The sequence below is a fragment of the Bacillus sp. FSL K6-2865 genome (assembly GCF_040311405.1).
GTDB classification, from domain to species: Bacteria; Bacillota; Bacilli; order Bacillales; family Bacillaceae; genus Bacillus; species Bacillus velezensis.
Window position 1 is genome coordinate 2,211,317 of the sequence record NZ_CP152036.1, and the last position, 111,957, is coordinate 2,323,273.

Annotated in this window: 130 protein-coding genes, 4 pseudogenes and 1 riboswitch (2 of these 135 only partly in view); of the genes and pseudogenes, 49 read left to right on the top strand and 85 right to left on the bottom strand. The window is 43.7% G+C overall.

Features of this window, described 5'->3' with window-relative positions; translation table 11 throughout:
- Positions 1–919 carry the final stretch of a prenyltransferase/squalene oxidase repeat-containing protein gene (locus NYE42_RS10710; RefSeq protein ID WP_352426454.1) on the top strand. 965 nt of this gene lie to the left of the window's left edge, so 919 of the gene's 1,884 nt are visible here — the last part of the coding sequence; its start codon lies off the left edge, out of view; the stop codon is at positions 917–919.
- Complete coding sequence (locus NYE42_RS10715; protein ID WP_352426455.1) at positions 916–1,761, top strand: superoxide dismutase; 846 nt, start codon at positions 916–918, stop codon at positions 1,759–1,761. Before NYE42_RS10710 ends, NYE42_RS10715 begins: the two co-directional genes overlap by 4 nt.
- A gap of 39 nt (positions 1,762–1,800) precedes the next feature.
- Here the strand turns inward: NYE42_RS10715 and NYE42_RS10720 are convergent, their stop codons facing one another.
- Complete coding sequence (locus tag NYE42_RS10720) at positions 1,801–3,138, bottom strand: sodium-dependent transporter (protein ID WP_007407975.1); 1,338 nt, start codon at positions 3,136–3,138, stop codon at positions 1,801–1,803.
- A gap of 199 nt (positions 3,139–3,337) precedes the next feature.
- Here NYE42_RS10720 and NYE42_RS10725 point away from each other — a divergent pair, with 199 nt between their 5' ends.
- Entirely contained in the window at positions 3,338–4,309 is a 972-nt protein-coding gene (locus NYE42_RS10725; RefSeq protein ID WP_144664662.1) for a bile acid:sodium symporter family protein, read from the top strand.
- Positions 4,310–4,336: 27 nt separating this feature from the next.
- Here NYE42_RS10725 and NYE42_RS10730 read toward each other — a convergent pair whose 3' ends face one another.
- The 9 genes from NYE42_RS10730 to cdaS form a co-directional block, all read right to left on the bottom strand.
- On the bottom strand, positions 4,337–5,083 hold the full coding sequence (locus NYE42_RS10730) for an MBL fold metallo-hydrolase (protein ID WP_342496946.1): 747 nt from the start codon (positions 5,081–5,083) through the stop codon (positions 4,337–4,339).
- Between the two features lie 73 nt (positions 5,084–5,156).
- The gene (gene odhB, locus NYE42_RS10735; RefSeq protein WP_007407972.1) at positions 5,157–6,404 is read right to left on the bottom strand and encodes a 2-oxoglutarate dehydrogenase complex dihydrolipoyllysine-residue succinyltransferase; all 1,248 of its coding nucleotides are present in this window, start codon (positions 6,402–6,404) and stop codon (positions 5,157–5,159) included.
- A gap of 15 nt (positions 6,405–6,419) precedes the next feature.
- Entirely contained in the window at positions 6,420–9,254 is a 2,835-nt protein-coding gene (sucA, locus tag NYE42_RS10740; RefSeq protein ID WP_144664661.1) for a 2-oxoglutarate dehydrogenase E1 component, read from the bottom strand.
- A gap of 227 nt (positions 9,255–9,481) precedes the next feature.
- Positions 9,482–11,398: a VWA domain-containing protein gene (locus tag NYE42_RS10745; protein ID WP_076425281.1), complete on the bottom strand. Its 1,917-nt coding sequence runs from the start codon at positions 11,396–11,398 to the stop codon at positions 9,482–9,484.
- A gap of 10 nt (positions 11,399–11,408) precedes the next feature.
- Entirely contained in the window at positions 11,409–12,299 is an 891-nt protein-coding gene (locus NYE42_RS10750) for a MoxR family ATPase (protein WP_003153758.1), read from the bottom strand.
- A 77-nt stretch (positions 12,300–12,376) separates the two neighbouring features.
- Positions 12,377–12,967 carry a superoxide dismutase family protein gene (locus NYE42_RS10755; protein WP_007407968.1) on the bottom strand — a complete coding sequence of 197 codons (591 nt, stop codon included), beginning with the start codon at positions 12,965–12,967 and terminating at the stop codon, positions 12,377–12,379.
- A gap of 82 nt (positions 12,968–13,049) precedes the next feature.
- Positions 13,050–14,291: a LysM peptidoglycan-binding domain-containing protein gene (locus NYE42_RS10760; RefSeq protein ID WP_352426456.1), complete on the bottom strand. Its 1,242-nt coding sequence runs from the start codon at positions 14,289–14,291 to the stop codon at positions 13,050–13,052.
- Between the two features lie 320 nt (positions 14,292–14,611).
- Complete coding sequence (locus tag NYE42_RS10765; RefSeq protein WP_007611974.1) at positions 14,612–15,823, bottom strand: macrolide family glycosyltransferase; 1,212 nt, start codon at positions 15,821–15,823, stop codon at positions 14,612–14,614.
- Between the two features lie 118 nt (positions 15,824–15,941).
- A complete protein-coding gene (cdaS, locus tag NYE42_RS10770) occupies positions 15,942–16,568 on the bottom strand; it encodes a sporulation-specific diadenylate cyclase CdaS (protein WP_007407964.1) in 627 nt (208 codons plus the stop codon).
- A 277-nt stretch (positions 16,569–16,845) separates the two neighbouring features.
- Here cdaS and NYE42_RS10775 point away from each other — a divergent pair, with 277 nt between their 5' ends.
- Together NYE42_RS10775 and NYE42_RS10780 are read left to right on the top strand one after the other, a co-directional pair.
- Positions 16,846–18,204: an MATE family efflux transporter gene (locus NYE42_RS10775; RefSeq protein WP_352426457.1), complete on the top strand. Its 1,359-nt coding sequence runs from the start codon at positions 16,846–16,848 to the stop codon at positions 18,202–18,204.
- Between the two features lie 13 nt (positions 18,205–18,217).
- Positions 18,218–19,066, top strand: coding sequence for an STAS domain-containing protein (locus NYE42_RS10780; protein ID WP_199021990.1), 849 nt, complete (start codon positions 18,218–18,220; stop codon positions 19,064–19,066).
- A 27-nt stretch (positions 19,067–19,093) separates the two neighbouring features.
- Here NYE42_RS10780 and bshB2 read toward each other — a convergent pair whose 3' ends face one another.
- From bshB2 to rarD, 4 genes are all read right to left on the bottom strand, one after another.
- Positions 19,094–19,759 (bottom strand): bacillithiol biosynthesis deacetylase BshB2, encoded by a 666-nt coding sequence (bshB2, locus tag NYE42_RS10785; RefSeq protein WP_007407961.1) that lies wholly within the window; start codon positions 19,757–19,759, stop codon positions 19,094–19,096.
- A 17-nt stretch (positions 19,760–19,776) separates the two neighbouring features.
- A complete protein-coding gene (locus NYE42_RS10790; protein WP_007407960.1) occupies positions 19,777–20,127 on the bottom strand; it encodes a YojF family protein in 351 nt (116 codons plus the stop codon).
- Positions 20,124–20,402: a hypothetical protein gene (locus NYE42_RS10795; RefSeq protein ID WP_003153742.1), complete on the bottom strand. Its 279-nt coding sequence runs from the start codon at positions 20,400–20,402 to the stop codon at positions 20,124–20,126. The genes NYE42_RS10790 and NYE42_RS10795 overlap by 4 nt, the downstream gene beginning before the upstream one ends.
- A gap of 67 nt (positions 20,403–20,469) precedes the next feature.
- The gene (gene rarD, locus NYE42_RS10800) at positions 20,470–21,366 is read right to left on the bottom strand and encodes an EamA family transporter RarD (RefSeq protein WP_007407959.1); all 897 of its coding nucleotides are present in this window, start codon (positions 21,364–21,366) and stop codon (positions 20,470–20,472) included.
- 97 nt (positions 21,367–21,463) lie between these two features.
- Between rarD and NYE42_RS10805 the strand changes: the two genes are divergently transcribed.
- On the top strand, positions 21,464–21,928 hold the full coding sequence (locus tag NYE42_RS10805) for a hypothetical protein (protein WP_039254863.1): 465 nt from the start codon (positions 21,464–21,466) through the stop codon (positions 21,926–21,928).
- Positions 21,929–21,962: 34 nt separating this feature from the next.
- On the opposite strand, the gene NYE42_RS10810 is transcribed toward NYE42_RS10805, so the two are convergent.
- Entirely contained in the window at positions 21,963–22,202 is a 240-nt protein-coding gene (locus NYE42_RS10810; RefSeq protein ID WP_003153736.1) for a hypothetical protein, read from the bottom strand.
- 200 nt (positions 22,203–22,402) lie between these two features.
- On the opposite strand from NYE42_RS10810, the gene NYE42_RS10815 reads away from it, so the two are divergent.
- Complete coding sequence (locus tag NYE42_RS10815; protein WP_003153733.1) at positions 22,403–22,792, top strand: tautomerase family protein; 390 nt, start codon at positions 22,403–22,405, stop codon at positions 22,790–22,792.
- A 52-nt stretch (positions 22,793–22,844) separates the two neighbouring features.
- A complete protein-coding gene (locus tag NYE42_RS10820; RefSeq protein WP_144664655.1) occupies positions 22,845–23,213 on the top strand; it encodes a hypothetical protein in 369 nt (122 codons plus the stop codon).
- Positions 23,214–23,252: 39 nt separating this feature from the next.
- Here NYE42_RS10820 and NYE42_RS10825 read toward each other — a convergent pair whose 3' ends face one another.
- Entirely contained in the window at positions 23,253–23,594 is a 342-nt protein-coding gene (locus NYE42_RS10825; protein WP_012117759.1) for a winged helix-turn-helix transcriptional regulator, read from the bottom strand.
- A gap of 129 nt (positions 23,595–23,723) precedes the next feature.
- Here NYE42_RS10825 and NYE42_RS10830 point away from each other — a divergent pair, with 129 nt between their 5' ends.
- Positions 23,724–24,332 carry a nitroreductase family protein gene (locus NYE42_RS10830; protein WP_003153727.1) on the top strand — a complete coding sequence of 203 codons (609 nt, stop codon included), beginning with the start codon at positions 23,724–23,726 and terminating at the stop codon, positions 24,330–24,332.
- 43 nt (positions 24,333–24,375) lie between these two features.
- On the opposite strand, the gene NYE42_RS10835 is transcribed toward NYE42_RS10830, so the two are convergent.
- Together NYE42_RS10835 and NYE42_RS10840 are read right to left on the bottom strand one after the other, a co-directional pair.
- Entirely contained in the window at positions 24,376–24,978 is a 603-nt protein-coding gene (locus NYE42_RS10835; protein WP_052827554.1) for an alpha/beta hydrolase, read from the bottom strand.
- Positions 24,979–24,980: 2 nt separating this feature from the next.
- Positions 24,981–25,904, bottom strand: a complete 924-nt coding sequence (locus NYE42_RS10840) for a ring-cleaving dioxygenase (RefSeq protein WP_025284865.1) — start codon at positions 25,902–25,904, stop codon at positions 24,981–24,983.
- Positions 25,905–26,089: 185 nt separating this feature from the next.
- Between NYE42_RS10840 and NYE42_RS10845 the strand changes: the two genes are divergently transcribed.
- A complete protein-coding gene (locus NYE42_RS10845; protein ID WP_003153716.1) occupies positions 26,090–26,290 on the top strand; it encodes a DUF3311 domain-containing protein in 201 nt (66 codons plus the stop codon).
- Complete coding sequence (locus NYE42_RS10850) at positions 26,290–27,780, top strand: sodium:solute symporter (RefSeq protein ID WP_061860634.1); 1,491 nt, start codon at positions 26,290–26,292, stop codon at positions 27,778–27,780. Before NYE42_RS10845 ends, NYE42_RS10850 begins: the two co-directional genes overlap by 1 nt.
- A gap of 33 nt (positions 27,781–27,813) precedes the next feature.
- On the opposite strand, the gene NYE42_RS10855 is transcribed toward NYE42_RS10850, so the two are convergent.
- A complete protein-coding gene (locus tag NYE42_RS10855; protein WP_342496949.1) occupies positions 27,814–29,292 on the bottom strand; it encodes a glycoside hydrolase family 30 beta sandwich domain-containing protein in 1,479 nt (492 codons plus the stop codon).
- A gap of 147 nt (positions 29,293–29,439) precedes the next feature.
- Positions 29,440–30,882, bottom strand: a complete 1,443-nt coding sequence (bglA, locus tag NYE42_RS10860; protein ID WP_352426458.1) for a 6-phospho-beta-glucosidase BglA — start codon at positions 30,880–30,882, stop codon at positions 29,440–29,442.
- Between the two features lie 249 nt (positions 30,883–31,131).
- Here bglA and NYE42_RS10865 point away from each other — a divergent pair, with 249 nt between their 5' ends.
- Positions 31,132–31,857 carry a GntR family transcriptional regulator gene (locus NYE42_RS10865; protein WP_015417645.1) on the top strand — a complete coding sequence of 242 codons (726 nt, stop codon included), beginning with the start codon at positions 31,132–31,134 and terminating at the stop codon, positions 31,855–31,857.
- Positions 31,858–31,917: 60 nt separating this feature from the next.
- On the opposite strand, the gene NYE42_RS10870 is transcribed toward NYE42_RS10865, so the two are convergent.
- Positions 31,918–33,321, bottom strand: coding sequence for a S41 family peptidase (locus NYE42_RS10870; RefSeq protein WP_352426459.1), 1,404 nt, complete (start codon positions 33,319–33,321; stop codon positions 31,918–31,920).
- Positions 33,322–33,467: 146 nt separating this feature from the next.
- On the opposite strand from NYE42_RS10870, the gene NYE42_RS10875 reads away from it, so the two are divergent.
- Positions 33,468–34,169, top strand: coding sequence for a class I SAM-dependent methyltransferase (locus NYE42_RS10875; RefSeq protein WP_007407947.1), 702 nt, complete (start codon positions 33,468–33,470; stop codon positions 34,167–34,169).
- 92 nt (positions 34,170–34,261) lie between these two features.
- A complete protein-coding gene (locus tag NYE42_RS10880; RefSeq protein ID WP_007407946.1) occupies positions 34,262–34,513 on the top strand; it encodes a hypothetical protein in 252 nt (83 codons plus the stop codon).
- Positions 34,514–34,556: 43 nt separating this feature from the next.
- Here the strand turns inward: NYE42_RS10880 and NYE42_RS10885 are convergent, their stop codons facing one another.
- Both NYE42_RS10885 and deoD read right to left on the bottom strand, forming a co-directional pair.
- Positions 34,557–35,375: a M15 family metallopeptidase gene (locus NYE42_RS10885; RefSeq protein WP_007407945.1), complete on the bottom strand. Its 819-nt coding sequence runs from the start codon at positions 35,373–35,375 to the stop codon at positions 34,557–34,559.
- Positions 35,376–35,458: 83 nt separating this feature from the next.
- Positions 35,459–36,157 (bottom strand): purine-nucleoside phosphorylase, encoded by a 699-nt coding sequence (gene deoD, locus NYE42_RS10890; RefSeq protein WP_003153702.1) that lies wholly within the window; start codon positions 36,155–36,157, stop codon positions 35,459–35,461.
- A gap of 136 nt (positions 36,158–36,293) precedes the next feature.
- On the opposite strand from deoD, the gene NYE42_RS10895 reads away from it, so the two are divergent.
- Positions 36,294–36,419 (top strand): hypothetical protein, encoded by a 126-nt coding sequence (locus NYE42_RS10895; protein ID WP_003153701.1) that lies wholly within the window; start codon positions 36,294–36,296, stop codon positions 36,417–36,419.
- 54 nt (positions 36,420–36,473) lie between these two features.
- Here the strand turns inward: NYE42_RS10895 and NYE42_RS10900 are convergent, their stop codons facing one another.
- The 3 genes from NYE42_RS10900 to NYE42_RS10910 all read right to left on the bottom strand — a co-directional run bounded on the left by NYE42_RS10900 (position 36,474) and on the right by NYE42_RS10910 (position 37,712).
- Positions 36,474–36,794 carry a YodL domain-containing protein gene (locus NYE42_RS10900; protein WP_003153700.1) on the bottom strand — a complete coding sequence of 107 codons (321 nt, stop codon included), beginning with the start codon at positions 36,792–36,794 and terminating at the stop codon, positions 36,474–36,476.
- A gap of 59 nt (positions 36,795–36,853) precedes the next feature.
- The gene (locus NYE42_RS10905; protein WP_338683636.1) at positions 36,854–37,465 is read right to left on the bottom strand and encodes a phosphatase PAP2 family protein; all 612 of its coding nucleotides are present in this window, start codon (positions 37,463–37,465) and stop codon (positions 36,854–36,856) included.
- Positions 37,466–37,538: 73 nt separating this feature from the next.
- On the bottom strand, positions 37,539–37,712 hold the full coding sequence (locus tag NYE42_RS10910) for a YozD family protein (protein WP_003153696.1): 174 nt from the start codon (positions 37,710–37,712) through the stop codon (positions 37,539–37,541).
- 117 nt (positions 37,713–37,829) lie between these two features.
- Between NYE42_RS10910 and NYE42_RS10915 the strand changes: the two genes are divergently transcribed.
- Positions 37,830–37,973 carry a hypothetical protein gene (locus NYE42_RS10915; RefSeq protein ID WP_007407942.1) on the top strand — a complete coding sequence of 48 codons (144 nt, stop codon included), beginning with the start codon at positions 37,830–37,832 and terminating at the stop codon, positions 37,971–37,973.
- Here NYE42_RS10915 and NYE42_RS10920 read toward each other — a convergent pair.
- The 15 genes and pseudogenes from NYE42_RS10920 to cgeC all read right to left on the bottom strand — a co-directional run bounded on the left by NYE42_RS10920 (position 37,970) and on the right by cgeC (position 49,735).
- Positions 37,970–38,650, bottom strand: a complete 681-nt coding sequence (locus tag NYE42_RS10920) for a hypothetical protein (RefSeq protein ID WP_003153690.1) — start codon at positions 38,648–38,650, stop codon at positions 37,970–37,972. The genes NYE42_RS10915 and NYE42_RS10920 overlap by 4 nt on opposite strands.
- Before the next feature lie 248 nt (positions 38,651–38,898).
- Entirely contained in the window at positions 38,899–39,105 is a 207-nt protein-coding gene (locus NYE42_RS10925) for a hypothetical protein (RefSeq protein ID WP_144664648.1), read from the bottom strand.
- 312 nt (positions 39,106–39,417) lie between these two features.
- A complete protein-coding gene (locus NYE42_RS10930; RefSeq protein WP_007407941.1) occupies positions 39,418–39,642 on the bottom strand; it encodes a YozE family protein in 225 nt (74 codons plus the stop codon).
- A gap of 74 nt (positions 39,643–39,716) precedes the next feature.
- Positions 39,717–39,995 carry a YokU family protein gene (locus NYE42_RS10935; protein WP_122504071.1) on the bottom strand — a complete coding sequence of 93 codons (279 nt, stop codon included), beginning with the start codon at positions 39,993–39,995 and terminating at the stop codon, positions 39,717–39,719.
- Positions 39,992–41,413 carry a lysine 2,3-aminomutase gene (ablA, locus tag NYE42_RS10940; RefSeq protein WP_031379013.1) on the bottom strand — a complete coding sequence of 474 codons (1,422 nt, stop codon included), beginning with the start codon at positions 41,411–41,413 and terminating at the stop codon, positions 39,992–39,994. The genes NYE42_RS10935 and ablA overlap by 4 nt, the downstream gene beginning before the upstream one ends.
- Positions 41,410–42,282: a putative beta-lysine N-acetyltransferase gene (gene ablB / locus NYE42_RS10945; protein ID WP_052827562.1), complete on the bottom strand. Its 873-nt coding sequence runs from the start codon at positions 42,280–42,282 to the stop codon at positions 41,410–41,412. The genes ablA and ablB overlap by 4 nt, the downstream gene beginning before the upstream one ends.
- On the bottom strand, positions 42,245–43,552 hold the full coding sequence (locus tag NYE42_RS10950; protein ID WP_095284598.1) for a peptidase: 1,308 nt from the start codon (positions 43,550–43,552) through the stop codon (positions 42,245–42,247). The genes ablB and NYE42_RS10950 overlap by 38 nt, the downstream gene beginning before the upstream one ends.
- Positions 43,518–44,213, bottom strand: coding sequence for a 3-oxoacid CoA-transferase subunit B (locus tag NYE42_RS10955; protein WP_144664647.1), 696 nt, complete (start codon positions 44,211–44,213; stop codon positions 43,518–43,520). Before NYE42_RS10955 ends, NYE42_RS10950 begins: the two co-directional genes overlap by 35 nt.
- On the bottom strand, positions 44,198–44,887 hold the full coding sequence (locus NYE42_RS10960) for a CoA transferase subunit A (RefSeq protein ID WP_144664646.1): 690 nt from the start codon (positions 44,885–44,887) through the stop codon (positions 44,198–44,200). Before NYE42_RS10960 ends, NYE42_RS10955 begins: the two co-directional genes overlap by 16 nt.
- 6 nt (positions 44,888–44,893) lie before the next feature.
- A complete protein-coding gene (locus NYE42_RS10965) occupies positions 44,894–46,225 on the bottom strand; it encodes an aspartate aminotransferase family protein (RefSeq protein ID WP_144664645.1) in 1,332 nt (443 codons plus the stop codon).
- A gap of 195 nt (positions 46,226–46,420) precedes the next feature.
- Positions 46,421–46,919 (bottom strand): annotated as a pseudogene (locus tag NYE42_RS10970) (GyrI-like domain-containing protein).
- 137 nt (positions 46,920–47,056) lie between these two features.
- Positions 47,057–47,203, bottom strand: a complete 147-nt coding sequence (locus NYE42_RS10975) for a YjcZ family sporulation protein (RefSeq protein WP_014418145.1) — start codon at positions 47,201–47,203, stop codon at positions 47,057–47,059.
- Between the two features lie 78 nt (positions 47,204–47,281).
- Complete coding sequence (locus NYE42_RS10980; RefSeq protein ID WP_342496950.1) at positions 47,282–48,061, bottom strand: GNAT family N-acetyltransferase; 780 nt, start codon at positions 48,059–48,061, stop codon at positions 47,282–47,284.
- A gap of 38 nt (positions 48,062–48,099) precedes the next feature.
- A complete protein-coding gene (locus NYE42_RS10985; protein ID WP_342496951.1) occupies positions 48,100–49,371 on the bottom strand; it encodes a glycosyltransferase family 2 protein in 1,272 nt (423 codons plus the stop codon).
- Between the two features lie 64 nt (positions 49,372–49,435).
- Positions 49,436–49,735: a spore maturation protein CgeC gene (gene cgeC / locus NYE42_RS10990; RefSeq protein ID WP_012117782.1), complete on the bottom strand. Its 300-nt coding sequence runs from the start codon at positions 49,733–49,735 to the stop codon at positions 49,436–49,438.
- Positions 49,736–49,945: 210 nt separating this feature from the next.
- On the opposite strand from cgeC, the gene NYE42_RS10995 reads away from it, so the two are divergent.
- The gene (locus tag NYE42_RS10995; protein WP_033574682.1) at positions 49,946–50,377 is read left to right on the top strand and encodes a hypothetical protein; all 432 of its coding nucleotides are present in this window, start codon (positions 49,946–49,948) and stop codon (positions 50,375–50,377) included.
- A gap of 6 nt (positions 50,378–50,383) precedes the next feature.
- The gene (locus NYE42_RS11000; protein ID WP_144664641.1) at positions 50,384–51,340 is read left to right on the top strand and encodes a DUF3880 domain-containing protein; all 957 of its coding nucleotides are present in this window, start codon (positions 50,384–50,386) and stop codon (positions 51,338–51,340) included.
- Positions 51,341–51,389: 49 nt separating this feature from the next.
- Here the strand turns inward: NYE42_RS11000 and phyC are convergent, their stop codons facing one another.
- Positions 51,390–52,541, bottom strand: coding sequence for a 3-phytase (gene phyC / locus NYE42_RS11005; RefSeq protein ID WP_352426460.1), 1,152 nt, complete (start codon positions 52,539–52,541; stop codon positions 51,390–51,392).
- Between the two features lie 315 nt (positions 52,542–52,856).
- Between phyC and NYE42_RS11010 the strand changes: the two genes are divergently transcribed.
- Positions 52,857–53,282 carry an SDR family NAD(P)-dependent oxidoreductase gene (locus NYE42_RS11010; protein ID WP_003153663.1) on the top strand — a complete coding sequence of 142 codons (426 nt, stop codon included), beginning with the start codon at positions 52,857–52,859 and terminating at the stop codon, positions 53,280–53,282.
- 33 nt (positions 53,283–53,315) lie between these two features.
- Here NYE42_RS11010 and sprB read toward each other — a convergent pair whose 3' ends face one another.
- Both sprB and NYE42_RS11020 read right to left on the bottom strand, forming a co-directional pair.
- Entirely contained in the window at positions 53,316–53,492 is a 177-nt protein-coding gene (gene sprB, locus NYE42_RS11015) for a recombination directionality factor SprB (RefSeq protein WP_007612049.1), read from the bottom strand.
- A 353-nt stretch (positions 53,493–53,845) separates the two neighbouring features.
- A complete protein-coding gene (locus NYE42_RS11020; RefSeq protein WP_237436502.1) occupies positions 53,846–54,103 on the bottom strand; it encodes a DUF3221 domain-containing protein in 258 nt (85 codons plus the stop codon).
- A gap of 429 nt (positions 54,104–54,532) precedes the next feature.
- On the opposite strand from NYE42_RS11020, the gene NYE42_RS11025 reads away from it, so the two are divergent.
- The 4 genes from NYE42_RS11025 (at position 54,533) to NYE42_RS11040 (ending at position 57,779) form a co-directional block, all read left to right on the top strand.
- Positions 54,533–54,766 (top strand): hypothetical protein, encoded by a 234-nt coding sequence (locus NYE42_RS11025; RefSeq protein ID WP_039254812.1) that lies wholly within the window; start codon positions 54,533–54,535, stop codon positions 54,764–54,766.
- Positions 54,767–55,645: 879 nt separating this feature from the next.
- Positions 55,646–56,074, top strand: a complete 429-nt coding sequence (locus NYE42_RS11030) for a hypothetical protein (protein ID WP_144664638.1) — start codon at positions 55,646–55,648, stop codon at positions 56,072–56,074.
- Positions 56,075–56,148: 74 nt separating this feature from the next.
- Complete coding sequence (locus tag NYE42_RS11035; protein ID WP_021493934.1) at positions 56,149–56,670, top strand: hypothetical protein; 522 nt, start codon at positions 56,149–56,151, stop codon at positions 56,668–56,670.
- Between the two features lie 644 nt (positions 56,671–57,314).
- Positions 57,315–57,779, top strand: coding sequence for a hypothetical protein (locus NYE42_RS11040; protein WP_043021832.1), 465 nt, complete (start codon positions 57,315–57,317; stop codon positions 57,777–57,779).
- A gap of 519 nt (positions 57,780–58,298) precedes the next feature.
- Here the strand turns inward: NYE42_RS11040 and NYE42_RS11045 are convergent.
- Positions 58,299–58,484 carry a hypothetical protein gene (locus NYE42_RS11045; RefSeq protein WP_144664637.1) on the bottom strand — a complete coding sequence of 62 codons (186 nt, stop codon included), beginning with the start codon at positions 58,482–58,484 and terminating at the stop codon, positions 58,299–58,301.
- Between the two features lie 341 nt (positions 58,485–58,825).
- Here NYE42_RS11045 and NYE42_RS11050 point away from each other — a divergent pair, with 341 nt between their 5' ends.
- Complete coding sequence (locus NYE42_RS11050; RefSeq protein ID WP_015240044.1) at positions 58,826–59,200, top strand: YoqO family protein; 375 nt, start codon at positions 58,826–58,828, stop codon at positions 59,198–59,200.
- Between the two features lie 235 nt (positions 59,201–59,435).
- Here the strand turns inward: NYE42_RS11050 and NYE42_RS11055 are convergent, their stop codons facing one another.
- On the bottom strand, positions 59,436–59,888 hold the full coding sequence (locus tag NYE42_RS11055; RefSeq protein ID WP_094032089.1) for a hypothetical protein: 453 nt from the start codon (positions 59,886–59,888) through the stop codon (positions 59,436–59,438).
- A gap of 378 nt (positions 59,889–60,266) precedes the next feature.
- Here NYE42_RS11055 and NYE42_RS11060 point away from each other — a divergent pair, with 378 nt between their 5' ends.
- From NYE42_RS11060 to NYE42_RS11070, 3 genes are all read left to right on the top strand, one after another.
- Entirely contained in the window at positions 60,267–61,382 is a 1,116-nt protein-coding gene (locus tag NYE42_RS11060) for a Rap family tetratricopeptide repeat protein (protein ID WP_064115743.1), read from the top strand.
- Complete coding sequence (gene phrK, locus NYE42_RS11065; protein WP_016936664.1) at positions 61,379–61,501, top strand: phosphatase RapK inhibitor PhrK; 123 nt, start codon at positions 61,379–61,381, stop codon at positions 61,499–61,501. The genes NYE42_RS11060 and phrK overlap by 4 nt, the downstream gene beginning before the upstream one ends.
- A 540-nt stretch (positions 61,502–62,041) precedes the next feature.
- Positions 62,042–63,061: a hypothetical protein gene (locus NYE42_RS11070; protein WP_064115745.1), complete on the top strand. Its 1,020-nt coding sequence runs from the start codon at positions 62,042–62,044 to the stop codon at positions 63,059–63,061.
- A gap of 60 nt (positions 63,062–63,121) precedes the next feature.
- Here the strand turns inward: NYE42_RS11070 and NYE42_RS11075 are convergent, their stop codons facing one another.
- Together NYE42_RS11075 and NYE42_RS11080 are read right to left on the bottom strand one after the other, a co-directional pair.
- Complete coding sequence (locus NYE42_RS11075) at positions 63,122–63,481, bottom strand: hypothetical protein (RefSeq protein ID WP_064115746.1); 360 nt, start codon at positions 63,479–63,481, stop codon at positions 63,122–63,124.
- Between the two features lie 46 nt (positions 63,482–63,527).
- Positions 63,528–63,764 carry a DUF4879 domain-containing protein gene (locus tag NYE42_RS11080; protein WP_229024210.1) on the bottom strand — a complete coding sequence of 79 codons (237 nt, stop codon included), beginning with the start codon at positions 63,762–63,764 and terminating at the stop codon, positions 63,528–63,530.
- A 412-nt stretch (positions 63,765–64,176) separates the two neighbouring features.
- Between NYE42_RS11080 and NYE42_RS11085 the strand changes: the two genes are divergently transcribed.
- Positions 64,177–64,266 (top strand): putative holin-like toxin, encoded by a 90-nt coding sequence (locus NYE42_RS11085; protein WP_076982784.1) that lies wholly within the window; start codon positions 64,177–64,179, stop codon positions 64,264–64,266.
- A 230-nt stretch (positions 64,267–64,496) separates the two neighbouring features.
- Here NYE42_RS11085 and NYE42_RS11090 read toward each other — a convergent pair whose 3' ends face one another.
- From NYE42_RS11090 to NYE42_RS11100, 3 genes are read right to left on the bottom strand one after another with little or no spacing between them, the layout of a single operon-like run.
- Positions 64,497–64,982, bottom strand: a complete 486-nt coding sequence (locus NYE42_RS11090; RefSeq protein ID WP_064115747.1) for an SMI1/KNR4 family protein — start codon at positions 64,980–64,982, stop codon at positions 64,497–64,499.
- A 25-nt stretch (positions 64,983–65,007) separates the two neighbouring features.
- Positions 65,008–65,466 carry a YrhA family protein gene (locus tag NYE42_RS11095; RefSeq protein ID WP_064115748.1) on the bottom strand — a complete coding sequence of 153 codons (459 nt, stop codon included), beginning with the start codon at positions 65,464–65,466 and terminating at the stop codon, positions 65,008–65,010.
- Between the two features lie 12 nt (positions 65,467–65,478).
- Positions 65,479–67,365, bottom strand: a complete 1,887-nt coding sequence (locus NYE42_RS11100; RefSeq protein WP_352426461.1) for a T7SS effector LXG polymorphic toxin — start codon at positions 67,363–67,365, stop codon at positions 65,479–65,481.
- A 264-nt stretch (positions 67,366–67,629) separates the two neighbouring features.
- On the opposite strand from NYE42_RS11100, the gene NYE42_RS11105 reads away from it, so the two are divergent.
- Genes NYE42_RS11105 through NYE42_RS11115 form a run of 3 tightly spaced genes read left to right on the top strand, consistent with a single transcriptional unit; the run spans position 67,630 to position 68,856 of the window.
- Entirely contained in the window at positions 67,630–68,031 is a 402-nt protein-coding gene (locus NYE42_RS11105) for a MarR family transcriptional regulator (RefSeq protein ID WP_222122215.1), read from the top strand.
- Positions 68,032–68,044: 13 nt separating this feature from the next.
- Positions 68,045–68,614 (top strand): hypothetical protein, encoded by a 570-nt coding sequence (locus tag NYE42_RS11110; RefSeq protein WP_064115854.1) that lies wholly within the window; start codon positions 68,045–68,047, stop codon positions 68,612–68,614.
- Positions 68,615–68,646: 32 nt separating this feature from the next.
- Entirely contained in the window at positions 68,647–68,856 is a 210-nt protein-coding gene (locus NYE42_RS11115) for a hypothetical protein (RefSeq protein ID WP_064115853.1), read from the top strand.
- Between the two features lie 186 nt (positions 68,857–69,042).
- Here the strand turns inward: NYE42_RS11115 and NYE42_RS11120 are convergent, their stop codons facing one another.
- Positions 69,043–69,477: an SMI1/KNR4 family protein gene (locus NYE42_RS11120; protein WP_154018752.1), complete on the bottom strand. Its 435-nt coding sequence runs from the start codon at positions 69,475–69,477 to the stop codon at positions 69,043–69,045.
- A 255-nt stretch (positions 69,478–69,732) separates the two neighbouring features.
- On the opposite strand from NYE42_RS11120, the gene NYE42_RS11125 reads away from it, so the two are divergent.
- The 3 genes and pseudogenes from NYE42_RS11125 to NYE42_RS11135 all read left to right on the top strand — a co-directional run.
- Positions 69,733–70,695: a thermonuclease family protein gene (locus NYE42_RS11125; RefSeq protein WP_352426462.1), complete on the top strand. Its 963-nt coding sequence runs from the start codon at positions 69,733–69,735 to the stop codon at positions 70,693–70,695.
- A gap of 218 nt (positions 70,696–70,913) precedes the next feature.
- The gene (locus tag NYE42_RS11130; protein ID WP_352426463.1) at positions 70,914–72,581 is read left to right on the top strand and encodes a recombinase family protein; all 1,668 of its coding nucleotides are present in this window, start codon (positions 70,914–70,916) and stop codon (positions 72,579–72,581) included.
- Positions 72,574–73,194: pseudogene (locus NYE42_RS11135) on the top strand (polysaccharide biosynthesis protein); the annotation flags it as partial. The gene NYE42_RS11130 and the pseudogene NYE42_RS11135, both read left to right, overlap by 8 nt.
- 40 nt (positions 73,195–73,234) lie before the next feature.
- Here NYE42_RS11135 and msrB read toward each other — a convergent pair.
- Positions 73,235–73,669 (bottom strand): peptide-methionine (R)-S-oxide reductase MsrB, encoded by a 435-nt coding sequence (msrB, locus tag NYE42_RS11140; RefSeq protein WP_007409536.1) that lies wholly within the window; start codon positions 73,667–73,669, stop codon positions 73,235–73,237.
- Between the two features lies 1 nt (position 73,670).
- Complete coding sequence (gene msrA, locus NYE42_RS11145; RefSeq protein ID WP_003153641.1) at positions 73,671–74,204, bottom strand: peptide-methionine (S)-S-oxide reductase MsrA; 534 nt, start codon at positions 74,202–74,204, stop codon at positions 73,671–73,673.
- 128 nt (positions 74,205–74,332) lie between these two features.
- On the opposite strand from msrA, the gene NYE42_RS11150 reads away from it, so the two are divergent.
- A complete protein-coding gene (locus NYE42_RS11150) occupies positions 74,333–74,758 on the top strand; it encodes a MarR family transcriptional regulator (RefSeq protein WP_012117803.1) in 426 nt (141 codons plus the stop codon).
- Between the two features lie 49 nt (positions 74,759–74,807).
- Here the strand turns inward: NYE42_RS11150 and NYE42_RS11155 are convergent, their stop codons facing one another.
- The 5 genes from NYE42_RS11155 to ilvA form a co-directional block, all read right to left on the bottom strand.
- Positions 74,808–75,371: a DUF2140 family protein gene (locus NYE42_RS11155; RefSeq protein ID WP_144464454.1), complete on the bottom strand. Its 564-nt coding sequence runs from the start codon at positions 75,369–75,371 to the stop codon at positions 74,808–74,810.
- Between the two features lie 9 nt (positions 75,372–75,380).
- Positions 75,381–76,136, bottom strand: coding sequence for an SGNH/GDSL hydrolase family protein (locus NYE42_RS11160; RefSeq protein ID WP_144664631.1), 756 nt, complete (start codon positions 76,134–76,136; stop codon positions 75,381–75,383).
- A gap of 77 nt (positions 76,137–76,213) precedes the next feature.
- Positions 76,214–76,795 carry an SCO family protein gene (locus NYE42_RS11165; protein ID WP_099566858.1) on the bottom strand — a complete coding sequence of 194 codons (582 nt, stop codon included), beginning with the start codon at positions 76,793–76,795 and terminating at the stop codon, positions 76,214–76,216.
- A gap of 98 nt (positions 76,796–76,893) precedes the next feature.
- Complete coding sequence (locus NYE42_RS11170) at positions 76,894–77,145, bottom strand: DUF2535 family protein (protein WP_007409532.1); 252 nt, start codon at positions 77,143–77,145, stop codon at positions 76,894–76,896.
- Between the two features lie 92 nt (positions 77,146–77,237).
- Positions 77,238–78,506, bottom strand: coding sequence for a threonine ammonia-lyase IlvA (ilvA, locus tag NYE42_RS11175; RefSeq protein WP_338683643.1), 1,269 nt, complete (start codon positions 78,504–78,506; stop codon positions 77,238–77,240).
- A 184-nt stretch (positions 78,507–78,690) separates the two neighbouring features.
- On the opposite strand from ilvA, the gene NYE42_RS11180 reads away from it, so the two are divergent.
- Complete coding sequence (locus NYE42_RS11180; RefSeq protein ID WP_352426464.1) at positions 78,691–79,683, top strand: sigma 54-interacting transcriptional regulator; 993 nt, start codon at positions 78,691–78,693, stop codon at positions 79,681–79,683.
- Between the two features lie 16 nt (positions 79,684–79,699).
- Positions 79,700–80,338 carry a hemolysin III family protein gene (locus NYE42_RS11185; protein WP_007409529.1) on the top strand — a complete coding sequence of 213 codons (639 nt, stop codon included), beginning with the start codon at positions 79,700–79,702 and terminating at the stop codon, positions 80,336–80,338.
- Between the two features lie 39 nt (positions 80,339–80,377).
- On the opposite strand, the gene NYE42_RS11190 is transcribed toward NYE42_RS11185, so the two are convergent.
- From NYE42_RS11190 to NYE42_RS11235, 10 genes are all read right to left on the bottom strand, one after another.
- On the bottom strand, positions 80,378–81,001 hold the full coding sequence (locus NYE42_RS11190) for a lysophospholipid acyltransferase family protein (protein ID WP_021494209.1): 624 nt from the start codon (positions 80,999–81,001) through the stop codon (positions 80,378–80,380).
- A 21-nt stretch (positions 81,002–81,022) separates the two neighbouring features.
- Positions 81,023–81,508, bottom strand: a complete 486-nt coding sequence (locus tag NYE42_RS11195; RefSeq protein ID WP_007409527.1) for a dihydrofolate reductase — start codon at positions 81,506–81,508, stop codon at positions 81,023–81,025.
- Positions 81,505–82,299, bottom strand: a complete 795-nt coding sequence (locus NYE42_RS11200; protein ID WP_043021189.1) for a thymidylate synthase — start codon at positions 82,297–82,299, stop codon at positions 81,505–81,507. Before NYE42_RS11200 ends, NYE42_RS11195 begins: the two co-directional genes overlap by 4 nt.
- 99 nt (positions 82,300–82,398) lie before the next feature.
- Entirely contained in the window at positions 82,399–83,007 is a 609-nt protein-coding gene (locus NYE42_RS11205) for a YpjP family protein (protein WP_352426465.1), read from the bottom strand.
- Between the two features lie 262 nt (positions 83,008–83,269).
- Entirely contained in the window at positions 83,270–84,040 is a 771-nt protein-coding gene (locus NYE42_RS11210) for a class I SAM-dependent methyltransferase (protein ID WP_251257384.1), read from the bottom strand.
- A gap of 39 nt (positions 84,041–84,079) precedes the next feature.
- Positions 84,080–84,514 (bottom strand): BrxA/BrxB family bacilliredoxin, encoded by a 435-nt coding sequence (locus NYE42_RS11215; protein ID WP_003153619.1) that lies wholly within the window; start codon positions 84,512–84,514, stop codon positions 84,080–84,082.
- Positions 84,515–84,595: 81 nt separating this feature from the next.
- The gene (ilvD, locus tag NYE42_RS11220) at positions 84,596–86,272 is read right to left on the bottom strand and encodes a dihydroxy-acid dehydratase (protein ID WP_007409524.1); all 1,677 of its coding nucleotides are present in this window, start codon (positions 86,270–86,272) and stop codon (positions 84,596–84,598) included.
- Between the two features lie 258 nt (positions 86,273–86,530).
- Positions 86,531–87,664, bottom strand: a complete 1,134-nt coding sequence (locus NYE42_RS11225) for a conserved virulence factor C family protein (protein WP_342496955.1) — start codon at positions 87,662–87,664, stop codon at positions 86,531–86,533.
- 68 nt (positions 87,665–87,732) lie between these two features.
- Positions 87,733–88,341 carry an HD domain-containing protein gene (locus tag NYE42_RS11230; protein ID WP_352426466.1) on the bottom strand — a complete coding sequence of 203 codons (609 nt, stop codon included), beginning with the start codon at positions 88,339–88,341 and terminating at the stop codon, positions 87,733–87,735.
- Between the two features lie 11 nt (positions 88,342–88,352).
- A complete protein-coding gene (locus tag NYE42_RS11235; RefSeq protein WP_033574699.1) occupies positions 88,353–88,835 on the bottom strand; it encodes a glutathione peroxidase in 483 nt (160 codons plus the stop codon).
- Positions 88,836–89,118: 283 nt separating this feature from the next.
- Between NYE42_RS11235 and metA the strand changes: the two genes are divergently transcribed.
- The 4 genes and pseudogenes from metA (at position 89,119) to cspD (ending at position 91,813) form a co-directional block, all read left to right on the top strand.
- Positions 89,119–90,024 (top strand): homoserine O-succinyltransferase, encoded by a 906-nt coding sequence (metA, locus tag NYE42_RS11240; RefSeq protein ID WP_003153608.1) that lies wholly within the window; start codon positions 89,119–89,121, stop codon positions 90,022–90,024.
- Positions 90,025–90,248: 224 nt separating this feature from the next.
- Positions 90,249–91,391 carry a diglucosyl diacylglycerol synthase gene (locus tag NYE42_RS11245; protein ID WP_144664625.1) on the top strand — a complete coding sequence of 381 codons (1,143 nt, stop codon included), beginning with the start codon at positions 90,249–90,251 and terminating at the stop codon, positions 91,389–91,391.
- Between the two features lie 94 nt (positions 91,392–91,485).
- A pseudogene (locus NYE42_RS11250) lies at positions 91,486–91,597 on the top strand (hypothetical protein); the annotation flags it as partial.
- 15 nt (positions 91,598–91,612) lie between these two features.
- A complete protein-coding gene (cspD, locus tag NYE42_RS11255; protein WP_003153604.1) occupies positions 91,613–91,813 on the top strand; it encodes a cold-shock protein CspD in 201 nt (66 codons plus the stop codon).
- A gap of 51 nt (positions 91,814–91,864) precedes the next feature.
- Here the strand turns inward: cspD and NYE42_RS11260 are convergent, their stop codons facing one another.
- Positions 91,865–92,047, bottom strand: coding sequence for a hypothetical protein (locus tag NYE42_RS11260; RefSeq protein WP_012117812.1), 183 nt, complete (start codon positions 92,045–92,047; stop codon positions 91,865–91,867).
- A 161-nt stretch (positions 92,048–92,208) separates the two neighbouring features.
- Here NYE42_RS11260 and NYE42_RS11265 point away from each other — a divergent pair, with 161 nt between their 5' ends.
- Positions 92,209–92,466: a DUF2564 family protein gene (locus NYE42_RS11265; RefSeq protein WP_007409519.1), complete on the top strand. Its 258-nt coding sequence runs from the start codon at positions 92,209–92,211 to the stop codon at positions 92,464–92,466.
- Between the two features lie 26 nt (positions 92,467–92,492).
- On the opposite strand, the gene NYE42_RS11270 is transcribed toward NYE42_RS11265, so the two are convergent.
- Together NYE42_RS11270 and NYE42_RS11275 are read right to left on the bottom strand one after the other, a co-directional pair.
- Positions 92,493–92,675 (bottom strand): zinc-finger domain-containing protein, encoded by a 183-nt coding sequence (locus NYE42_RS11270; protein ID WP_003153581.1) that lies wholly within the window; start codon positions 92,673–92,675, stop codon positions 92,493–92,495.
- Positions 92,676–92,677: 2 nt separating this feature from the next.
- A complete protein-coding gene (locus tag NYE42_RS11275; protein WP_352426467.1) occupies positions 92,678–93,349 on the bottom strand; it encodes a ribonuclease H family protein in 672 nt (223 codons plus the stop codon).
- Between the two features lie 81 nt (positions 93,350–93,430).
- Between NYE42_RS11275 and NYE42_RS11280 the strand changes: the two genes are divergently transcribed.
- The 3 genes from NYE42_RS11280 to sspL are packed head-to-tail and all read left to right on the top strand — an operon-like array spanning position 93,431 to position 94,690.
- Positions 93,431–94,111, top strand: a complete 681-nt coding sequence (locus tag NYE42_RS11280) for a queuosine precursor transporter (RefSeq protein WP_095353025.1) — start codon at positions 93,431–93,433, stop codon at positions 94,109–94,111.
- 6 nt (positions 94,112–94,117) lie between these two features.
- Positions 94,118–94,510: a reverse transcriptase-like protein gene (locus NYE42_RS11285; RefSeq protein WP_025649782.1), complete on the top strand. Its 393-nt coding sequence runs from the start codon at positions 94,118–94,120 to the stop codon at positions 94,508–94,510.
- Between the two features lie 51 nt (positions 94,511–94,561).
- Entirely contained in the window at positions 94,562–94,690 is a 129-nt protein-coding gene (sspL, locus tag NYE42_RS11290; protein ID WP_003153575.1) for a small, acid-soluble spore protein L, read from the top strand.
- Positions 94,691–94,695: 5 nt separating this feature from the next.
- Here the strand turns inward: sspL and NYE42_RS11295 are convergent, their stop codons facing one another.
- From NYE42_RS11295 to NYE42_RS11325, 7 genes are all read right to left on the bottom strand, one after another.
- The gene (locus NYE42_RS11295) at positions 94,696–95,583 is read right to left on the bottom strand and encodes a 5'-3' exonuclease (protein ID WP_014418167.1); all 888 of its coding nucleotides are present in this window, start codon (positions 95,581–95,583) and stop codon (positions 94,696–94,698) included.
- A gap of 94 nt (positions 95,584–95,677) precedes the next feature.
- A complete protein-coding gene (locus NYE42_RS11300) occupies positions 95,678–95,821 on the bottom strand; it encodes a hypothetical protein (protein ID WP_003153570.1) in 144 nt (47 codons plus the stop codon).
- A 76-nt stretch (positions 95,822–95,897) separates the two neighbouring features.
- Positions 95,898–96,155, bottom strand: coding sequence for a YpbS family protein (locus tag NYE42_RS11305; RefSeq protein WP_012117818.1), 258 nt, complete (start codon positions 96,153–96,155; stop codon positions 95,898–95,900).
- Between the two features lie 68 nt (positions 96,156–96,223).
- Entirely contained in the window at positions 96,224–99,805 is a 3,582-nt protein-coding gene (locus tag NYE42_RS11310; protein WP_352426468.1) for a dynamin family protein, read from the bottom strand.
- Positions 99,806–99,988: 183 nt separating this feature from the next.
- Complete coding sequence (gene fbpC, locus NYE42_RS11315; RefSeq protein ID WP_025284905.1) at positions 99,989–100,084, bottom strand: Fur-regulated basic protein FbpC; 96 nt, start codon at positions 100,082–100,084, stop codon at positions 99,989–99,991.
- 72 nt (positions 100,085–100,156) lie between these two features.
- Positions 100,157–100,663, bottom strand: a complete 507-nt coding sequence (locus tag NYE42_RS11320) for an isoprenylcysteine carboxyl methyltransferase family protein (RefSeq protein WP_003153565.1) — start codon at positions 100,661–100,663, stop codon at positions 100,157–100,159.
- Positions 100,663–101,763: a 3-oxoacyl-[acyl-carrier-protein] synthase III C-terminal domain-containing protein gene (locus NYE42_RS11325; protein ID WP_352426469.1), complete on the bottom strand. Its 1,101-nt coding sequence runs from the start codon at positions 101,761–101,763 to the stop codon at positions 100,663–100,665. Before NYE42_RS11325 ends, NYE42_RS11320 begins: the two co-directional genes overlap by 1 nt.
- A 165-nt stretch (positions 101,764–101,928) precedes the next feature.
- Here NYE42_RS11325 and NYE42_RS11330 point away from each other — a divergent pair, with 165 nt between their 5' ends.
- Positions 101,929–102,531 carry a GNAT family protein gene (locus NYE42_RS11330; protein ID WP_033574703.1) on the top strand — a complete coding sequence of 201 codons (603 nt, stop codon included), beginning with the start codon at positions 101,929–101,931 and terminating at the stop codon, positions 102,529–102,531.
- Positions 102,532–102,565: 34 nt separating this feature from the next.
- Here the strand turns inward: NYE42_RS11330 and NYE42_RS11335 are convergent, their stop codons facing one another.
- On the bottom strand, positions 102,566–102,874 hold the full coding sequence (locus NYE42_RS11335; RefSeq protein ID WP_007612133.1) for an MGMT family protein: 309 nt from the start codon (positions 102,872–102,874) through the stop codon (positions 102,566–102,568).
- A gap of 220 nt (positions 102,875–103,094) precedes the next feature.
- Here NYE42_RS11335 and NYE42_RS11340 point away from each other — a divergent pair, with 220 nt between their 5' ends.
- Positions 103,095–103,358, top strand: coding sequence for a hypothetical protein (locus NYE42_RS11340; RefSeq protein WP_032866282.1), 264 nt, complete (start codon positions 103,095–103,097; stop codon positions 103,356–103,358).
- 802 nt (positions 103,359–104,160) lie between these two features.
- Positions 104,161–104,745 (top strand): annotated as a pseudogene (locus NYE42_RS11345) (DUF421 domain-containing protein).
- Positions 104,746–104,992: 247 nt separating this feature from the next.
- On the opposite strand, the gene NYE42_RS11350 reads toward NYE42_RS11345, so the two are convergent.
- On the bottom strand, positions 104,993–105,559 hold the full coding sequence (locus NYE42_RS11350) for a cysteine hydrolase family protein (protein WP_095353023.1): 567 nt from the start codon (positions 105,557–105,559) through the stop codon (positions 104,993–104,995).
- 316 nt (positions 105,560–105,875) lie between these two features.
- Between NYE42_RS11350 and NYE42_RS11355 the strand changes: the two genes are divergently transcribed.
- The gene (locus NYE42_RS11355; RefSeq protein ID WP_015417694.1) at positions 105,876–106,151 is read left to right on the top strand and encodes a hypothetical protein; all 276 of its coding nucleotides are present in this window, start codon (positions 105,876–105,878) and stop codon (positions 106,149–106,151) included.
- 247 nt (positions 106,152–106,398) lie between these two features.
- On the opposite strand, the gene pbuX is transcribed toward NYE42_RS11355, so the two are convergent.
- The 4 genes from pbuX to NYE42_RS11375 form a co-directional block, all read right to left on the bottom strand.
- Positions 106,399–107,703, bottom strand: a complete 1,305-nt coding sequence (gene pbuX / locus NYE42_RS11360) for a xanthine permease PbuX (protein WP_012117824.1) — start codon at positions 107,701–107,703, stop codon at positions 106,399–106,401.
- A complete protein-coding gene (xpt, locus tag NYE42_RS11365) occupies positions 107,700–108,284 on the bottom strand; it encodes a xanthine phosphoribosyltransferase (RefSeq protein WP_095353022.1) in 585 nt (194 codons plus the stop codon). Before xpt ends, pbuX begins: the two co-directional genes overlap by 4 nt.
- Positions 108,285–108,383: 99 nt before the next feature.
- A riboswitch (purine riboswitch) is annotated at positions 108,384–108,483 on the bottom strand.
- 133 nt (positions 108,484–108,616) lie between these two features.
- Positions 108,617–110,119, bottom strand: a complete 1,503-nt coding sequence (locus tag NYE42_RS11370; RefSeq protein ID WP_012117826.1) for a carboxypeptidase M32 — start codon at positions 110,117–110,119, stop codon at positions 108,617–108,619.
- Between the two features lie 111 nt (positions 110,120–110,230).
- Positions 110,231–111,957, bottom strand: partial view of an ATP-dependent DNA helicase gene (locus tag NYE42_RS11375; protein ID WP_032866285.1) — the 3' portion only. 193 nt of this gene lie beyond the right edge of the window; only the last 1,727 of its 1,920 coding nucleotides appear in the window; its start codon lies off the right edge, out of view — the gene reads right to left on this strand; it ends in the stop codon at positions 110,231–110,233.

Below are 111,957 nucleotides of genomic sequence, written 5' to 3' on the forward strand. Positions count from 1 at the left end.
AAGCGGGATCTCAGATAACGATCAGATGATAACCAGCGCCGCCCGGTTTCTGCGTGAACGGCAGCAGACGAAAGTCGCTGATTGGGCCGTTCACAACCCGCATGCTGAACCGGGAGGATGGGGTTTTTCAAACATCAATACAAATAATCCTGATTGTGATGACACAGCCGCAGTGCTCAAAGCCATTCCGCGAAAACTTTATCCCGCCTCATGGGAACGCGGACTGAGCTGGCTTTTGTCCATGCAAAACAGTGACGGCGGCTTCTCTGCTTTTGAGAAAAATGTCAATCATCCGCTGGTCCGCCTGCTGCCGCTGGAATCGGCTGAGGAAGCTGCCATCGATCCCTCAACAAGCGACTTAACCGGGCGGGTGCTGCACTGTTTAGGAGAAGCGGGGCTTTCTTCTGATCACCCTCAGATTGAAAAGGCCGTCCAATGGCTGATCCGCCATCAAGAAGAGGACGGATCGTGGTACGGCAGGTGGGGTGTCTGCTATATTTACGGCACATGGGCAGCGCTGACAGGGATGAAGGCTTGCGGCGTGAGCCAAAACCACCCGGCCGTGAAAAAAGCGATCCGCTGGCTGAAGTCCATTCAAAACGAGGACGGAAGCTGGGGAGAATCCTGTAAAAGCGCAGAAGTCAAAACCTATGTTCCGCTTTCTTACGGGACGCTTGTACAGACGGCTTGGGCGGCCGAAGCTTTGCTACAATACGAAAAAACTCATCATCAAGCCGTCACAAAGGGCATATCTTTTCTTATTGAAAACCGGCATTACGAAGGCGCCGCTTTCAGCTATCCGACCGGAATCGGCCTGCCGAAACAGTTTTACATCAGGTATCACAGCTACCCGTATGTGTTTTCTTTGCTTGCGCTCAGCACTTTTATGAAAATGAGTGAAAAGGAGGAAGAAAAATGAAACGGCACGCTTATCAAACCGAGATGCTGAATTGGTGTGAAACCTTGAAGGAACAAGTCATTCAGCAAGGTCGGTTCGATCGCTTCGCGGCACAAATCGACCGGATTTTTCACACCCTTCAGGATGATGGATTAACGGAGGCGGAATGGTACGAACAGGCATCGGCACTTTACCGGGACATTACTGAACCCGAAGAGCCGGATGAGCGCAGAGCTTATGTGCCGATCGGCAAGCATGTCCTCCCTAAACTGCCTTACAGTTATTCCGCACTGGAACCGTATATTTCAAGAGAGATTATGAAACTCCACCATACCAAACACCATCAGAGCTATGTTGACGGTCTGAATAAAGCAGAACTAGAGCTCAAAAAAGCGAGACAGACGAAACAGTACGACTTAGTGGCACATTGGGGGCGACAATTGGCGTTTCACGGCGCGGGCCATTATTTGCACAGTATTTTCTGGTTTTCGATGAATCCAAACGGAAAAAGATGGCCGACGGGTGCACTCTTTCAAATGATTGATGTGTCATTCGGAAGCTACTCCGCTTTTAAAGAGCAATTTTCTCAAGCGGCGAAAAAAGTCGAAGGAGTCGGCTGGGCTATCCTAGTCTGGGCGCCGCGCGCCGGGCGGCTGGAGATTTTGGCCGCTGAGAAGCATCAGCTCTACAGCCAGTGGGACGTCATTCCTTTGCTTCCGCTGGATGTGTGGGAACACGCTTATTACTTACAATATAAAAACGACCGAGCGGCTTACGTGGATCAATGGTGGAATGTCGTTGATTGGCGGGAGGCGGAGAAACGGTTCGAGCAAGCGCACCGCGTGATATGGCCGCTTTATTAAAAAAGCCCCCGTCTTGAACGGGGGCCTGCTTCTTTTGGTTTAAAAAATACCAAGCACGTGCAGAAAAACGATAATAATGGCTACAGGAGCCACATAACGGATTAATAGGAGCCAGACTGCAAACCATTTTCGTTTTATACCGGAACCGCTTTTCAGTTCGTCAAACAGCATCTGTTTCGGGATTTTCAACGGTACGAAAACGGCAATTAAAAGCGCGCCCAGCGGCATTAAGACATTGCTGACCAGAAAATCCGCAGCGTCAAAAATACTGCGGTGAAAAATAGAAACATCACTCAAAATTCCGTACGACAGCGCCGAAGGGACCCCGACAATAAATATAGCAAGTCCCCCGATCCATGCATACCGCTTCCGTTTTGCCGAATCGCCTTTTGACAAAACAGCAACTAAAATTTCAAGCATTGAAAAAGCCGATGTCAGCGTCGCAAATAAAAACAGCAGCAAAAAGGCGAGTAAAAACACGATGCCCAACGGCATTTGGTTAAAGACGGTCGGCAGCACGTTAAATAAAAGCTGCGGGCCTTGATCCGGCTTGAGGCCGAATGCAAACACCGCCGGAAAAATCGCCACTCCCGCCATCACAGCAACAAGGACATTTAATACCGTCACCGATACGGCGGATTGAACAATATTTTCTTCTTTTTCTAAATATGCGCTGTATGTAACCATTACGGACACTCCGACGCTTAACGAGAAAAATGATTGTCCCATCGCATATAAAATGGTATTGGCATCCATCGCGCCAAAATCAGGCATAAAAAAGAATTTTAATCCTTTTGCTGCATCATGCAGTGTTACGGAGCGGATCATTAAGAGAATAAACAGAATAAACAGAGCCGGCATCAGCACCTGGCTCACTTTTTCAATGCCGCTGCTCACCCCTTTTGCCACAACTAAAATCGTCAGCACGATAAACAGCAGCTGGCCGAAAACGGCTGCATAAGGATTTGAAATGGTATCGATAAATAACGTATCAAATCCCGAAGAAAGCGATAAGCCGCCTGTAAAGCCTTTTATAATGTAGATTAATATCCATCCCCCCACTACGCTGTAGAAGGATAATAGAATAAAACACGTAATGATTCCGAGATATCCGATCCAGTGCCACTTTTTCCCCGGCGCGAGCGCCTTATAGGATTCAACGGCGTTTTTTTGTGTTTTTCTGCCGATAATAAATTCAGCAAGCAAAAGCGGCAGTCCGATTAAAACAGTAAATAAAATAAAAACAAGCAGAAAAGCGCCGCCTCCGCTGGTTCCCGCTACGTAAGGGAACTTCCATATTGCGCCGAGCCCGATTGCAGAGCCGGCCGTAGCTAAAATAAATCCCAGCTTAGATGACCATTGATTAGCTTCTTTCACTTCAGCACTCCCAATTCATTTCAGTATAAAAATCAATTGTAAAAATATATGTCTGAATAGTCAAGAAGATGTTAGTTTACATAATAATTTTATTGAAAACTTATATTTAATATTGAATTATTCAGAAAATTATTTATAATGGAATACAGAAAAGTCAGTCATATTTTCTGACTGATTTAATGTAAAAGGAGCTGTGTTTATGGAATGGCTGAAAAAAATAAGCGGGTTTGCGGGCCAAACCTTTGGCTTGTGGGTTATCGTCTTTGCCGGTTTAGGATTCGCCTGCCCTGATTTGTTTTCTTGGATCAGTTCTTATATGACGATTTTCCTTGGTATTATTATGTTTGGGATGGGGCTTACTCTTCAAGCAGACGATTTTAAAGAATTAATCAGAAAGCCTTGGCATGTCGTGATCGGAGTCGCTTGCCAGTTTACGATTATGCCGCTTACGGCTTTCTGTTTATCAATCGGGCTCCGCCTCCCCGCAGAAATCGCCGCGGGCGTCATTCTGGTCGGATGCTGTCCGGGCGGTACGGCATCAAACGTCATGACGTTTTTGGCGAAAGGCAATACGGCGCTTTCTGTTGCGGTCACCACGATCTCAACATTGCTTGCTCCTATTGTAACGCCGGCACTTATTATGTTGTTTGCGAAAGAGTGGCTCCCCGTTTCTTTCGGCTCACTGTTTGTTTCCATTATGCAAGCCGTGCTTTTGCCGATCGTCCTCGGGGTGATTGTGAAGCTGTTCTTCAAAAAACAGGTCGGACAAGCCGTGCACGCGCTTCCTCTCGTGTCGGTAATCGGCATCGTAGCGATTGTATCCTCTGTCGTCAGCGTAAATCGTGAGCATCTGCTTCAATCAGGACTGCTGATTGTGTCTGTCGTCATCTTACATAACGGAACCGGATATTTGTTAGGATTCCTGACTGCAAAGCTGTTCAAAATGGATTATGCTTCACAAAAAGCGATTGCGATCGAAGTCGGAATGCAAAACTCCGGACTGGGCGCAGCGCTTGCGACAGCGCATTTCTCCCCTTTGTCAGCCGTGCCGAGCGCAATTTTCAGCATATGGCACAATCTGTCGGGGTCTGTTCTTGCCACCTACTGGTCTAAGAAAAAAGAGAAAAACAGCGCCGAAGAAGAAGAAACGGCAAAGATTCCGTTTTCATAACTGAACAAGGATAGGCTGCTGCCGCTCCTATCCTTGTTGATTCTGCAGATCACGAATCAGACGCAAAAGCGCTTTTTTTACATCCCCCTGAAATAAACCTCCATGATAACAAATCAATTGGCGGATATCATAATCGAGCAGCCGCTGCACAGAACGGACCGCATCATCCATATGTAACGTATAGCCGGGATTAGCAAGGTTCAGCTTTCCGTCTTCAATGACGACCGCATCACCTGTGACCATAGTTTTTTCGGCAGGCAGATAAAGACTGATATGGCCGGGTGTATGACCCGGCGTGGCTACAACGCGAATGCCTCCGCACCAAGGCAGCAGCTCGCCGTCAGTAACTGTCCGGTGAACTGGAGCCGATTCGACTGATTGAAGAGAGCGGATGAACTGTTTTGCATAAGGCTTTGCATCGTCTGGCAATGAACAAAACGTTGATTCAGCCTGCTCAAGCCGTAAAGATTTTTTAGAGCCGTCAATATACGGCGCTTCACGCTCATGTACTGTCACGCTGACATCCGGATGTAAACGGTATAATGCAGCGAGTGAGCCGATATGGTCTATGTCGTGATGCGTTACAATGATTTTTGTCAATGAATGAAGCGACATTCCATGCCGGGCAGCGGCATGTTGAAGATGGTTTGTAAAACCGGGATATCCGCAGTCTATTAATATCGTGTCATGTTCGTCTTGCAGAAGAACCGGAGTGATAGAATGCAATTCTTCATTATATTCAAATTCGATCTCAAGCGGATAACAGCTTTTCATATAAATTCTCCCCTTCTCTCAATAAAAAAAGTACACTGCTTGTAAGGGCAGTGTACTTTTTGTCTGTCTCAAATTATCCTTCCAGCAACAGCTGTTCCGGATCTTCAAGCAGGTTTTTAATGGTGACAAGGAATCCGACCGCTTCTTTACCATCTACAATTCTGTGATCGTATGATAAAGCGATGTACATCATCGGACGGTTTTCAGAGCGCTCCGCATCAATCGCTACTGGGCGCAGCTGAATTTTGTGCATACCTAAGATCCCAACCTGAGGGCTGTTTAGGATCGGTGTTGACATAAGCGATCCGAATGTACCTCCGTTTGTGATCGTGAAGGAGCCTCCTTGCAGCTCACCTAATGTTAATTTATTGTTTCGCGCTTTCTTCGCAAGTTCGCCGATCTCTCTTTCAATGCCGGCAAACGTCAGGCGGTCAGCGTCACGCACGACTGGGACGACAAGCCCTTCTTCAGCCGCGACAGCAATACCGATGTCATAGAATTTTTTCACGATCAGCTCATCGCCTTGAATTTCAGCGTTAAGGAGCGGGAATTTTTTCAATGCAGCCACGACGGCTTTTGTAAAGAACGACATGAAACCGAGTTTTACTTCGTTTTGCTCAAGGAATTGGTCTTTGCGGCGTTTTCTTAGATTCATAACGGCCGTCATGTCAACTTCGTTAAATGTAGTCAGCATCGCAGAAGTCTGCTGCACTTCAACCAATCGTTTCGCGATCGTCTGTCTGCGGCGGGACATTTTTTGCACTTCGACAGGTTTGTCAAAGCTTTGCTGTGTTTTTGGAGCCTGCTGTTTCGGCTGTGCCGCAGGTTTTGAAGCCGGTTTTTCATAAGCTTCCACATCTTGTTTGCGCACGCGGCCGAGCGGGTCTCCCGTCGGAATTTGTGATAGATCAATTCCTTTTTCCCTTGCCAGCTTGCGTGCAGCCGGAGACGCTACCGTTCTGGATTTCGCTTCTGATTGTGCTTCCTGGCTGACTTCTTGTGCAGCAGGTTCAGCTTTTGCTTCCTCTTTCGTTTGTTCATTGGCTGGAGCACTTTCTGAAGGGGCGGGTGCAGAACTTTCGCCAGCGCCTTCTGTAATGGTACCGATAATTTCTCCTACTTGGACGGTATCACCCGAATCTTTCAATACCTCTTTTAGAACACCCGATTCTTCTGCTGTCAATTCAACATTTACTTTATCCGTCTCCAGTTCAAGCAAGTACTCACCCTGTTCTACATAATCACCGGGCTGCTTTAACCATTGGGCTATCGTTCCTTCTGAGATTGATTCTGCTAATTCAGGTACCTTAATTTCCGCCATTTTTTCATTTCCCCCTTAGTTTTTGCGAGTCAAGCTATCAGATACAATGCGTTCCTGTTCTTTTTTGTGGACTGTCGGATCTCCTTCTGCGGGACTGGATCGTCTTCTTCGGCCGATGTATTGGACATTTACTCCTTTTGGCGCGATTTCCGTCAGATACGGGCTGATATAACTCCATGCCCCCATGTTCTGCGGCTCTTCCTGAACCCAAACGATCTCTTGCAGGTTCGGCAGTTTGGCGAAAAGCTCCTTCGTATCTTTTGCCGGGAACGGATACAGCTGTTCGATTCTGGCAATATGAAGCCAATCCTTATCGCCTTCCATTTTGTTGAAGTGATCGCTGATATCAATTGACACTTTTCCGCTTGATAATACGACGCGAGTCACTTTTTCGTAAGCATGGGAAAGACCGGACTGCTCATAGACAGGCTTGAATCGGCTTTCGCTCAGTTCCTGCACTTCAGATACCGTATTCGGGTTGCGCAGCAGGCTCTTCGGCGTCATGATCACAAGCGGGCGGATTTCCTCACGAAGCAGCATTTTCGCTTGTCTTCTTAAAATATGGAAATACTGAGCCGCACTTGTCAGGTTGGCCACCGTCCAGTTGTTTTCCGCCGCCAGCTGCAGGAACCGCTCGACGCGGCCGCTGGAGTGTTCAGGGCCCTGCCCTTCGTAACCGTGAGGCAGCAGCATGACCAGTCCTGATTTTTGTCCCCATTTTGCCCGTCCTGCAGATATGAATTGATCAAAATAGACTTGAGCCGCATTGGCAAAGTCCCCGTACTGCGCCTCCCACATCACAAGCGTTTCAGGCGAATACACGTTGTATCCATATTCAAAGCCGAGAACCGATCCTTCAGAGAGCGGGCTGTTATGCACCGTAAATGAAGCAGCGCAGTCGTCTAAGTGATGGAGGGCAACAAATTCTTCTCCTGTTTCGCTGTCATGCAGCACAAGGTTTCTTTGAGCGAACGTTCCGCGCTCTGAATCCTGTCCGGTCAGCCGGATCGGCGTGCCGTCTTTCAAAATGGAAGCAAACGCAAGCGATTCAGCCAATGACCATTCAACTTTACGGTCATCATCAAACGCTTTTGCACGTCTTTCCAGAATTCTTTTCAGCTTGCCGAACACGTTAAAAGATTCCGGCCAGTTGATAAGTTCGCCGTTCAGCTTGCGGAGAACATCAAAATCAATGGATGTGTCAACATCTGGAAAACCGTTGGACACCGGTTCCGGCAATTCAATTTCCCGTACGGCGTCTTCTTTTTTGGCGGGCACCTTTTTATAGGCGTCTTCAATTCGTTTTGTCACTGTCGTTTCGATGTTTTGCGCTTTTTCCTCGCTGATCAGTCCTTCACTTACGAGTTTTTCCGCAAAGATCCGCTTGACAGTCGGGTGTTTTCTGACGGCGTCATACAGCATCGGCTGTGTCGTTGACGGCTCATCCATTTCATTGTGGCCGTACCGTCTGTACCCGATTAAATCGATTAAGAAATCTTTATTGAACCGCTTCCGGTATTCAACCGCAAATTTAACGGCTGACAGGCATGCTTCCGGATCATCCGCGTTGACGTGAACGATCGGAATTTCATAGCCCTTCGCCAAATCACTGGCATATTTCGTAGATCGTGATTCATCGCTTTCAGTTGTAAAGCCGATCATATTATTGGCGATGATATGAATGGCCCCGCCGACCTGATAGCCTTTCAGAGAGCTTAAGTTCAGCGTCTCGGCGACAATGCCTTCTCCCGGAAACGCTGCGTCACCGTGAATTAAAATGGCGAGCGATTTTGTTTCGTCTTGAACCGGGTACCCCTTTTGCGTTCTTGTTTCCTGTGCCGCCCGCGTGCTTCCTTCAACAATCGGATTGATGAATTCCAAATGGCTCGGGTTATTTGCAAGCGTAATCCGCGCGCTTTTGGTTTCAGCATCCTGAAGCTGTCTGTCTGCACCGAGGTGGTATTTTACATCGCCCGTCCAACCGTAGCTGATGCCGGTCGATCCTTCAGACGGCACAAGGTCTTTATTCGGCGCGTGCTGGAATTCTGAGAAAATAATCTCATACGGTTTGCCGAGCACATGCGCAAGCACATTTAAACGGCCTCTGTGCGCCATCCCGATATTGACATTGGTTGTGCCCGCTTTCACAGACTGGGCGATAATGTCGTCAAGAACCGGCACAAGCGCGTCTAATCCCTCAATTGAGAAACGCTTCTGACCGACGAATGTCCGGTGTAAAAATTGTTCAAATCCTTCTACTTCCGTCAGTCTTTCTAAAACGGCTGACAGTTTTTCCGGTGAATTTTTCCGGAACAGTTCTCCGGATTCGACCATTTTTGTAATCCATGCGCGCTCTTCGAAATCATGCACATGGTCAAACTCGAAGGAGATGGTTCTTTTATAGGTATTGCGTAAATGCTGGATGGCTTCTAAGCCGTTTGTTATATTGGCAGGTGCGTCTTTACAGATGACAGACGCGGGTATTGCTTTCATTTCTTCTTCTGTAAGCCCGTACTCGGATAACGGAAAGAGCTCGCTCTTTTTCGGATCCTTTCTGAGCGGATTAACGGAAGCGTTCAGATGGCCATAGGTTCGAATATCTTCTGCAAGTTTAACTGCTGCTGCGATCTTTTGAATCAGATCTGCGGTGACGCGTCCCTGTTCCTTTGTTCCCGATGCCTCTTTTATTTGGCTTGGCGGAGCGCCGAGTTCGTCAAACATGTCTTTCAGATCCGGATCAATGCTGTCTGGATCTTCAGCATATTGGTCGTACAGCTCCAGTGCGTAGCCGAGGTTCGGTCCGTAAAAATCTTCCCAATTCATTCTTTGTTTCATATTATTTTGAAACATTTGAATATTACCCCCAACCTAGATAATCAAGTGATCAATTCACTATCTTGAAATAACTTTTGAACGCTGTGCCCAAAATTATGTAATAAAAACGCTTCCAAGGATATTTTACCACTGATTGCGTTTGGATTCTACCTTGATTGTTCACAAAATAGTAAAAAAAACAGATCAATACCGAAAAAATTAAATCATTTTAAAATAAAAAGCGAAAAAGCATAGGAAAAAGCCTATCCTATGCTTTTATGAAGCAGTTTTTTCAAGAGCGGATACAGCACATCGGGCAGCTGATCGACATCCGGAACAAAAATACTGTACTTTCCGTACATATCCTGAATGGTTTTCATCTGTGATTCCTCTATTGCAGTATTGGACAGAAAAACATTTATGACTTCTATCCCTTTTTTTCTCGCTTCGATGACAGCCTCGCTCGTATCGACGATGCCGTTTTGTTCGTATCCGAATGCTGCCGGCTCTCCGTCTGAAAACACGATTAAAAATTTTTGCGCCTCACTCCGCCGCATCAGCTGTTTCGTCATTTGTCTGATGGCGTATCCGTCTCTGTTATCTTCTTCAGGCGCAAGCTGCATGATTAGCGGACCCGCCGCCTGCAGCAGCGACTCTTCAAACGGAATGACGGTATTGAAGAAATTCGGCTGGCTCGTTTCGGTCGCTTCGTTTGTATCCTCCCAAAATCCGACGATCTGGTGCGGTACGGACACTGATTTCAAAGCTTCATGAAAAAGAACGATCCCTCTTTTTGTTTCATCCATTTTGTCGAACATGCTGGCCGAACAATCGACAAGCAATGTAAAAACCGCGTCAATGTCTGAAGACGGGTCCTGCTTTTTATAGAAAAGGCGCGGGTTCCGCTCCGTAAAATAGCGGATCAGTTTGCGATTCAGCCGGCCTGCGTGAAGGTCGGTCCGCGGGAGCGTTTTTTTGTGCTCAAGTGTTTTTTGTATCATCTGCTTCAAGCGTTTTTGATATGATTCTATCGTTTTTGCCTGTTCTTTATAAGACTGCTCCTCTTCAGGAGACGCTTTATGAGGCGTTTGATAAACCGGGAAGGCAAATTTGTTTTCTTTTCCGTCAGCCAGCCCCGCGCCCTCATGTTCATCCTGAATGGATTCAAGCGCTTCCAGTTTGGAGTAATCCTCTCTTTTCGTCTGACGTGCGGAACCTTGGACGGAGCCGAGCGCCTGGTCACCGTCATCGCCTTCTCTGGCCGCGTCTTTCCCAAGATCTGATTTCGCGCCGTGCTCAATATCAAATTGAAGGAAACTTTTTGACGGCGCTTCGGTTTCCCGGTGCCACGTATTCATTTTCTCTTCAAGGATTTCTTCATCTCCGTCGGAAGACTCAGGGAGCGTGAGATCGTCACTTAACGAAGGCGCTTTTTTTACACTTTCGAATAAAGGCTCTTCAGCCGCTTTTTCGTAATCAAGTTCCGGCAGAAAAAAGTACGTGTTCAGCATATCTTTCTCAAGCACTTCATCAAGGCCTTCCATGAGGTCTTCCGTTATTTTTGCGATTTGTTCCGTAGAATCCGCCTCATACACCCGGATGAGCTGACGTTCAATATACGGTATCATCATATCAATATGTTCATGCATGGAAGGAATGCCTTCAAGCGGAGACTCAGCCGTCAGCTTGACAAACATCGCGCAATACAAAGCGTCGGTGAAAATGCTCCGTTCTAAATTCAATGTCAGCTGCGTCGTGAAATATTTCCTGTACATCTCCCTCCGCTTCTGAAAAACACGTTTCGTTCCCGGCCGTTCTTTTTTGATCAGCTCTTCAATTCTGATATCCTCAAGCAGCATAAACAGCTGCTTGGCAAAGCTTTGGCGGGTAAAGTGCCGGTGAACGTCATTTAAAAACCCCGCAAATTCCCGAAATGAGCTGCTGCGTGTTCCGACAGCGCGCAAATAGACATCGCTTTTCAGGCCGGCTTCCATATCCCCGGCTGATCGGTCTTTCCAAAAGTGGCTCATGTAAATTTTCTTTTCAAAGGGATTGTAGTAAGACTGCACGCCGTATTCCACTTCAACTTCACTGCTTCTGGTCAGTGTTTTGGCCAGATCAGTCAGCATCATGAACAAAAACGAATCAATCGTGCTGTCGTTAAATTTGATAAACTTCATTGTATATCCCTCATTCGAACAGCGTTTCTGCAATATTTCTGACAGCGGCTTTTTCCCTGTCGTCGTCAAGTTTTTCTACGATGCCTCTTTCAATCGCCCGTTTCGGCGGGATGTACGCAGCCAAGTCGCACGTATCAATGAGAGCCCTGATGGACGCCGCTTCTTCTGACACTTGTCCGTTATGCGCTTGTGCGATTAAATCAGAAGACAGCGTCATAAAACGCTCAATTAATTTCTCATCTTTTAAAACAGACTGAGAGGTCAGCACCTGTTTCAGGAGGCTTCCTTTAATATACGGAACATCAATGATGACAAAACGGTTTTTAAGGGCTTCGTTCAGCGGAACGGTGCCGACGTAGCCTTCATTAATCGCGGCGATAACACCGAATCCTTCGCTTGCCTTAATCACTTCTCCTGTAAAGGGATTTGTCATCATTTTTCTGTAATCTAGCACGCCGTTTAGAATCGGAAGGGTTTCAGGCTTTGCCATATTGATTTCGTCAATGTATAAAAAATGTCCCTCGTTCATTGCGGTTGTTACAGGTCCGGGAACGAATTCAATAGTCGCCTGTCCCTGTTCATTTTCAATCGTTTTATAGCCGACAAGCGCTTCTGCATCGAGGTCTACGGAGCAGTTGACGCTGTGCATCGGTTTATGAAAATAGTTCGAAAGCGTTTCCGCCAATTTTGTTTTCCCTGAACCCGTCGGTCCTTTTAATAAGATATTTTTTCCCATTGTCAAAGCAATGACGGCATCGAATACAATCGCTTTATCTTCGGCCTCATAGCCTGATGATCCGATTAAATCCCGGAATTCTTGGGAAACGGGATGATTTTGATAAGCCTGCAGTTTGTTTTGTATATCTTCCGGAAGTGATAGGTGCTGTAATTCTGAAGTCATAGGTGATGTTTCCTTTCCATTTGTATTCCATAACCGAGTATACTAAAAAAGCCCTTGTATACTCAATACAAAAGGGCTCATTCCCTGCGGGCGCTTTTTGTCAGGGGAGCGCAGGCGATTCTGGCTCCGGAATTTCCGCTCGGGTTTGTCAAATAATCGTCCGTATGTTCATGAATGACGAACGCGCTTCCGTCCCGGTCGAGCAGGCTGAGTCTGCTCCCTTCTTTTAATGAAGTTTGCGGCGCGTTCATAATGACATCCACTTTACCGTCAGCCCCCACTTCAAGATTGGGGAGATCCCCGGCGTGATGACCCATCGGATTGTTGAAGCCGTGTTCTTTGTTCAAAGGGTTGAACGGACCGCCGGCTGATTCGAAATCAGGTGCCTGACAAGTCCCTTTTTCATAAATATGAAATCCGAGAGAAGTGCCGGGCGGCAGGTGCCCCGCTGATATATGAATGTCTGACCCTTCATCATCAGATTCCCTCACTTCGATATATCCGATCGTTTTTCCGTTTTGATTGATGAGTCCGGCATGCTCACGGTATGCAGATGCTTCTAATGCGCGGCTTTCCCCATGTTTTTTGGGCGGAACAGGAGCGGGTCTCCCCCCGCAGCCGCAAAGCGTAATTGATGCGAGCATGAGAAATAGCAAGAGACGATTCATGCTTCCTCCCCCTTATTTTTTTACCCATCAGTCTTGTCAAAACGTAAAAATGGTAAACAAAAAAAGCCCCGAAAGGCTTTTTTTAAAAATAACTGCGCGCTCCTAAATACGCTTTTTTCCAATACGGATTGCTTAAGTTTGAAACTTCAACCCCGGAGGAGCTTGCGTGAATAAAATCTCCTCCGCCTAAATACATTCCCATATGAGAAGGGCCCGCTTTATATGTCGTAAAGAAGACAAAGTCGCCTGCTGACGGCTGGCTGATATGTTTCATCGTATTCCAATATCCGGCCGTGCTCAGACGGGAAACAGAGCTTACCTTATTTAAAAGGTAATAGATGTAACCGCTGCAATCGAAGCCCGCAGGCGTATTGCCTCCCCAGCGGTAAGGCACGCCGACATGTTTTTTCGCCTCGCCTATCATTCTGTCAATCTTTGACCCTGTCACCGGAGGTTCGGGAGTATTCGGCTTGGTTGGTTTTGCCGGTTTGTTATCCGGCTGCCGCACAGGATCTTCTGTTTTTCCCTTTCCGTTAATCACCAGAACTTGTCCGATTTGAAGCACATCAGTTGTCAATTTATTTTTTTCTCTGATGAGCTGAGCGGTGATGCCGAACCGATTAGCAATTTTCCAGAGGGAATCGCCTGCTTTTACTTTGTAAGTGGATGGCTTCTCAGAAGGATTTGAATGAGATGGCGGTGTTGTGCCGCTGTTTCCGTTATGTGAAGAACCTTTGATCTTTAACACTTGATTCGGATACAGCATGTCTGATGTTAATTGATTCAGCTTTTTCAGTTCGGCGATGGTGATGCCGGTTTGATTGGCGATTTTCCACAGCGAGTCACCCGGCTTCACAGTGTAAGTCCCTGATGCGCCTTTATCAGGCTTTGTCTGTCTGCCGCCTCCGTCCGTGCCGCCGGCAGACCCTTTAATTTTCAGTTTCTGGCCCGGATAGATGACATCTGAACTCAAACGGTTCAGGCTTCTCAGCTCAGAAACGCTCATTTTGTATTTTTTTGCGATCACCCATAACGAGTCTCCGTATGTAACTGTGTAGGCACCCGTGCTTCGTTTTCCCTTTTGCCCCGTTTTATGTGTGCCGCTGCCGCCGGGAATGTGCAGCCGCTGTCCTGGGTGGAGTATCGTTGATTTCAGTTTATTTTCCGCCTGCAGGGCTGAAATACTTGTATGATATTGCCGGGAAAGCTTCCAAAGAGAGTCGCCGCTTTTTACTTGAATGGTTTTTGCTTCAGCGGGATGCACGGCGAAGGTTGAAGTCATTACTGCAGATACAGCCAGTCCGGCTGCGATTTTTTTCTTCATATAACGAAAAACCTCCTATTTATCATTGCTGAAAGGGACGTTCCTTTTCTTTGGACGCCGCCTGTTATGCAGGATTCATTCAGAAGTCGACATTAATTCCGATTCATTTGGCCTTAGATCATCACCAATGCCACACATTTTACATAAATTGAGAACATTTCACAAAAGACTTTGGAATCATTTTCATAACATGGCTTTTTTCCGCGACATTCCACCTTTCTTGTCTGTTTTTCATACAATTCTCTTTACGGCGTGAAAAATCCTCCCGAAAAACAATCAAAAAAAGCCCGCTTCCTTTAAAGGAAGCGGGTGACGGCTGATTACAGAACCCGGGTCTCGGCAGTTTTCACGTCTTCTGCTATCAATTCCGCTGCACGCTGTGCTCCGCCGGCCGCTTTCAGGGATTCTCCGATTTCAGAAGCTTTTGTCTGATATTCAGGATTTTCGCTCAATTCTTTTATTGCTTCAGTGAGCAGTTCCGCTGTTACATCTTCTTTTTTAAACATTTTGCCCGCGCCCGTGTTTTCCACTTGACTTCCGACGGCGAACTGATCTGCGCCCATCGGAATGACGATCATCGGGGTTTTGTAGTAAAGCCCTTCGCTCGTACTGTTCATTCCGCCGTGAGTGATAAATAAGTCCGCTCTCTTCAGGATCTCAAGCTGCGGAACATAAGGCTTTACAATGACATTCTCAGGAATTTCATCAAGCTCCGCAGGATCAAGATGTTTGCCGATTGACATGACGGCTTTTCCGTTAAAGTTTCTGACCGCTTTTAAGCATTTATTAAACAATTCCTTCTGATTGTTAAAAATCGTGCCCATTGAAATAAACAGGACGTTTTCTCCTTCAAGCTGTTCAAACGGGAAATCTTGAGCCGCCGCCCTTTCGGTTATGGACGGACCGACAAAGAGATAAGAATCGCCAAACTCTTCTTCTTTCGGCTGAAACGCTCTTGAAGTAAATACAATGGTTTTTCTGCCGTCATTTGAGAAAATATCATACGGCGTTTTAATGTCTGCGCTGAATTCTTCATTGAGCCGGCTGACCGCTTCGGTATAAGCCGGATAATGAGATGATTCCTCTGATACAAGGTTTGTATTTGAAAACACTTCTTTAATAAATGCTTCATTCATTGCAAATGTCGTACAAAGTGAATATGCCGGCAGTTTCAGCTGGTTTCTCACGAGCCTTCCTGCCAGAAAATGATGATCATACAGGATGTAGTCGTAGGATTCATCTTTTACTTCCTCAAGAATACGGAGTGCGGCTTTTTTGGAAGTCTCAATCATTAATAGCAAAAACTCGGTAGCGTCCCGCTGTTCATCACCCGTTGCGTTTTTTCCGAATTCATCTTTACGGAAATCTTCATATTCACGGAATTCCGCTCCGCTTGACGCGATTTTGTTCTCATATTCCTTCACGCCGTAATATACGACATGTTCCCCTTTTGCCTTCAGTTCTTTTACGACGCCTAAAGACGGATTGATATGCCCTTCTCCCGGAAAGCCGATCATCAATACATTTGCCATCTTTCCACTCCCTATTCTTTTAAATTTTATGTATATTTAAACGATAACATCAATACAGAAAAAGGTAAAGATGTTCACCTTATTAATATTAAATGGGTACAATATTCCCATTTTCTTATTATTTCGTATGAAGCGCCCGCGGCGAAACAAGCGGATACAGTCCGCCGTCTTTAGCAAAGGACATTTTTCCCGTTTCTTCTGAAACAACGAGCACGAGTGCATCAGTCACGGCCGAAAGTCCCATCGCTGCCCTGTGGCGCGTCCCGTATTTGAGATCGACATGTTTTGTTGTGAGCGGAAGCACATTGGCTGCTGATACAACCCGGTTTTCTCTGACCAATACGGCTCCGTCGTGAAGCGGATTGCCGGGATAAAAAATACTCTCAATTAAAGCTGCACTGATCTCGGCATGCAGGCTGGTCCCTTTTTGTATCATTCCATCCAGCGGATCTGCACGTTCAATCACAATCAGCGCTCCGTGTTTTTCTTCCGCCAGATGCTGCACGGCCCTCGCCAGCTCTGTATAGGAAGGCGTAAAATGTTCGATATATGACTGCAGGTAAAACGACGAAGCGACAGCCTGCATTTCCTGAAACGTATGTCCCAGTTCATCTAATTCGCAAAGAAGGCATTGGTCTTTTTCATCCAATGTCCGCAGTATCATTCCGGCATCCTCTGTAATTTGTTTCAAATACGTTTGAACGGCAGCGGTAAACGCGCTTTCCGTCATTTGAGTGTGGCGCATGTCACATCAGCTCCTTTCCCTTATTTTCTGCATCGCGCGCATGGATATGCGCCGCTGTGTGCACCATAATCATGAAAGGAGGCGCACATCATATGGAATTCGCACGGCTGATGCAATATATCTGCACCTTTTTAGGGGTCATTTCACTTTCATTCATTTATGCCAAGATGTTTAAAAAGCCGAAACCGGACAAAAAAGAGTAGGCCGGCTTTCATTGCTTTTTATACATAAAATGTTATAATTTCTCTCGTTAAAATAAAGAAACGGGGAACCTAACTTGAGAGAAACGAACACGATCGGCCAAAAGGTCAGACAGCTGTTACATATCTTCATTCCGATTTTAATCACACAGGCGGGCCTTTCCCTGATCACCTTTTTGGATACGGTGATGTCAGGGAAAGTGAGCGCTGCCGATTTAGCCGGGGTTGCAATTGGTTCAAGCCTGTGGACGCCGGTTTATACGGGCCTGGCAGGAATATTAATGGCCGTTACGCCCGTTGTTTCACAGCTGTTTGGAGCCGGCAGACAAAAGGAAGTGCCGTTTTCCGTCATCCAGGCCGTTTATGTAGCGGCCGTTCTCAGTGCGGCGGTTATCCTGATCGGCTTTTTCACCGTTGATATGATCTTGGGACATTTGGGCCTGGAACCTCGTGTCCGGACGATCGCCAAACACTTTTTAGGATTTTTATCCCTCGGTATTTTTCCTTTGTTTGTGTACACCGTTTTGCGCTCGTTTATTGATGCACTCGGCAAAACGCGAGTCACTATGCTTATTACGCTTTGCTCATTGCCTATTAATTTTGTTTTAAATTATGTATTTATTTTCGGGAAATTCAACATGCCGGCATTGGGAGGAGTCGGGGCGGGGCTCGCTTCCGCCCTGACTTACTGGTGTATTTGCGCCATCAGCTTTTTTATCGTCTGCAGATTTGAGCCGTTTGCCGGGTACTCTGTATTTCGGAAACTGTACCGTTTTTCTCCGTCTGAATGCAGAAAGCTTTTGAAAATCGGATTGCCTATCGGTTTTGCGGTATTTTTTGAAACGAGCATTTTTGCGGCTGTCACACTGCTTATGAGCCATTTTCAGACGGTGACGATTGCAGCCCACCAAGCGGCAATGAATTTTGCTTCTCTCTTGTATATGCTGCCGCTCAGCGTATCCATGGCCATGACCATTTTGGTCGGCTTTGAAGCAGGCGCAAATCGCTATAGAGATGCCCGCTCATACAGCTATATCGGGATCGTGATGGCGCTTAGTTTTTCTTTATGCACGGCGGCTTTCATTTTACTGTTCAGGCCGCAAATCGCCGGAATGTATACATCAGATCCGGCGGTGCTCATGTTAACGCAGCACTTTTTAATCTATGCGCTGTTTTTCCAGCTTTCTGATGCCGTAGCAGCTCCGATACAAGGCGCTCTGAGAGGATATAAGGATGTCAACTATACACTCGGCGCGGCTTTTGTGTCGTATTGGATTATCGGGCTTCCGCTCGGTTACGCAGTCGGCACTTATACGGGCCTCGGGGCATACGGCTACTGGATCGGTTTAATTGCGGGACTTGCCGCAGGAGCTGTCGGTTTATTTTTCAGACTGATGAAACTGCAAAAGCATTATGTGAAAAAAATGATTTTATAAAGGAGGAGCAGCAATGCCAAAACATAAACTGCTGTACGATTATTTAACTGAACGGGCGGAGGACATCAGTCAGACATGGTTTGATACGCTTCATGAAACGGATCCTGATTCTGTTTATGCTTCTACTGACCCGGCTGTACTCACAAATCTGAAAAAACAAAATCTGGCGTTTAATTATCAGCTCAATCGGATTTTTTCTGAAGAGAAGGAAGTATATACAGCGGCATTGGAAAAGTGGGCGTTTGAAGCTGCACGGGATGAAGAACATTTAAAAACTCCCATCCATTACATCATTCGCGAGTTTATCAGAGTTCGTGATTTGTATGTCGGCCATGTCAAGCAGTTTACCAGACTTCATTCAGACACGGTGACAGAAGAAGATGCCGAAGATATATTCCATACGCTGATTAAATCGTTTGATGTGGTCATTCATATTTTCATAGAAGAAATGTATAAAAACACAAACATTCAGCTTAAAGCGCAAAAAGAATTGATTACCGAGCTGAGCTCGCCGGTAATTGTGCTTTTTGACAATGTCGGACTGCTGCCGCTGATCGGGGATATTGACACGGCAAGAGCCAAAATGATCTTGGAGAATACGCTGCACCAGTGTTCAGAGAAGCGCATCACGCAGCTGTACATTGATTTATCGGGCGTAGCCATGATTGACACGATGGTTGCCCAACAGCTTTTCACCTTAATTGAATCACTCGGAATGCTCGGCGTGAAAGCGACATTATCCGGAATCCGTCCTGAAATCGCCCAAACCGCGGTGCAGCTGGGACTGAGTTTTTCAAATTTATCAATAAGGTCTTCGCTTGCAGAAGCGATCGCTTCCGATCTGACACAAAAAAAGGGATAAGGCATTTCAGCCTTATCCCTTTTTTTATCAGTCTTTCCACGGATATGTCCAATACACTTCTTCTTCAAACCATGTCTGAAGAACCGGCTCGTTATTTTTTATTTTTTCTTCCAGCTCTCTCAGCATGCCTTCCGTTTGGGTGCGGTGCGCTTTTAAGGCATTCATTTTAATATCGGCAACCTCTTTAATATCAAGAATAACATCAGGCTTGCCGACGGCTTCCTCCCTGTTGCGGGTGATTGCCATGCAAAGCGTGCGCGGGCGGTCCTCTTTTTTCTTTCTGTAAAGCGCTCTGATAACCGCTTCTCCGCATGCATCATGATCCGGATGGACGCCGTGCTCCGGATAGAATGTGACAATCAGACTCGGTTTTACATCGTCGATAATCTCTTCCATCATATCAGCGAGCCACTCGTCATCTTCAAATTCAAGTGTTTTATCACGAAGCCCGAGCATTCTCAGGTCAGTAACGTCCATTGCTTTGCATGCGTCGATCAGCTCTTGTTTTCTTAACAGCGGCAGTGTTTCACGGTTCGCGAAAAAAGGATCTCCCATGTTCCGGCCCATTTCGCCAAGCGTTGCGCATGCATACGTAACGGGAATATCTTTTTGTCTGTGTAAAGCAATCAGCCCTGCCACTCCGTATGATTCATCATCAGGGTGAGGCAGGATGACGAGTACATGTTCTTTCATGATTTTCACCCTTTTCTTTAAACTGTAAACGGCTTTTCGCTGATTTGAAGCGAAATCGCCAATTTTCCGCCCGGCAGATGCCCTGCCATTAACAAGCGGTTTTCGTCATCTACTGTATATTCAGTCAGACCTTCTGCGTAAATCCAGCCTTCTTCCGTTTTCAAACCGACGCGGTACGGGCCGTTTCCTTTGATTTTCGCCTGATGGTACGTCACTTTTGCATTGCGTATATAGGCTACAACCGTCATGTTTTTCTCATTCAGATGCGCTGAATAAGAACCGGTCGTTGTTTCCAAATGGATATATACAGGACGATCGGCATATCGCTCTAAAGAAGTTTGCACATCTTCTTTTATGATCGCTTTCATAGCTGCTCCCCTCTTTCTTCTTTTAAAAATTGCAAACGCTTCGTATGTAGTTCAACCAATTCATATTTCTCAATCGGCCGCAGCCGGGAATCTACAATTCGCTGCACCGCCAGAGCAAACTTTTCCTCGGGTGACTTCCGGAGCCTCGGATGTGTTCTTTGATCAAGCAGTTCAAGATCAATTGCCTTCTCCGCTTCTTCAAGAGTTGAAGCCGGGAGAGTGCGGTTATTCCACAGTGCCTGATAGGCTTTTGCTATGTCTTTATCAGTGCCCATTGTACAGCTCCTTTACATACTCGTAATGATTATACATAATTTAAGCTATCGCTGGAAAGCGAAAGGCTTAGCGGCTTTTTATCGGCCGCTTCCATTTTATCTGTGAAAAGGTAAACAAAAGCAATGCTGCCCATATACAAATGAAGGTAAACGCTTTTTGCCCGGAAAACGGTTCATGATACACAAATACGCCGAGCATAAGGGTAATGGTCGGCGCTATATATTGCAAAATGCCGACTTGATACAGCGGAAGACGCTTTGCCCCCTCTGCAAACAGCAACAGCGGCAGAGCCGTAAATACGCCTGCGAAGAATAGGAGCGCCCATGTTCCCGCCCCCAAGGACCCGGAAGTGCTCCCGTCAGCTGTATATCCTAAATAAATAAGTGCAGCCGGGGTAATCAAAAGCGTCTCCAGCGTCAGTCCGATCGTGCTGGACATGCGGGTTCTTTTTTTACATAAGCCGTACAGGCCGAAGCTGAATGCAAGCAGCAATGCGATATAAGGAACCGCGCCATATTGAAACGCAGATATGATCACGGCCGCCCCGGCAATAGAAACGGCTGCTGTTTGCATCTTGTTAAGCTTTTCTTTTAAGAATAGGATGCCCAAAAGAACGGAAACGAGCGGATTAATGTAGTACCCGAGACTTGCTTCAAGCAAAAAGCCGTGATTGACGGCCCATATGTACACAAACCAATTAACGGAAATTAAAACGGAAGCGAAAAAAAGCGCCAGCAGGCCCCCTTCCGATTTCAAAAGACGCAGTTCACGCCATCCGGTTTTCCACTTCTTAAGCACAGTTAAAAGCACACACATGAAAACAAATGACCATAAAATCCGGTGAGCTAAAATGTCCAATGCGGGTATTTGTTCAAGAAGTTTCCAATAGACCGGAAACAGCCCCCACATGACGAAAGAACAAGCGGTATAAATGATTCCTTTTCTTGCGTTATTCCCTTGCACGGCCTTCCCCTTCCTTTCTGTAAACAGATTATATTATATCACGGGAAGCTTCCGGCGGGCATATACTATGTTGTCCGTTAAGAAAGGGTGAGATGCCGTGTTTGATTGGAACAGATATTTTCCCTTCCAAAATCAGTTCTCTAAAGAAACGTTTAAAAATGCTGATCCGAAAGATGTCGAGACATATGTCAACCGAGTGATGGAAAGCGTATTCGGCGCCGGTTATGCCGGACAGTTCCCTTTTCGCGACCCAATGTCCAAAAAGGCCGAGCCGGTCGAAGCGGAACCGCCCAAGCCGGAAATTGACCTTTTTGAAACATCCGATCATGTTTTTGCGAAAATTCCCGCCGAACAAGAGGAACTCGACCGTATCAGGATTAAGCATACGTCACACAGCCTCGTTGTAGAGAACAGCAGTCTGGGAGAAGGAAAAAAAGAAATCGTCCTTCCGAGCCTCGTCAAACGGAAAGGAACAAAAGCAGTCTATAAAGACGGGATGATTGAAGTTATGTTTTCAAAACAGGAAGACTACAATCTATCGGAAGTGGAGATTTTAAGATAAAAAAACGGCCCGCGCGATGCAGGCCGTTTTTTCTTTAATAAAATGGCGGATAACCGCCGGCACCCGGCCCAAAACCGCCGTATGGGACGCCTCCGTATCCGTAACCGGCGAACCCGTACGGATAGCGGGGTCTTGTGAAACCTGTGGCAATCACGCCTCCGAGAAGACCGCCTAAAAATCCGCCGAATAAAGGAGCGCCGAACAAAAAAGGACTTCTCGCCGGAAATCCGGCAGGACCGAAATTCCCGCGATACAATGCATGACGAGGGTACATGTTTTTCCTCCTTTATGTCTGCCTATTCTTAAGCGTATTCATAAAATGAGGAAATTGATTGGGCGATTGTAACAACATGTGCCTCTCTCTGATATTGCATTAATGCATAAACATTTTGGTTATAATTTGATTACATTTTGATTAAATGTTATACTTTTTTACAAGTTTCGACATTATAAAACCATCAGGGGGAATAAAATATGCCATTACTTCGTTTTGACGTTATTGAAGGCCGGGATGACGCAGCATTAAAAAAATTACTGGATACCGCCCATTACGCCATGGTTAAAGCTTTTGACGTCCCTGTAACGGACCGTTATCAGATCGTTCACCAGCATCGGCCTCATGAGCTTATCATTGAAGATACCGGGCTCGGTTTCAAAAGAAGCAAAGATCTTGTCATCATCAGCATTGTCAGCAAAGCGCGCACCGAACATCAAAAAGAAACGTTATATCAACTGATGGCTGATCAGCTTAAAACAGAATGCGGCATATCACCCGAGGACGTCATGATTTCCATTACAGAAAACGGGAATGCCGATTGGAGCTTCGGGCTTGGTGAGGCTCAGTTTTTAACCGGGAAACTGTAAAAGGCCTCCCCGCTTGTTCTGAATGATTGCAAACTGAATAAAAGAGGGATGTATGTTGGTTAGTGAGTTGTATCCTTGTTTAATATGCGGATTTAAAGGATTAGAGACAAGTCCCGTTTATAACGGCGAATATCAAAAAACATTTGATATTTGCCCCTGCTGCGGGTTTGAATTCGGCTACAGCGAGGACCATGACGTAAGCTTAGGGTTTATTGTAACGCCTGATCATTTAATTGAAGCGGCATTTCAGTTATACCGGAAACAGTGGATTGAAGGAGGAATGAAACTATTTTCTCCAAATGATGTCCCGGCGGAATATAAAAATGATCATTTCCTTACATTCGATGCTTTATTAAAGCAATTAAAAGGCTTGAACCTCAATCTGAACAATTTTGATATTAATGGTTTTTATGACGAGTAAACATGATCATTAAGAAAAGGCTGCCTTGGGCAGCCTTTGTTATTCATCACATGTGTCGTTGGCAGATCCCCCGGGCTCGCAAAAACTGTCTGCCCATTTTTGCATTTCCTGAAAAACGGCTTGCAGGGCCAAGCCTTTATCAGTCAGTTTATAAATGACTTTGACAGGTGTTTCAGGCAGCACCTGACGCTCGACGATTTCATTTTGTTCCAGCTCTTTGAGCCGCTCCGCGAGCATTTTTTGGCTGATTGTCGGTATCGTTTCGGTCATATCTTTAAATCGTTTCGGCCCGTCCATCAGTACATGGATAATGAGGCCGTTCCAGCGCTTTCCCAAAAGAGAAAAAGCGGATTCCATTTTAGGACACATTGTATATCCCACGTGAGTTCATCCCTTCATCTATGAATTGACAAGTTTTTTGTGATCCATTAAAATTAGTTTTCGAGTTACATTTAGTAAGCTTCTAACTTTTCTATTATGATAACACGTTTATCCGAAGGAGGAAACATGATGACATCCGTATTAGACGTTTTAAAAGAACGCGCATCTGTTAAAGAATACGATAAAGACGCGGTCATTACAAAAGAGGAATTAACAGAACTCCTTGAAATCACAACGCAAGCGCCTTCCGCCTGGAACCTTCAGCATTGGCATTTTCAAGTCTTTCACAGTGATGAAGCAAAAGCTGCCCTGCTTCCGGTTGCTTTTAATCAAAAACAGATTATTGATTCATCAGCAGTTATTGCCGTATTAGGCGATTTAAAAGCAAATGAAAATGGTGAAGACGTTTATGCTGAACTGGCTGAGCAAGGCAATATCACAGAAGAGATTAAACAAACGCTTTTAGGCCAGATTAACGGTGCATACCAAAATGATCAGTTTGCCCGTGATTCAGCATTTTTAAACGCTTCTTTAGCAGCGATGCAGCTGATGCTAGCCGCTAAAGCAAAAGGCTACGACACTTGCGCGATCGGCGGATTCAATAAAGAGCAATTCGTTAAGGAATTCGACGTGAGCGAGCGTTTCGTGCCCGTCATGCTGATTTCAATCGGTAAAGCCGTTAAGCCGGCGCATAAAAGCAACCGGCTGCCTGTATCTAAAGTGTCAACTTGGCTGTAAGATGAAAAAAACCCTTAGTCCGCTTAAGCAGACTAAGGGTTTTTTATAGGAATCGCTCACTGTACCAGGTTCGTGCCTGCTCTGCTTCCTGCTGTGTGAGCTGATGACCGCCCTCCTGCCAAACAAGAGAAACGGATGCATGGGCATCTGTCAGATACTGATAAAGCTCCTCCGATTCTTCTTTTGTACATAGAGGATCGCGTTTTCCTGCACCGATAAACACAGGCAGCCCTTCCATATCAGGCAGCTTCACTCCGCGTATCGGCACCATCGGATGATGCAGAACCGCTCCTTTCAGTACATCTTTATAATGAAACAAAAGACTTGCTGCAATATTGGCGCCGTTTGAATAGCCGGCAGCAATCACGTTTTCTCTGCTGAATCCGTACATTTGCGCCGCTTCATCAATAAAATTCTTTAATTCTTCCGTCCGTTCAATTAAATCTTTCTCGTCAAATACGCCTTCTTTCAGCCGCTTAAAAAAACGGGGCATGCCGTTTTCCGACACTGATCCTCTGACCCCGAGCAGACTTGCGTTCGGATCGATAAAACGTCCGAGCGACAGAAGATCATGTTCATTTCCTCCCGTTCCGTGCAAAAGCAGCAGAACATTTTCTGACGTTCCCTGTTCAAACACATGTTTCATCATCATTCTCCTTTCTCCATTTTGGGCAGAACAGCTGTAATCTGGCTGCGATGCTCTTCCAGCCATTCCGGAAGCTTCAGCTCTGTTCCGAGATTTTCAAAGGATTCATCCGTCATAAACCCCGGTTCATCGGTTGCCATTTCAAATAAAATGCCGCCGCTTTCCCTGAAATAGATTGATGTAAAGTAAGACCTGTCAAGAATGTCAGATGAAGCAAGATGAGAATCAGCAAGAATATCCTTCCATTCCGCCTGCTCTTTTTCGCTAGTGCGGAAAGCGACATGATGAACCGTCCCGTAACCGCCGATACCTGCTTCTTTCGGCGCGAGATCAACATCTATAATATGTCCGATCCGCGCCTCCGATTGCAGCCTGACAATCTGATGTTCTTCTCCTGTCTTTGAATAACCGAAGCGTTCTATGAGAAATTGAATGGTTGCTTCAGGACGGTACGAGTACAGAAGAACACCTCTCATGCCTGTGATCGCTTCTTTTTCAGTAATGCCCGCAGGAGTCCATTCACTCTGTCCGCTTCTTTCATCTTCCATTATGGCAAGCGGCAGGTCTTCTGTATCATTAAAGAGAAGCACTTGTTCAGACAGCATGATCTGTTCTTTTACAGACAAGCCGTTTTCTTCAAGCCGGCGCTTCCAAAACGCGAGTGCTCCTTTCGGCACGGAGAAATAAATTCTTCCGGCCTGCCCTTTTCCCACGGTTCCCGGGCGGCTTCCCTGAAAAGGAAAAAATGTAATGATCGTACCCGGCTCTCCGTTTTGGTTGCCGAAATAAAAGTGATAAGTGGCCGGGTCGTCAAAATTAACGGTTTTTTTAACGAGCCGCAAACCCAGCACTTCAGTATAAAACCGAAGATTTTCAGCAGGATCTTTTGCAAATGCGGTAACATGGTGCAATCCTTGTGTATTCAATGCATTCACTCCTAAATATCTCGATTTCGAGATATTAACTATTCTAATTTAATATGAATGAAGATGCAACTAAAGTGTTTCAGTTAAAAAAGTAATAGAATTCTTTTTTTTCTGAAAAATATCTTGTGATCTTATCTGACACCTGCTATGATAAGGAGCATTATCAAGTTTCAGGAGGAAAGTAAATGGTCAGAAAAGCACTAATTTTCGTTCTCATCTTAATCCCTTTCAGCCAGCTGGCCCTGCTGTCAGTCGCTAATCGGGTTCATCCGATCATTATCGGGCTGCCTTTTTTTCATTTCTGGCTGCTTTTATGGATCGCAGTCACTCCATTATGTTCGTTTCTTATTTATAGGCTGCAGAAGAAACAAGGAGGACTGGACTGATGCCCGCAAATATAACAGCATTGATCATTACAGCCGTCATCGTTTTAACCGTTGTCTGTATCGGCTTTATAGCCGGGAGAGACAAATCATCACGCACTTCTGTTGAGGAATGGTCTGTCGGCGGCAGACGGTTCGGGGGGCTCCTCGTCTGGTTTTTAGTCGGCGCGGATCTCTATACGGCTTATACGTTTTTAGGCTTAACAAGCACTGCCTACACAGGGGGAAGCGTTGCTTTTTTTGCAATCCCGTATTCTGTTTTGGCGTATTTTATCGCGTATTTCTTTCTGCCGAAGCTGTGGAAAGTGGCAAAAATACACAAATTAACGACGCTTGCCGATTATGCCCGTGAGCGTTTTGACAGTAAACTTTTGGCCAGTCTTGTCGCCATTGTCGGCGTTCTTATGCTCATTCCTTATATTTGTCTCCAGCTGAGCGGAATTCAAGATACGCTTCAGGTGGCCGGAACGGGTGTCATTAATGTCAATATGGTCGTCATCATCTCTTTTATTCTTGTAGCGCTGTATACTTTTTTCAGCGGAATTAAAGGGCCGACGTTTACGGCGATTATTAAAGACATTCTCGTGTGGGTGATTATGCTGTTTATGGTCGTGTCACTCCCGCTGATCCATTTTCACGGCTGGACGCCGATGATTCACACTTTGGCTGAAAAAGCGCCGCAAATGCTGACGATTCCGGACTCGGGGCCGAAAGGAATTCCTTGGTTTATCACAGCTTCCATCGTATCTGCGCTGGCGCTCTTTATGTGGGCGCATGCGGCAACCGGCGTATTTACGGCAAAAAGCGCAGATGCCGTCCGCAAAAACAGCATGTTTCTGCCGCTTTATAATATTGTTTTGATTCTTGTTATTTTTCTCGGCTTTATCGCGTTTCTTGTCCTGCCGGAAGATACCAATCCGCGGCTCGCTTTATTGAAGCTGATTCAAACGTCTTACGGCGGAGTCGCGCAGGGCTTTGCTTACTCCACGATTGCTCTTGCGTCATTGATTCCCTGCTCTATCATGGCCATCGGAGCATCAAACTTATTTGCGAATAACTTATATCGGGATTTGATTCACCCGAATGTGTCACCAAGCAAGCTGACGATGATCACCCGTTCAATGGTATTTGTCGTCATCGGGCTCGCGCTTTTATTCGGCATGCTGTTCCCGACTGCGCTCGTTACCCTTCAGCTTCTCGGTGTTTCCGGCATGGTTCAGATCTTTCCGGCTATCGCCGTCAGTCTGTTTTGGAAGAATCAAACGAAAGAAGCGACAATTATCGGTCTTCTCGTCGGTCTTATCGTGACATTCACGGTAAATATCACCCAATCCGCCCACGGTATATATGAAGGCTTTTGGGGTTTGACCGCTAACATGGCAGCCGTTATTATCCTCAACCCGTTTTTTGTAAAAAAAGCGGCTTCAAACGCCGTCAAAGACGGTTTATTCAATAAAGCGCCTTCTGATGAACTGAACCAAAAAGGCGCTTAACAGAAAGAAGCCGGCACGTAAATGTGCCGGTTTTTACTTTTTCCGCTTCCATTTGTAGGTAGCCACGGTTTTAGCCGGGATGACGGCTTCAAACTGCCGATTTTCTGAAACGACATGGAATTTTTGATCGGCGGATGTCTGGTTGATTACGACTGTCACAATGGATTGATCAGGATTAAGGAACGATACATTCGAGACTGTGTTTTTGGAGCCGTAATTACTTTCTATCCGCTTTGCTCCCCGGTCGATAAATTTTGAGAAGTTGCCTGTCATATGAAAGATCGGGATATTCCAATAGCGGTCAGGGTTTTTGGCATCCTGAATAAACAGCGTCGGGTCCGGGGTGCCTATCCAATGATGCGTCTTGATTTGACTGTCGAGCATCGTCACCCACGCATTGTAGCTCGACGCGCCGTTGCGGAAATACTGCGCGATCCGGTCCGCCCCTGCCGTCCCCCAGACAGACCGCTCCGTTAAGTGAATAGATTGATCAGGATATCTCTTTCCGATTTCCGACATGACGGAAAGGTCACCGTCATAATCGTGAAAAGCGATGCCGTCTGCCGCCCGGTTTCCTTTTTTATCATCTAAAATCGGCGGAATATAGTTCCACGCCCCGCTCGCATTGTGATCATAAATCCAAATTTTCGTGTCAATTACGTGTTTTTTCATTTCTTTTTTTAAGGCCAGTGCCAGTTTGCGCTGCTGAGACGGCGGCATATACATGCTCGGATAGTCGATTTCCAGCAAAGGTTCATTTTGAAGGGTCATGGCATAAATCGGAATTCCTTGCTTTTCGTACGCCTCAATAAATTTGCGGAAGTAAACGGCCAGTTCGCCGATATATTTATCTTTCAGCTTTCCCCGCTTGAGGTTTTCATTCGTTTTCATCCAAGCCGGCGGGCTCCACGGCGAGGCAATGATTTTCAGTTCCGGATTTATCGCCAGGGCTTCCTTGATGGTTGCTGTAATGTGTAAATCAATATCCTTTTGGATCGAGAAATGACGGAGCTTAGGATCTGTTTGGCCTTCAGGCATATCGTCATACGTATAAAATTCCTGTGCCGTAAAATCAGATGTCCCGATCGTTATGCGCATAACGTCCATGCCGATACCCTCTTTGGGATCAACCAGTTTTTTCAGCACTTCCTTTCTTTTTGCGGGTGTCATTTTTGACAAATTATGGATTGTGGATTCTTCCAGGGACGATCCTACGCCTAACACACTTTGATAGCGGCGCGACGGATCAATATACACAGCGGCGGAGTCAGAAGCCTTCTTTTTTGTCAATGTAAGCGGTGTTTGTTCGTCTAAGGCGTATTTCACTTCTAGCGGCCCGTCATACCACGTACGGGAAGCCGGATCTTTTTCAGAACTGAACCACACCCTTACTTTGTTTTTGTCTGAAGCCTTCCGATCAGCCGCATACACTTCGGTTTCCATGCTGCTTGATATGAAAAAGAAAAACATAAGAAAAACCAGCGTCATGTGCAGACCTTTTTTAAAAAACATGAACCACCATCCCTTTCCTTATTTTTATAAGCGATTCTAAATGAAAAGCCGGACAGTCACCTCCTTCCCGCTTAAATGAATGCGCTTTCAAAATTACTGATAAAAAGCCGGCTTCACACGACGGTGAAGCCTTCCCTTTTTACACCTTTAGGATACATATGAACCGTTTGTTTCAATCACTTTTTTATACCATTCAAATGAGTCTTTCTTAAGCCGCCTCATTGAACCGTTGCCTTCATTATCCCGATCAACATAAATCATGCCGTAGCGTTTTTTCATTTCTCCGGTTGTAAATGACACGATATCAATAATTCCCCATGGTGTATAGCCCATTACATCCACACCATCATATGTGATTGCTTTTTTCAAAGCTTTTATATGTGACGATAAATATTCAATTCTTGCTGTGTCATGAATTGAACCGTCCTCTTCTAATGTGTCGATGGCACCGAATCCGTTTTCCACGATAAATAATGGAATCTGATAGCGGTCGTATAAGCGGTTTAATGTGTACCGTAAACCGGTCGGGTCAATCGCCCAGCCCCAATCACTCGCTGTAATATAAGGATTGTCCACGCCGTTTGGCAATCCTCCGTTTACGACATCCCCGGTATTATCGTTTGATACATCACTTTTTACGGTTGTAGACATGTAATAGCTGAATCCGAGGTAGTCCACTCGGCCGTTTTTCAAAATCTCTTCATCACCGTCTTCAAAGTGTATCTGATAGCCTTCTCTTTCAAATTCTTTTAACGCATAGCTTGGATAATATCCGCGAACCTGCACGTCCGGGAAGAAAAAACGCTGTCTCATCGTTTCTTCAGCCAGCATCACATCATCGGGATGAGATGAGTACGGGTAAATCGGAACATGTGATACCATGGCGCCGATCCTGAACTCGGGATTGATTTTCCTTCCCTTCGAAACAGCCAATGCGCTTGCCAGCAGTTCGTGATGGCCGGCCTGATACATGACTTCTTTTGCGTTTTCGTTTTCTTTGACGGCGACGCCCGAGTTCGTCCATAAAAAGATCGGATTATTCACATCCATCTTATTATTGATTTCGTTAAACGTCATCCAATACTTCACCTTATGTTTATAGCGTTCAAAACACACTTCAGCGAATTTCACAAAAAATCCGACTGTTTTTCTGTTTCTGAAACCGCCGTATTCCCTCGCCAAATGGAGCGGCATCTCAAAATGTGACAACGTGATTACCGGTTCAATCCCATGTTTCAGCAATTCATCAAACACCCGGTCGTAAAAAGCCAATCCTTCCTCATTGGGCTCGGCTTCATCACCTTTAGGAAAAATTCTGCTCCAGCCGATGGACGTTCTTAAACATTTCAGACCCAGCTCGCTGAATAATGCGATGTCTTCTTTATAACGATGATAAAAATCGATCGCTTCATGATTCGGATAAAATTCCCGCTCTTCAATTGTATCTGTTATTTTCCGGGGCACACCATGCGCGCCTGCCGTCATGACGTCCACTACACTCGTCCCCTTGCCGCCTTTATTCCATCCCCCTTCAAATTGGTGGGCGGCCAGAGCGCCTCCCCATAAAAAATCTTTTGGCAATGTCCCCATCGTTTATATCCTCCTTTATTTGACTGCCGCTTGCATGCCGAATAAATGCACTGCAGCCGCTTCAAGCATCCGCTTCGCAAGTGCAGAAGAATTCCTGCCTTTATTTTCATATTATACGTTTACATTATAATTGTACCGGTATAATTTATCAATACATAAACAATTATAGTTAATTTACGAAATGGCTTTTAAAAACGATTATGCTATAATTCTGAAAGAAGCGGGACAATAAATGAATGAGGAATGTATATGTTAAAATACCAGCAAATCGCGATAGATATTGAAAAATACATAGAAGAACATCAGCTGCAGCAAGGGGATAAACTGCCTGTGCTGCAAACCTTAATGACCCGGTTTAACGTGAGCAAAAGCACGATCACCAAGTCCTTAGATTTATTAGAAAAAAAGGGGATTGTGTTTCAAGTGAGGGGAAGCGGCATTTTTGTCAGACGGAATAAAAGAAAAGGGTATATCAGTCTGCTTTCTAATCAGGGATTTAAAGAATCGCTTGAAGATTTTAATGTCACTTCCAAATTATTAGCGCTGGAAGTGAGAAAACCCACGCCTGAGGCTGCCCAAAATCTGAATATGCCGCCTGACGGCGACGTGTATTATGTCAAGCGAATCCGATATATTGACGGGCTGACATTGTGTATCGAAGAGTCATTTTACAACAAATCGATTATTACGTATTTGAATAAAGAGATCGTGGCAGAATCAATATTTGATTATATTAGAGAAGGTCTCGGATTAAAGCGCGGTTTTTCAGATTTATATCTGTACGCGGGGATGTTAAATGAGGAAGAAGCGGAGTACTTAGGTCTGTTTACAGGAGCGCCTAAGCTTTGCGTTGAAACGATTTTTCATTTAACCAACGGCCAGCCGTTTGACTTCTCAAAAGTCACCTATCACTATGAGCAATCACAGTTTTTCATTCAGGCGAACAGCCACCTTTTTGAACAGGAAACGACATAAGACGGGCTTTTCGCAAACAGAAAACACCCAATGCGCGTGCGACGCATCGGGTGTTTTTTACTATTTCATATTCTTATTTAATGTTTCAACGGCTTTTTTCATTTGTGTATCGTTGTCCGCAAGCTGTTTTTGCAGATCCGTCATCAATTTTGCCGTTGTGTCTCCCTTTATAATGCCTGTTTGTTTCAGTTTCTCTTTTGCTTGGAATTGTTTAACGGCTTGTTCAAATGCTTTATCATACGTGCCGTTTACTTTCACGCTGTACCCCAGCGCTTTCAGCATTTTTTGCGCATTGGTGACGGTGGTTCCGGAATCCCCGTATTTGTATGTTTTTTTCACATCTAAATACGGCAGGTTTGCATATTCAGGAAGCTTAACCTGATATTGCGGTTTGATGCCTTTTTTATGAATCCACTCTCCGTCCGCTGTGAGCCATTTAGCGATTGTCAATTTAACGGTAGAACCGTCGCTGTAATCTTTTGCCGTCTGCACGGTTCCTTTTCCGAACGTTTTCTCGCCGATCAGCGGAATGCCCGATGATTCATGCAGCGCAGCCGACATGATTTCTGCGGCGCTCGCGGTGCCGTCATTGACGAGGACGACTGTCGGTTTTGTCACTTTGCGCTCTTTCGTCGCTTTCATGACCTCTTTCGTGCCGTCTTTGTATTCGACCTGCATGATATTTTTCCCTTTATCGATAAACATGTTGCTCATTTTGATGGCTTCATCCATCAGTCCGCCCGGGTTGCCCCTTAAATCGAGAATGTATCCTTTCGCTCCTTGTTTTTCGAGGCTGTCAATGGCTGAATTCAGCTCTTTTGCCGTCGATTCGGAGAAGGATGTGATTTGGATTTCGCCGATGTCTCCTTTTTTTATTTCAGAGTACACCGTTTCAACCGGAATGGTGTCACGTTTGATCGACAGGTTCAGATCGCCGACACCCGCTCTGTGCAGCACGAGCTTGACGTTTGTTCCCTTTTTGCCGCGGATTAATGCGACGGCTTCGTTTACATTAAGGCCTTTAACGCTTTTGCCGTTGACCTTCAAGATCTGGTCATTCGGTTTAACCCCCGCTTTTTCCGCGGGTGACCCTTTAATCGGCGATACGATCAGGATGCTGCCGTCCTTTTCTTCCACTTGTGCGCCGATGCCTTCAAACGAAGCGGAAATGGTTTCTTCAAAAGACTTTCCTTCCTGCGGGTCCATATAAGAAGAATATGGATCATCCAGGGAACTGATCATGCCTTTTATCGCTCCGTCTACTAATTTGCTGTCATCTGTTTTTTGATAGTAATCACTTTTAATCTGTTCGTAGGCTTTATTGAATTTCTCAAATTTGCTGTTCGTCAAAGCAGCCGAGCCTTGTCCGAAAATGGTCGTATTGCCCGTGATAAACAGCGTAAGCGCCGAGGCTGCGACCGCGGTGATCAATATAACAAAAAACAGTTTAAATTGCCGCTTCAAGAAAACACCACCTTTTTATTCTTACATTATTATCATAGACGAACGCTCATTCGTCAACTTCAAACGTGAGGCGCCCTTCTTTCCCGTTTACCCAAACCTATGCTTTTCTCTCAACATATGCTGAGGAAAAAAGGAGGATTCGGCCTTTGAGCAAATATTTAGAAATGCTGTCCTTATTCGGAGTCGGAGGGGCTCACCCCGGCGGGCTCGCTTTTTCCAAAGCCGTTCTCACAAAAGCGGCTCCTCCTCCTGGCGAACCGATTCTTGACGCCGGCTGCGGAACGGGACAGACGGCCGCTTATCTCGGCCACCTGCTGTATCCCGTCACCTGTGTTGATAAGGACCCCCTTATGCTTGAAAAAGCAGCAAAACGATTTGCCGCTGAAGGCTTAACCATTCCGGGCTATTTGGCGGAGCTTGAGCGGCTTCCGTTTGCTGAAAATCAATTTTCCGCCGTTCTTTCCGAATCAGTTCTCACCTTTTCAAATCTTGATTCATCGCTGTCTGAAATCCTGCGGGTCCTTAAACCCGGGGGTATGCTGATTGGCATTGAAGCTGCTTTACAAAAGCCCATGCCGGAAAACGCCATCACGCAGATAAAAGACTTCTACGGTTTTACCGTATTGCAGGATGAAACGGCATGGAAACAGAGATTGCTTCAGCAAGGCTTTCAGAAAGCGGATTTCATTCCCGCTGTCTATGAAAACAATGCGCAGGAGCCGACTACAGAAATGGATTTATCGCCCGTTATTCAGCCGGTTCACTACGATACGCTGACGGCTCATTACGAGCTTATGCAGACGTACCGTGAATATATGGGACACTGCGCTTTTGTCGCTTACAAGTAAAACGGCAATTGTCCTCCTGTTTTCGTCCAACCTTTTTACCGAACTCTATCATAAGCTGACATAGAAAGATAGGTTGGATAGGAGGAGAAAAGATGCAAAACTATTATCATCTTTGCCGGCAGCACCAGGGAAAAGTAGCAAGAATTACAGAACGAAACGGCAGAGTCCACGTCGGAAGAATCGTACGGGTGACTAACAGCAAAGTGTATATCGCCCCTGTCGGCGGCCGTCACAGAGGATACGGGTTCGGCTATTGGGGAGGCTGGGGAGGCTGGGGAGCAGCCTACGGTATCGGCCTTGGTTTCATTACCGGATTTGCGCTTGGAGGTTTACTCTTCTGGTAATAAAGAAAGCCCGCTTTCTATTTTTCAAGCGGGCTTCTTCTTATTACACTTTCTTTACTTCATTAAAATATTCTTCAAGCGTTAATTGATGGTCATGGATGGCTTTTGCCGCTTTTTTGCCTACATAGCGTAAATGCCATGGTTCATACTCATACTTTGTGACATTTTCTTTGCCTTTAGGATAGCGGATGATAAAGCCGTATTCATACGCATGGTCTTTCACCCATTTGCCGTCCGCCGTGTTTCCGAACGCTTCATTCAGCTCATACCCGTTGCTTTTGCTGGAAATGTCCATGGCAAGCCCCGTCTGGTGTTCGCTTTGGCCTGGATATGCGACGGCTTCTTTCGCCTTTTTTTCACCTTTCAGACTGACTTCATTATCGAAAATAACTTTCTGTCTGTCATAAGAGCGGTATCCTGAAACGGCAACCAGGTCATAACCTTCTTTTTTCCCGGCGCTGAATAGTTCCGCCAAAGCATCGGCGGCAGGTTTGCGGATATATCGTTTCTCGATTTTCTCAGTAAAAGAAAATTCGACTTTCGGGATCACGAGATCATTCGGTTTATAATCTCCCGGCAGCGTGTATGTCTTATTCACGAGCGCAAGTGTATTTGTCGGGTTTTGAATGGTCTCAAGCCCGTTCACTTCTTTAATATCATTAAAATATTTGCTCTCCAATACAAAATCGCTGTTTTCTGCCTTCGTTGTTTTTTTGCTTGATGTGTCATCTGATTGTTTTGTTTCAGCTGCTGTTTTTGTGTCCTTGTGGCTGTCGCCGCCTGAAATGCTGCAGCCGGTTCCCACGATTGCGGTTACGCTGAGAGCGGCAGCGAGCGAGAACCATTTAGTGGATTTCTTCATTTTACACTTACCTTTCTTTTTTTGAATCAGGGCGATGCATAAAGAAGAGGGCTGCTTTAATCAGCAGGACCCTCATCTCAAGTTTACGAAACAGTATGCAGCGCCAGTTTAATCATATCATGAAAAGTCGTTTGACGCTCTTCTGCCGTTGTTTCTTCTCCCGTTAATACGTGATCGCTTACAGTCAGGATAGACAGCGCTTTTTTGCCGTATTTAGCGGCAAGCGTATATAAAGCAGTCGTTTCCATCTCTACGCCGAGGACGCCGTATCTGGCAAGCTTTTCGATTTGGGAGTCTTCATTGTAAAACTGATCGGCGGTGAATACGCTTCCGACCGCTACGGGAAGATTGTTTTTTTGCGCTTCCTGGTACGCTTTATGAAGCAGTTCGAAGTCTGCGCAAGGAGCATAATCTACACTGCCGAAGGCGACACGGTTCATCTGTGAATCCGTTGAAGACGTCATAGCCAAAATCACGTCACGCACCTTCACGTCATTACGGATGGCTCCGCATGAGCCGACTCTGATTAAGTTTTGAACATCATAGCTTTGAATCAGTTCATTCACATAAATAGAGATAGACGGAACACCCATGCCGGTGCCTTGGACTGATACTTTTTTGCCGTTATATGTACCCGTAAATCCGTACATTCCTCTGACTTCATTATAGCATTCCACATTTTCAAGATAAGTTTCCGCAATAAATTTCGCTCGGAGCGGATCTCCCGGCAAAAGCACTGTATCCGCAATTTGGCCTTTTTCTGCGTTTATATGTACACTCATTTCCTTTTCCTCCTGCCTATTCAAACTCCCACCCATTGTACACTGAATAACGGTAAGAGACAATCATCAGCATGATCAGGGCGATCTTGGGCAGAATATGCGGGATGACAAGCCTAAAGAAAAAGGAGTGAACATAATGGGCAAAAAACAGCGCAACCGGGTGACCGGCCAGAAAAAGAACAATCACGTGCCCGTTTCAGACGTCATTGCAGCTGATGAAGCGCATGGAAAAGAGCATTCCGCCGCTAAACGGAAGCCTTAACACTGTCTTTCCCAGACAATACGGAAGCCGGCTGAAGATTCAGCCGGCCCCGTCTTACCTCGGCTGGACGAGCAGCCGGTTAATTTTGCTCCATCCCGCAGGGTTAAGCCTGTAATAGGTCTTTCCTTTTCTTCCTTCGTCTATGAGTATGACATCTCCGGTCGCTATGAATCTGGCTTGATAGTCGTTTGGGACCGTATCAGGCACATTAAAAACAGAAAATGCCCTTTCCAGTGCGTCTTGATGATTGTCAGCGGCCAGCTCTGTCCGATAGACGACCCTGTATCCCTTTTTCTCGCCGTAGCGGGGTGTTTGAAAAATCGTCACATCATAGGCGCAAGTCTTTTTTTTGAACACGGGCAGCGATAACAGCATCAAGATCCCTCCCTCTTATTTCTTAATAGTATTAGCGTTTTTTCTCATTTTTCCTGTCTCTATTTTTGTCGAAACGGATGATACTTTTCGTCAAAGAGCGCAAAAAGCGAAACGAGGCAAAGTCCGAGACTGAATCCGGCAAGGACATCCGTCGGAAAATGCGCGCCCAAATAAATTCTGCTGAGTCCGATCAGAATGACGAGAACTCCGGTAAAGACGGTGACGGCCCGCTTTCTTTTCGTAAAAAACGGAACATGCTTGATCAAAAAGTAAGCGATGACGGGATACATCACTGCCGAATTCATGGAGTGGCCGCTCGGAAAACTGTATGAGGTTTCATGGACGAGCGGTTCAAAAGCGGGTCTGGCTCTTTCAATCAATTCTTTTATTTTTATGTTTACAATCCGTTCAATTAGAAAGAGAAGCGGCAAAAAAACAACATCCGGCGTTTTTTTGTACATATACAGAGCCGCGCCTGTCAAAAGAAGAAGCGGCAAAAGCACCGCGGTCGTGCCGAGCTCCGTTATCCATAACATCAATTCATTCAGCCAGGCAGCCCTGATCCTGACAGCCGCTTCTATCACACGCTCATCAAAAGTCCGGACGGCTTCTATCCGGATCGCTGCTGCGAGCAGAATAAACAATGCGAAAAGACTTGCTGGCTTGTACAACGTTTTCCCCCCATGTTACATTCTCCCGAGCCGATTGAAAAAACCGAAGCTTTTTCACTTCGGTTCCGCAGTTTCAGTCTTCATCAAGCTCTTCGTCTATCATACATTTTTCTAATAAATAATCAAAGGTGATGTCGGCTATTTCGAAGATTTCCTCTTCACTCGGTATGTACCCGCGCATAGCAAGCTGACTGTAAAAATAATCAGCTATTTCTTCTGTGTCAATCACAAGATCTATTTCTTTCATGCAAACACCGCCTCCTTTTTTATGTTTTATGAAAAAACCGTTCAAATTATACCCGAAAGTTCTAAACGCTTTGTCCGCTCATATACTTTTAAAAAACAAGCCCCGGAGGGAGAAAAGATGATGACGAAAATGATGGCTTTATTGGACGGAGATGGATTTGATATCGTATTGAAAAAAGTGCTGAAAGGAATGTCGTTTGTCATCTTTGCCGGCTGTCTGCCCTGGTTTTTATATGTCACCGTCCGTTTTTTTGCCGGCTAGCTGAAATGCTCCCGCAGGCTTTCCAACACAAAATTCATCATATCTTTATATTCTTCGTCACCGAACAAATGATAAAGAATCTTATAATCGTTATAAATATCAAGCAGCTCATCTACAATCGATACCGCCAGCACATGCAGGGCATCGGGATCATCAGCATCGCCTTCAAACTGAAGAAGAGCAGACGCGACGGTATCCTCGCCGATCTCATGAGATGCTTCCCCAACATAGTGGACAAACAGCAGCTGATGCACAAACTGATCCATTTCATATTTTCTCAGAACCAGCGTGAGATCCTCTTCCTCCGTTTCAAGCCACTCTCCGTCTTTCAGCCGAGTCAGCTCATAAATAATATCCTCCCAGCCATCCTCTAAATATCTCCATATTTCAGTTCTGTGGCCGATGACACGGAATAATTCCTTTCCGTAGTCCTTTACATATACTACGTCGCCGATCAGAAATTCATATTCAATATCCAATTTTTCCATATCGACGATCACGCCCTCATAATCTTTATAAAGCTGGATGGACGATTCAAAATAAAGCACTTCATTATGATTGACTTCGTAAAGATAATGTTTATCAATTTGATGAACCTTCGTAATGGTGCCGACGGTTCCGTACATCACGACGACCACGATGTCTCCCACTTGAAATTTCGGTTTATCTGGCTTCATGCTGTCTCCCCCTTGCCGCGGACTGTCATACGCTATCGTATGCCGGCCGCCATCATTTCGCATGGGCATGAAAACCACAGGAAATATCTATTTCTGCACCTGTTCAAAATGGCAAAAACCGCAACATGCTTGTGCGTTTTTTCACTTACCGTAACAGAAGCGCCTGATGACATTCCGCTCTCGATCGACTGAGCAGTAACAGTGCTGAGACAAAAAGCGCCTATTTTGAATGAGTTTTTGTTTTTTCTCTACGACGCAAAGGTAAATACCCGGCCCGAAGGCATGTTGACAATATCACCGCCGTGATGTTCAAGATTTGCCGCGAAACACATCATCGAAGGTGTAGGGAGATCCAATTCCGGCTGCATATTTGCAATGGCTTGTTTATCATAAACAACCAAACTCGTTTCGGCTTTCAATGAAGGCACAACTTCAATCCGCTTCAACCTTGTCACATAAAATCCCCTATTCCGTCCAAACGTCAGTGCCTCATCAGTCTTACCTAATGGATCATTTGATTCCCCTCACTTCATTTAAATGTTTGATTATTTCTCCGTGAAAAGCGATTCCTTACCCGGGACCCCGCCGGCAGCAGGCCTGATCCGGTGAACTCTGCAGCTATACATTCTCCTGCCTTATGATACGTGCCGTCAGGAAGATGTGTTTACGTGCTGATCAAAACGGACGGCGTTGCGGGATTTGATCATACGGCACCTCATAAGCGAGTGATTTCAACAGAAAAAAACCGCACAATGTGCGGTTTTTCGTCAGGCGTGATGCACCTCGGTCTCATATTTTTCCCAAGCTTCATCAAATGTCGCCATCGTTTCTAAATAGTCGGCGCTCAGTTCTAAATAAGAACTGAGCTCGTGATAATCGCTTGACGTTTTCGGAAAGCCGTGATCTTCGTATGCCTGATTCGCAAACTGGCTGATTGCGTCCTGCGGCTTGGGATGCCTGTATTTCATCAAATAGTGATAAAAGGATTTCATGGGTTTCCCCTCCTGATGACTGTCTTTTGTTGTACTATTATACAATTCAAGTGTGAAATTACAACAAAAGAAGACTAGGAGAAGTCAAAATAATTCCGTTTCAAGATCCGTTCTGTCCCCATCAGCTCTTGATATGTGAGTGTTTCCGGTAATTTTTTTGCATTGACTAAAAAAAGCTGATTTTCGATTTCCGCTATGACCGCTTCCTCCTGATAAGTCATGCCGCAGGAGGGACAGGCGAATGCGGGTGTTTCTGTAATTTCTATGGCCCTCGTACCGTCAGGAAGCTCCCAGTACACAGCCGCCTGACAAGCTGACGCCTTCTGATTGCCGCACCACTCGCATGGCTTCACGGCGACTCACCTCCGACTTCCGATCCTGCTTTTTGCTCTTTCTTTTGCTGTGCAATAAATTTCTTTTCTTTCAATTCATCTCTTTTTTCCCTGCGGTCTTTCAGCGTTTCATGATCAGGGTTGGATGTAAACGTTTTCCTTCTATCGATCCTCGATACATTTTCCGGTGTGAACGAAACCTCTTTGTCCGCGAAAATGGCGCTCAGTCCGACCGGCTCGCGTTTGGCCATCGTTCCCGGAAAAACAGATTCAAAATAGTCGTCGGCTTGATTCGGGATATAGTTTTCCGGCTCGGGATAAGATGTAATCACCCCTTCGAAGTTTCTGATCACAACTTTCTCCGGACTTTGGGAGAGCAAGTAGTTCGGCTGCAGGGCGATTTTACCGCCTCCGCCCGGGGCGTCGACGACAAAGGTCGGCACGGCAAAGCCCGTTGTGTGGCCTCTCAGTCCTTCAATGATTTCCAGCCCTTTCGACACAGGCGCTCTGAAATGGCCGATCCCCTCTGACAAATCACATTGATAAATATAATACGGACGCACGCGGATTTTCACTAAATCATGCATGAGTTTTTTCATAATCGGCACCGAATCGTTAATGCCTGCTAAAATAACGGCCTGGTTACCGACCGGAACACCTGCGTTAACGAGCTTTTCACACGCCGCAACCGATTCTTCCGTCAGTTCGATGCTCGTATTAAAATGAGTGTTCAGCCAGACCGGATGATACTTTTTCAAAATCTGACAAAGGTTATCTGTTATCCGCTGCGGAAATACGACGGGTGCTCTCGTTCCGATCCGGATAATTTCAAGGTGGGGAATGTCACGCAGGTTTTTTAAAATATATTCCAGAATCTGATCGTTGATTAAAAGCCCGTCTCCGCCGGAAATCAGGCAGTCACGGATTTCCGGCGTTTCCCGAATGTAAGCGATGGCCGCATCAAGCTGTTTTTTCGGCACCCCCATTCCGATCTGTCCGGAAAAACGCCTTCTTGTGCAATATCGGCAATACATGGAGCATTGATTTGTCACCAGAAAAAGAACGCGGTCGGGATAGCGGTGCGTAAGACCGGGAACCGGTGAATCTTCATCTTCAAACAGCGGATCTTCAAGGTCATATTTCGTTTTGTGCATTTCTTCTGACAGCGGCACGGACTGCATGCGGATCGGACATCTCGGGTTATCGGGATCCATTAAAGAAGCATAATAAGGCGTAATGTTCAGGGGAATGGTTTTTACAGACATCCTGACGCCTTCTTCTTCCTCTTCGGTCAAATGAATGACTTTTTTCAGGTCATCGACGGTTCTTACAGTATGGGTGAGCTGCCACAGCCAATCATTCCACTTGTCTTCCGGCACATCTTTCCACAATTCAATCTCCTTCCAATGACGCTTCGGCTGAAACCATTTGTTTGTCAAACGAATTCCTCCTTATGAATGGCCAAACGTAAAGTCTTGCACCATATATTCATATTTTCGAGCCCTTCTGAAATGCGGCAGTTGTTCACAAGCCTGCCTCTGTAGCCGTATCCGGCATGATACAAAACGGCATTCATCCCGTAAGACGCTGCACGGGCCAAGGAAAAAAGATGGATGATTCCCCGGCCCGCGAGTTCCTGCTCCAACGCTTTAAACAAGTGTGCCGTTACGGAGTTCCCCCTGTAATCTGACAGAACCGCGCAATCGGTCATTTCAGCGTGCCCCAATACCGGATTGATATCTGCGCTTGCCGCCCCAATGAGACGATCCTGATCGAATGCGGCATAATAGATGGTGTTTTCTCTCATTGTTTTTTTAATATAAAGGGGATTAAAGACAGGAGTCGGATAGGTAAGAAAAACATGTTTATATAAATGCGTTAAACGGTCTGCATCATCTTCGTCCGCTTTTCTGAACATCAGCGCGCTTTCTGTCTGAGTCAGTCCCCGCCGCGGTGTCTCATATAAACGGTCAACAGTCGAATCTTCTGATACATATGAATCTGACCGTCTCCGTTCCTCTGCTAAATAGCGCACCATCACAACAGCCTCATGCCCGTTGTAATACCCGTCTATGACACCCTCAACAATAAAAAGATGCTTGACAAATTCCGGCTCATCGCCGCGCTTGGCAAAGAAAATTACCTTTTGGGCTCCTTCTTGCTTTGCTTCTGCCAAAACGGCCGGAATAAGCGCCGTGATCTGTCCGTCATAACGAATGACTCTGAGCCGCTCATTGAAACGGTCTGCATCAATCTCGGCCGCTCCCTTTTCAGCCCTCAGTTCCTTTATCAGCTCCGTCACCCCCATCTGCCACCCCGCACCATTCCATGATAAAAAGAGAAATGATTTTGACGGCATCGATTAACGCCCGGATTTCAATGTATTCATTCGCCTGATGCGCCGCCTTGACTTCTCCCGGCCCGAAGACGATGACCGGCGTCTGTCCCGCGTGCTGCAAAAGCCCTCCGTCCGTTCCCCACGGGGACGCTTCACGAACCGGTTTTGCCCCTTTCATTTTCTCAAAAGAAGATTCCAGAGCGGAAATCAGCGGATGCTCATCCGGGAGATCATTCGGAAGCCACTGAGCCCCAAACCATTCTATTTCCGCGGGGTGGTGTTTAAACCATTCATCCCGGTACTCCAAATCTTTCAGCCAGCTTGCCAGCTCTTCTTTTACTGCTTCGGGCGTTTCATCCGGCGCTATTCCGCACCTGCCTTCTATCACCACACGGTCAGCTACCGATGATGGCCACGTTCCCCCTTGGACGGTGCCGATATTAATGGGAACCGGAATCGGAACGTCCCGATAAAGCGGGTCTGTGATACGGGCGTTGCGGACGTGTTCAAGCTCTTTAAGGGCTGTGATGACATGCAGGCTTTTTTCAATGGCGCTCACCCCTTCATAGCGGGTGCCGCCGTGTGCGGACAATCCCCTTACCGTAATGCGGAACCACATAGACCCTTGCTGCTTAACAAACAGCTTTAAATTAGTCGGTTCGGGAATAAGCGCCCCGTCAGCCTTGTAGCCCCTCATAACAGCCGCCAGTGTTCCCGCGCCGCCGCACTCTTCATCTACGACACTTTGAAACAGAACATCTCCTTTTAATGTAATCCCGCAGGCTTCAAGCGCTTCTAACGCAAACAAGAGGGCTGTATTGCCGCCTTTCATATCCGTTGACCCGCGGCCGTAAACTTTGCCGTCCTTTTCAACAGCGGTAAACGGTTCATACGTCCATGCGGCGGGATTTCCTTCCGGGACAACATCAATATGCCCGTTCAGTATCAGTGATCTTCCGCCCCCGGCCCCTTTCTTTACAGCTGTGATATTCGGGCTTTCATGGAAGTCTTCGCGTTCCGATACGAAATAAGGATGCTCTTTCAAATGTTTGACACTCGGCTCCCATACATCAATATCCATGTCAAACTGTCTCAGTTTTTCTAAAACGACTGCCTGTGCGTTAAATTCATGGCCGAACGTGCTTTTTTCCCCGATCAGCCGTTTCAGCAAGCTTACCGCTTTTGCTGTGTTTTCTTCCGCCCACTCAGTGACTTTCTTTTCTAATTGATCCATGGACAGGCCCCCTTTTAAGAAAAAATTCTCCCAATCTGACCTCGGCATCCGTTGTTTGAATGACATCGTCTATGGTCGTGCCATTCAGCAGTTCCTCAAGAACAAAAGCCCCATCATCTATGCTGATGACGGCTTTCTCTGTAATGATGAGATCTGCACAGCCCGCTGCTGTAAGCGGCAACGAACAGCTTTCGACAAGCTTCGGCCGGCCTTTCTGATCGGTGTGGCTCATGACGACAACCACTTTTTTCGCGCCTTGGGCAAGCTCCATCGCCCCGCCCATTCCGGGCACTTTTTTCCCCGGCACGAGCCAATTGGCGAGATCACCTGTCCTGCTGACTTGGAGCGCGCCTAAAATGGTAATATCTATCAGCCCTTTTCTGATCATGGCAAAAGACAGAGCTGAATCAAAATAGGAAGCTCCCTTAACTGTACTGACAGGAAATCCGGCCGCATTGCATAAAAGCTCATCCTCCTCTCCGCGCTCCGGACTGCCGCCGATCCCGAGGACGCCGTTTTCCGCCTGCAGCATTACCTCCATGCCGGCCGGCAGAAAATTCGGCACTAAAGAAGGAATGCCGATCCCCAAGTTGACGATCATTCCTGAGGTAACTTCACTGGCGGCCCGCCTCGCGATACTCTCTCTTTCCGCTATTCCCAAGCCCATCTCCACTTCACTCCTTCACTTTGCACGACACCCTCCACGAAAACGCCCGGCGTTACAATATGCTCGCTGTCAAGTTCGCCGGCAGGCACAATCTCTTCCGCCTCGGCAAATGTTCTTTCGGCCGCGGCAGCCATCAGAGGGTTCATGTTGCGCGCCGTTTTGTCAAACGTCAGATTCCCGAATTCATCAGCAGTATGCGCCGACACAAAAGCAAAGTCAGCCGTCAGCGCTTTTTCAACTAAATAGGACTTTCCGTCAATCGTTACGGTTTCTTTGTTTTCACAAACGGTTGCGTTATCAATGCCGATATCAGTTAAAATACCGCCTAGCCCCGCTCCGCCTGCGCGAATCCGTTCAGCAAGCGTCCCTTGCGGCGAAAATTCCACCTCAAGCACTCCGTCAGTCATTTGTCTGCCTGCGACAGGATTTGAGCCGATATGGGAAGCGATCAGCCTTTTTACCCGCTTATGAACGATAAGCGGACCGATGCCGATTTCCGGAAATCCGGCATCATTGCAGATGACGGTCAGCTCTTTAACGCCGCTTTCCAAAATCGCTTCGATTAATGACGGAGGTGAACCCACTCCCCCAAAACCGCCGAACATGATGACAGATTCGTCCTTGACATCGGCAATTGCTTCATGAATATCGATTTTTTTATGAAAAATAGACATATCAGCTCAATCCTTCTTCATCATTTTTTCAACTTCTTCTGTAGCCTGGGAAAATAGATCTGACAGCTCATCCAGCTCGGCATATGAAATCGTGAACGGCGGGGCGATGATGACGGCGTCTCCTTCTCCGCTGTCAATACCGGGCTTTGCAGGGTAAATAAGCAGGCCCCGTTTTTTTGCCGCTTTAATGATTTTTTCGGTGAAGGCCTGTTTTTTCGAAAAAACGTCCTTCGTCGTTTTATCCTTAACGAATTCAACCCCGATCAGGAGGCCTTTACCGCGGACATCCCCAATCACCCCGCTGCGCTCTTTGATTTCTTCTAATTTCCGCTTCAGCATTACGCCTTTCTCCTCTGACTGCCGAAGCAGCTCGTGTTTCTTAACATAGCGAAGCACTTCAAGCGCAGCTCTTGCACAGTATGGGTTGGCACTGTACGTATGTCCGCTCATAATGACCCCGGAGCCCCGCTTGATCGTTTCAATGATGTCATCAGACGCAACAGCTGCCGCTATCGGAGCGTAACCGGCGCCTAACCCTTTTCCGAGCACCGCGATATCAGGTGCGATCCCCCAATGCTCAGAAGCAAGCATCCGCCCTGTTCTCCCGAGCCCCGTCATGACTTCATCCGCGATAAACAAAATACCGTGCCGGCGGCAGACCTCCTCAAGCGCTTCATAATAACCTGCCGGCGGAGTGATGGCCGCCCCGGCTGCTCCGACAATCGGTTCTGCGACAAATCCCGCGATAAATGAGGAACCGATCCGCTGAACAGCCGTTTCCAGTTCAGCCGCCGCAGCTTTCACAAATTCCTCTCCCTGCAGCTCTGAACGATACATATTAGGCGCTGAAACGGCAGGAAACCGTTCGAGCAACTGGGTGAAGCGGTATCTCCGTTCGTAGAACCCCGATAATGAAAGCGCTCCCAAAGTAATGCCGTGGTAACTGCCCCATCTTGATAGAAAGACGGATTTTTGGTATTGCCCTTTTTCCTGCCAATATTGAACGGCCATTTTCATCGCTGTTTCGACTGCCTCTGAGCCGCTGTTTACAAAAAATGACCAATTCAGCCCGCCCGGCAGATGATCCGCCAGAAATAAAGCCAGTTCTTCTGCCGGAGTACTGGTGAATTGCGAGCGATACACAAACGAAACAGAGTCAAGCTGCTCTTTTAAAGCTTGTATAATATCCTCCGTGCCGTGGCCGATATTGCAAGTGACCGCCCCCGATGCTCCGTCAAGATACTTGTTCCCCTCCTGATCATACACATATGATCCCTTTCCATGACTGACTGACGGATAATTCCCGTCAAGCTCCGGTTTGATTAAATAGCTCCCCATATCTTTCCACCTCGAAAACCCATTTGCTTCATTGTATGAACAGATGAATAACCGCATTCTTATCCTTCAGAAAGTTTTTTGCAGAAAATACCTTTCTGTAAAACAGGCTGCCGGAGATGTCCCGACAGCCTGAAAAGCGTTCTGGAAATTCTATTCCTATTGTTGATTTTATTCTTTGCTCAGCTCATTATCACATCATTTTTGATCTGAATCAGTATAAGCAGAAGGCGGAAAATTCCCGTCTTCTTTACCGTATTGAATCAATATTTCACACAAATGATGATTCACCTTTTGTAAAGTATACCTTTCGATAATGGGCTGCTCTCTGATTGATAAATTATTTTTTTCGATCTCAGAAAAAACAGTGTTCCAAAATCCACTGACTGCCTCTTTTGTATGATCAAGCAAGAAAACAGCGTACTTCCCTCCGGAAAATGTACCGATCCGGGCTGGTTCAGGCACATGGTCTTGATTGATAACAAGACAAACATCATAGCGGCATTTCTCTTTAGGAGTACGATTCGGATGATCTTGCGGAATTCCTAAAATGACAGAATGACAAAGCAGACCATTCAATTGCGCCCAGTTTTTAAATGACCTCCATCAGTTCTTTGTTTTGCTTTCCGCCATACTCTCCGATGTTTCGGAAATAAGCAATTCTGGATTCAGGTAATTCTTCAATCGTTATGTTCACATTTTCGCCCCCTTCTCCAGAAAGGTAGTATGTATTAAAATGTTTTTCAAGCTGATTTTTCAGCATGGAAATAACAAAAAGCCTGCAGAAAGTGATGTTCTCTGCAGGCTGATTTTCATTATAGGATTTTTTTCAGTCTAACAAATAAAAGCCGCACCGACGATGATTAATAAAATAAACAATACCACGATCAGCACAAAAGTGCTGGTTCCGCCTCCGCAGCCGCCGTGCCCGTAACCATAGCCAAAACTGCCGCAACCGTAGCCATATCCGTATCCGTACATACGCAAATCATCCTTTCTTCTTACGATATACGGCATTGTATGCGGGCCAACTCCCAATTGGTTTATGCGAATGCCCAACTATGTAAGAAAATAATGAAAAATTGTATGCACGCGCCGAAATCTTTTGAAGCCGAGTTTTTCATAAAAGCGGTTTACACCGTCCATCCCGGACGTCACAAGGTATACGGTTTCCATGCCGTTCAGCTTTGCCGCCGCCATCAGCTCATTCATCAATATCGATCCGTAGCCTTTTCGTTGGAATTGATCCAGAATTGCGACTTCTTCTATTTTTGCGGTTTTATCTGCTTTGTTGATGAAAAGCTCTCCGCAGCCGATCGGAATCGTTTGCGAGGCGTCGCTGTAGCACACAACAAGCATGACCGTTCCGTCCTTATACAAAGGATATTTCCGCTCAAGCTTTTGTTCGGCCGCCGCCTCGCCAATGTAAAGGGCGTCATAGATGTTCATAATAGACGACCCGTCGGCGAGGCTCTTTTCCGTCCCCCAAGCAGTGAGCGGGTGTCCCGCCTGCAGGTCCCCATTTTCCAGTTTCCTTGCAAAAAACAGCTCATCTTCCACTACGCAGCCCTGCTTTACGAGATTTTGTTTCAGAAGAAGCGGAAACGCGTGCTCCGGAGCCGCTTTCACATGAATATAATTGGCTTGAAGCAAGCCCGGAACGGACGAAAAAAACGGCAGCAGTTTGTCTAACGGAAATATACGGTGCAGCTGAACAAAGTTATGCGAAAAAATCTGCGGCAAAAAAGGGTCCGTATATACACTGAAATGCTCGAACCTCTGAATGCCGGAAGTAAGCTCTATATACTGCTTCTCGGTTTTATCAAATTGATCGGTCATAAAAGCTCTCCTTTTCCTTACACATCCAACTGCATCTCTCAACCTTTTGTTATATTGAGATTTCTCATAATTTCATCGTACACCGGATAGAACGGCATTCCAATTGGTAATTGTTTAATTTGCTGAAAGGAAATGGGTATCGCCTTCTGATTCGCAAAAAAACGTTTCGCTACGTCATGACTGATCGGATGGAGAACCCCTCTCAAATAAACATAAAATTCCCGTTCAATGCGAAACAGCATTCTCCCGGGCAGATGTTGAATACACCCCGATGTCCCCCGGGTGATCGGCGGACCGTCCGGAAGCGCTTGTATTTCGTCCCGTTCTAAAGCCGGGATGTCATGCCGTTTAAATCGGTAAAAGCGAAATGCGCTATGATCAACCAGTCTTTTCTCCCCGTCTTCTATAAAATAAACATGAAACTGATCCCTGACGAGCTGAAAATTCGGAATACTGACGGAGTTCTCTTCCTCATATTGAAATAAAAACGGATCCGGAATGACGACGGTTCGGCCTTCATATAACGTATGCCAGCGCTCATTTACAGGCTTCCTTTTATTTCGGTCAAGCTGATATACTTTCTGATCCGTCCCCTTTACAAAGGATCCGTCGATCAGGACAGACGGAAGCGATTGATACGTGTTCTGAAATGAGTGGGGTGTTTTATAGGTCGTATCCAACACTTCTTTTATCGGCAGAAATGATGTAAATGTGTTGAGCCTGCTCCAAAAAACAGAGTCTCCGTGATTCCAATGCATAACATCTTCGTCCCAAAAGCTGCCGAACTTCTCTTTCACACGCTCAAGCAATGATCTCCGGTGCATCACTGAACAGTGATCAACGAGAAAAGCGGCCTGATCAAGCACCTCTTCAGCAAAACGATAGAAGTGGAATTGTTCTGTTCCGCGCCCGTTTACATGTATCACCTTCTGGCTGGAATAGACGGCATCAAACTCGCTGTATTGATTAAGCGCTTCCGCCATGCGGCTGAGCCTATCCGGATGAAATACGGTGTCGTCTGTCAAATAAGTGATGTATTCGCCTTTAGCCCGTGAAAGCGCATCATTAATCAAAACGGCATACCGGGTGGACTTCAGCCGTTCGGCAGGATTGATAAAACTGTTGTCATAATATATGCGAGGATCTTTTATATACGTACTGATGACAGCCGAGGTTTCTTCATTTGAATGATCATCCATCACAAACAGCTCCCAATTGCTGTAGGTCTGATGCAAAACACTTTCAATCGCCTGTTTCACAAGATCCGGTTTGTTGTAACTCGTTAAGATAATTGAGATCTTCTTTTCCATCCCATCACCCCTTCTGTAAAACATAAAAAACGGCTCCGAAAGAGACAGAGCCTGATATCCGTTATTAAAAAGCACCCCAGCTGACGATGCTTGAAATCGCGACGTTTGATCTCGTATGATTGAGCGGATTTTGAAAAACGGCCAAATCTGACAGCACTTCTTTGACTATTACGTTTTGCAGTGTGCTGCCGTTAATCAGATTGACGCGTGATACAGGAACCCCAAGCTCTTTTGCCATTACAAGCTGACGCCGCAAATCTGAATGATCTCCGGACGGCTGACGGGATAACAAAAGAAGAAGAAGCAGTACGAGCTGAAATTCCTCCTCAAAACCCCCGTGTTTTACAGTTTCTTCTGAATCCAAAGTATTCCTCTCCTTCATTTTTTAATCTATACAACGTATGTCATACTCTTACAAACCGCATAGGCAAACAAAGCCTGATTCGAAAATTCAGCTGTTTGATTAAATATTGAAAAAAACACAAGCAAAACGGCATTCGACTTATACCAATCTCTTCAATCAGGAATATGAATAAACGTGAGGTTGAAATTGTTAAAGGAGGTGTATGTTCGCATGAGCGAAGATCGTTTGGAGCTTAAAAAGAACTTATTGAAAACTCTTTTAGCCCCTGTATTTGACAACAGCGCTTTATCTAGCGGTACAGATGGAGGAGATAACGTGAAAAACAGCGTAAAAGAATTATTGGAAGCGGCAATTGATGCAAAAGTAGATGAAGCAGCGGTGAAAGACAGTCTCAGCGCACAATCTGTATTGGGAAGCGGTATTTCATTAGCGGCGAGATGGATTTTTGCAAGAATTCAGCCCGGCACTGTCATCAGCATTGTGATGGATTCAGGAGACATGATCGGCCCGGTTCAATTTGTTGCCTTTGACGAAATTCACGGAATCGTTTTTGTTACGCAGGAAAATTCCGTTACACCGGCAGGCTCTGCTACAACATTGCTTGACGTCGACAAAGTTGAAAGTGTCACGTTCACTTCGTAACAGCATATGAACGTTTTATATATCCGTTCAGGATATAAAGGCATATACACGTATTTTGACCGCTGGATCGAGGAAGGCTTTTTACAGTCTTCCGTCCGCTTTTTTTCTGTTTCTGAGTTTGAGGAAGATACCATCCGCAGTATACGGGCATTCAAACCAGACATCAGTCTGATGATGACGGGAGACCGTATTCCGTCTGAATGGCTTCAATGGCTGAAGACAGAACAGATTCCCGTTTATCTATGGATGACGGAAGATCCTTTTTATTTCGATGTGAGCATGACAATCGCCCCTTTCGCCGATGCCGTTTTAACGATAGAACAAAACGCGCTTGATGCTTACCGGCAAATGGGCTTACAGCACGTATATTATGTCCCGATCCCCGTTAATCAGCGGCTTTTTAAGAAACAACCTGCTGAATCTTCTCTTCACACAAATCTGCTTCTGATCGGATACCCGTACCCGAACCGCGTTGAACTGGTGAAAGCAGCGGCGAAGCTTCCGTATACGCTTCGTATTATCGGGAAGGGATGGCGCAGACATCTGCCTAAAAAAATCGCCAGGCAGCAAAATGTGCTCGTAATGGATGAATGGATTGCACCCGAACGTGCCGCATTATATTACAACAGCGCAGACGTGGTCTTAAACCCTCACCGTTCTTATCGGTTTGCGCTCAATCAGAACGGACGCGGCATCGAAAATATCAGTTTAAATACGAGAAGCTTAGACATTGCGGCTTGTCAGGCCTTTCAGCTGACAGACCTTTCTCCCGCGCCCCCGTTTTCATCCTTTGTTTCTTACAGCGGGCTTGCGGATTTTGCGGATAAAATCCATTTTTATATGACAAACCCGGGTGAACGTAAACAAATCGCGGCGCTTAATTATCAAGAGACAGTACCGGCGTACACGTATGACCAGCTTCCGGCTGTGCTTGCGGCTATCCGTTCCAAGACTTTCTCATGAAACGCTCTTCACATCAAAAAGCAGCTTGGATAAGCTGCTTTTTTCATGTTTATTTTCCGCTTCTGTCAGTCAGTTTTCTCGGGTCAACCTGTTTATTGACCTGCGGGTGAAAGCCGATTTTATCAGCGATTCTTTCCCAAGGCACCATTTTAAAATTTTGATTGGCCTTTTGGCCGTGATCTATATTTTCTCCGTCCTGTGCGACAAAAAGGCCGAACGGATATTCAGGTCCCAGCCCGAAACCCAGAACGTCAATTCCGTCTGTATCGCTTGTGCCGTCTGTCTCAGGCCCGTCTGTTATCTGAAAGTCCGCAACATATTTGTTCTGTCCCTGTCTTTCATAAATCGCGTAGCTGCTGTTACCCTGGCTTGATGCAAGCAAATAACCTTTCCCGTCAGCAGCGTAGTAAATCGTCAGTCCTTCAATATCAGGGGTTAAATGCCTGCCGTCGGCACGATCGATCACCGTTCCGTTACTGCCGCCGTCCGGCTCAGCGCTGAACTTCCAGATGGCCTCATCTTCTTCTGCGATATAAAGACTGCCGTATTCATCGTCTGCTGCCATCCCTTCTGTCTGAGAATTCATTTTAAACGCCCTTACCTTTTTGCCGGATATGTATCCATTTTTATCAGCATTTAATTCGTATTGTTCAAATTCGCCTTCTTTCCCTGTCACCATCGCGTAATATTTTCCTGTTTTTTGACTGTGGTACAAGCTGAAACCGTATACTTCATCAATTGCTGATGAAATCGGGCGGTCTGGATCCGTAATGCTTTGTAATGTGCCGTTTTTTCCGTCGATGGCGTAAATCTCAATGGTATTCTTTCCTTCAGACCGATTGGATGCCGCCGCAATATCAACTTTTTTTCCGTTCAACGGAAAATCATAGCGGATATCAACATTGTTCAGCTTCCCGGTAGGATAGGAATGAAGCATCTTTCCCTCTAGGCTGTACACGACTAAGCCTGATTTTTTATTGGTTGTGATCAATTTGCTGTTCTGAGGATTCTTGGGGCCCAGCCAAATCGCAGGATCATCAGCTGCATCACCTGCTGTATCAACCGGCTCCGTTTCCGCCGCCGCATTCACGGTAAAATGATAAGGATCAGACAGCTTATGCTTGGCCTGGGAAGAAACCGCACCGCATGTGAGCATCAATCCGGCTACCGCGGTTAACAAAAGTGTTTTTGAATGATTCATTTTCCTTCCTCCTTTTATGAACGTGCACTTTAATTGTAAAATACATACAGGAAGTTCAGTGTTAAGTTTTTGTGAAGATTGTCCGCATGTGAGAATTTATGAAGAGAAAGAATTGACGTGAGCAAATATTTAAAATGAACATTTAGTACAATGTTTTGTTTGTGATTTCTATTCTATTAATCGGGTAAAGCGATATGAAAGCGCATTAGGTTAATGTTTTTCTCTAATTTTTGATTTATTGGTTTCTTTCATTAACTCGCTGAAATTGTTCAACATATGATGCATGGTAGAGAAACGAGAGTTGGAGGATAAGCCATGCCTAAACAGCAAGCAGTAGAGCTACAACCGTTTTTTCACGATAAAACTGTTCTCGTCACAGGCGGGACAGGATCAATCGGAAGCCAAATAGTAAAACGCCTTTTGCTCTTAACCCCTAAAGAAGTCATTGTGTTCAGCAAAGATGACAGCAAACAATATGTGATGAAACAAAAATACGCGGATGAACAAAGACTGTCATTTGTGCTCGGCGATGTTCGTGACTACAGAAGAGTCAACCAAGTGATGAAAGGTGTTGATATTGTCTTTCACACAGCTGCGCTGAAGCAGGTTCCGACATGTGAGGATAATCCCTTTGAAGCCATTCAAACCAACCTTATCGGCGGACAAAATGTCGCAGAAGCCGCTTTGCTGCAAGAGGTGACGCATGTGATTAATATCAGTACCGATAAAGCCGTTTATTAAGATACTTACTACAAACAAATCAAAAAAAGAAGCTTACTCTGCACTCCTTTCCAAAGCAGCCTCCAATAAATGCTGAGCAAATTGTTTATAAAATTCATCTAAGTCATTACTCGCTTCATCCTGATCTATATAGCGGATACTGTAATTATCTTTATGGACAACCTTTATTGTTTTCTTCTTTAATTCCTCATAACGTTGGTAAGGTTCCAAAACTACACCCCCGCTTTCACAGGAGTATTATATGTATGTAATGGTTCGTCTCTTGACTGTTCTTTCTTTATCAAAGCCTCGCAAGCTTGTTCAAAGGTATGGTTAACTTATCCAGCGTTCAGACCGATCTCTTCGCATATGAATACGGGAATGCTGGTTTTATTCAAGGTGCCCAGTAATTCAAAAATGTGTTCTTGGCATGTGCCTTCTCTGCACTTGAGTCAACAATCGTCAAATAAATCTTGGGGCAGGATTAAGCCACCGCGAATGAGGTAAGGTTTGAAGACATTATTTCTGTTCAATATGCCGCTTCAGTTTTTTCAGCGGTATTCCTAGGAATTACAGAATATGTACTAAATACTTTCAAACTTTGAGATGTTTGTTTTTGGAGGTGAAGATTCATTTAATTTTTTATACCAAATACGAATTTTTTGTCCTTTGCTCAAGTCATCTTTATTGTTAAGTTGACTAAGTCCCAGTAATACTATATCCGATCTATACTTTTCAATAATCTCTTTTTCACTAAGATTTTCATAGTCTTTAACATCAGCTTTTTCATTAGGTATGAGAATTGCTTGATTCTCTCTTTTTAAAATGACATAGCCGACCATAGTTTGCTCAGCCTCCATAAAATGTTTGTTATGTTGATTTTGACACCCTAATGGTATACATAACGAAATGAACAACAGTAAAAACACTCTATACAAAATCAAACCGCCCTTCTTGCGTATTTGTAACAAGAGTAAAACACTGTTTAGGAACTGACAGACTAAAACGCCTCATTTTTAACGGTTTTAAACAACTTCCCCGAAGTCATGGAACACGGCGATATCTTCACCATCATAGAACCGCACAATTACATCACTAAATCCAAATTGACTGATCAACCACATTTTTTCAGACATGTTCAGCTTGTCCTTGAAATGCCGGATTGCTTTATCTTGTTCTTTACTTAAAATGTTTATCATTTAATCATGCTGACTTAATATAATGTTTAAGTGTTTTTATATGGGGGGAATATGTGTAAGGAGGCGGTTTATTTGAAAAACGATCAGAAAATAACACTAAACTCTTCTTTTGCGTTATCCACTCTTATTGTCTTACTTATTGCATTGTACCCGTCCTATTCTTCTTGGTTTGTCACAATATTCTTTTTAGGATTTGCACTAATATACACATTTGAAAAAAAGAGCAAATCTTCAAAACTAATTGCTATTATCTCTTATCCACTATTTATTGTTGCGTTTGTTTACAGCTTAATAAACAGCATGTAATAATCCTCCCACCTAAGGCAGGATTATTTTTTATCACATTGCAGCAACTTTTGGGCCGCCTTTGTCTGTGATGATAAAGCTGTCACTCCCGATTTTTTCTTTCGATCCTTATCTTCATCAATCGTTACAAGGTGTTTTGTCATTAAAGTTGCCCCTGCCATCTTAAATTCCTGCCTATCCTTAAAGTAAACAATTTACATTCACCTAGAATGATCATATTAGCTAATCCAGCTAAATAAGATGACCAACCCCCTGTAGGCAAATTTAAAAGCAAATCCTATGTTTGAACGACAGCGGCAGTTGAGTACTTTTCAAATTTGGTATCCCGTATGTAGTTCCGGCATCCTCCCAATCATCTGCAGTTGTCGAGTAACTTAGGGTCTTAATATTTGAGGCGGTTTTAAGTTAAGTATATTGACTGATTGATTAAAGGTAGATGTTGCTTTCAGTATCATTCCTAGTCTGAGTTAGCTCTTTCGCATTAACTCCTGCCCAAAATCATAAAGCAAACCACTCCAGTAAAATTCCAATCTTGTCAATGGTGTTTCTCAAACCTAATTCCCCCTTTGAGTGTTTTAATGATATTACACTCAGACGTTACCCTGAAAATATCCATAAAACCATATTGTATTTAATTTGTTTTTGTTAAAATTACAGTTTTATTGAATCTTCTCCACGGCATAAAATGGGCATCCCCAATGAGACTTTCGGTTCTTTTTTAAAAAAGTTGTGTCTCGTATAATAACAAAAGTATGTTTTTAAAATTCTTGTTCCTTCTTTTATAACTGAAAATTTTCAGGTAATATATTGATTTTATTACAAATATCCAATATAGTTGTAAATATATTAAATTAATGGTTATTTAAGGATGGTGAAGAAATGAAGAAAAAACTTATTTCATTTATCATGGTGTTCACGTTGGCTGTGCTGACTATATCAGTTGTTTCTCCTGGCTATGCAAGTGCAGCAGAAAGTAAAAAAGCACCTGTAGTTCAAAATAGCGTACAGGCTCCTTTAGCTTCAAATTCTGAAGTACATACACAGGGCATTCCTTTCGCTAAACAAATATTAGTAAAAGCACTTAGGGTTGGCGGTCCCGCTTTAGGAAACCTTATTAAAAAGATCCCATATAAATGGGCTCAAAAAGCTGGTGATGCTTGTTCTAAGTGGGGACACAAAGCGGCGGACGTTATAGATGAACTTACAAATTTCGGAGAAACAGCTGTTACGGTGGCCTTAGTGAAAGCCGGAATTCCATTAGCTGATGCACAGTTAATTGCGAAGGTTGTTGTGTTCTTTTTGGTATAACTATACATTAAAAACAAGAGAGTGAGGCTTACAACCTTCACTCTTTTGTTTTAATTAGGTAAGGAGAGATCACCATGAATCTGCTTGTTATGACGTTATCAATTTATCTTTTATCTCTCATCGTCTTTTTTATTTTTATGTACAGAGGAGAAAAGAAAGAAGCTGCAGAAAAAAACACAAATGAAAAATTTTTATTATCTACAGTAATAGGAGCTTTGGTTTTATCACTCATTCCTACTGCAGTCATAATGGTGATAATCTTATTTGCAACAGGATCAGCAAATGTGCTTGTAAGCTTCTTTGAATTAGAAATAGAATTTAAACAGATTGTTATAACAAGTGTGTGTATGGTTGTTTATTCTTTTACTTTTGATAATATTTTTGTGGCTGTTGGAAGGCATCTCATTGGGGATAACTTCTTCAAGTTTATATTTGCCTCATTGTTTAGGTTTTTATTCATTTATATAGTGGGTATCTTATGTTCAATTGGGAACAGCGACAATTTTAAATTATCATTAGGATTAACTTTATTTTTTCTTTTGTTAGAATGTATTTTCCCTAAAAAGTCTGATCGTGCCCAGAATTTAAAATCTTAAGGACGGGCATTTGGTGAGAACATAATGCATATAAAAAAGGAATAATGTTCAAAAAGATAAAGCAGGCTTAATGTCTGCTTTATTTAATTAAAATCCCTCTTCATACAGTGCTTTCTCTAAGAAATTCAGCTCCTAAAGCTCACACTGAACCTTCATGCTTTATACTTCGTCACCACAATAAAGTAACAAGCAAGTTCCCAGAACTCTCGAATCTTGATATGCTCAATGGTACTGTTGTTTTTGCAGCCCAAGGTGGTGTTCCTGGCTTTGAGACTGTAATGGGACGCTAGCTTACTTTAATCTGCCAAAGAAAAGCATCTTGAAGGAATCGTATTAAAAAAGCCCCCATGAGATTAATAAACATTCTTATAGCTGGCTGAAAGTGATTATAGATTTAAGACTACATGGTAAACCCCGCATACATTCCTTTGAATCTTGGAGAGTATAATCTCTCCGTTACATAACTCCTTAATGCTTAGCCCCTTAAAATGAACTGAAAATTTAGTACATAATACAATAAGTTATCCTTCACCAAATGCTCTTCATATTTTGTGACAGATTCATTCCAGTTTGAATAAACCTATTGACCTCCTAAAATTAAGTGTTATTATTTACTTGAGTTTACAAATAAAGGAGTGTTTAATTTGAAAAAGTTGTTTAGTTTTATTGTTTGCACCATGGTGGCCATTCTTTCTCTGAGCTTTGCCACTGCCGCATCTGCTGAGACCGACAATTCTAGGTTTTCAACTAAGCTTACTAGCTCTGCCGAAGGTGAATTTAAAGCTTTTGGTCTTAACCCTCCTAATTCAAATAGCATTGTAAATCTTACGAAAAACAAATTGACATTCGCTGGACAAGCAACTGGCAATACATTATATTCAAACAGTTATTTTCAAGGAAAATCTTCGATAAGCTATTCAATTACAAACAATATTGGAACTAAACTAACTGTGAAAGTTTGGAATGATTCCGACTGGATTTTTGCTACTGAAACACTAACTGTAAATGCTAACGGTACAGCTACAGGAACAATAAAAAATCTAGATGCCAATGCGCTTTACTATCTATCTTTCTCTGCTCCGAGCGACTTTTCTGGCTATGTTCAATAAAACGTAATTTAAGCTCCATTCGTGGGGCTTTTTGTATTCATTAAAAACTATCGTAAGACAGAAATGGATTATTTGTAAAAATATGATATATTGGTAATACAATCGAAGATTCAAGGCTCCTACACAAAAAACAAGCCAGTGATAGAATCCTTCTTCTTTTATCTAGACTTGTTCAGCTCTCTCCAACATTTCAAAGAAATTGTGCCGCAATTAGTTTGGCATTGTAGTCTTCAACCTCTTTCTTTGTGCTGCCCAATTTATCAAAAGCTACTCGCCAATCACCATTATGAATCTGATAAAAGATTTAATCCTCAAGCCATCAAAACAAACATCTAAAATTAGCCTGTTGCCTGAAGTGCCATCAATTTTGCTAAAGGCAGCTTCTTTATTGTCACCAGCATAATGCACCTCTTTAATTGATTCATTGGTAAAGTACTATTTCCCTGGTTGCTACATAGGTTTCATTTCTTCCTCTTACTCCGTTTAAAATCACGATTTCATCTTCACGTCCTAGTGATCTTAAGTCCTTTCTCTATATATACGCAGAGCGGTATTATGAGTTCGCACAGTATTTAATGAATTGTATTTGATATCAATCACTTCAATATTAATTGACTCTGCTCTTATGAAACCATTTAATAGCCTATCAATTTCAACCCATTCATCATTGCAATATTCATCTTGGAATAACGTTATTTTAATCATTGGCTAACCCTTCCTTTAATGAACTGCTTTCGTTTAACTTACGGAAAACATATTAATCTGCTAACATTAATAGCTCATCGACTTTATCATTGTATTCACCATATTCACCAGAGTCCCATTCAACACCTACAGAACCTCGATTTGTCGTCCACAATATAATTCCCATTTCCTCCTCCTCAAAGACCTTACTTGCTCCCCTTTTTGACAACCGAGCATATTTCAACCCCTTTCTTAAAATAATCACATTTTTAAGTTAACTTTAAACTGCATTATGTTGAGAATATCACCTTTAATTGGTAAGCTGACATCTAAGGTCATACTTATACAAAGCAGGTGATATATTGAACAAAATAATCGGAATGACCGGATTAATTATCTCCTTACTTGTGCAAGGGTTCTCAGCAAGTGATTCATTGACTCATAAGATCGCCATGGCTTGTCTATTTTTGTTCTTATTGGTTTATAATTTTAACCATACTAAGGAGTTCTCTAAAAAGTCTCTGGCGATTATAGGCGCTTCCTTTATTGTGCTAATGCTTGGAATTTATCAATTGCTCTTTTTTACTGGTGATTACTTTGAAAGTCGCGGTTTAAATTTTGGATTTATCCTCTTACTTGAAATTGTTTTAGTTATTGGATTAGTGACTGCTGCGCTGAGTTTAATTAAGCATATTGCAGACCGCTTAAGGAAAACACCTGATGGTAAAGAGCGTTGACTCTTTGCCTTTTTTTAGCTAACCATTTCTTTTTATGCCGTCTTTCTATGTACAAAATCAAACGCAATATCGACTTTTGCCGGCTCTCTTCTGTCAAATGATGAATTGACTCCAGACACATTCCACCTTAATGGACTCTTTTTCATTTTTCACCAGAATTTCTTGATCAATTACCTTTTTGACACTTTACAAAAGATCCAGTCGCATTTCTCTCTTTGATAAGAGCTCTACATTTCTAATAGCAAGATTGAATATTGTTTGTTAATACACTTGGCCCCAACTTTTGTGTCTTAGAATTTGAAAGGCGTACTTGCACTTTAACATTTGTCATTTCAGCCGATATGGAATCAATCCTTCCAGCCCAATTAGGACTCTCTCCCTCGGGAGTCGGATATAGTTTAAATCGCCAACTGATTTCCCCTGTTTTGGCAGCAAATCCTTCATAACCGTCGTAGCTTCCATAAGAAGATGGCTGAGGAAGGTGGACAGCAAGAATACTCATATTCGTTCTTGCAGCACTTGGCGGGTATAACTGCACTTTATAGATTAGTGCCGCACCCTTCGCATTTTTCAGTTTTTGATTTACCGGTTCGAGTACTGCACTACAAGGCATTGGACTTGCTTTCATTTGAGTTGGAGAGGCAATAACAGCAGCCAATAACGGTATAACCAAGATAAATCGTTTCATCTACATTCCCTCACATTTTTTTGTTAATTTCCCTTACTCCCGCCTTGAATATTCATCACTTTTGAATGGTTAGCTTCATTAAAAGGTGAAAAAGGCAGTACTGGAGCTAAAGGAGCTACTTGCGCTGCCGGTAAAGATCGAAAATCAGCATATGAATTAGCCGTTCAACAAGGTTTCTCTGGAACATTAGATGAGTAACTTGCTTCTCTGAAAGCAACAGCAAACTGATCACGTACCCTTCTCTAACAAGGAGGGTATTTTTTTCGTTTTTTCAAATTAGAAAATCCCAAAATCTCTACATCCTTTTACAATTTTTTCAATGACTATGTTATGATTATTCCCAAAGGATTTTTGAAATTTTCAGAAAGAGGGGTTTGGATGAGTAAGATCGCTTCAGAAGTTGTTGCTACTACACTGAATGATTGGTACATTGCTATAAAGAAACAAAAGGTACATGAGTCAATAAAATATTACTCAGAGATTAAAAGCCTGTTCGATGATATGGAAGAGGATCAAGAAGTTCTTGCATATTACAGTTTATTAGAAGAAAGACACAAAATGTTGCTACACTCTTCACGCGGAGAGCCTTTACAAAAGCACACTTATTTCACTGAAGAGAATGAAAATTTCATAAAAAGAACGAACGATAAATTGGAATATAACTTTTATTTATTCGAAGCAATGTACGAGGCATACAACAAAAATTATGATCGAGCAATTAACTTATATGGATTAGCAGAGAAAAAGCTTGCAGAAATTCCGGATGAAATTGAAGCAGCTGAATTCTACTCCAAGGTCTCCTACTTATACACTCTTGTTAAACAAAGCATTGTGGCACAACACTACATCAAGAATGCAATTGCAATATATAAGCGACACCCTGATTATAAATGCAAACTGGCAACTTCAACAATGATTGCTGCTGCAAACTATTCCGATATGAAACGGTTTGAAGAGTCAGAAACATATTATTTAGAAGCAATAGACATTGCACAAGAAACAAAGGATGAATATTTGGAAGCTCAGTTATATCACAACCTTAGTATCGTGTATTCTGATTGGGACAAACCTGATAAGTGCATTAAATCTCTCGAAAAAGCTATTGGAAATGAATCTTGGATGAATTCAAATTATTATATAAATTCTTTATTCATGATGATTAAGGAACTATTTAAAATTGACGAAAAAATGAAAGCCATTAATTTTTACAATAAAGCACAGGAAAGACTCATATTAATGGAGAATAAGATATACGAAGCCAAAATTAGCATCCTATACAACCTATATTGCGGTGAATTAAAAAACAACTTCAATAATTGCATCCGTTATATTGAGTTTTTAAAACAACAAAATGACCTTGAAAGTGTAGATGAATTGTCCTACATAGCTGCAAAAAGGTTTGAATCAATAGGTGCTTTTGAAGAAGCAACAAGCTTTTTCAATGAAAAAATTTGGGCTGAACAGAAAATGAATCAGGTGGAGGGAATCTTATGAAAAAAATTGTGCTTTGCGTATCTATTTTAACTGTAATTTTAAGTGGGGTAGCTTTAACGCAATTGAGTACAGATTCACCATCTAACATCCAGGTAGCTGAAAGGCCAGTCGGAGGTTAAAAATTAATTTAGCCCTACTCATATGAGTGGGCTTTTTATTTTATGATTTGTGATCACCTGTCAAACCTGTTCTATGCAAAGCTGTGCCTCCAGGTGTATATGAAACAGCTCGTAAGATCGCTTTAGATCCGTATTTATTTCTTATCCCATCCATAACAAAATTATGGAAGCATGGGCTGGAAAAGGGGTAAGGAATTATCAGAACAACTGGGGTAAGCGATTCAAAAGCAAAAAGAAACAGTATGTTAAGGGCGCAGATATCTATGATAAGGTAAAGGCCCAGAGATATGCTAGTAGTAAAACAGGTAAGTCTTATTCAGTTGCTGCAACCAAAAAAATACAAATAAATATTATTGCTCTAAACTTGTGTGGCAATCATACAAAAATACAAAAGGAACCGACCTAGACAGTAATAGAGGCGCACTTGTCACACCTGCAGATATTGATCGTTCATCAAAAACTGTTAGCTACTAATCATTTTACTTGCAGATTTATTTTGCAAGTGTCTTTTTATTTTATATAAAAGATAAGGAGCGTTATATGAAAAAGTCTTATGTTTTATATGGGATTTCAGGAGTTCTAATTGGTGCAATAGTTATATTGTTGATCAATGCATTCTTTATAAATAAAGGTGAACACTCTGTAAGTACTTCTAAAATTAATCCAACCGAGGATAAAATCTTTTTTATCTATTCAAATCCACTTATCAAGAAAAGCGTACTCATATCCACATCACAAGGAGAAGAATTTAATAAACGATACTTTAAGGTACCGGATATACCATATATCCAGAAAAAAACCCCCTCTTCAGACGATATCGTCTTGTTAGCTGAACATGAACCATATTATTACACATTAAAAAACAACACCATTAAAGAACATAAATTATCCAATCCATTTGCTTTTTGGTATCAAGGAGAAGATATTTCTGTAAAAGCCTATAATGTCGACACCAATGGAAATGAACTGAAAGTAAATGATAAAAAGTTCAATAAAAAATATAGCCTGACTTTGCCCTCCCTAGTAACCATGGGAGAAAGCGATGATAAGTATATTTACGTCATTCAAGGAATGTCTTTGTACGTCATTGATAGAAAAACAGAAGAGATTATTAAAACGATTGGATTAGCTTCCTATGGAGATGTATTTGATCACTCTGAAAAATATGTTGTGGCTAGCTCAGAACATGAACTAACTGTAATCGAAAAAGGATCATGGAAATCAAAATTCATAAAATATCCTGATGATCTCGAACAAGCGGACGCTGTGTATTACGACAAAAAAAACGGTAAATTTTACGTTACATATATTAATAAATCCGGATACGCCTGCTTACTTGAGTACGATAAAGATTTTTCTTTTGAAAAATTCGATTTAAAATTTCCGTATATGAATGCAAAGTTTAAAGATCAAAAACTTTATGTGATTTCACAAGAGGAAAACAAAAAAGGCATTGGTGGCTATATGGGGATTTTTGATATCCGTACTAAAAAGAAACTTAATAAATTTGATTTGCCTGAAGAAGAAACAAAAGTGCAGGACTTTATGGTTTTAGATTAAACATAAAGAATAAGTTGCAAAGCAAAAGCCCCTTCCTGAATAAGGGGCTTTAATTTTAAATTAAATAGATGTTTTATACGCGTTAATGGCTTGATTTCTCAAAAGCATATTATCTTTCGTCACCATTCCAAGATTGTATGCTTGTTTGATGATATCCAGCACTTGATTATCGGTTTCAGTTACAGCTCGTCCACCCGTTATTCTAGATTTCCAGTAATCGAACTGGTGATTTAATTCTGAAGTGCTTTTAAGGTTTTGATTATCAACCACTTTTCCGTTCTCGAGCGCATCTTTAAATACATCAAAATTAATTGAACATTGCTGATTCGAATTACTTCCTGCGCCTTCTGTCGCTAAACTGCAAAATGCTAAAAACTTAGGGTCTTTCGTAATGTTGTAAGAGTTATTAAGGCCTTCCATAACATTCACCCTCTCTCAAATTTTACAACGTTGCTGTAAATGATTTTCATGTTTTTCCCAAGTCCTTCAACTTGAATCTCTCATTTGAAGGAAGTTCGTTCATTGGAATTTCAATGTATTTGTCCCATCCTATCACTATCCTGTTTTGCCCAAGTAGAGCATCATATTTGTATATGTTTGCTTCACCTTTGTATAACAAATTCCTTCCGTCTTTGGCATTAATGACGGTCGAATTTGTATAGTCCATAAAGCGAACTTTAATATGCAGCTTGTCACCTTTCAAAACATTTGTTGCATTTGGTTTGCTGCTTGTAAGGGATTCCCAAGCAAATTTGTTGCCATCTGTGACGGAAAGAATCTAAAAACTGTAAAGCGGTGCTGCTTCAACTGCTTTTGCTTTCGATGTGTGAATGGAAAACATCGTTGTAGCAGCAAGAAGTGTAATTGTTACTAAACTAAGCACTTTTTTCAATTCCTTAATCCTCTTGGTATTATTCCACATGTCATTTATCGGTAATTCCAGCGAGGTATTTAACTTAAATACAAAAAAAGAACCTGATTCTAACTTGGTTCTTTCGTTTTAGTAACTGAATGGGTTTTTGACGACATATAAATGGAACTAGTGTATAATGTTTCCTGTACATTAAAGCATGCTCACTCAAGGGAGTCTTGCTCATCCCCTACGAAAGGGGGTAATGCTTATGTCAACATTTCAGGCATTAATGTTAATGCTTGCATTCGGGTCGTTTATAATCGCCCTGTTGACGTATATAAATAAAAAATAGACCTCCCTTGAGACTGGAATCCTGAAGAGGTCTATCACGAATAACCGCTGAGCAAGCCCTTTGATGGGCAGCTTTTTGTACAAAGCCGGGGTGTTGGTAGCACCCTGGTCTTTTTATTTTATGCATTTCTTATTAAAGAAATACACTGTAACCAGTCTGTATTTTACAGTTTGATTATAACACATTAAATGAAACCATTGAAATGATTTGCAAAACTTTTGTTTATTGGATTATTCAATTTCTACACCATCATACGCATAGCCTAATGATATAAATTCACCCCTTAACCAATACCAGTGCCTACCCTTATTCTCAAGCAATCGCTGTATTAAATCAGTAAATGAAGTGGCTATTACCTGTGTTTCACCAACAATTCCATGTCGATCAAAAAAGCTATCGTAACACTTACCTTTACGATCTTCATTTAAATCAATTGTCAGATATTCTCCTTTTCCATCCGTACAAACAATATACCACTCGGATGAAATATCTTCTTCACAAAGTTCCCCAACAATAACGGGGTTAGCCAATTTAAACTCATGTGGACTTACTATATATATTGGATAATCCGCATTTTCATATAAAACTGCTCCACCACATTGTTCATAAAATTCCCTAATATCTTTTGGTAGTTGATGCTTCTCGCCTATTACTGGGAGACCATCAGCTTCAAACAACCGACAGTCTGATGTAGAAGCAATCTTTTTGATTAACATATCCACACCTTTGTATTACTTTTATTTAATTGTCTAAGCTAAATTTCAATGCATCAGCTAGCATGGTGTTAAAATCATCAAATTTGTTCATCAACGTTCCAGAGGGTTTATCAAGCTCCAAATATTCATTCTCAATCACATCTAAGCAATACCAAGCTGTATCTGAATCACCAAAAAACAGGTATTTTTTCTGTTCGTCATTTTCGTGCCATTGTTCATTTGTTTCAATAAAACCATAAACTTCTTCATCATTTTCTTCTTCCAAAAATATTTTATCCAGCCCATAGATTACCAAGCCATTAAAATCTAATCCGTTAACGGTTTGAAGAAATTTTTTATATCCTGAAGGAATTTCATTTATAGGGAACTTACCTAATACTGCTTCTTCAAAATTTCTTAATTCTTTGTCTGTAACAGGAGAATTCAATTCATCTCCATACTTTTCTTCAGTTTTTCGAATTTCCTCCAATAAATTCATCCACATAAAACTGCCTCCTTATTTCTCACTTGGATATATTTCACCATTAGGAATAGGCCAATTAATTTTCTTTGTTTCTCCTGGTGTTAAACCTTTTGTTAATGAATTTTGCTCATTAGTTATTGCTTTATGGTAAGGGTCGTTTTTGATCAAGATCAAGTTATCCATATCGTTTGTGCCACCGTCATCTAAAGGAAGTTTATGGTGAACTTGATATCCCTTAGGGTTGAGACCATCTTTCATTCTGGCTATATCTTTATCTGTTAAGCCAGCCTTCTTGAGTTTCTTAACTTTATTAGGATCATTTGATAGACCTTTTAAAAATTGTTTTTTAATAGAACTGTTGAACTTTCTTCTAAGTATTGCTGTATCTTCTGGGCTTCTCTTTGTGTAACTAATTTCCTTAACTTTAACATCTTTCAAAAGAACCTGTTCACCTTTTAATGTTCCTATAAAGTCATCGCTACCAGCTGATTTATAAAGCACACTCTTCTTCTCGTCTATCGCTTCTTTTAATATTGATGTGTTTTTAACATTATGAGTATTCTCTATATCCTGAAGGATACCTGCATATGCCAATTGATTATTATTTATAGAAAAAGAATTACTGAAGACTTTCCCTTTATCAATTCCAGTCTTTACGCTATTAGTAACTGCTTTTTCTCCAGCTCCTAAGACTTTATCAACCTTGTCTGCTCCAGTTGTAGCTAACTTACTTGACCCTTTAAGAATAGAGCCCCCACCTTTTAATCCAACAAGACTTCCAACAGCATAAGTTATATAGTGCGCTCTCGAATAAGCATCACCATTGACCATTTTATCATTCCAAGAATCAGATAAGTCTTTCCAAATAATTTTAGCATAAGTAGGTGTTTCAATTATGGTACCAGTTATTTTTAATAGCTTCTGCTCATCAGAAAGCTTTGAAAATTCCCAAGTACCAACTGCCAAGTCTTTGGCACCAACTACCGTATCCTTAACAATATCATATGCCCCTATGCCTACACCTTTTAAAATATCCCAAGTCACTTCTCCGGCTTCTTCCAGCTGTTTTGCTTGTTCAAGCTGAATGACATATTGCTGCTGGGAAGGTTCAAGGTTTTCATAGCCGATCTTCTTCGCAATTTCCAAATATTCATCCGGATCGGTCACACCGTCAGCGAGCTTTTTCTTCAGATCCTTGATTTCCCGCTCTTTTGCTTCTTCCTTCTTAAACGTTAAATATGTGTCTGAATGTCTTGCAATCTCGCCTTTTTTCTTATGTATGTCACTTTCCCTGTATGCCTTGGCGTTATAGTGAAGCGGAGTGGCGTTTTTCCCTTTTCCCGTAGCGTTTTGGAGCTGCTGAAAATCTGCCTGAATGAAATGTTCGTTTGCCTCGGTTTCTGCGTATTCTTTCGTTAGATCATGATCAAGTTTGCCGAGTTTATGTATGGTATCGTTCCTTTTTTTATCTGCTGACTCAAGCTTTTGATCGACATCTTCTGTAGAGAAAACATCAAGATGAATGATATCGCTGATTTCATCAAGGATACCTTTCATTTCATTGCGCTGCTCCTGCATGATGGCTTGTGATTGATTCTTCGCATGGATCAGCTCGTGTTCTAAAAAGGACTCTTCCACAAACGAATCGCCCAATCCGGCATCAGCTACTTTTCCTGAAATACTGTTAAGAAACGCAATCTTCATATCGATCAGATCAAGCCAGCTGTCTGTGACACCGGCGTGATCTTGAAAGAATGCTTTAATGTTGTCTGCGCCTTTGCCTGAAAACTCACTGTCGTCTAAGTCAGCCATTCCCTGAAACGCTTTTCTGAGATTGATAAATTGTTCTCTAATCTGATCGTATTCTTTTGCTCGCTTTTCAGCTGCTGAGATTAACGAGGATGCTTCAAATACTTTCATATCTATCTCCTTTCCACTTATTCTCATCTAAATTTTACCACAACATAAGGCATCTAAAGGACTTCTTTCTTTTTGTTAAAGTGCTTTTGTTTAGGATTCAGAACCCTTTAACAAAACCTACAGTTTCATCCGATGGTTGTACCGAAAACCTCCTGAACTTATAGTACTTCTTAATTGACAATAATGATTAGATGTTATATTATTTGCTTGCGCAAGAAAATACATTTCTGAGTTTGGAGTGGTTTGATGTCGGAAGTTAATGAGATGGATTTACTTAAATGGTTACAAATTATGCGTCGATACTATATAAAAAAATTAGATCAAAAACTCATTTCACATCATTTAAATTCTAGTCTTTATTATTATATTGTTAAATTATTTGAATTTGGTGATCTCCCCCAAGAAAAAATTGTGCAGCTTACAGGAGTAAATCCTAGTAATGTAACAAGGGCAATAAAAAAATTGATTGAGCTGAATTTTATTTGTAAAAAAGAAAATCCTAATGACCGAAGAGGTTTTTTATTATCTTTAACTAAAGCAGGGGAAAAAATGTACCCAACGATCATGGAAAGTATCGAAGAGGTAAACAATGAGTTTCTGTCTTCACTTTCACAAAAAGAAAGAAAGTATTTTATTGAATCCATAAACAAATTAGCAAATAAGTAAGGATGTCCTATTCATGAATAAAGAAGAAAAAATTCAACAAGTCGTAACTATTCCTTCTCATTATCGATTAGTGGAGAAGCGAACAGAAACAAGAAATGGTAATAATGTAACTATTTTACGCTATCAAAAAAACGGAAAATTCATTTTAAATGGACCAAGAATTATTGCTGTATTTGAGGGAGACGAAATGATCAGTTTGAAAAATCTCTCAGTCGTTCCCGAAGGTAAGTTCCTATCCACAGACCGTGCAAAAGAAATGGCTGAAGGGATTTTTTCAAAGATAAAGCCCAGTTATGCAATGGGATTGTCTTTTATAAGAATTGATAATCAACAACGTCAGTTTATTGATGAGAATGGAAAAGTTAATCAGTTCCCTATCCAATGGATTAAATTTGGTCATAGCAATGGTAGCTATAACTGGGTTACCTTAGGAGCGAACGGATCGATCATTGAAATGGAAATAGATTCTCACTGGGATTATTTCCGAGGCCGTAGAAAAACAGAAATGTGGGACAACGATGATTGGGTTCTTGCTAGAGAAGGAAAAGGCCCACAACTTCCAATTCCTAATGCACTAGCATAACAAGCAAATTTATACCGGGGGTAATGATTCATATGAATGAATTGCAATATGAAAAACAAATTAATCAGCTAGGTCAATTAAGAGAAAGACTTCGCCAACTTGAAGACGTTGATTACGTGACCGCACATTACAAAGGTTATAGCACAAGCGGAGCAACACTAGAAGAAATTAAAGAAGAAATAAGTATTTTAAAGGTAAAAATATCGAAACTTGAAAAACAGCTAGACGATATCGGTTGGTAAAAAGTATGGCAAGAAAACGTGGGTTAAATTTGAGATTCATCATCAACTTCCAAAAGAATAATGGCGGTGGAAACTAGAAAAGCAATTTAATTCCTCTTGATGTAGGAGTGAAGTAGATCCAGTGTGGCTTCCTATACAAAAAAGAAATAAGAAACAAATAATTGAAAGACTCCAAATCGGAGTCTTTTATTCTGAAACATGTTTATAATACTCTTGTATATTCGGACTCACTTCCCAATATTTCGTCCCGTTAGAAGACACTAACATATCAAACCATATCTCAAAATTAGAATCTAAGTTAACTGCATCTTCAATATCATCAATTGAATCTAGATATAGCATATAACCTAATCCGTTTCTTGATTTGTTTGTGTCTATTACATATCTTCCATCATAATGATATCCAATTAGGACGTATCCCTCGGGGAAATCTTGAACTTCATTATATTCAATAATTCCTTCTGTGCTAAGTAATTCAACACCATTAAACATTTCCATTCCATTGTGTTTAAACAAAAACTCTTTGTAATCATTAGGGAAAGAAACTCCTAACTTCTTTTCTAGATTAGTTACTTCTTGAGGGTTTGCTGGATCTCTGAAATGAAAAGTAGCATCTTCCATGACATGTCCCCCATGATGAAACATAGGAAATGTACCATATTTAGAAACTGCTTTCTTAATACCATCAAGAGTCATGTGAACTAACTTTCCTTCTTTCATAAAATCTCCTCCTTCACAAACACGTCCACTAAATTTTACCACACAAAAGATGAGAACTTTTAAATAAAACCAATTTTACAATCATTGGTTTTATACTTATAATTAGGAAGATTTGTCCGATAAAGAGACAGAACAAACAAATTTGGGGGAATTACATTGAAGAAATTGTTGTTAGGTATTGGAGTTTTGTCTCTAAGCTTTTCTTTAGCTGCGTGTGGGTCTGATTCTACTTCTACAGATAAAACAGATTCCGATACAGCTAAAACATCGCAGCAAGAAGAAAAGGATGCAGAAGAGACAAAGACAGACACTCAATCAAACGACAAAAGCAATAACAAGAATGAAAAAGCCGAAAATGCTTCAAAGAAGGATTCGTCGGATAAAAAGACATCTGACAATAAGAAAAAGCTGGTCGATGTAACACTTAACAGAACAGTTGATGGGAATACAATTAAAGTTAACTATAAAGGCGAAGTCAAAACTGTTCGTTATTTACTTGTTGACACGCCTAAAACTAAGAACCCAAACTCTTGCGTACAACCATATGGTGAGGATGCTTCAGCAAGAAACAAACAGCTGGTTAACAAGGGAAAACTTCAACTGGAGTTTGATAAAGGAGATCGTACAGACAAGTATGGCAGAATGCTGGCTTACGTTTATGCAGATGGCAAATCAGTACAAGAAACACTGCTTAAAGAAGGATTAGCACGAGTAGCTTATGTATATGAGCCAAACACGAAGTATTTAGACACGTATAAGAAAGATGAGCAAGCTGCGAAAGATAAAGACTTGAAGATTTGGAGTAAGAATGGATATGCGACTGATAAAGGATTTAATGGCTGCGTAACGAAACCGAAGAAATCAGTAAGTGTATCTAAGCCGGCTCAAAAGTCAGTTACAACACACCAATCCGAGACACATAAATCGAACTCAAGCGGTTCAGCATCAAGCAGCTCTTCTAACTCTGCACAAGCCTCCCCTTCTGCTGGAGGAACAGAACACTTTGCAAACTGCACAGAGCTGAGAAAGAAATATCCGCATGGCGTACCAAGCACTCACCCTGCTTATACATCTAAGATGGATCGGGATAATGACAACTTTGCATGTGAGAAGAATTAATTATTTTGAAGTCCTCTGAGGCTTCTTTTTTTATTTGGGTATTTTCTTAGGCTAAACAAAAAAAACATAAGCGTATGAGCGAGCTCTTTAGCCCAACACTTAAAGAATACAGCCCCTACAATATTTATTACGTTATTTTCGTATTCAATGTCAGACAGAATATTGTACGAATACTTCTCTTTTTACAGTAAATACAATAAAGAGGAGGTGCTGATTTTTTGGAGTTAAAAAACATCGTTCATTCTTACAACATTACAAATATTTTGGGTTATCTTAGACGCTCTCGTCAGGATATGGAGCGAGAAAAAAGAACAGGTGAAGATACGCTAACAGAACAAAAAGAACTCATGAATAAAATACTGAAGTCGATTGAAATCCCCTATGAATTAAAAATGGAAATCGGGTCAGGAGAAAGCATTGAGGGCCGCCCTGTTTTTAAAGAATGTCTTAAAGACCTCGAGGAAGGCAAGTACCAGGCAATTGCTGTTAAAGAAATAACAAGACTCAGCCGCGGGAGCTACAGTGATGCGGGACAAATTGTTAACCTTCTTCAAAGCAAGCGATTGATTATCATTACACCATATAAAGTTTATGACCCTCGAAATCCTGCAGACATGCGTCAGATTCGTTTTGAATTGTTTATGGCCAGAGAAGAATTTGAAATGACCAGAGAGCGTATGACAGGCGCTAAATACACATATGCGGCACAAGGGAAATGGATTTCCGGACTAGCGCCTTATGGATACCGGTTAAACAAAAAAACATCCAAACTAGTCCCAGTCGAAGAAAAAGCAAAAGTCGTTCAATTCATCTTTAACATCTTTTTAAATGGGTTGAATGGAAAAGATTATAGTTATACAGCGATTGCTTCTCACTTAACAAAATTACAAATACCGACTCCATCAGGAAAAAAGCGCTGGAATCAATACACAATTAAAGCAATTCTGCAAAACGAAGCGTATATCGGAACTGTTAAATATAAGGTTAGGGAAAAAACAAAAGACGGTAAACGAACAATTAGACCTGAAAAGGAACAAATTGTAGTATCGGATGCACATGCCCCTATAATAGATCAAGAACAATTTCAACAATCACAAGATAAAATTGCAAACAAAGTCCCCCTGCTGCCTAATAAAAATGCATTGGAATTAAGTGAATTGGCAGGCGTATGCACTTGTTCTAAGTGCGGTGAACCATTATCTAAATACGAAACTAGACGAACGCGAGAAAACAAAAACGGCACGGAAAGTGTGTATCACGTTAAATCACTCACTTGCAAAAAGAATAAATGCACTTATGTAAGATATAACGATGTTGAATATGCCATTTTGGATTACCTCTCTTCTTTAAGCAACTTAGATAATAAGACTTTAACAAAACATATCACTTCAATGATTTCTAAATACGAAGACGTAAATAGTAATGTGAAAACAAAAAAGCAAATGTCTGAACATCTTTCACAAAAAGAACAAGAGTTAAAAAACAAAGAGAATTTTATCTTCGAGAAATATGAGAGCGGCATTTACACTGATGAACTTTTTTTGAAAAGAAAAGCTGTTTTAGATGAAGAATTTAAAGAACTCCAGATTGCCAAGCATGAGCTCAATGGAACTCAAGAAGCGCAATCAGAAATAGACAGTAATACAGTCAGAAACAACATAAATAAGATAATTGATCAATATCACATTGAATCAAGCACAGAGAAAAAGAACGCGCTATTAAGAATGGTCTTCAAAGAAGTTATCGTTACGATGACACAAAAAAGAAAAGGGCCAACTCCGGCTCAGTTTGAAATTACCCCTATCCTAAGGTTTAATTTTTCGTTATCGACCTCACCGTCACTGATAGTCCCTCAAAATACAGTAAATATCTTAAAAAACCGATAAAGCCGTTTCCCCGGTAAACACAATGGGAGCTACGAAGCTGTTGTCCGAAAAGCTGTTTCATCAGGCAAATCAGCATGTTCAAAACCGCGGTACGGTGTTTTGTTCGGTCCGCTTCGGCAATGTGCTCGGTTCACGCGGTTCTGTTATTCCTATTTTATTTGAGCAGTTGATGGCAGGCGGCCCGCTCACCATTACGGATAAAAACATGACGAGGTTTTTTATGTCGATTGATGATGCCGCAACGCTCACCCTGCAATCTGCGGCGATTACAAAGGGCGGAGAAACATTTATTTTTAAAATGGAGTCCCTGAGGCTTGAAGAACTGCTTCACGGATTTGAAGAATATGCGTTCCGGCACGGACTGCCTCGCCCCGCCGCTGTTGAAGTAGGAAAACGCCCTGGTGAGAAGCTTCATGAAGAACTGACCTCTCCTCATGAGACGGAATCTTTATATGAATGGGGCAATCTTTACGCGATATTGCCCGACCCCGCCAAACATCCGGAATTTCGGAAGGTCAATCTCCCCAGATATCAATCCGATCAGGCGCCGCTCATCACAAAAGACACAATCGTAAAGATTATTGAACGATTACATGAAGAAAAAAAAACATAGAAAAAAGGCCTGTCTGATAGGCAGGCCTCATTGCTGAGCTCTATTTTTCAAATAAATGCAGACAGGCTTCATAGCCCTCTTCCTTCAGCTTGTCTTTCGGAATAAACCGGAGTGCCGCAGAGTTAATGCAATAACGGAGACCGCTTGGCCCCGGACCGTCATTAAATACGTGGCCTAAGTGGGAATCCGCTGTTTTGCTTCTCACTTCCGTCCGGATCATCCCGTGGCTTGTGTCCAGTTTTTCGTCAACCTCTTCTTCCTCAATCGGTTTTGTAAAACTGGGCCAGCCGCAATGAGAATCGAATTTATCCAGAGAAGTAAACAAGGGCTTTCCCGATACGATATCAACATACAGCCCCTCTTCTTTGTGATCCCAGAATTCATTTTGAAACGGCGGCTCCGTTCCGTTATTTTGTGTGACTTCATATTGCATGCGGTTTAATGATTTGATTTTTTCTTCTTTATTAAAAGCCATCTTATCTGTCCCTCCAATGCTCATCCAGAAAGCCTTGACGTCCGGAACCTACACGGTAGCGCCCGTAGTGATCAGGATTTTTCTTATAAAAGTGCTGATGATAGCCTTCCGCTTCATAAAAAGGCTCAGCCTTCAAAATGTCTGTCACGATCGGCTTTTTAAATATACCGCTTTCTTCAAGCTGTTTTTTTGAGGCTTCAGCGATTTGTTTTTGTTCATCATTATGGTAATATATCGCCGCCCGATATGAACTTCCGCGGTCTGCAAACTGGCCGCCTGCATCAGTCGGGTCGATCTGCTGCCAAAACAGCTCGACAAGCTTTTCGTACGGATAAATGTCAGGTTGAAATGTGATTTGAACGGCTTCTCTGTGTCCGGTCGTTTCACTGCACACTTCTTCGTAAGTCGGATTCTCAGTATGACCTCCTGTATAGCCGGACACCACCTTTTCAATCCCGGGCTGTTCGTCAAACGGCTTCACCATGCACCAAAAACAGCCGCCTGCAAATGTGGCGATTTCTTTTTTTTCTGACATACGGGTGCCCTCCTTTGTTCATACGTGGTATTATTATATTATAGCATGTATAAACAGAATAAAAATAATTCTGCTTTCAGGGGAAGCTGAACGAATGCCACGCTGACTACATATTGGAGGTTCATGATTTGAAAGTAAGGACACAAATGATGTATGATATGGAAGCTTTGCTTCGAAAAGTGTTTAAACAAATCAGAAATGAAGTTAATGAAATTCTAGATAAAGAGCTGTCCAGGAATGAATTTATCATTTTGCGGATTCTCAGTGAACAAGGGCCTAAAAAAGTAACGGAATTCGCCCCCATTCTTGAGGTCTCCGCAAGCCACATTACCGCAGTGACCGACGCTTTAGTAGAAAAGGAATGGATCACCCGCATCCGTTCTAAAGAGGACAGGCGAATTATCAGAATCCATATTACGGAAGCCGGGGAGAAAATTGTCGATCATTTCAACCAGAAAAAAACAGAATACTTTTTTAAACGGTTTGACTGCTACTCTGATGAAGAGCTCGCAACGTTAATCAAACTGTTCAGCAAGCTGGATAAAAAACGCTGACACGAAAAAACACAAATCCCTTAAAGGATCTGTGTTTTTTTATGAAAACTTAATGTTTCGGATGATAATAGGAAAATTCAATTTCATCCGTGTCGAGATTGATTTTATCCGCTTTTACATACATGCCGTTGTCTAAAGGCATTTCCGACAGACGGATCTCGATGCTTTTATCCCCGGAATGAACGTGCACAAATGACGGGAGTTCATAAAAGCTGTCCATATAATTCAGCACAAAGCTGATCGGCAGGCTTAATTCGCCTAAGGAAAACTTCGTCACTTTCAACATCACATCTCCGTTCTCCTGTACGGACGGTTCAAATGTGACGACCGCGTTAATGGAGGTTGAGAATGCTTTGATTTTACCTGCCACGTGCACATCGTTATTGATGTCCACTTTGTAGTCAAGCTGATTCGATGCCTTCTCTTTTAAGTACGCATTCACAAACCTGGCAAGAGATTCTTTCGAGCTCGTGATATGAAAGCCGTACTCACTTTTTGTCTGATCTTGTATTTTCGCCTGCTCTCCCGGCATAACCAATAATGTCACAATTACCGCGGCGGCAATCACATTGAGTGCGAGAAGAACAAAAAACAGCGATTTCCACTTTTTCATCATTTCACCCTATTCTGCTGGTAACCCTTGTTTTTCAATGATGCCGTACATTCGATCGGCGATAAGTGCATACCCTTTTGCGTTCGGATGAAAATCATCATCCTTTGAAATCCGTCTGCTGCCGCTTTTTTGACTGAACAAGTCTTCAACATTCACCGCGGCGGCGTGAGGATCTTTTTCCAGCTCTTTTGCGGCGATCTTGTTCCAATCCGTTACAACCCCATTAATTTCTTTTAATTCAGGCAGCGTAAACGTGAATGGATTATACATGCTGACATACACCAGCTCTGCGTTTTCATTATATTTGCGGATTTTTGAAACGATCGCCTTGAACCGTTTTTCAAAAGGTTTCTCTTCCTTTTGGAACGGCTGAACCGTCAGCTGCATCATATTCTGGCGGAGCACCTTCATTAAGTCATTGCCGCCGATGGTAAAAAAGATATAGTCGGCGCTCTTTAATGATTTCTGCACTTTTTTATTATCAAGCTTTTCCAGCAGGTCCGACGTTTTGTCACCCTGCACCGCATAATTTTTAATATCTACCGTTTTCACATGTCCCTTTTTCTTAAGAGACTCCGCTGTCCTGCCGACGTATCCTGAACCGTCAGGATCTCCTACTCCTTCAGTCAATGAATCACCGACCGCAGCTATGACAATATGATCTTTCGTTTTCGGTTCTTCAGCGTCAGAACCGGTGCGCTGGACAGAACAAGCTGATAAAAGCAAGGCCAGTCCGGCGATCAATGAGAACATTCGCAGCTTCAATCTGGTTGCTCCTTCCCCGTCTACTAGTGGAAAGTGTAACATGTTTTTTCAGATTTGAAAATGTCTAATCTGCCAGTTTACTTGAGCTCCTCAGCCGCTCTGACATCTGAGAGGATGTCATCATACGGAACCTTCTGCACGCCGTCATAATCTTTAAGCACCTTTCCGTCAGGTCCGACTAAATAAAAAGAGGTTTTATGTATGACCTGGTCCTCTCCCTCCGGCTTTTTAACGATTGCTTTAAAGCTGTTCAGGGCAAAATCTTCAATGTCCTTTTGGCTGTAACCGGTCAGAAAATCCCAGTTGCGAAGCGAAAGCGGATATTTGGAAGCAAAGGCTTTCAGCTGTTTCGGCGTATCCTTTTCAGGATCTACACTGAACGACACAATCCGCACGTCCAGATTCTCAGCCTTCAGTTTTTTTTGCAGTTCGGTCATGTGGGCCGTCATCGGCGGACAGACCGTATTACAATTTGTAAACATAAAGTCGGCAATCCAGACATGCCCCTTCAGGCTTTTCAGTGACACTGTTTTCCCGTCTTGGTTCTGATATGAAAACGGTTCAATCTGATAGTTCAGCGGGTCTTTTATCGTTTTCCCCCCGCAGGCGCACAAGAGCAGCAAACAAAAGACGGCAGCGAAGATTTTCATTTTTTTCATTTCCATTCCCCCCATGGATAAAACGCTTACAGCATTCATCATAAAAAAATTCCCGCACCCTCCCTTATCAAAAGGAAGGCGCTAAGGAATATGCACCGTTATGCGTTATGTTTTAAAATCTCTTGGTTGAAAACGGCCTCGTAATCTTTCCACTTCATACGGCGCTTGACATATTGTCGGAATGAATACACTGTTCTCACACTTTGTGAAGCAAAAACCTCTCTCAAATAAAGCTCAAGGTGCTGATGAATTTGAAAAAAATAATGTTCACCTTCCGTGACAACCGGTATTTCTGTCACTTTTACCTGAATCCCGTCCTGTCGTTTGAACTCTAGGCTTTTGAGTAACAAGATATCAATCCTTCTTTTTCGATTGTTTTCTTTTTATTATATACAATCTGAGAAAGCGTGTCTGTCATTTTGCGCGGCCGTTCTAAAAAAAGTCAGATTAACAGGTGGAACAGATCCTGATCTTTATTCACTTCTACGTAATGAAATCCTTTTTGATTCATCCGGGCAATGAGCGCGCCGTAATCTTCCCGATGCTTAAGCTCAATGCCGACCAATGCGGGGCCGCTGCTTTTGTTATTTTTTTTCGTGTATTCAAACCGGGTGATGTCATCATCAGGACCGAGCACCTCATCAAGGTATTCGCGAAGCGCTCCCGCCCTTTGCGGGAAATTAACAATAAAATAATGCTGCAGCCCCTCATAAATCATGGAGCGCTCCTTCATCTCCTGCATTCTGCCGATGTCGTTATTCCCTCCGCTGACCACGCAGATGACGTTTTTCCCTTTAATCTCTTCCTTGTACAGATCAAGTGCTGACACGGACAATGCACCCGCCGGCTCCGCTACGATGGCGCATTGATTATATAATTCGAGAATCGTGCTGCACACTTTTCCTTCCGGGACAAGCACAACGTCATCGACGACGGTTTCGAGCGTTTGAAAGGTTTCAGCGCCGATTTTTTTTACGGCCGCCCCATCGACAAATTTATCAATTTTCTCGAGTTCAACCACTTGTCCGGCTTTTTTCGATTCAAAATAGGAGGCTGCGCCCTTCGGCTCTACCGCTATGATTTTTGTATCCGGCGAGATGTTTTTCATGTACGTGCCGAGCCCGGACAGAAGTCCTCCTCCCCCTACACTTGCAAAAAGAAAATGCGGTTCAACGTCAATGTCATTTAAAATTTCGATGGCAGCCGTTCCCTGTCCGGCCATGATATCGGGATCGTCAAACGGATGAATAAACGTGCGGTTTTCTTTTTCACAGCATTCCGCAGAACTCTTATACGCATCATCGAAAGTGTCACCCGTCAATATGATTTCAACAAATTCTTTTCCGAACAGTTCCACTTGGGATACTTTCTGTCTCGGTGTGGTTGACGGCATAAAAATCTTGCCGTGAATGCCGAGGTGTTTGCATGAAAACGCAACCCCCTGCGCATGGTTTCCCGCACTTGCGCATACAATTCCGTTTTCAGTCTGCTCTTTTGAGAGCTGCCTCATTTTATTATAAGCCCCTCTGAGCTTAAATGATCTGACCACCTGCAGGTCTTCTCTTTTCAAATAGATATTGCAGCCATACCTCTCAGAAAGTCTGTCATTCCTCTGCAAAGGCGTATGTATCACAACGTCCTTTACATTTTGGTGCGCTTTTAAAATGTCTTTTACCTGGATGAGAGAGTCTTCTTTAAGCAACGGTTTCATTTACAGAGTCCTTTCTTATTTAAATCCCTATTTAATATGCCATTATAACATGAATATTCAAATAATAAGACAATTATTTTAATTTTGTAAATAAAATTAAATGAACCGATACAAGAGAAAAAGATATTTTTGATCGCACAAACGTGTTATACTTAAACCAATTAGAACCAAAAGGAGCCAATTCATGAGTGTAATTGAACAAACTGATCCTTTTTATCAGCTGGCCGGCGAACATCACACCTTTTCAGAAGCGAAACGATTGGCCTCGCAATTTGCCTTATCTGATTTGCCGGTCTTCATAACAGGTGAAGTCGGAACCGGAAAAAAACAAATGGCCAGAGCGATCCATCATAAATCCCGCAGAAACAGCGAACTATTTATTACCGTTCACTGCAGCCAAAGCGAAGAGCGGCTCGAATATGAACTGTTCGGCGCTGAAGGCGCATTAAACAGGGCCCGCCGCGGAACATTATTCTTATATGAAATCGGAGACTTGCCGCTCTCGGTACAGGCCCGCCTTCTTTCCGAGCTGGATGCCGGGCTTTCCGCCCGCATCATTGCAAGCAGCACGGCGGATCTTGGTGATACCGGCGCAGAAAATACGTTCAGCCAAGATTTATTTTACAGGCTTCACGTGTTATGCCTTCCGCTCCCTGCTTTATCTGAACGAAAAAGCGATATACCGCTTCTTCTGCAGCATATGCTGACAGCCTCGGGGCAGCATGTTCATATCGATCCGTCCGTTTATCCGCTGTTTGAGCGGCACACCTTTAACGGCAACATCAGAGAACTTCAAAATGCGGCGTACTATATGGCCGCGGCAGCATCCGGCAGCACGATTTATCCCGATGATGTCCCGCTGTATATCAAAAACAGCCAGAAAGCGAAAACAACTAAGAAAAAAGAAAAACGGCTGACATTGATGGAGAAAGAAGAGTTTTTGTTTATTTTGGAATCAATTAAAGACTTAAATACAAAAGGCGAACCCGCCAGCAGACGGAGCATATCCGAATTAAGCGAAAACAGCACAATGACATTATCGCCCCAGCAGGTCAGAAACAGGCTTGATTACTTAGAAAAGATGAACTATGTGACAAAAGGCCGTGGACGCGCTGGAACAAAAATTACATTAGAAGGGTTGAGCTTTTTGCAGTCACTGCAAAAGCAAATCCTTTAAAAAGGAGGACATTTGATTGTTCACAATAAAAGAAGAAATCGCAAATGCCGTCACACACGGAATCGGTGTATTGCTGTCGATTCCGGCGCTTATTTTTCTCATTATCTTCGCGGTGAAATACGGCTCGCCGACAGACATCGTCAGCTTTTCAATCTTCGGCGCTTCAATGCTGCTGCTGTATCTCAGCTCGACTCTTTTGCACAGCATTCAGCATAAAAAAACGAAAGACATTCTTGAGATTGTGGATCATTCCGCGATATACGTATTAATAGCCGGAACATATACGCCATTTTTATTAGGACCCCTAAAAGGGGCGCTCGGTCTGACCCTTTTAATTATTGTTTGGTCGCTTGCCATCGGAGGCATCGTGTTTAAAATCTTTTTCGTGAAGCGGTTTATCATTTTTTCAACGCTTGTCTATTTAATGATGGGCTGGCTGATCATCGTCGCCATTAAACCGCTGTACGCTTCGCTGTCAGGCCCCGGTTTCGGCCTTCTTCTTTTCGGCGGCTTATTGTATTCCGCCGGCACAATATTTTATATTTGGAGAAAGGTTCCGTATCATCACGCCATTTGGCACAGTTTTGTTTTAGGCGGCAGCGCCTCGATGTTTTTCTGTATTTTATTTTATTGCGTCAAAGTCCCCTTTATCTGAAATAAAAAGCACAGCCTCTCTATAGAGGCTGTGCTTTTTTTATGCACGAAGCCGTTTCTGACCGGCCGGATAATAAGCGGGCTTTATATGTAATTCAATGTCAGCCGGTTTCAGCCGTTTCAGTAATCTGCCCCGCAGCAGCCGGTCTGTTCCCGAAGTGCTGACAGGCACAATCGGGAGATCGAAACGAAGGGCCAGTTCCTCCGGATTGATTTTGCCGTCTTCGGACAGAATCAGGCTTTGCCCTTTTTGCAGACGGACTTCTGCCTCCTGAAACACGGCATCCCGGCTGTCTCCGTCACAAATGACACCCATCAGCCGCAGCCAATTTCCGAGAAACGGCATCCGGAAAGCTTTCTCGCCAGCGATAAAACCAGCCGGCTCTTCAAGATGTCCCGCAAGCAGCAGAAGATCAGCCGGGCGTAATCTGGGATGCACATACAATACGGGGCCGTCCGGGATCGGCTGATCATGATGAATGCCGATTGCCGATCCCGACACGTCAATGCAGCCTCTCATAAAGGCTTTCGGCCGCTCATACACCAGCCTCATCTGTTTTTGAAAAGAAAGCCGCGGGTCAAGCTCTTTTTGATTGATATATTCCTGAATATTTTTCATGAACATAAATACAACGTACATCACAAGGCAGCCGTAACGAATCAATTCTTGTCCCCCTGCTTAAACTCAATTCTTTTTCTCGTATACAAGATACTCATAATCGTAAGGGTTTTTTTCATCTTTTACTCCCTGTTTGCGGGATGTCAATTCCCATTCAGCTTCATTAAATTCCGGAAAAAAACGGTCTCCTTCAAAGACATGGTGAATTTTTGTCATGTAGAGTCTGTCCGCATAAGGAAAGAGCGCACTGTACAGCTGGGCTCCGCCGATCACAAAGCATTCTTCATCCGCCGGGATCAGCTTGAGCACTTCCTCAGCCGAGTCGGCGGTAATACAGCCTGGGAATAAAGATTCGTCCCGTGAGGTTACAACGATGTTACGCCGGTTCGGAAGCGGGCGTCCGATTGATTCAAACGTTTTCCGCCCCATTACAATGGTGTGACCCGTCGTCACTTTTTTGAAATATGCGAGATCATCGGGAAGATGCCAAGGCAGATCGTTATCTTTTCCGATCAGCCGGTTTTCATCCATCGCAAAAATAAACGAAATCATACGCTGACAGCTCCTTTTATGTGCGGATGCGGGTCATAATCCTCAATGATAAAGTCTTCAAACGTAAAATCAAAAATAGAATCAACGTTTCGCGCAAACCGCAGTTTCGGCAGTGGACGGACATCCCTTGTCAGCTGCAAATTCACCTGCTCCACATGATTTTGGTAAATGTGGACGTCTCCGAATGTATGAACAAACTCACCCGGTTCAAGCCCCGTCACATGCGCGATCATCATTGTTAAAAGCGCATAAGACGCAATATTAAACGGCACGCCGAGAAAGACATCCGCTGAGCGCTGATAAAGCTGACACGACAGTTTTCCGTCCGCGACATAAAACTGAAACAGGCAGTGGCAAGGCGGAAGCGCCATATGATCAATTTCGCCGACATTCCAGGCGCTGACGATTAAACGTCTGGAATTCGGGTTTGTCTTGATGTCGTGAATCAGCCGGGAGATTTGATCAATGGTCTCGCCGTCCGCTCCGCGCCATGAACGCCATTGAGAACCGTAAACCGGTCCGAGTTCTCCGTTTTCATCCGCCCATTCGTTCCAGATGCGGACTCCGTTTTCCTGAAGGTAGCGGACATTCGTATCTCCATTTAAAAACCAAAGCAGTTCATGCGCGATGGATTTAAAATGGAGCTTTTTCGTCGTAAGCATCGGGAAACCTTCCTGAAGGTTAAACCGCATTTGGTAGCCGAACGTGCTGATCGTACCCGTTCCCGTACGGTCTCCTTTTTTTTCTCCGTTTTCTAACACATGACGGCACAAATCTTTATATTGTTTCATTTTTTTCATCCTTTTAATGTAGTCTTTTAGTAGTGTAACACAATAAAAAATCATTTCTGCAAAATTTCTCAGAAATGATTTTTTTATTTCTTCTCGCTATTACACGCTCATCCAGTCAGGCGGCGTATTGCGGTCCCAGTAAATGCTGCCGAGCTCATGATGTGATTGAAATCCGTCTTCAGCGGTATGGTAATGAAAATTAAACCAGTAGCCGTCTTGCGGAGGATGATCCCGGCGGACGTGGAACCTTAAAAGATCTTCACCCGTAAGCCTGTTATACACATGAAAAATTTTTTCAGTTTTTCCGGCCGACGGTTTGCTGGAAATAACCACATCCTGATACGCTTCATCATCTTGAAACTTGGCTAAATGTCCTGTGATCACATCTTCGATTTTCGGCAGAATTTCACTTCTGTAGTCCTCTTCAATGACCGGAGAAATTTTGCTGCCGAATTTTAAAAATGATTGATTTTCAGCATCACCGAGAAGCTGCTGCTGATACGATTGAAACAGTAATTCAGGCTCCCGCCCTGCCTTCTCTTCTCCCGGGAGGGCGTGTTCATCATAAAAAGCGGTGTAATCATTCTGCTCAAGACTGCTCGACTGTCCTGAAGGCTTGTCTGTCATCAAAGCAGCCGGAGGAGACACGAGTCCGAACGTTACAATGGTAAACAGAACCACAAGGGTCTTTTTCATCCACAATTTCATGACAGATTGTTCCCCTCTGTTTTATTGTCCTCTTTTCCTTTATTTTAGCATAGATGAAAGCGCGGCGTCATGTCCGGCAGCGTATTATCATGCAATATGGGAAATTGGTAACTGTGACTGAGCGGATAAACCGCTTACAATAAGAAGGAGAAAAAGGAGGGGATGAGATGATTAACGCTTTATTTGCGACTGTATCACTTCTCACGCTGCTTTATTTTGTCGTTATGGAAATCACTGATTAACGAAAAAGAAGCCCATGATATCATGAGCTCACATGGATGACACCGAAGTGGAAAAGCGCCGTCTTTCTTTTCAGCACCTTGAAGCCGTATCGTTCAAACCGCGGGCTTTTCCAATGGTCTTTAAGCACTACGCATTTTTTCGCCGCCCGGACGGCTTGCGTGATGCACTCTTCGTTAAAACCCTCTTCTGCCAGCGCGCGGAGTGGTGCAATGCCGTCTGACGTTTCAACAGGTTCGTGAAACATCGGGTCAAAATAAATGACATCTACCGATGAATCAGGAAGCTCCCGCAAATAATCGGCGCAGTCGGCATGTTTGACCTGAATGCGTTTCATGGCGGTTTGGAGCTGCTCCATTCCGGTTTCCCACGTTTGAAGTCCTGTTTCAACAAGCAATGAGACAAGCTTGTTTTTCTCCAGGCCGATGACTTGTCCGCTTTTTCCGACTGCCAGGCTTGCCAAAATCGCATCGGATGCCAGGCCGAGCGTACAATCTAAAAAGGAACCCCCTTCGCGTAATCCGGCTGCTTTTAACAACGGCTCGGCTTCCCCTCTCAAAAACCGCTTTGCGCGGAACATCGCTGTATTCGGGTGAAAAAAGAACTTCTCCCCTTGCTTCGTGTAAAGTTCGAACCGTTCCTTTCCGATGACTAAAAGATCGCTAGCCGCTCGTTCCAGCATTTTTTCAATGGGCTGTTTATTGCGGCTGCAGTAAGTGTCACCCAGCTTGACACTGAGCGACTGCGCTGTGTGTATCGTATATTCGCTTGGTCGGTAACTCGTTGTGATCATTTTTTTCCCCAAAAAGAAAATGCCCGGAATTCGGGCATTTCAGCAGTGCGCATCGAAGGCATCCGTCAGATTTTTCATAATTTCCTCCATGTCATGCCCTTCGATTTCGTGACGGGGAATAAAATGAACGACCTCTTTTCCTTTTAACAGCGCCATTGATGGCGAGGAAGGTTCCTGCCCTGTAAAGTATTCACGCATTTTTGCAGTTGCGTCTTTATCTTGACCGGCAAATACGGTAACCGTATGATCAGGCGCTTTTTCATGCTGTAAAACAGCCTGAGTCGCAGCCGGACGGGCAAGACCGGCTGCACAGCCGCACACGGAGTTGACAACGACCAATGTCGTGCCCTCTGCCTGTTCCATAAAGCTTTCTACTTCTTCAGCAGTCGTTAATTCCTGAAAACCCGCACCCGTCAGCTCACGGCGCATCGGCACGACCAGCTGGCGCATATATTCTTCATAAGCCATTGACATAAAAAAGCCCCCTCTAAAATCCTTATATGAAGTCAAGGATACTATAGAGGGGGCCGGAATTCAATTGTTCAGGCCTCTGTTTTATATTTTCATGATTCCGCCCGTATTGGCGCTTGTTACGAGTTTGGAATACCGGGCTAGATATCCTGTTTTCACTTTCGGCTCGAAGCCTTTCCATTCGGCCTTGCGTTTTTCCCATTCTTCTTCAGGCACTTGTACGTCCAAAATCCGTTTTTCTATATCAACGATGACATGGTCGCCGTTTTCTACGAATGCGAGCGGGCCGCCTTCAGCCGCTTCAGGCGATACGTGCCCGATTGAAAGGCCCCGGGACGCTCCTGAAAAACGGCCGTCTGTAATAAGCGCCACTTTCGGGCCAAGCCCCATTCCGACAATCTGAGACGTCGGAGCAAGCATCTCCGGCATGCCCGGGCCGCCCTTTGGCCCTTCATAACGGATAATGACAACATCTCCTTCTTTTACTTTGCGGTTTATAATACCTTCAAGCGCGGCATCCTGGGAATCAAAGACGACAGCGGGACCTTCATGTCTTGTAATCCCGTCCTGTACGCCGCCTGTTTTGATAATGGCGCCGTCCGGAGCCAGATTCCCAAACAGGACGGCCAAACCGCCTTTTTCGGTAAACGGATTGTCAAGCGGATGAATCACGTCATAATCCTTTACTTCATGACCCGCAATGGTTTCTCCGAGTGTGCGGCCTGTTACAGTAAGCGCGTCAAGATGAAGCGCCCCTTCTTTTTTCGCCAGTTCATTAAGGGCCGCTGAGACTCCGCCCGCTTCGTGCAGATCTTCAATGAAGACGTCCGAGGCCGGCGCCAATTTCGATAAGTGAGGCACTCGTTCAGCCACTTCGTTAATGCGTTCTAAAGAGTACTCAACCCCAGCTTCATTGGCAAGCGCAAGCGTATGAAGCACTGTGTTGGTTGAGCCGCCGAGAGCCATGTCTAACGCAAATGCATTGTCAATCGCTTTTTCGGTGACGATATCGCGCGGCTTAATGTCTTTTTTGATGGTCTCCATCAATTGGGCCGCTGATTTTCTCACAAACTCTCTTCTCTCCGGTGAAGTTGCTAGAATTGTTCCATTGCCCGGAAGCGCCAGACCGAGCGCTTCAGACAGACAGTTCATGGAGTTTGCCGTAAACATGCCCGAACAAGATCCGCACGTCGGGCAGCCGAACTGTTCCAGCTCCTGCAGGTCGCTTTCACCGATTTTCCCGGCTTGATATGCGCCGACGCCTTCAAATACTGAAGAAAGCGAAATTTTGCGGCCGTCGCTTGTGCGGCCGGCTGCCATCGGCCCCCCGCTGACAAAAATGGTCGGAATATTAATCCGCATAGCCGCCATCAGCATACCCGGCGTAATTTTGTCGCAGTTCGGAATGCAGACCATTCCGTCAAACCAGTGCGCCGAGACGACCGTTTCAACTGAATCGGCAATGATTTCGCGGCTCGGCAGCGAATATCTCATCCCGATATGCCCCATCGCGATTCCGTCATCTACTCCGATCGTGTTAAATTCAAAAGGCACACCGCCCGCTTCCCTGATTGCTTCTTTTACGATTTTTCCAAATTCCTGCAGGTGAACATGCCCGGGAACGATATCGATGTATGAATTACAGACCGCGATAAACGGCTTGCCGAAGTCTTCTTCTTTTACGCCGGCAGCGCGAAGAAGGCTGCGGTGCGGCGCTCTGTCAATTCCCTGTGTGATCATGTTGCTGCGTAATTCTGCCATGGTGATCCCCCTACTGTTTTTAGACTGTGCACTATTTTTAAAATTTTCAGTTTATTTAAGGGCGCGTTCTGCAAATTACCTGTTTACAGTGTCTTTGCCCTGTCTCGCTTTTCTACTCTTTCTGTATTTCGATAAAAACCCTCCAACAATTAATATTGTACTTACTATATAGAGTTTTGAATCATTTTTCAACAATATTCTAAATAATTTTTATAAAAAGTGAATTCAAATAAAAAAGGTGCATGGCGCACCTTTTTGTTATAACTGTTCTTTTTTTCTGCTTTCAGTCATCTGTTTCCAGACTGAACCTTTCGCCTCTTCTCCGTGCTCAATCCGTTCAATCGCCATTTTGACTTGCAGGCTGACTTCGAATTCCGGATCGTCTTCCGCCGCTTTTAATGCTTCCAGCGCGCTTTCATCGCCGACTTCATATAAAAACATGGCCGCGCGCCAGCGCACGAGCTTGCTTGAGTCACTGAGCGATTTCATCATGGCCGGGATGGCGCTCGTATCGCCGAGATCCGACAGACAGTCACCTGCCGTCCTTCTGACCGTCACCGTTTTGTCTTCAAGCGCTTTGTATAACAGCGGAAGCACAGACGGCTTTTCGATCATTCCCAAATAAACGACGGCTTGTCTTCTGATCGAAGTCTTCGGATCATGCAGCGCCTTTTCCAATACTAGTAAATCGTCTTCATCCGGATCCATTTGCTCAAGATGGGCATAGCGCTGTTTCCAGTCTTCGTCATCGAGCATTTCCAAAGTCACTTTATAAGCTTTCCGCTGCACTGCCGGTTTGGCCTCACCCTTTTGCTGTGCGGCTGCTTCTGTCAGGCGTTTGAGCCGCTCATCACTGTAGGCGGCCTGAAGCTCTTCTGTGACATCGTGTCCGATTTCGGTAAAATCCCCGAAGCGCACGCCTTGTTCTTTCCAAGCCCGCTCAAATACAACATTTGAAGCTTCGGAACGCAGCTTTAAAATGGCTTCTTGGAAACGTTCCGGAAGGCCGAAGCGTTCTTCACGTTCGCCGTCCGTCAATTTGACCTGCATCGGGATTCCGCTGAACATTTGTACGAAAACCTTCACTTCACCGAACGATTCCTGTTCAGAACGGCTCTCAGACTGCTCCGTATGTTCCATTCCGAAAGCGGAACGGACCTGAGGCAGAATTTCCTTCCAGTCAAAACGTGCGTTTCTCTCCACAGCCAGGAAATCGGCAACGTGATAAACGCCCTTTACTCCTTCAATGTTTAAAATATCACGTACGACAACCGGAGCATCATCTGCCTGACCGGGCTTGTAATTGTTGCTTTTCCCTGCCGGAAGCTCTTCAGTCAAAATCACTTTCATCGTGTTCGGACTCGGCGTCGGTTCTATTGATTTAATCTTCATATTGGTCCTCCTATGCACAATCTGACACTTATTCTAACATAGTCGGCACAAGCGTTCTATTGCGCCGCTTAGCTTTTGCAAATGCCGGCCTCTTTTTGGATACGGGCGGCAAACTGCAAAAGAAATTGATGTCGCTCCTCTGCTAAACCGGTCCCCGCTTTTGTATTCATTAAGCCTTTAAGCATGATTAATTTATCCTCTATATGGGCCAGCACACTTGATTGAGTTCCGTACATCGGGTGACCCTTCGCCCCGGCAAACATAAAAGCCCTGCCGATGCCCGCTGCGCCGATCGCATCAAGCATATCTGCATCCTGAACAACTTTCCCCTCCAATGAAAGCGGCCGCTTTATCAGCAGTTCCCTGTGTCTGAATGACATTCTCGTGATAATATCCGCGATCTCCTGAATGGAGCCATCCGCAATGTTGAAAGCAGCCAGCCGTTCTGTCACTTCGCCTGCCGTCAGCCTTTCGCTTTTTTCGAGCTTGGCGTCAATCAGATCATGAACCAGCGCGGCCGTCTCAGTGATAAATAAGTCGGCGCCTTCTTCTTTTGCCATATAAACAGAAAGTTTTGCGACCCGGGAAATATGAAGCCAGTCATGGCCCGTTCGTTCATTGATAAGCTTTTCTCTGACCCAATTCCTGACGCTTTCCAGCTGCTCTTTTTCGTTCACCGTATCACCTCTTATCGGGCCAAAAGCCTCTGCACCGTATCTTCCAGCTCTTTTGGGTTGACGTTCGGTGAAAAACGCCCGGTGACTTCACCGTTTCGGTCCACGATAAACTTAGTGAAATTCCATTTGACCGCTTTTGTGCCGAGCATCCCCTTCGCCTTTTCCGTCAGATATGTGAAGAGAGGATGAGCGTCTGCTCCATTGACATCAACTTTCGCAAACATAGGGAATGTGACTCCGTAGTTTTTCACACAGAACTCTTGAATTTCCGCTTCGTTTCCAGGTTCTTGGTTCATGAATTGGTTGCAGGGAAATCCCAAAATTTCAAGACCTTCCTCCCGATATGTATCATAGAGCTCCTGAAGCTGCTTGAGCTGGGATGTGAACCCGCATTTGCTTGCTGTATTCACAATGATCATCACCTTGCCTCTGTAAGCCGATAGCGTCATGTCTTCGCCTGTTATGGTCCGTACGTTTATATCGTAAATTGTCATCTGCGGCCCTCCTTTTTACATTCTTCATTTATTTTACCTGTTTTACACTGCAAAACAAACGGCAACCGCTTTTTCCTTCCACTTAACGGAAAACGTTTTTTTCGAGGAACCAAACGGCTCTTTACTCGTCATAATAAAGAGCCGCTCCGAATTTATGTCCATTTGCCGCTTTTATCCCTGTCATTATGCGTTAAATGCGGTTTATTACGCCGGGATGGATTGAAAAATGGCTTAAAAATTTCTATAATGAAGAAAATTAACGGGGAATAACGGAGGTGGCATGTTGCCTATTAATATACCAAATCACCTGCCCGCTAAGCAGGTGCTTGAAAGTGAACACATCTTTGTAATGGATGAAAGCCGGGCTTTTCATCAGGATATCCGGCCGCAGAAGATCGTGATTTTAAATCTGATGCCGAAAAAAATCCAAACGGAAACCCAGCTCCTCAGGATGCTTGGGAATTCACCTTTACAAGTTCACTTTACGTTCTTAATTCCGAGCACACATACTCCAAAAAATACGGCCAGGCAGCATCTGGATGAATTTTATACGGATTTTTCCAGCATCCGCCACAAACGGTTTGACGGAATGATTATTACCGGGGCTCCGATTGAGCACCTGCCGTTTGAAGATGTTTCTTACTGGGAAGAATTGAAGGAAATCATGGAATGGAGCAAAACGAATGTCACTTCAACCCTCCATATCTGCTGGGGCGCTCAAGCCGGTTTATACTATCATTACGGCATTGAGAAAGTGGAGCTGCCGAAAAAAATCTTCGGTGTGTTTGAGCATACCGTTCTTAAAAAACATGAGAGATTGGTAAGAGGATTTGACGAGCTATACTATGTGCCCCACTCACGGCATACAGATATTAATACGGAGCAGCTGCAATCGGCTTCGGATCTGGATGTGCTCAGCGTTTCAGAGGAAGCGGGGGTCTGTTTAATCGTTTCAAAAGACGAAAAACAGATTTTCTTAACGGGTCATCCGGAATATGATACCGATACGCTACTTCAGGAGTATGAGAGAGACATAGAGAGAAATCTTTCAAACGTAGAAGCTCCTAAGCACTATTTTGCGCCCGGCGGGAAAGAACCTGTTAACCGCTGGAAAGCTCATGCAACGTTATTGTTTATGAATTGGCTGAATTATTACGTATATCAGGAAACCCCGTATGAATGGGATTAATTTTTGTTTTGAGTGATACGGTGACAAAAATATGATAAAATACTCTTGATTCAGTATGCGTATAACAAAACTTTAAAATAATGGAACATATCAATTAAATTTAGTTTAAATATGTTGCCGCGCTTATTATAAAATGATGCACTTGTGTTATGTTTATCTATAGACAATAACTCCTTACGATGCATGAAGCTTGCTTGTTGTTGATTACATTGAGGTGAATTTACTTGAATACCAATAAAAAAGTATTAATTTTGACTGCAAATTACGGAAACGGGCATGTTCAAGTGGCCAAAACGCTCTACGAACAATGTCTGCGTCTCGGCTTAGATGTGACGGTTTCCAATTTGTATCAAGAGTCAAATCCGATTGTTTCAGAGGTTACTCAATACCTTTATTTAAAAAGCTTCTCAATCGGGAAACAGTTTTATCGTTTGTTTTATTACGGAGTTGACAAAATCTATAATAAACGCAAATTCAATATTTATTTTAAAATGGGAAATAAACGTTTAGGCCAGCTCGTCGAAGAGCATAAGCCGGACATTATTATCAATACATTTCCGATGATTGTCGTACCGGAATACAGACGGAGAACCGGAAAAGTGATCCCGACGTTCAACGTTATGACCGATTTCTGCCTTCACAAAATCTGGGTTCATGAAAATGTTGATAAATATTATGTCGCCACAGATTACGTGAAGGAAAAACTGATTGAAATCGGCACTCACCCGAACAACGTAAAGATCACGGGCATTCCCATCAGGCCTCAATTCGAGGAATCGATGCCGAAAGAGCCGATTTATAAAAAATACAATCTCTCTCCCGACAAAAAAGTTCTTCTTATTATGGCGGGAGCGCATGGTGTGCTGAAAAACGTAAAAGAACTGTGCGAAAATCTCGTTCATGACGATCAGGTGCAGGTTGTGGTGGTATGCGGCAAAAACAGCTCGCTGAAAGAATCCCTCAGCAGCTTGGAAGGTGACAATGCCGACCGGCTGAAAGTCCTGGGCTATGTAGAAAGAATTGACGAGCTGTTCCGTATTACGGACTGTATGATCACGAAACCGGGCGGCATCACACTGACGGAAGCGACGGCGATCGGAGTACCCGTTATTTTGTACAAACCGGTTCCTGGACAGGAAAAAGAAAATGCCATTTTCTTTGAAGATCGCGGTGCGGCTGTCGTGGTCAACCGCCACGAAGAAATTTTAGAGTCTGTCACCTCCCTTCTCGCGGATGAGGAGAAGCTGAACCGGATGAAGGACAATATTAAAAGCCTGCACCTCCCTAACTCCTCTGAAGTCATTTTGCAGGACATTATAAAAGAATCTGAAATGATGGCCGAAAAGGCGAATATGGCATTATCGTAAAAGAAAAGCACACGAATCGTTCGTGTGCTTTTTGTTTTTTTCCGGTTAAGCTTTGTGACTGGAAAAATAAAGATAAAAAATAGGGAGCGGCCGCTTGACGTCCGCTCCCATATGGTGTATAGTTGAACCATCATTTAACAACGTTTACATACGTACGGTTGGATGATGACAAAATTTTTTTTAGCACGAAGGTGCTACAGTACTAGGAGGAATTAAGCAATATGCAAAACGGTAAAGTAAAATGGTTCAATAACGAAAAAGGATTCGGCTTCATCGAAGTTGAAGGCGGAGACGACGTATTTGTTCACTTCACTGCTATCGAAGGAGAAGGATACAAATCATTAGAAGAAGGACAAGAAGTTTCTTTTGAAATTGTCGAAGGTAATCGTGGACCTCAAGCTTCTAATGTTGTAAAACTCTAAACTCAATACATGTTGATCAGATGACAAATAGAGGAGAGGCGTATGCCTCTCCTATTTGATTGCCGTCTGAATCTCAATTGCGACAAGATTCTGCTTGCAGCGCTGCTCAATTTCTTCAATTTGTTTCTCCATTGACGGCATTCCTTTTTTTGCCATTTCCGCTAAACTTCCCAAATCACCGTATATTTCTTTAAATGTCTGCTGAAGGATTGTTTTTAAATCTTTATCATTCACGGCTGGTTTTTCCCTTCTCTCCCAAGATACCCTGAATAATAGTAAATAAGCCCTAATTAATCAGGTTCAATAGTTATATCGGCTTATTTTCTATATTTTTTTCTATTTTCCGTACATATTTCTAAAAAAAATCTCCAAACTATTTGCGGAGGTGTTTTTTAATGGACTCTGAATTTTTCCCAAACGGACTGACGGATAAACGCCAGCTTGAATTAGCGGTGGAAACGGCCCAGAAAACAACGGGAGCGGCTACCCGGGGCCAAAATTCAACTTTGGTGGAATCTGCTTACCAGGCGATTCAGGATGCCAGAACAATGTCACAATCCAGTGAACTGCAAGCTCTCGACCAGGATTTTCTGCAAAAGCAGCGAATGCTTCTCGACGATTGCCAGCATCAGCTCGATGAATTCGAAAAATAAAACCGCAGAAGCTGCGGTTTTATTTTTTATTGATTTGTCAGCACCTTGCCGTAGGCTTTCAGCTTCTCCCCCACTGTGCATTGGTTGATGCAGAAAGAATGAGCGTGCGTTTTTCCAAACTCTTTGCGGAAATGCTTTTTTACGAAACAGTCTTTGCAATATTCATCCTGAAGCTCTGTCAATTCTTTATAAATGCTTTTTTTATCCAATATCAGTCATCTCCGTTACCTTCTAATGTTATGCGGCTTTCAATCTGCCGGTCCGAGAGAATTTTTCTGGCAAGGTCATCCGCTTCTTGATTTTCCTTTCGGTTTACGGCTTCATATGTCGGTGTCAGCTTTAAGGATTCGAGCAGCGCTTCAATTTTATCCAGCCATTCGTTTTGCGTTTCATCATAACACGGCCAGCTGCCGTCAAGCTGATGCAAAACGACGAGGGAATCCCCTCTTATCGTGATTGAATTTCTGCTTGCGCCAAGTTCCTGCACTTCCTTAAGCGCTTCGTATAAAGCGGCATATTCCGCCTCATTGTTCGTCTGAAGCGTTAAGCTTTTGTTTTTTCGTATGCGGTGCCGCTTGCCGCCGAGAGAATAATACACGACAATTCCGAGTCCGGCGCGTCCGCTTGTTTTGTCAAAGCCGCCGTCGAAATACACTGTAATGTCGTCAGGTTCGTGCGCAAGCTCTTCAGTAAGCTTTTCTAATTCTTTAAGCGTCCAGCTCGCGCCTTTTTCATCCTCAAAATGAATGTCTTTTATATAAGGAAAGCGGCTGACTTCTCTTGCAAGCATGCGCGCTTTCGGAACGGTCAGCCAATCGTCGGAAAAAAACGCGACAGGGCCTGTTCCTTTTGCTTCTATTTCGATATACGGCTTAAGATTCATTGAAATCACCTTACCATTCATTAGTTGACGGGCGTGTGCTATAATCAAACCATTCTCAAATTGAAAGGAAGTCAGCAGGTTTTGTTTAACGATGTGTTATGGATATTATTTGCGGTCATTCATTTTATCATTGTTCTTCTGTTTTATAAAGGATTTGGCAAAACGGGCCTATTCGTATGGATCGGTTTCGCCACGGTGTGCGCCAACTTGCAGGTTGTCAAAACAGTCGAGCTGTTCGGGCTTACGGCGACACTGGGAAATATCATGTACGGCACCGTTTTCTTCGCAACGGATGTGCTGAATGAAAAATACGGTCCCAAGGAAGCGCGCAAAGCCGTCTGGCTCGGGTTTTCCACTCTGCTCGCTTTGACATGCGCCATGCAGGGGGCTCTTTTATATAAACCGGCTGCGTCAGATATCGCACAGCCTGCCCTTGAGACGATTTTCGGTTTTCTGCCGCGTGTTGCGCTCGGGAGCCTCTTGGCTTTTATTTTCAGCCAAACGATAGATGTTTATGTATATTCAGCCATTCGGAGAATCTTTCCTTCAGACAGGCTTCTCTGGCTCAGAAACAGCGGAAGCACGGCGCTCAGCCAGCTGCTGGATACATTTATCTTCACTGCCGTGGCCTTTATCGGCGTTTATTCCGCGGGCGTATGGTTCAGCATCTTCATTTCAACTTACCTGATTAAATTTGCGGTATCACTCATTTCTGTCCCTTATGCGTATATGGCAAAACGAATGACACCGAAGGGAGAGTGACGGATGATGCCCGCTGAAATTTACGTGGACGGTGCAAGCGCCGGAAACCCGGGCCCGTCCGGTATCGGTATTTTTATTAAACATGATGGGAAAACAGAATCTTTCTCAATTCCGATCGGCGACCATTCAAATCAGGAAGCTGAATTTCTCGCTTTAATTGAAGGAATGAAGCTGTGTGCCGCCCGCGGATTTGAGTCCGTGTCATTCCGGACGGATTCGGATATCGTGGAGCGGGCCGCAGATCTTGAAGCGGTTAAAAACAAGGCTTTCCAGCCGTTTGTGGACGAAATCATCCGCTTAAAGGCCGGATTTCCATTGTTTTTCATTAAGTGGATTCCCGGCAGACAAAACCAAACAGCCGATCAGCTCGCAAAAAAAGCGATTCGGCTGAATAAATAACCGGAATGAAATTGCGTCTCACTGTTCATCCTACAAATGAGGTGAACAGCTATGAGAAAAGAAAATAAAGGCCGGCTGACCGGGGGCGTGAATCCTCAGGGAAATATGGAAGGAAATGCGCATAAAGACCCGAAATCAGCCCTTGAAAACAACGCAAAAAAAAGCAATACAAAACGCTAGAGGGATCAGCTGATCTCTCTGGCGTTCAGCTTTTCGAGCATCCTTTCAATTCCTTTTATCTGATGACGTCTGAGCATTAATGCCGCCTCTTCCATCTTTAATGAAAAAAGCGCTTCTTCAAGCGTACAGACTAACGGCACCTCGCAATGTATTTCAGCAAGCTGCCTTGACAGCTCCAATTCTTTCAAGCTTTGCTGAATTTTCGTTTGCTGGCCCTTCGGCAAGAGAGCGAGGCTTTCTAATAAGCGGTCTATGTTTTGATATTCACGGATCAGCTTGTACGCCGTTTTTTCCCCGATCCCTTTAACGCCGGGATAGTTATCGCTCGTGTCTCCCATCAGCGCCTTAATGTCAATCAGCGCTTTTGGCGGAACTCCCGTTTCTTCTCTGAATATCTCATCTGTATATACCTTATAATTGCCGATACCCTTTTGCAGCAGCGCTACTTGAACTTGATGATTCAGCAATTGAAGCAGATCTTTATCACCCGTTACAATCGTAATTTCCGCTTCCCCGGAAAATAGGGCAGAAAGCGTACCGATACAGTCATCCGCCTCATAGCCTTTTATGCCGATGTTTAAAAAACCGAGCTCTCGCGCTGCTTCTTTCGCTAGATCAAATTGCGGAATCAGCTCTAGCGGCGGTTCGCTTCTGTTGGCCTTATAATCTTGAAACAAATCATTGCGGTACGTTTTGCTTCCCATATCCCAGCAGCAGACGACATGTGTGGGCTGAAACGTATCAACAGCCGTAATAAGATGCTTTAAAAAACCGTTGACTCCGTTTGTGGGAATTCCGTTTTCATTTATCATAAAATTGCGATGAACGGCCGTCGCGAAAAACGAGCGGAACAAAAGCGCCATGCCGTCAACGAGCAGTAATTTGTTATTCATATATCGAAACTCCTTTTTTATTCAATGTTCCTATTTTACCAAAGAAGGCGGTAAAAAAACAGCATCCCCCCATTTGGAAGATGCTGCCGTCACGTTACTCACCGTGTCTTTTATTGCTTGCCATCAGCTTTTCAGCTTCACGGCCGGCATAAGAATCAAATTTCTGTCCGAAGCCGTTTTTCTTTTTGGCATTGTTATTCTGCTGAGCATTTCTGTTTCCCAGTTTTGTTCTGCCCATGGTCATATCCCCCTTTAGAGAAGATACGGATAGTATGTACAGCAAGCGCTGATGACACACGCGGCAGGTTCATCCATTACTGTCTGCTGACGAATTCTTTCACCATCTCTTCACTTACGAATCGTCTTTGCGGCACGATGCCCTTTTTCGCCAGCTGGTTCATTTTTGCAGTGATGCCATTGATGGCATCTGTCGTGAACGGTTTATTCTGTCTGCATTTTACAATGGCTTCTTCAATGGCCTGTTCACGCTCATAGTCAAGCTGTACAAATGTTTTGACGTGCTGATGCTGTTTTGCGGAATGTGCTGAAATTGCTTTATGGACTTCTGACATAAAAGGTTTCATCTCGCTTTTTTTCATTTTAGTCTACCACGACTGTTATCTGCCCGCCAACCGGATTTTTAAATTTTCAGCATTTCATCTTTCTTTTTCCATGCTTTTTCGGCTTCGTAAAGGTGTTCAATTTCCCTTGCACTCGTATTTTCCGCGAGACCTTGTAAATAAGTGTCCCGCTGCTCGCGGATCTGGGACAGGCTTTTATCCGCCATGTTTTCTTGCAGACGGCGCACCTGCTCAGCATATCGCTCTGAAAGGCTTTCTTTCTCCTGCTCAAGCCACTTTTCTGTCACTTTTTGCAGGCTCAGCCTGAGCCCTTCTACAAACGCTGCTTTTCCGTTCTGTTCAAAAAACTGCTTCGGTGATTTAACTTCCTTTACGTGATGTGAGAATGCCGAGACGTCAATGACCGGAGCGACCTCTTTCAGCTGAACGGCAAATTCGTTTTCACCGCTCACATAAATGGAGAAATCTCCGTCTTCCATAAGCTTCTTCTGACAGTTTTCCATCCATTCCTCAGTCATATGGCGCTCAATAAAACCGGTCATCCGGATATCGAGCGTTTTCAGCTCTTGAATATATTCAAAACGGAATTCCTTGATCGCTTCATTCAGCGCCGCTGATATATTTTGTTTCCAATCACCGTTTTGAAGACCCGGATGGAAGGCGGTTTTCAGCATATCATTCGCATAAAACGTCAGGCGGTGTTTAATGTGATAGAGCTGTTCTTCCGTATCTTTCATCACTTTTCGAATGATGACCTCAGACGTACGGCGCTTTGAAATGTCAGCGAGAGCTTTTTCATAGGAAGACTCCAGACGCTGTTTCTTTTTCTCTTTTTCTTCTGCCGACTGGTGAAGAGATTCGTGAAGCTGTTCCACCATATCGCACAATTTGTCCGCCTCTGTTTTCAGCTGGGCGCAGCTGGCCCTCATTACATCTTCCTCAATAAAGTGCTCAAGCCCGGTTCTTACTTCAGAGAACCTGTTATAAAAAGCTGCTTTTTTACCCGCAAGCTCTTCTTTACTTGAGACATGATATAATTTCGGCCGGTTAATTCCCTCTTTTGAGAGTTCTGAGCGGACATAGTCTTTGACGGTTTCCAGCTCGCTTTCGGTTTTGGCCAGATCGGCGGCGTTAATGACAAAAAACATTTTATCCATGCCGAATGATTCTTTGACGAGGCCGAGTTTCTTCAGAAAGGACCTGTCTCCTTTTGAAAAAGAATGCTGATAGTACGTCATATAAAAGAACGCGTCAGCATCTTTTATATATTGAAAGGCAAGCTCCGTATGGCGCTTGTTTATACTGCTTGCTCCCGGCGTATCAACAATGGTGATGCCTTTTTGCGTGAGAGGCGAATCATAATACACGGTGACTTCTTTTACGCAGCAGGCCGTTTTTTCTTCGGCTGCGTACGGTTTTAAACCTTCAACCGGCACCGTCAGTGTCAGCCTTTGACGGATCTGTTCTTCATACGCATCAAACGCCTGCAGCATCGTCTGAATCACCGGGATGAGTTCATCCGGAATTTTCCCCTTTTTAATGGCATAATTCCATCTCTCTTTCAGTGAACGCCCCTTTACGTCAGCGTCTTTCAGCTCAGTCAGCTGAAGCATTTCAGCATCCAGCTCCTCTTCCGTTTTAAAAACGATCTCCGCAGATTTATGCGGTTTGCCGTCTTGCGGTTTCGTTATTTTGTTGATCGTAGCCGTTGTGGGCGTCGGTGATGACGGAAGCACGTATTCACCGACCAGCGCATTTGCAAATGATGATTTACCGGAACTGAATCCGCCGAATAACGCCAAGGTAAACTGACGGTTTTCAAGCCGCTCAATCCTGCTTCGAAAGGCTTCTGCCTGTTTTCCTAATATGTTCGAGGATTCAAGAATCCCGGCAAGCTCATAGAACCGATCAGTCTGCTCTTTTATAGGGAGTTCCTTCATCGCATTTTTTTCGGGCTTGCTTACTTCATGCTGTACAGCCTCTTTTGGTTTCTCTTTTTGGACGGGCACTTTCGCAAGGCGTTTTTTTCGCGTATACCAGTCGCCGCTTCCCGTATCACAGGTCAATTCTTCTTCCCACAAAGCGCGGACGCGGGCTGCTTTTTCCAAGGCATTGCGTTCTTCTTTTGCCGATTGCGCGAGCTCATCCCTTATTTTCTTTTCTTTTTCGAGCCGGTTTTTCAAGTTCTCAATGAGCGGTCCGTTTTTTGTCTGAACATAAGCGGTCAGCTCCTCAATGAGTTCCGCTGTCTGTCTTTTGGCTTCCCTTCTGATCATTTCAGCGAGGTCTTTCGTATAAGTTAATACGTATTCAGATGAAAAGGCCGCTCCCTGCTTAAGGGCCTGAGCGGTGATATCATCAGAAAGCGGTGTGCGGTACGCCTGGATTTTCTTGATCAGTTCGTCCGAATCCGCTTCATACCGCTTGGCCGCTTTCGTAAATGTGTCGATAATGTGCCAATCCGCTTCCCCTTCCGTTCTTTTTTTAATATCGGCAAAAAATTCAGCATGCCTTCTTTCTTTTTCCGAAGCCGTTTTCGCTTTTGAAAAGAATAATCCGGTTTTAAATGAGGGCTGCTGTGATTCAATATAAGCAGATGCAAGCTCCCTCATCTCAAAGGGTGTCAGATTAGCGTTTTGCAATATGTTCTGCACGTCTTTTCTGATGTCTTTCTCTGCTGTTTCAGCCTGTTGAACGGCTTGTTTAAGCTCATCTTCAACAGAACGGACAAGTGCTTCTTGTTTGTCAAACTGCTCTCCGCTGCCGTTTTTATCTTCTTTTATGAGCATCTCTGTATGCTCTTTGACTAAGTGTGCAACTTTTCTCTCCGTTAAGGACCATAAATTTGTTTTTGCCTGCTGTTTCAGCTTCCACAGATGTTTTTTCAGCTGTTCCATGCCGTTTAAAGGATGGTCAGGCTCAGTGACAGACGTAAAGAAAAGCGATTCTTTCGGTATTCCCGCGCCTTCAAGCATGTCTTCCACCTGCCTGCGGTACTCTTCAAACTTCGTTTCAGTTTCATCATGCCTGTCAATTTGGTTGACGATCAGAAACAAATTCGGAATACGGTCTTTGATGGAGCTGAGAAACAGCATATTTTCTTCTGAATGAACGTGATTATAATGAACGACGTAAAATAAAGCGTCAGCCTGATGGAGAACCGAAGCGGCAGATAAAAAATGCGCTTCGTCCGTCGAATCAATTCCCGGTGTGTCAATGTAGGCCGCATAAGGCTCTGACTCCTTAAAGCCGGCATAGACTTCCACCGTTTCAATTTGCTCACCGTCTTTACAGAATTGCTGCACTTGTTCTTTATCGTAACTTCCTTTAATTTCTGCATAAGCCCCGTCCGTCGTATGAAGCACGACTTTATCTTCACCGTGCCGGATGACAACGAGGTTGGCGCTTGTGGGAATCGGGCTTGTCGGCAGTATGTCTTCACCGAGCAATGTGTTTAATAAAGAGGACTTTCCGGCCGAATAATGCCCGGTAAACGCGATATAAACCTCTTCATCAGCCGCTTTTTTCATAATGGCCGCGAGCTGATCGGCCCGTTTTTCATCCTGATGATCCAAAAATTGTGCGTATAAGGCACCCGTTCTGCTGAAAATCTCCCTGTTATGGCGTTCTTCTTCTGTCATGTGTCTTTACCCCTTTGTGTCTGTCGCATCAAATGACGTTTTTCATTTTTAGAAAGCTCTGAAAAAAACCTCTCCCCCATTTTACACAAGAATGGCTCACTTTTCTTCAGGAAACGCAAAAAAGCCGCCGATATCGGCAGCTGATAAAGAAAAAACATCCGCGGCAGGAAAAACCGCAGATGTTTAAGAAGACATCGATTTATTCGAAACTTTTTTCAATACGAAACCAATTAAAACACTGTATGTACAAACGGCTGCAAATAAAAATAACATTGTCATTTTCGGCACCACCTTGAATGAGAATCATTTTCATATTTATATCTTATCATGAGTGAGAATGATTTTCAATCTCTATTTTGCGGTGTTTTCTTCTAGCGCTTTCTCTTCGGCGCGAATCCTCACAGTGAGCATGCAGGCATTGAGAATCGAAAAGAGAAACAGTGTCCAATACGCTCCGTATAACAGCGGCAGAAAAATAAATTCTAAGATGACGACCGCGTAGTTCGGGTGCTTCATCCACCTGTACGGCCCCTTTCTGACAAGCTCCGCATCCGGCACGACAAGGATTTTCGTATTCCAATACCGCCCTAATGATAATAGCGCCCAATACCTGATCCCCTGTACAAATAAAATAATACATATAATGGCGGCCCACCTTGGAGAAAGCGTTTTTTGAAACGCCGCCACCTCAGCTGTAAGAGAGACAAAAAAGAGCACGTGCATCAGGACGAGAAAGGGATAATGTCCTTCTCCGTATTCGACTGCGCCTTGCTTTTTCACCTTTTGCTCATTGCGCCGGGCCACGATCATCTCCGCAATCCGCTGGGCTGCAAGCAGCATGATAAACAGCCAAAACATTAAGAAGCCCCCTTTTCCCAGCTGAACAGCAAAAGCTCAGACGAAAATCCCGGCCCGAGAGCGCCGATCAGCCCTTTTTCGTTTTCTTTCTGCCGTCCGCGGAGCAACTGTTCTTTTATCACATGAAAAATAGTTGCGGAAGACATGTTCCCGTGTTTTTGCAGCACCTTCCGAGATGCCGCAAGCTGACCGGAGTCCATTGAAAGACTCGTTAAATAGGCGTCAATGACCTTTTTCCCGCCTGGATGGGCAAGAAAGGTTTTAATGTCGTGAGGACTGACGCCATATTCAAATAAAAATTCATCAACATTGTCCTTCAGCCACTGTGAAACCAGGGTGGGAATGTCTCTTGAAAAGATGACTTGAAAACCGCTGTCGGTGAATTCCCAGCCCATCACATCTTCCGCATCCGGCATCATCACCGATTGAGTGGCGAATATCCGCGGAAGAAGCGGCTGTTTGACGTCGTTTCGGTTCGCCTTTTCTCCTCCGATTAGTACTGCGGCAATCCCGTCCGCAAACAGGGAGGTTCCGATTAAGTTGCTTTTTGACTTGTCGTTAGGCTGAAACGTTAAACTGCAGAGTTCAGCCGCGATGACAAGCACGTATGCTTCAGGATACGCGCGGCAGTATTCGTACGCCCTGGACAGGCCGGCCGCTCCGCCCGCGCATCCTAAACCCCAGATCGGTATCCGTTTTGTTTTCACAGAAAACGGTAGCTGATTCATCACTTTCGCTTCAATGCTGGGTGTTGAAAGCCCGGTGCTGGAAATAAAAAAGATCGCATCGACTTTTTCATATGGAAAGGGATTTGTTAAACAATCCGGGTTTGTTAAACAATCAAGTGCCGCATCCGCACTGTGCTTTACGGTTTCTTCCGTATACAGCCGGTTTTTTTCTGAAAAACCCCGTGCCGTTTTATACCATTCAATCGGCCGGACAAACTGCCTTGATTCAATTTCGCCGTTTTGAAAGGCTTTTAACAGCCGATCAATATCCTTAAATGAATCGGCAAACATCCCTCTCGCAAAATCCGCCGCCGTTTCTTGCGAGACATGATACTTCGGAATGCTCGTTCCGACAGATAACACATATGCCATGACCATCACCTCTTTACATAAAGGTTTCCGCTTTTTTCCTGAATGTATGCATAAGTTTGAATCGAGGATTTCACTGACCCGCCATTTTAATAGGAAATTGGCCCTTTTGAATAAGAAACTCTTCGACTATACTTAATCCATTCATAAAAAAAGGTTGTGATAGGAATGCTGAAGCCTGTCATTCTTAAAGGATCACTCGTTCAGTTAGAGCCGCTGGCGATTGATCACACTCAGGCACTCTGTGACGCTGGTTCAGAAAATAGGACGACTTACGCTTACACCCATGTTCCTGACGGAATCGAAGAAACAAAGCGTTATATTGAGCGCGCGCTTTCCGATTATGAAAAAGGACTTGCATTGCCATTTGCAGTACGGAGTCTTGAAACAGACCGAATCGTCGGAAGCACGCGGTTTATGGATGTGAAAGTGTTTACGCGGCCGGCGGACGCAGCTCCGGAAGTGTGTGAGATCGGCAGCACATGGTATGCCTCTGCCGTGCAGCGGACCGGTGTCAATACGGAATGTAAACTTCTGTTGCTGACCCATGCGTTTGACGTGTGGCAAGCTGTCAGGGTGACGCTGAAAACCGACGTTCGCAACCAACGCTCACGGACTGCGATTTTACGGATCGGAGCCCAATTTGAAGGGATCCGCCGCGCACACATTCCGGCTGTCGACGGCGGCCTCAGAGATACCGCCTACTACTCCATCCTTCGGGAGGAATGGCCTTATATCCGGCAAAACCTTTCTGGCCGGCTCAAAGCATAAAACTGAAAAACCTGCCGATATACGGCAGGTTTTTTTACATATTCGGATCATGGACGTATAAATTGAGATCGATCCGTCCGTCTGACGTGACCGCTACCCCCTCAGCTTCAAGAGACAGCTTCTGTACAGAAAACATCTCTTCGTCTCTCAATCCGATTTCGCCCTTTGCATTGATGACCCTATGCCAAGGAAGACGATGCTTTTTACTCATGGAGTGAAGAATCCTCACAACCTGTCTCGCTCCCCGCGGACTTCCCGCAAGATCGGCAATTTGACCATACGTCATCACTTTTCCTTCAGGAATCTGTTTGATAATGGCTACGGCCCGTTCCGTAAATGTCATGCAACTCCTCATTTCGCAAGAGCAGATGATTTTTGAGAAAATCAGCCACTTTCTGATCTTATATTTATAGATGATAATTGCTTCATCATCATACTTATTTCATCTCTGCGTTTAAATAGATTATCTGTTTGTTCACAAAAAATTAACAAAGATAAGCATGTACATATTTAACATAATATGTAATAATACAATTGTATTAAAAAGAAAAGGAGTGTTTACAATGAAAATGAAGAAAGCTTTAGCCGGCTCAGCCCTATCACTCGCTTTACTCTGTTCTGCCGCCCCTGCTTTTGCCGCAGGTCCTGCTGATACACCTTCTGCAGAAAGTAAAACGAAGGAAGTATCTGCTTTGGCGACGTTCATACTTAATGGTTCCGGACCTGATTATCCTACTTCAATTTACCGGAATGGAATCACCTATTATTTAGACAACATCACCTTCCATGGTGCTGATGGCACTTGGACAGCCGTCTACAAAAGCTGATTTTTCATGACGCGGAATGTTTGTTCTAAGCATCAACTAAAAATAATCCGTATGTTACCGTGCCGATAAGAGAATAAATGATTGCTAACATGTACCTAAGAAGTGTCAAAATTGAAAATTGTGACAGATTCTGAATTATCTCTTGCTCTACTTGTATCGGTATCTCCTGATTTTGCAACTTCTGGAGGATATGAACAATTGGTATCTAAAAGAAGTTTCTTTCCGGAACGGAATCTGGTATGGGAATGATGAGCACTGTTACTAATATGAAGGGGGCTTTGCCCCTTTTTCTAGTTTCACTGCCTTTTATAATTGATCCAACATATAGCACCTAGGTGCGTAATTTCATTTCACCCGATGATCATTATCAGTTGTACTGTTTTCTGCTTTTAGACGCAAAAACACATAATCTAAAATTCTCTCCTGCCATAGGTTTTTTGATCGGATCCTGCAGCACTTTAGTGAATCACATGTCTATCCAAAAGCCGAGCCTCAACTCTTTACGAAGAATCAATCCAGATCCTTCAGAACATTTCTATGGACGCTTGAGTTCCCCAGCTAATGTTAAGGTAACTCTATTCTTGATATATGCTGACGTAAACAAAAGGCCATGGAATGTTTTTCCTCCCCTCTTTAGTTATCAAACCTTCTTTTGGACGAGGGGCGCAGGACATCCCCGATCAGAAAAACACCTAAAATGAATAAAATTAAATGTAAGGGCAATAATTTTTCGTGAGCAAGTACACATAAAACCTCTTACTTGCTCTTTTATTTTTGATAAAACACAATCCAGGGTGATAACATGAGATTTGCTTGGGAAGAATTAATTATAATTGTATTCGGAATGATTTTACTGAGAATTTCAGGGAGAAAATCCATTGCACAAATGACCATTGCACAGACAATGGTCATGATTTCAATCGGTACGATTATCGTTCACCCCATTTTAGAAACCAGTTTATTGAAAACATTAATCGCTGCGTCTATCCTTTTTAGCGCTTTGATTTTAATGGAGTGGTTTCAAGTAAAAGTAAACTGGATTGAATCTTTTTTAACCGGAAAATCTAAATTCGTTATAGAAGACGGCCAACTCAATATAGAAAACTTAAAGAAGCTGAGGCTGACAGCAGATCAACTCGAAATGCGTTTAAGGCTTCTTGGCATTTCAAATATAAACACAATTAAATATGCCACTTTTAGAAGCTAATGGACAATTAGGTTACGAATTAAAAGATGACTGTAAGCCTTTAACCATCAAAGACCTTAAAAATGTGATCGATCCAAAATGTCTTAACAAAGAAGCTCAGCCTAAAAAGATGATCAAGCCAATCTATTCGAGGAAATCAAAAAACACGAGACTCAGCACAAGCCAAAAAATCTTGAATAATTTCGCTGATTAGTAAAGCCTTTTGTTATTCAAAACCGAAGCCGAATCAGACCGTTAACCGCGCCGATCATTTTTTACCGAAACCGGTTTACAAGAAACAAAAAAAGCATCTGAAGCAGATGCCTTTTTTCAATCGATATTGCGACGATGAAAAGAGTCGGCAACCCCCGTATTTTCCGAAGAGGTCCTTGTATGCGCCTGAATTTCAGCCGCCTATCCCTACCGCCGGCCTTAGCCATAATGTTAATCAGTTTGTTTTTATAAAATCATTGATTAATTGATCAGTCGTTAATATTGTGGCAAATTCATCATGCAACGTGGCCAGAGATATATTGTGAATAGTCTCTGCATCATAATATGTATCATTTTGGTCTCTCATCCCGAAGGCTGCTGTTGCATCTGAAATGAGGTATGTATCAAATCCTAAATTACCGCTCATTCTTGTAGTTGTTGAAACACAATGGGGCGTAGTCAAACCAGTTATTACGACAGTTGTTATATCATTTGATTTTAAGAGCTCTTCTAGATTAGTCCCGATAAAGCTGCTGTTTACTTTCTTGGTTATAATGACTTCTTTATCCATAGGTTTAACGATTTCCTTTATGGCAACCCCCTCATTTTTTGGATAAAATAAAGAACCAGGTTTATCAGAAATATGTTGTATGTATATGACTGTCCATCCTTTTTCTCTCCATAATTTCAGTATTTTGCTGATATTTTCTTCCGCCTTAACGTTATTTCGTTCTCCCCACTTTTTATCATCAAAGGCTTTTTGTACATCCACAATGATTAAAGCTTTTTTCTTTTCTGCCATCAGATAACCTCCTATATTGAAAATCCGTATTTATAACATTTTAAATAAAGATTTTACTTTTGTACAATTGATTAAGTTACTATCACATCTTCCCCGTTGGAAAAGCATTGAAATATCTAAAGTTCACCAGAAGCCGGCAATATTCAACTCTTTTTCTCTATATACTTATCAATATTCTGAAATAAGCCGCAACAGTGAATGAAAGGATTGCCCCTAACTACATTCACGCTCACAAAATATTAACAAAAAAACCCTTGGTTATTTTTGCATTGTATGTAATAATACAAGTGTATTAAAAAACAAAGGAGTGTTTAAAATGAAATTAAAAAAAGTTTTAACTGGTTCTGCCTTGTCTCTCGCTTTACTCGTTTCCGCTGCCCCTGCTTTTGCATCTAGCCCTGGTCATACAAATAGCGACTCAACTCAAACAAAAATTTCGACACAAGCGACCAAAGATTCTTTTACAATGGATTACCTTCATAGATGGGATATCCCAAATACAACTGTTAAGAATGGTGTTACATATTACCTTAAGAAAGTAGAGATAATCGAAGGGTTCTATCGCGCAACTTTTGAAGGATGGATTAATTAAAAGAAGGGGCTTTCCCTTCTTTTCACTCTCATTTGTAAGGATCCGTGCACAAGATACTCGTTCACGTACATATAGTCCGGGACGGTTTTTCGGCGAAATAAGGCGGATGCCTCATCACTCAATTTGTTTCTTTTCAAACAATGAAAATAATAAATGAAAGAGGATGCCTCACAAAAAGTTCAGCAAACTTTCGGAAGCATCCTCGATCTGGATAAAATAAGATGTTATTTTAAAGAAAAACAGATAACTAACCCTCTTGAACCCTTGTCACGTCAAGGGTTTTTTTCGTTTTAGGAATCATATTATAAATAATATTCAAAAGGACGGCGGTAAAGCTTCCGGCGACGATTCCGTTTGTGGTCAGCAGATTTAAGTAAGACGGCAGGTGCTTAAACATATCGGGAACGACGGTTACACCGAGTCCCAATCCGACCGAACACGCGACAATCAGAAGGTTTTCCTGCTTTTTAAAGTCAATTTGACTGAGCATTTTAATGCCGTAGGAGATGACCATGCCGAACATGGCCACCATCGCGCCTCCCAGTACCGAAGACGGGATGATGGTCGTGAAGGCTGCGATTTTCGGAAAAAGGCCGAAGAGCATTAAAAGTGCGCCCGTGACACCGATAACCGCGTTTTTCTTAATTCCTGTCAGCTGCACGAGGCCGACGTTTTGGGAATAAGCCGTGTACGGAAAAGCATTAAAAATGCCGCTGATGAATACCGCCAGGCCTTCCGCGCGGTAGCCTTTTGCTAAATCACGTTCAGACAGGCGCCGGTTTGTCAGGTCACCGAGAGCGAAATAGACGCCGGTTGACTCAACAAGGCTGACAATGGCAACGATGGACATCGTAATAATCGGTGCCGCATGAAATGTCGGCGTCCCGAAGTAAAACGGTTTAATCATTTGAATTGCGTCAGCATTCGCCACATTGTCAAATTGCACTTTTCCCATAAAATATGCGATGGCCGTCCCGATGACAATGCCGATTAAAATCGAAATGGATTTCAAAAATCCTTTTGTAAACCGATAAAGCAGCACGATGATGACGAGTACCGTAAATCCGAGGGCAAGGTTAGCCGGATCACCGAAATCCTTGCTGCCTTCCCCGCCGGCAATATGATTCATCGCGACCGGCATTAAGGTCATCCCGATAATCGTCACGACAGATCCGGTTACCACAGGCGGGAAAAAGGATACGAGCTTGCCGAAGAAAAACGACAGCAGAATGACAAGCAGACCCGATGCCAAAATGCTCCCGTAAATGGCTGAAATCCCGTACTCCTTACCGATGGAAATAATCGGCGCTACCGCGGTGAACGTACAGCCAAGCACAACAGGCAAGCCGATGCCGAAACATTTATTCCTCCATACTTGAAGCAGCGTAGCCGCCCCGCACATAAAAATGTCAATTGATACGAGATATGTCAGCTGTTCTGCGTTCAGTCCCAATGCCGCTCCTACAATTAAAGGAACGACGACGGCGCCGGCATACATGGCAAGCACGTGCTGGATACCGAGGGAAAGTGTTTTGGCATAGCCGTTTTTCATGAACGGACCTCCTGTACAAATGTCACTTTTCCGTCTTCAAGCGATTGAATTCTCGCCAATGATTCGACCCGGCATCCTTTTTTTATCAGCTCATCTCTTCCCGGCTGAAATGACTTTTCAATGACGATTCCGATCCCGCAAACCGCTGCGCCTGCTTGTTTTACGATGGATAAAAGTCCTTCTGCCGCCTGTCCGTTCGCTAAAAAGTCGTCAATGATTAACACGCGGTCATCTTTCGACAGATGATTTCCGGAGATTGCAATCTGACTTTCTGTTTTTTTCGTGAAAGAATAGACGGATGCCGTCAGCAGATCATCCGTTAATGTGAGAGACTTCCTTTTTCTCGCAAAGATGACGGGAACGCCGAGTTCAAGGCCGGCCATCACCGCAGGGGCAATGCCCGAAGATTCAATTGTGACGATTTTGGTTATCTCGTCTTTTGCAAAACGGCGCGCAAATTCCCGGCCGATCTGCTGCATGAGAACCGGATCAATTTGATGGTTTAAAAAAGAATCCACTTTCAGCACTTGATCAGAAAGAACAATTCCGTCTTCTGCTATTTTTCGTTTTAATGCTTCCACAATGATTACCCCCGCTTATAAAAAATAAAAAAAGCATTGCCCGCTCTCCAAAAAAAGAGCAAGCAATGCCGAATGATCTACACGCAACGGCCGAATAAAGCCGTTCCATTGCTCACTCATAGTCGGACATTTACGGTGACCGGTAGAAACTTGCGTGCCATATCCACGCGATTATATGAGTGTTCGTATGATATTAATCAAATTATAACAAGATACACTTCTTTTGCATAGTGAAATTTGAATATTTCCGAACTTTTACAAAGAATTGGTTTTCGATTATTCGTGTTTTTAGAATTTTTAGAAAAACACCCGGTGTATGCCGGGCGTTTCGTTTATAAATATAAATTTGAATATTTGCCGACGAGATACTCAATGAGATATTGAACGTTCAGCTCTTCTCCCGTTGCATCTTTTATGATGTCAAGCGGCATTTTGCGTCTTCCGTGCTGATGAACCTTTTCTGTCAGCCATTGTTTGATCGGCTCAAAATCGCCCCGTTCTATTAATTGGTCAAATTCAGGCAGATCGTCAAGCATGGTATGCTTCAGCTGTGCCGCATACATATATCCGAGCGCATAGGAAGGGAAATAGCCGAAATCTCCGCCCGCCCAATGTACGTCCTGCAAAATGCCTTTTGCGTCAGATGGCGGCGTAATGCCTAAATAATCATGATATTTTTGATTCCACAATGCAGGCAGTTCTTCCACTGTCACTTCATTGCTGAAAATCGCTTTTTCAATTTCATAACGGATAATAATATGAAGCGGATATGTCAGCTCATCGGCTTCAATTCGGATAAATGTGGGTTTCGCCTCATTTACGGCGCGTACAAAGTCCTCTCTTTTCACATCTTGAAATTGATCAGGCGAAGCCTCAACCATTTTTTCATAATAGGCGGTCCAGAAATGTTGATTTCTGGCGATAAAGTTTTCATAAAATAACGATTGGGATTCATGAATTCCCATGGATGCACCGTCAGATAAGTTCGTTCCGCTCAACGCTTCGTCAATATTCTGCTCGTAGATCGCATGCCCGCATTCATGAATCGTTCCGAAAATCGCCGTGCGGAAATCGTTTTCGTCATATCTGGTCGTCACCCGCACATCGCCCCGGTTGATTGTCGTCGCAAACGGATGCACCGTCTCGTCCAGGCGGCCGCCGTCAAAATCATACCCGAACTCTTTTAAGAAATACAAGGAGAGGGCTCTTTGTTGTTCTTTCGAAAACGTTTTCGTTATAAAGGAAGTGTCCGGTTTATTGCCGGATTCCGTCACTTTTTTGATAAGCGGAATAATCGCTTCCTTCAATTCAGAAAACAGCTGATCCAGCACCTTTACCGTAACACCCGGTTCGAAAATATCGAGCAATGCGTTGTATGGATGATCTTCATAGCCCCAATACGAAATAAACCGCTTATTAAAATCAATCAGCTTCTCAAGGTACGGAGCAAACATAGAAAAATCAGAGGCAGCCTTTGCATCCTCCCAAGCCGTTTCAGCTTTCGATGTTAAAATGACATATTCTTTATACTCATCTTCAGGAATTTTTTTATTATGATCATAATCTTTTTTCGCAAGTTCCGCCGCTTTCACTGTATCTTCAGGCAGCTCTTCTGCATGCGCGAGAAGGATGTCGATCAGCTCTTTCATCCGGTCGGATGTCTGGATTTGAAAAACGTCAGCCGACAGCTGTCCGATGCTTTCCGCCCGGTCATCAGAGCCTTTTTTTGGGGCTCCCGTTCTTAAGTCCCAATGCATAAGTGCAATGGCTTCGACATAGTGGGATACTCTTTTTAACAGATCAAAAAACTCTTTTTCATATGTATGTAAATCCATATCCGTTCCCCTCCCTTTTCACTATCAATTACAGGCTAATGGAATGCCGTGATAAAGTCAACTTCCCGGATTTAAAAAAGCCGCAGGATAAGAATCCTGCAGCTTTTGTTTTTATACGATTTTCGGTGTAACAGGCAAGACCTTTTTGACTTCGGCCAGGACCCGTTCACTTTCTCCGCCCGCATAAATGGATATGGTTCCGCTGTCCTGATTAGAACGGATGAGGCGGCCGATTCCCTGCCGGACTCTCAAGAGCATGTACGGCAGATCAACTTCCTCAAACGGATCTTTTTTCGCTCCGTTCCGCTTTGCGGTAAACACGGGATCATGAGGCGGATACGGCAACGCCCAAATGGTCACATTCCGGAGCGAGTCACCGGGAATGTCAAGACCTTCCCATAAGTGGACGGAACAAAGCACGGATTCTTCATCCCGCTGGAATTTTTCGACCAGACTGGAGATCTCTTCGTCACCTTCGTAGTATATCGGATACGGCAGCTCCCACGCGGCAGCCTGTTCTTTAAATTCCTTCATGTCTTCAAAGGAAGGGAAAAGAACGAGGGTGCGTCCTTCATTCTTCTTAATGGTTTCAATCGTTTCGGCTGTTTTTTGCTCAGACGTCATGTCACCGTGAAGCGCAACAGACATTTGCTCTTCGTAATCGTACGGAGATTCAACGGTAAATGATAAAGGATCACGGATTCCGAGGCTGTCAGCGATATAATCAAATGAACCGCCCTCAGAAAGAGTGGCCGATGAGAAGATATAAGGAATCTTTTTAGAAAAGACCTTTTCTCCCAAAACTTCGGCTACAGTTCTCGGCATAACGACAAACGTTGAGTCTGTATCCCGCGTTTCAAGCCAGCTGATGGCATCCTTTTGATACAGCGACAGCGAATATGCCATTTGTTCGACGTATTCTTCTACAACTGACAGCTCGTACTTATCGATCGTATACATTTCCGATTCAAATACGAGCGCCTCGCCGATTTTATCGAGCAGACGGCACAGTTCGTCAGCCGCACGCTTAACACGCTGGTCGTTTTGGATGTCCAATCGGTGAGAGCCTGCGATTTCCTTCGATTCCTCTGACAGCACATAGAAAAACTCATCGTTTGCGGCAAGGGCATCTTCAATCAGTTCGGCGAATTCCTCTCTGATGTCATTTTGAAGCAGACGCTCTAAAAACAGCTCAAGCGTCGACTGCTTCACGCGATAGGTTAACGCTTTTTGCGCGGCGAATTCCAGCAGATGTCCTTCATCAAACACGACGGCGCTGTGGTCCGGCAAAAGCGGCAGCTGTCCTTCCCTTTTGCGTGATTCTTCCGTCCATACATGCTCCATGTAGAAATCATGGGAGCAAACAATCAGATCCGTTGATTTTCTGTAATGATCTCTCGAAAGTGTTAAACCGCATCTATGTCTCATATCACAAGTTAAACAATCTTGGAAGGAATCATAGCTGACGCCTGCCCACTCTTCATTCGTCAAATCAGCGTACTGTTTGCGGTCGCCGTACGGATAAAAGCGCTGCATCGCTTGTGATTCGTGTACGAATGAAGGCAGCGACTCATAAAGATCCAGCCACTTTTCATCATCAGAACGCTGCATCGTTTTCTCAAGCTTTTTCAGACACAGATACTGCTCATGGGATTTGGACAGCCGTGTATCAATCTGCAGATCCAAATGTTCTGTCAGCTTGGAAATGTCGCCTTCTTTTTTGACAAGCTGTTCAATTAACGTTTCATCGGCGCATGCGATAATGGCCGGTTTACCCGTATATCTGGCATAGCTGATGGCAAACAGCAGATACACCAGCGTTTTCCCCGTACCGACTC

Coding starts and splice junctions, on each gene's coding strand:
- NYE42_RS10855 (WP_342496949.1), bottom strand. CDS start 29,292: ATGTTTTTTAAAAAAGGTCTGCACATGACGCTGGTTTTTCTTATGTTT.
- ilvA (WP_338683643.1), bottom strand. CDS start 78,506: ATGAAACCGTTGCTTAAAGAAGACTCTCTCATCCAGGTAAAAGACATT.
- NYE42_RS10955 (WP_144664647.1), bottom strand. CDS start 44,213: ATGGGCTTGGGAATAGCGGAAAGAGAGAGTATCGCGAGGCGGGCCGCC.
- ablB (WP_052827562.1), bottom strand. CDS start 42,282: ATGGGGGTGACGGAGCTGATAAAGGAACTGAGGGCTGAAAAGGGAGCG.
- NYE42_RS11165 (WP_099566858.1), bottom strand. CDS start 76,795: ATGAAAAAAATGAAAATCTTCGCTGCCGTCTTTTGTTTGCTGCTCTTG.
- NYE42_RS10820 (WP_144664655.1), top strand. CDS start 22,845: ATGTTGGTTAGTGAGTTGTATCCTTGTTTAATATGCGGATTTAAAGGA.
- NYE42_RS10780 (WP_199021990.1), top strand. CDS start 18,218: ATGCCAAAACATAAACTGCTGTACGATTATTTAACTGAACGGGCGGAG.
- NYE42_RS10920 (WP_003153690.1), bottom strand. CDS start 38,650: ATGAAGCCAGATAAACCGAAATTTCAAGTGGGAGACATCGTGGTCGTC.
- NYE42_RS11285 (WP_025649782.1), top strand. CDS start 94,118: ATGCCCGCTGAAATTTACGTGGACGGTGCAAGCGCCGGAAACCCGGGC.
- NYE42_RS10885 (WP_007407945.1), bottom strand. CDS start 35,375: ATGAAGAAATCCACTAAATGGTTCTCGCTCGCTGCCGCTCTCAGCGTA.
- NYE42_RS10910 (WP_003153696.1), bottom strand. CDS start 37,712: ATGAAAGAAATAGATCTTGTGATTGACACAGAAGAAATAGCTGATTAT.
- NYE42_RS11350 (WP_095353023.1), bottom strand. CDS start 105,559: ATGGCAGAAAAGAAAAAAGCTTTAATCATTGTGGATGTACAAAAAGCC.
- NYE42_RS11325 (WP_352426469.1), bottom strand. CDS start 101,763: ATGGCATATGTGTTATCTGTCGGAACGAGCATTCCGAAGTATCATGTC.
- NYE42_RS11115 (WP_064115853.1), top strand. CDS start 68,647: ATGAATGAATTGCAATATGAAAAACAAATTAATCAGCTAGGTCAATTA.
- NYE42_RS10975 (WP_014418145.1), bottom strand. CDS start 47,203: ATGTACGGATACGGATATGGCTACGGTTGCGGCAGTTTTGGCTATGGT.
- NYE42_RS11370 (WP_012117826.1), bottom strand. CDS start 110,119: ATGGATTTACATACATATGAAAAAGAGTTTTTTGATCTGTTAAAAAGA.
- NYE42_RS10865 (WP_015417645.1), top strand. CDS start 31,132: ATGTTAAAATACCAGCAAATCGCGATAGATATTGAAAAATACATAGAA.
- NYE42_RS11020 (WP_237436502.1), bottom strand. CDS start 54,103: ATGGTCGGCTATGTCATTTTAAAAAGAGAGAATCAAGCAATTCTCATA.
- bglA (WP_352426458.1), bottom strand. CDS start 30,882: ATGGGGACATTGCCAAAAGATTTTTTATGGGGAGGCGCTCTGGCCGCC.
- NYE42_RS10835 (WP_052827554.1), bottom strand. CDS start 24,978: ATGAAACATGTGTTTGAACAGGGAACGTCAGAAAATGTTCTGCTGCTT.
- NYE42_RS11300 (WP_003153570.1), bottom strand. CDS start 95,821: ATGGGCAGAACAAAACTGGGAAACAGAAATGCTCAGCAGAATAACAAT.
- NYE42_RS11085 (WP_076982784.1), top strand. CDS start 64,177: ATGCTTATGTCAACATTTCAGGCATTAATGTTAATGCTTGCATTCGGG.
- NYE42_RS10760 (WP_352426456.1), bottom strand. CDS start 14,291: ATGAAGAAAAAAATCGCAGCCGGACTGGCTGTATCTGCAGTAATGACT.
- cdaS (WP_007407964.1), bottom strand. CDS start 16,568: ATGCGCCACACTCAAATGACGGAAAGCGCGTTTACCGCTGCCGTTCAA.
- NYE42_RS10790 (WP_007407960.1), bottom strand. CDS start 20,127: ATGAAAGCGATCATAAAAGAAGATGTGCAAACTTCTTTAGAGCGATAT.
- NYE42_RS11310 (WP_352426468.1), bottom strand. CDS start 99,805: ATGACAGAAGAAGAACGCCATAACAGGGAGATTTTCAGCAGAACGGGT.
- NYE42_RS11215 (WP_003153619.1), bottom strand. CDS start 84,514: ATGTCAATGGCTTATGAAGAATATATGCGCCAGCTGGTCGTGCCGATG.
- NYE42_RS10880 (WP_007407946.1), top strand. CDS start 34,262: ATGCAAAACTATTATCATCTTTGCCGGCAGCACCAGGGAAAAGTAGCA.
- NYE42_RS10765 (WP_007611974.1), bottom strand. CDS start 15,823: ATGGCAAATGTATTGATGATCGGCTTTCCGGGAGAAGGGCATATCAAT.
- NYE42_RS11335 (WP_007612133.1), bottom strand. CDS start 102,874: ATGACATTTACGGAACGGGCCGTAGCCATTATCAAACAGATTCCTGAA.
- NYE42_RS11235 (WP_033574699.1), bottom strand. CDS start 88,835: ATGACAATTTACGATATAAACGTACGGACCATAACAGGCGAAGACATG.
- NYE42_RS10900 (WP_003153700.1), bottom strand. CDS start 36,794: ATGCTGTTATCGCTGCCCGTGTTCAAAAAAAAGACTTGCGCCTATGAT.
- NYE42_RS11200 (WP_043021189.1), bottom strand. CDS start 82,299: ATGAAACAATATAAAGATTTGTGCCGTCATGTGTTAGAAAACGGAGAA.
- NYE42_RS11090 (WP_064115747.1), bottom strand. CDS start 64,982: ATGTTAATCAAAAAGATTGCTTCTACATCAGACTGTCGGTTGTTTGAA.
- NYE42_RS10755 (WP_007407968.1), bottom strand. CDS start 12,967: ATGAATCGTCTCTTGCTATTTCTCATGCTCGCATCAATTACGCTTTGC.
- pbuX (WP_012117824.1), bottom strand. CDS start 107,703: ATGAAAAACGGCTATGCCAAAACACTTTCCCTCGGTATCCAGCACGTG.
- NYE42_RS11330 (WP_033574703.1), top strand. CDS start 101,929: ATGCTGAAGCCTGTCATTCTTAAAGGATCACTCGTTCAGTTAGAGCCG.
- NYE42_RS11060 (WP_064115743.1), top strand. CDS start 60,267: ATGAGTAAGATCGCTTCAGAAGTTGTTGCTACTACACTGAATGATTGG.
- NYE42_RS11000 (WP_144664641.1), top strand. CDS start 50,384: ATGAACGTTTTATATATCCGTTCAGGATATAAAGGCATATACACGTAT.
- NYE42_RS11045 (WP_144664637.1), bottom strand. CDS start 58,484: ATGATTAAAATAACGTTATTCCAAGATGAATATTGCAATGATGAATGG.
- phrK (WP_016936664.1), top strand. CDS start 61,379: ATGAAAAAAATTGTGCTTTGCGTATCTATTTTAACTGTAATTTTAAGT.
- NYE42_RS10915 (WP_007407942.1), top strand. CDS start 37,830: ATGATGACGAAAATGATGGCTTTATTGGACGGAGATGGATTTGATATC.
- NYE42_RS10960 (WP_144664646.1), bottom strand. CDS start 44,887: ATGTCTATTTTTCATAAAAAAATCGATATTCATGAAGCAATTGCCGAT.
- phyC (WP_352426460.1), bottom strand. CDS start 52,541: ATGAATCATTCAAAAACACTTTTGTTAACCGCGGTAGCCGGATTGATG.
- msrA (WP_003153641.1), bottom strand. CDS start 74,204: ATGTCAGAAAAAAAAGAAATCGCCACATTTGCAGGCGGCTGTTTTTGG.
- NYE42_RS10815 (WP_003153733.1), top strand. CDS start 22,403: ATGCCATTACTTCGTTTTGACGTTATTGAAGGCCGGGATGACGCAGCA.
- NYE42_RS11225 (WP_342496955.1), bottom strand. CDS start 87,664: ATGAAGATTAAATCAATAGAACCGACGCCGAGTCCGAACACGATGAAA.
- NYE42_RS11320 (WP_003153565.1), bottom strand. CDS start 100,663: ATGTTTTGGCTGTTTATCATGCTGCTTGCAGCCCAGCGGATTGCGGAG.
- NYE42_RS11275 (WP_352426467.1), bottom strand. CDS start 93,349: ATGAATCTTAAGCCGTATATCGAAATAGAAGCAAAAGGAACAGGCCCT.
- NYE42_RS10850 (WP_061860634.1), top strand. CDS start 26,290: ATGCCCGCAAATATAACAGCATTGATCATTACAGCCGTCATCGTTTTA.
- odhB (WP_007407972.1), bottom strand. CDS start 6,404: ATGGCGGAAATTAAGGTACCTGAATTAGCAGAATCAATCTCAGAAGGA.
- sucA (WP_144664661.1), bottom strand. CDS start 9,254: ATGTTTCAAAATAATATGAAACAAAGAATGAATTGGGAAGATTTTTAC.
- sspL (WP_003153575.1), top strand. CDS start 94,562: ATGAGAAAAGAAAATAAAGGCCGGCTGACCGGGGGCGTGAATCCTCAG.
- NYE42_RS11195 (WP_007409527.1), bottom strand. CDS start 81,508: ATGATTTCGTTTATTTTTGCGATGGATGAAAACCGGCTGATCGGAAAA.
- NYE42_RS11295 (WP_014418167.1), bottom strand. CDS start 95,583: ATGAATAACAAATTACTGCTCGTTGACGGCATGGCGCTTTTGTTCCGC.
- NYE42_RS11340 (WP_032866282.1), top strand. CDS start 103,095: ATGAAAATGAAGAAAGCTTTAGCCGGCTCAGCCCTATCACTCGCTTTA.
- NYE42_RS11120 (WP_154018752.1), bottom strand. CDS start 69,477: ATGGAAGATGCTACTTTTCATTTCAGAGATCCAGCAAACCCTCAAGAA.
- NYE42_RS11095 (WP_064115748.1), bottom strand. CDS start 65,466: ATGTGGATGAATTTATTGGAGGAAATTCGAAAAACTGAAGAAAAGTAT.
- NYE42_RS11100 (WP_352426461.1), bottom strand. CDS start 67,365: ATGAAAGTATTTGAAGCATCCTCGTTAATCTCAGCAGCTGAAAAGCGA.
- NYE42_RS11355 (WP_015417694.1), top strand. CDS start 105,876: ATGAAATTAAAAAAAGTTTTAACTGGTTCTGCCTTGTCTCTCGCTTTA.
- msrB (WP_007409536.1), bottom strand. CDS start 73,669: ATGGCTTTTAATAAAGAAGAAAAAATCAAATCATTAAACCGCATGCAA.
- NYE42_RS11265 (WP_007409519.1), top strand. CDS start 92,209: ATGGACTCTGAATTTTTCCCAAACGGACTGACGGATAAACGCCAGCTT.
- NYE42_RS11075 (WP_064115746.1), bottom strand. CDS start 63,481: ATGGAAGGCCTTAATAACTCTTACAACATTACGAAAGACCCTAAGTTT.
- NYE42_RS11105 (WP_222122215.1), top strand. CDS start 67,630: ATGGATTTACTTAAATGGTTACAAATTATGCGTCGATACTATATAAAA.
- NYE42_RS11030 (WP_144664638.1), top strand. CDS start 55,646: ATGAAGAAAAAACTTATTTCATTTATCATGGTGTTCACGTTGGCTGTG.
- NYE42_RS10795 (WP_003153742.1), bottom strand. CDS start 20,402: ATGGGCACTGATAAAGACATAGCAAAAGCCTATCAGGCACTGTGGAAT.
- NYE42_RS11035 (WP_021493934.1), top strand. CDS start 56,149: ATGAATCTGCTTGTTATGACGTTATCAATTTATCTTTTATCTCTCATC.
- fbpC (WP_025284905.1), bottom strand. CDS start 100,084: ATGACAATGTTATTTTTATTTGCAGCCGTTTGTACATACAGTGTTTTA.
- NYE42_RS11205 (WP_352426465.1), bottom strand. CDS start 83,007: ATGAAATTGTGGATGAAAAAGACCCTTGTGGTTCTGTTTACCATTGTA.
- NYE42_RS11305 (WP_012117818.1), bottom strand. CDS start 96,155: ATGTCAGAAGTCCATAAAGCAATTTCAGCACATTCCGCAAAACAGCAT.
- bshB2 (WP_007407961.1), bottom strand. CDS start 19,759: ATGAAAGAACATGTACTCGTCATCCTGCCTCACCCTGATGATGAATCA.
- NYE42_RS10730 (WP_342496946.1), bottom strand. CDS start 5,083: ATGAAAAGCTGTTATCCGCTTGAGATCGAATTTGAATATAATGAAGAA.
- NYE42_RS11055 (WP_094032089.1), bottom strand. CDS start 59,888: ATGAAACGATTTATCTTGGTTATACCGTTATTGGCTGCTGTTATTGCC.
- NYE42_RS10995 (WP_033574682.1), top strand. CDS start 49,946: ATGAGCGAAGATCGTTTGGAGCTTAAAAAGAACTTATTGAAAACTCTT.
- NYE42_RS10895 (WP_003153701.1), top strand. CDS start 36,294: ATGGGCAAAAAACAGCGCAACCGGGTGACCGGCCAGAAAAAGAACAAT.
- NYE42_RS11210 (WP_251257384.1), bottom strand. CDS start 84,040: ATGATCACAACGAGTTACCGACCAAGCGAATATACGATACACACAGCG.
- NYE42_RS10845 (WP_003153716.1), top strand. CDS start 26,090: ATGGTCAGAAAAGCACTAATTTTCGTTCTCATCTTAATCCCTTTCAGC.
- NYE42_RS11110 (WP_064115854.1), top strand. CDS start 68,045: ATGAATAAAGAAGAAAAAATTCAACAAGTCGTAACTATTCCTTCTCAT.
- NYE42_RS10750 (WP_003153758.1), bottom strand. CDS start 12,299: ATGACTTCAGAATTACAGCACCTATCACTTCCGGAAGATATACAAAAC.
- NYE42_RS11155 (WP_144464454.1), bottom strand. CDS start 75,371: ATGAAAAAGTGGAAATCGCTGTTTTTTGTTCTTCTCGCACTCAATGTG.
- NYE42_RS11180 (WP_352426464.1), top strand. CDS start 78,691: ATGAGTGTAATTGAACAAACTGATCCTTTTTATCAGCTGGCCGGCGAA.
- NYE42_RS10980 (WP_342496950.1), bottom strand. CDS start 48,061: ATGACCGATCAATTTGATAAAACCGAGAAGCAGTATATAGAGCTTACT.
- NYE42_RS11010 (WP_003153663.1), top strand. CDS start 52,857: ATGCCTAAACAGCAAGCAGTAGAGCTACAACCGTTTTTTCACGATAAA.
- deoD (WP_003153702.1), bottom strand. CDS start 36,157: ATGAGTGTACATATAAACGCAGAAAAAGGCCAAATTGCGGATACAGTG.
- NYE42_RS10930 (WP_007407941.1), bottom strand. CDS start 39,642: ATGAAATCCTTTTATCACTATTTGATGAAATACAGGCATCCCAAGCCG.
- NYE42_RS10965 (WP_144664645.1), bottom strand. CDS start 46,225: ATGGGGAGCTATTTAATCAAACCGGAGCTTGACGGGAATTATCCGTCA.
- NYE42_RS10985 (WP_342496951.1), bottom strand. CDS start 49,371: ATGGAAAAGAAGATCTCAATTATCTTAACGAGTTACAACAAACCGGAT.
- cspD (WP_003153604.1), top strand. CDS start 91,613: ATGCAAAACGGTAAAGTAAAATGGTTCAATAACGAAAAAGGATTCGGC.
- NYE42_RS11070 (WP_064115745.1), top strand. CDS start 62,042: ATGAAAAAGTCTTATGTTTTATATGGGATTTCAGGAGTTCTAATTGGT.
- NYE42_RS10810 (WP_003153736.1), bottom strand. CDS start 22,202: ATGTACCCTCGTCATGCATTGTATCGCGGGAATTTCGGTCCTGCCGGA.
- ilvD (WP_007409524.1), bottom strand. CDS start 86,272: ATGGCAGAATTACGCAGCAACATGATCACACAGGGAATTGACAGAGCG.
- NYE42_RS10830 (WP_003153727.1), top strand. CDS start 23,724: ATGACATCCGTATTAGACGTTTTAAAAGAACGCGCATCTGTTAAAGAA.
- NYE42_RS10745 (WP_076425281.1), bottom strand. CDS start 11,398: ATGAAGTTTATCAAATTTAACGACAGCACGATTGATTCGTTTTTGTTC.
- NYE42_RS10725 (WP_144664662.1), top strand. CDS start 3,338: ATGGAATGGCTGAAAAAAATAAGCGGGTTTGCGGGCCAAACCTTTGGC.
- NYE42_RS10715 (WP_352426455.1), top strand. CDS start 916: ATGAAACGGCACGCTTATCAAACCGAGATGCTGAATTGGTGTGAAACC.